Genomic DNA, 115,343 nt, shown 5'->3' on the forward strand with positions numbered 1-115,343 from the left:
TTGAGGTTAAAGGTATATCTCTTCACTGTGGTAGTAAGTGGGAGGGTGTTAATGCAATAGAGAAGGCTATGTTACTGATTCAAGATATAAAAGAATTAGAACATAACTGGCTTATGATATATAAACATCCACTATTGCCTTCACCTACAATAAATTTGGGTGTAATAAATGGTGGAACAGCAGGTTCTACTGTGCCAGATAAGTGTGTATTCAATTTGTGTGTACACTTCTTACCAAATATAATGAGTTATGAACAAGTTGTAAATGATGTAACTAATATCATAATGACAAGGGCTAATGGAGATTTGTGGCTTAAAGATAATAAGCCAAATATAAACATATATCAATCAGGATTAGGTTTTGAGATGGATAAGAATTCTGATTTTGTAGTGAAGGCACATAAAATACTAGAAGATGTTTTAGAGAAAAAATTAGAAATAAAAGGTTCGACAGCTGGAAATGATGCAAGATTGATGAAAAACTTAGCTAAAATACCAACATTAATATTGGGACCAGGCTCAATAGAACAATGCCATTCAATAGATGAGTATGTTGAAATCAATGAGTATTTAGACAGTATACTTATGTATGCAAGTCTAATATTAAACTTATAAAAGTAGGAGGAATATATAAATGAAAAAAGTATTAATAGTAGGGGAATCTTGGGTAAAAAATATAACTCATATAAAAGGGTTTGATACATTTGTTACAACTCACTATGAAGAAGCTGTAAAGTGGTTAAAAGAAGCAATAGAATCTGGAGGATATGAAACAGTTCATATGCCTGCACATGTGGCAGCAGATAGTTTTCCATATAAATTAGAAGAGTTAAATGAGTACGATTGTATAATATTATCTGATATAGGTTCTAATACGTTCTTATTATCTAATAGTACTTTTATAGATTGTAATAGTAGTCCAGATAGACTTGAATTAATCAAAGAGTATGTAAATAATGGTGGAGCATTAATAATGGTGGGTGGATACATGTCATTTACAGGTATAGATGCAAAAGCTAGATTTGGAGAAACTGCTATAAAGGATGTATTACCAATAACTATGATAGATAAAGATGATAGAGTCGAAAAACCAGCAGGAATAATTCCAGAAGTTGTTGACTCTGAACATCCAGTATTAAAAGATATACCAACAGACTGGCCAAAATTTTTAGGATATAACAAGACAGTTGCTAGAGAGAATTGCCCTGTATTGGCAACTATTGGAGGAGACCCATTTGTAGCTGTTGGTGAGTTTGGAAAAGGAAAGTCTGCTATATTTAGTTCTGACTGTGCGCCTCATTGGGGACCAAAAGAATTTACTGATTGGAAATACTATAATAAATTATGGGTCAATATGCTTGATTGGTTAATATGTTAAAAATTTTATAAAATTTGAAACCTCTTACTTGATAAAGTGAAGCTTACAAGTCAAGAGGTTTTATTGTATAAAATGGCTGTACAGTAGAAAATATTTTTAAACTAATTATTTTAGATAATGGCTGATAATTTGTTAAAGTTAAGGAGGATTATACAATTAATATGGAGGATTTAAATAAAAATTTTTTAGTGCAATATATAGATGAGATACAAGAAGAGTTAAGAAATATATCAGATAAGATATGGGAAAATCCAGAACTTCAATATAAAGAATATTATGCTTCAAACTTACAAAAAGAATATTTAAGAAAGTATGATTTTAATATAGAAGAATTAGAAGATATGGATACAGCATTTGTAGCTAGTTATGGACAAGGTAAACCAGTTATAGCAGTCTTGGGAGAATATGATGCTTTAGATGGTTTGTCCCAAAAAATATCCATTACAAAAGAAGCTATTTCAGATGGTGGTGCAGGTCATGGATGTGGACATAATTTACTTGGTACAGGTTCAATGGGAGCTGTAATTGCAATAAAAGAATTAATTAAACTAAAAAAATTGAAAGGGACTATAAAATACTATGGATGTCCAGCAGAAGAAGATTTATCAGGAAAGGTATTAATGATAAAAAAAGGTATCTTTGATGGTATAGACTGTGCATTTAGCTGGCATCCATTTGATATAAATACTCCAATAAGAATTCCAACCCTTGCTAATTATTCTGTAAAGTTTAGATATAAGGGAATTAGCGCCCATGCAGCACAAGCTCCTTACAATGGAAGAAGTGCACTTGATGCAGTAGAACTTATGAACATAGGCTGTAACTATCTAAGAGAACATATATTTGATAGTTGTAGAGTACATTATGTAACTACTAATGGTGGAAAAATGCCAAACATAGTTCCAGATTTTGCAGAAGTATGGTATTACATAAGAGGTGTTAAAATGGAGCATGTAAGAGATGTATTTGACAGAATTGTTGATATAGCAAAAGGAGCAGCTTTGATGACAGGTACTAGTATGGAATATAATATTATAAGTGGGGTATATGATTATATCCCTAATACAATATTAACAGATATTCTATCACAAAATATGAAATTGATAGGAACTCAAAATTATGATGAAAATGACTACTATTTTGCAGAAAAATTAGCTGAAACGGTATCTATAGACAAAAGGATTAGTGTTTCTAGTGTATTGAGTGGAAACAAAGATATAACTAAGATGAATTTACATGATGAAGTTACAGATGATACATTTACTCATAATAACTGCATATCATTATCATTAGATATTGGAGATGTTAGTTACATAATCCCTACAGCTCAATGCTCTTGTTCAGTTTGGCCTATTGGGATTTCTGCTCATACATGGCAGTCTTGTGCTAGTGCAGGTTCTAACATGGGATTTAAAGCGATGTTGTTAGCATCTAAAGCTATAGCGTGTTCAATAAATGATGTAGTTCTTGATGAGTCTATTGTAAGTAAGGCAAAAAAGGAATTAAAGGATACTGTAGGTAATTTTAAATATACTCCAATTATTTAAAAATTAAGTTAATGTAAGTGAGATTGAACTGTATGAATTAGTATAAATATATAATTTAATATTATTTTTAACTTAACCTTCTAATTATTTTCAATCTAAGATACAATAATTAGAAGGTGTTTTTAAAGTTTCTTAGAATACTGTATCTTATATAATCTTGATTAAAAAATAGCTACGCACACTCGTGACTTTAGTCGTAAGTTAGTAGCTAAAGTAGTCAGCATATAGGGAAACTTATATGTAGAGATAGGATAGAACCTATCCAATACTACTTGAATTGCTGGAAACCCCTAAAGCTAACCAAACTAAAGCATAAGGATGAAATAAACCTAAGTGTGAAAGTTACGAAAGTAGAAAAAATTGGTTAGATGGTATAAGGTTAAACCCTAAGTACTTTAAAATGGGCAATCAGCAGGTAAACTCCAAATAGGAGAAACTTCAACGACTATTCCTCTTGAGGGAAGTACACTACAAGCTATTGGTAGTGGAAGTGGGTAGACCTTAACGGATAATGCCGAAGGATAAGATATAGTCTGTGCTTGCATGAAAGTGTAAGAAGTTCATAAGAGAACTGCATAGGTAGTAGCGAACTTATGTGAACGACAACCTCAAAAATGATAAAAGTTAGGACTTACGGTTCTTACATATGTTATTTAAAAATAAATATAAAACCTTCGAAATAATTGTTTTAAATAATTATGTTTGTTAATATTATAATGGGTGATGAAAAAGAGAAGTTACTCGGATATGTATATTAATAATCATAAAAAACAATTAAAGTGAGGTGATAGTAGTGGAAAAAGCTTATAAGTTTAGAATGTATCCAAATAAAAAACAGCAAGAGCTAATTAACAAAACTTTTGGATGTTGTAGATTTGTATATAATAAGTATCTTGCTAAAAAAATAGAAGTTTATGAAAACAATAAAGAAACTTTTACTTATAAACAGTGCAGTTCTGATTTGACCAATTTAAAAAGAGAATTAGAGTGGCTTAAAGAACCTGACAAATTTTCACTACAAAACACCTTAAAAGATTTAGAAAACGCATATAAAAAATTCTTTAAAGAAAATGTAGGATTTCCTAAATTTAAATCAAAGAAAACTAATAGGTTTTCATATAGAACTAACTTTACAAATGGAAATATTATGCACCTTGGTCAATATATAAAATTACCTAAACTTGGTATGGTCAAAGTAAGGGATAAACAAGTACCTCAAGGGAGAATACTTAATGCTACAGTATCCAAAGAACCAAGTGGTAAATATTATGTATCATTATGTTGTACTGATATAGATATTAAAGCATTTGAAAATACTAATAGTCAGATAGGTTTAGATTTAGGAATTAAAGAATTTTGTATCTCAAGTTGTGGAGAATTTATAGAAAATCCTAAGTATCTTAAGAAGTCATTAAACAAACTTGCAAAATTACAAAGAGAACTATCGAGAAAAACAATGGGTAGTTTAAATAGAAATAAGGCGAGATTAAAAGTTGCAAGACTTCAAGAATATATAGCTAATCAAAGGAAGGATTTTCTACAAAAACTATCTACCAAATTAATACGAGAGAATGATATTATTTGCATAGAAGATTTACAAGTAAAGAATATGACTAGAAATCGTAAATTATCTCTTTCTATTTCTGATGTGTCATGGTCAGAATTTGTTCGTCAATTAGAATATAAGGCTAATTGGTATGGTAGACAAATTGTAAAGGTAGGTAAATTCTTTGCAAGTTCACAAATATGCAATAAATGTGGATATAAAAACAAGGAAATGAAGAATTTAAGTATAAGAGAATGGATTTGTCCTTGTTGTAATGAAACTCACGATAGAGATATAAATGCAAGTATAAATATACTAAAAGAAGGATTAAGACTAATAAGAGTTTAAAATAAATAACTTATATAAGAACCGTAGGAACTACGGGGATAGCCTGTGGAGAATTAGTAAGACATATTTTAGTATGCAAAATTCTATGAAGCAGGAACCCTGTGACTTTAGTCATGGGAGGTTCAGAAAAAGTGTTATACTATATATAATTTATATAAAAAGTAGTACAAAAAGGAGTATTTATGTTTGGATATGTTAAAATAAACAAAATGGATTTAACATTTAGAGAATATGACCATTACAAAGCTTATTATTGTGGTCTATGTAAATATTTAAAAAGAAATCATGGAGAAATTTCTAGATTTTCTCTGAACTACGATATAACATTTTTAATTATTTTATTAACTTCAGTATACAAGCCAGAATCTATAAATACAGAGGAAGTATGTATAGTCAATCCATTTAAAAAGAAAAAGGTAATTACGAATGATATTACAGAATATGCAGCAAGTATGAATATTCTTTTAACGTATTATAAACTGGAAGATAATTTAATGGATGATAAACGCATAAAAGATAAATTAGCATATTATATATATAAAAACAAATTAAATTTAGCATATGAAAAGTATTCTGAAAAAGCAGAGTATATAAAACAACAGCTAAATGAATTAAATAAGTTGGAAAATGACAAAAATATAAATATAGATGAAGTATCTAGTATTTTTGGAAATATAATGGGTGAAGTATTTGCCTATAAAAAAGATGAAAATGAGAGAAACTTAAGAATGATAGGATTTAATATAGGTAAATATATATATCTACTGGATGCATATGAAGATTTAGATGAAGATTTTAAGAAAGGAAGATATAATCCTTTTATAGAGTATATAGATAAAAACGATGAGTTAAAAGAAAAGGTAAAAAAAATAATTGTAACATCATTAGGTTTTTTGGCTAGAGGAATTGATAATTTAAATCTAAATACAAATGTCGGAATAATAGAAAATATAATTTATTCTGGTGTTTATTTAAGATATATGAATATATTAGAAAGCAGAGGTGGAAAGAATGTACAGTAATACTTATAATAATGAAAGTTTTATGAGAGCAAGAGCTTTTATAGAAAATAGTGAATTTAAAAAAGCATATGATTTTTTAAAGACGTTGACTGACAAATGTGCAGAATGGTATTATCTAACTGGTTTTTCTGCGATGAACATAGGATATTATGAAGAAGGAGAAGACTTCTTAAAAAGAGCAAAATTTATGGAGCCAGAAAATCATGAATATAGTGATGCACTTAGAAGTTATACACAATATAGAAATGAATATAACAACAGGGCTGATAATTATAATAGAAGAAGACGTAATGATTTAGGTGGATGTTGCTGTTGTTGTGATGATTGTTGCTGTTGTTTAGGTGATGATTGTTGTGAAAACTGTGCTAAGCTTTGGTGTTTAGATTCATGCTGTGAATGTTTTGGTGGAGATTTAATAACTTGTTGTTAGGATGATAAATATGAGTATAAAAGTTGCTTATGGAGGAGTTTTATTAGCATTAAATGTGATACTGTTGACTCTTACAAATATTATTCCTGTAAATACATTGTTTATTATGGGTCTAGCATCACTTTTAGTATCAATTGTAATAATGGAATGGGGTTTTAAAAGTGGAATTGCTTTTTATATAGGTTCTATAGCTTTAGGATTTATAGTGATGGCAAGTAAGTCTCAATGGATTGTGTATTCACTTACCTTTGGAATATATGGTATTGCAAAATATCTTATAGAAAAAGATAGGTCTATATATGTTGAATATTTCATGAAATTAGTGTTTGCAAATATAATGATACTTATATTGTATTTTTTATTAAGAACAATAGTTTATATTCCAATAAATATTTTTATTATAGGCTCATTTGAGATAGCCTTTATAGTATATGACTATGTTTACAGTTCTTTTATAAGTTATTACAATAATAAGTTAAGAAAGATGCTATTTAAAAATAACAGTTGATTTTTATATTTAATTTTAATAGAATTGTAATTTAAAAAACTTAAATAATGTATCTGAATATGTATTGATATGTAAAAATAAATTTAATATATACTTAGTATTAATATATAAAAAGCTTTGATTTTTAGTCAAAGCTTTTTATATATTAGATATAATGATTCACTTTAAAAGATATAATATAAATTAAATATCCACTATATTTACATCTGTAGATAAAGAGTAAATAATATCTTTTCTTTCTACTATTATTTCAACATTTTTAGAAATTTCCTTATTAAGTGATATTTGAGATAAAAGTTCTTTTGTTGGATTTATTGCAATTGGATTTCCAACTCTTTTTAACATATTTATATCACCATTAGTATCACCATAAGCATAGGAGTTTGATAAGTCTAAATCATACTTTACAACAAAATCGTTTATAGCATTATTTTTACTTATAGAATCCCACATTGGAATAACTGTACCTGTAAATATTTCATTTTCAAATACATAGTCACTTCCTAGAAAATCAGTTACATTATATTTTTTTGCCATTTTTTCAACTAGAAATCCAGGACTACCAGATATGAATATGACTATATGACCTTGATTTAGATGCCAATCAATTCGTGAACGTGTGTATTTATAAACTCTATCTGCTTTTAATTTAATTACTTGGTCACTTGTAAAATTAATGCAAGTTTTATCTAATCCTTTTAATGAATCAACATAAAGGTCACATATCTCTAATAGATAATCATCATAATTACCTTGTCTTTTATCCCAATCCATAAAAGTGTCTCTAGCATGTTTATACCAATTTTTTTGGTCAATTATATCGTATTTAATTAATTTCTTAAAATGTTCAACCATAAGAGAGTCTCTATAAAGAGTACCATCTATATCAAAAAAAGCTGCTATATTTTTCATAAGACCACCTCAATTAATCATTTCCTTATATTATATTATAAATTGTATCTAAGTTGTTAAAATATATGTATAATAATTTATATATTAAAAAACAAATATTTTAAAGTCTAAAGGATGTGATTATATGAATTTTAATTTTGCAAAGGCTACGAACTCTAGACTTATGGGTAGTTTAGGTCTTATAATAAATTGGATAGATGATAAAAATAATCATTTCTGTCAATATTTTCTATTAGATGCAGAGGGATTAGGTTTGGCAGATTATGTGAGTTTAAAAAATCCAACACAAGAAGAAGCTTATATGGAAGAAGAAAGATTAATGGGTGGATTTGGCTCAGATAGAGTTGAATTAACAAAGGATGAATCATTGTTTTTAGTATCTTATTTTGGAAACAAGAATATTTTCTATGACAAATTATTACCAGGAGATAAAAGTGAGTATATTGATATTATAAAAAATTATAAAACAAATTTAGTTATAGAAAAATTATATAATAAAATATGCAAAAGAGTTGATGAAGAAGTTGAGTTTATAAACTACATGACTATGCGATTTATAGCTTGGGATAGAGAAAGTCTGAGATATTTTTCTGGAAGTGATGAGATTGCAAATATGCATATTACAAATATAAATGGTACATTGCTTAAAAATGTAGTAAGTGATAAAGGGCAAGGTAGATATATAAGTGAAGCTTTATATGAAGATAATGATGGGTATTATACATGTAAAATTGCTTTTTGTATAAGTAAATGTAATGAAACAGGTTTTAAAATCAATTCTCTGTTGGTAACAGATAAAGAACCTATGTATGATTTTGAGGTATTTGATGAGATTTCCAAAAATGAATTTGTAAGTGTGTATAGTGTAAACTCGTCTGAGGAATTTGCAAAAATATTTTATAAAGAGAATCCATTTTTACTAAAAAGCTATATGAATGAAGGTATATTTTTTACTAGATTTAATTTTAATAATGACCATGTCAAAGAAAATGTGTATATAATAAATAATGATATGAAAGCTATATATTACTTAATGGGAAATAAACTTTTTATTGGTACTTATAATGAAAATGATTGCAATTATATTAATGAGATAAGTCAATCTAACTATAGTAAATATATCAAGTTTGAAGAAAAGTTTTTCTTTGAACAAAATGCGTTATATGATTTTGCAGAATCAGGTTCAATAGATTTTGATGATTTTTTGGAATAATATTTTTGGACATTATTTAAGCGAGATTAACTGAATTTAATCTCGCTTAAATTAATTTCTATAATATTGGGGGAATATTATGAGGAATACATTTATTATTGTGGTCAATTATTAAAATTTTATACAGTTTATTATAAAAATAAAAAAAATTATAATTCTCCTTATATTATCGACCAATATTAATTTTTAGTATTTATTTAGATATATGGGTTGATTTGTAAAATATTAGGTATCTCTATTTCTTTGTGAATAGGTTAGAATCATACCATTTATCAAAATGGATAAATTTAAATGGTTGATGTATATCAATTGCATCTTCAGGACAATTATAAATACACCTCATACATAAGCAACAACTCCAATTAAATTTAACCTTATATTTTGTAACATTTATATTGTGTTTAGGACAATTGTTGGCACATTTAGAACAGTGTATACAATTTTTTTTTGCATAAAAAAATTTACCTAAGATATGGGCTCCATACCATTCTGACCTACCAATAAAGGATAGTGTTTTTACTAAAGTGCTACTATTTGGAAGGTATGAAATTCGATTAATTAAATTATGTACAGTATTAGTTATTTCTTTATCTGCTTTATCAATAAGCTCTCTTGTTTTTGTGTCATCGTATTTGACCATAAAATTTGATGGCATAGCAACTAATTTATTATAAAATACTTTGAAACCTTTAGCATCTAATTTTTTGATTAATAAATTTGATGAAGCATAATTTACATAACTATCTTCACCAGCCGTATGTATTATAAATGTATCCATAGAATGTGTGTTAGGCAAAATTTTTACAAAGTCTAATACAATTTGAGGTGCATTAAAGGAATGTACAGGGTAAGCTACTCCTACCATATTATATGATGTTAAATGAATTTTAGATTTTTTAATATTTTCAATTTTTGTACATTCGACACAAAATTGTTGACTTTCCAATTCTTGCTTTAGTTTATTAATTATATATTCTGTCATGCCAGTTCCAGAAAAGTAAAATATACATAACTTATTCAAAGTAATACCTCCTATTAAATAAAATAGTCACTTGTTAGAGTCATTATAACATAGAACTAATTAAGTTAATAGAAGGACAAAAATATTTAAATCGCTAGTATTTTCAAGGTAGAAGAATATATTTATATAGAGGTATTACTTATATAATTAATAAGATTCTAATGTACAATATTTTATCTTAACAAGTTAAGATATCGATTTAAACTTAAATAAAACATAGAGAATATATAAAGTATTTATTTTAGATATTGTTTTAAGAGATTCTGTGCTCTATGAATCAACTCTTTACGTATTGACTCAGGTTCAATACATTCACAGCTATCTCCAAAACGTAGAATAAGACCATAACCATAATCATTATTGATAAATGGAAAATTTACAATATACTTATTATTTTCACATGGTGTAATATTTTCTTCTCCACAGAAATCGGCCATCCAGCCGAGAAGCGTTTCATCAACTAGTAATTTAACTTTAAATTTATGCTCAATTTCTTTTGGGCTATCTAACTTTTCATAATTAAATTCTCTAGAAACAAAAGATTTTTCTTGAATGGTAAGAGAATCCATACGTGACAAACGAAATATTCTAAATTCATTTTTTGAGATACAAAAAGCTTGTAAATACCAAAGTGACTGTTTTAAAACTAATCTGTATGGTTCTACAATTCTTTTACTTTTTTTATTTGTGCTATCAGTATATTGAAATTCTACATAATGGTTTTTCTCTAATGCATATTTTAATTCTTTGATATGTGCAGGTATGACTTGTATACCTTGCCAAGGTGTATTGTCTATAAAAACTTTATTTGTCTGCATTTTAATATCATTTATTTGTGAACTTGGTAGTAGACCTTTTATCTTTGCAATGGTATATATAATATCATCATTTGATAATGGATAATTGTCAAGACAAGTCAGTAAAGATGTAATATCAGAAACTGTAAATAGACCTTTTTCAAGTTTGTATTGTTCCATAATAGCAATGCCTCCTTTAGCTCCCATGTGGGTCACAATAGGTATTCCAGCAGCATTAATTGCTTCAATATCTCGGTATATTGTTCGTTTTGATACCTCAAACATATCTGCTAAAGAAGATGCACTTATTTTATTATGTTGCAATAATAACATAACAATAGATAACATTCTTGCTAATTTCATATAATCACCCAAAATAATTATAGGATGTATGACATATAGATGTCAACATTATGTTGGTATTATAACAAAGTAAGTATTTAAATATTAAAAAAGGAGGAGATGTTATGAAACATTTTTGTACTTGTCCAGTTGACAAATGCCCAAGGAATCCAAAAAATCATGATAAAGGGTGTGATTCATGTATTATTGATAATCTAGAAAAGAAGAAAATGCCAGCTTGTTTTTTTGGTATAGTTAATGAGGATATCAGTGATGTAACTGATTATTCAATGGAAGGCTTTGTGAGATACTTTCATAAGCACAAAGGCAAATAATAGTATATAGTGATATTTTATTAATAGTGATTTGATTTCAATAATCTAACTTTAACTAAAAAAATCAGATAAAACTAAATTTTATCTGATTTTTTTATATTTATTTTATTAGATTATGTTAATATTTGTTGACCGAATAAAAATATATTCAGTCAACTCTCTATACCTATAATAATATTGGGGGAATATTATGAGGAATACATTTATTATTATTGCCAATTATTGATGTCTTATACAATTTACTTGAAATTACTTAAAAAATAAAAATATTTTACATTTCTTCCTCATCAAATTCTTCAATATTAGTACTTTGTGGCATTCCTTGTATAGACATATTACTAGAACCATAAGGAGTAGGATATATACTAGGAGGCATAGTACTAGGCATAACTACAGGCATACCTTGCATTGTATTATGACATATGACACCTGGTATCATCATAAGTACATTAGGAGGCATATTTTGATTACATGAGAAGTTAGGAATACCCATAGTATTATTTATGTTATTGTTCATATTATATCCCATATTACTGTTCATATTTCCAGGCATACCAGTATTACCATACATATTATTATTCATATTACCAGACATGTTGTTAGGCATACCCATATTATTATTCATGTTATTAGGCATACCCATGTTATTATTATTCATATTGCCAGACATGTTATTAGGCATACCCATATTATTATTGTTCATATTGCCAGACATATTGTTAGGCATACCCATGTTATTATTGTTCATATTACCAGACATATTATTAGGCATACCCATGTTATTATTGTTCATATTACCAGACATATTGTTAGGCATACCCATGTTATTAGATGCATTATAGTTCATGTTATTAGGCATATTATTTGTAGCAGATGTGTTGTAATTCATATTTCCGGATGTATTATTTGTGTTAGGCAAGTTGTTTGGAGAATTACTGCTTTTAGGATAATTATTTGCGCTGTTAGAATAAATATTATTTACATTCTGATTATTAGGTAGTTTTGTATAACCATTAGAAATTTGTGGGTCATTTCTCAATTCATCTTGGGGAATTTCTTCGTTAGTAATATAATCTGCATAGTTAGCTGGGTCTAAGTAAGGCATGTAACTAGTGTCTAAATCCTTTTTTTTCTTGTTACTCATATTAAACTTGCACCTCCTAGAAAACTATAAAAAAGTTTACAAAAACTTATTCTAATAATATATATATTAAAAAAGGTGATAATATGTGCATTCTAATTATTATTAAATAAATAAAAATTATTGTTGCAAATTCAGAAATGATAGCATATAATGAACATATGAACAGTTATTCATATATTAAAATGACGGAGGATTAAAAATGAGAGAAGAGATAAATGATTGTAATTGTAATATAATACACGAAGAAATAGTAATAGAAGCTAAATCAACTATGCCAGATGAAGAAATGCTATATGATTTAGCAGAGTTATTTAAAGTGTTTGGAGATACTACTAGGGTAAAGATATTATATGCATTATTTGCAAATGAAATGTGTGTATGTGATATAGCGAGTTTATTAAATATGACTCATTCTGCAATATCTCATCAACTTAGAGTATTAAAGCAGGCTAGGTTAGTAAAGTTTAGAAGAGAAGGAAAAACAGTGTATTACTCACTAGATGATAGTCATATAAGCCAAATATTTGATTGTGGATTAAACCATATTAGAGAGACTTATAAATGATAAATGAGAGGAGTGAACATATATGGAAGCAAACAATATAATTAAAAAAGAATTTATATTAGGAGGCTTAAATTGTGCACACTGTGCAGAAGAGATTAATAATAAAGTTTCTAAGCTACAAGAAGTTAAGTCTTCCAACTTAAATTTTATAAATAAAAAACTTACAGTAAATATAGAAGATAGTTTTAATGAAGATACTACTATAGAAAAGATAATAGATATAATAGATTCAACAGAACCAGGTCTTGATATACAAATAAGTTCTAAAGGAAATTCATCTAATAAGACATCAATTAAAAAAGAACTTATATTAGGAGGCTTAAACTGTGCGCATTGTGCAGAAGAGATTAACAATAAAGTTTCTAAATTAAAAGAAATTGAATCTTCTAACTTAAACTTTGTAAATAAAAAACTTACAGTAAATATACTTAATGATTTTGAAGAGGATAATGTTATAAGCAAAATAAAGGAAATAATAGATTCTACAGAGCCAGGGCTTGATATACAAGTAGAGTCTGCTAACAAAGTAAAATCTAGAACTACTGAAAAAGCAGGAACTGTAAATGATACAAATAAGAAGGAATTAATTCCACTTATAATTGGAGCTCTCGTATATATCTTTGGTATATATCAAACAGCTACAGGTTATGAAAGTCAATTTAGTAATATAGTATTTATAGTTGCTTATGTAATAGTAGGTGGCGATGTACTTTTAAGAGCAATAAGAAATATATCAAAGGGAAGAGTATTTGATGAGAACTTTTTGATGGCTCTAGCAACAGTTGGAGCGTTAGCAATAGGAGAACTATCAGAAGCAGTAGGGGTTATGCTATTCTATAAAATAGGAGAGTATTTACAAGGTGTTGCAGTTGGCAAGTCTAGAAAGTCTATAACTTCACTTATGCAAATAAGACCAGATTATGCAAATCTGAAAGTTAATTCTGAAGTTAAGGTAGTGTCACCAGAAGAAGTAAATGTGAGTGATATAATAGTAGTAAAACCTGGTGAAAAAGTGCCACTAGATGGTGTTGTAGTAGATGGTATTTCTATGCTAGATACCTCTGCACTTACAGGTGAATCAGTATTGAGAGAAGTTGAAAAAGGGGATGAAATTTTATCTGGTGTTATAAATAAGAATGCTTTGTTGAGTATTGAAGTTACAAAGAGTTTTGGAGAATCAACAGTTTCAAAAATCCTTGACCTTGTTGAAAACTCTAGTATTAAAAAATCAAAAACAGAAAACTTCATATCTAAATTTTCAAGATATTATACTCCAATAGTAGTTATAGCTGCTTTATTGATAGCATTTGTTCCACCCCTTGTAATCTCAGGTGAAGTATTTAGTGATTGGTTGTATAGAGGATTGATATTCTTGGTTGTTTCTTGCCCTTGTGCGCTAGTTTTATCAATACCACTTAGTTTCTTTAGTGGAATTGGATTTGCATCTAAAAATGGTATCCTTATTAAGGGAAGTAATTATTTAGAAGCTTTAAGAAGTGTAGATACAGTAGTGTTTGATAAAACAGGAACACTTACTAAAGGTGTATTTAATGTAACTAAGTTAAATCCTGAAGGTATATCAGAAGAAGAGTTACTAGAATTTGCAGCTATTGCAGAAGTAAACTCAAACCATCCAATAGCTAAATCTATATTAAGTTACTATAATAAAAAAATTGATTTAGATACAATAGATAGCTATGAGGAAATAGCAGCTTATGGAATCAGAGTAAAATATAATGAAAAACTTATACTAGCAGGTAATGAGAAACTTATGAAGAAGGAAAATATATTCTATTCACCAGCTAAAGAAGTGGGCACAGTAGTCTATATTGCTGTTGATAAAGTGTACAGAGGTTATATAGTTATATCTGACGAAGTAAAAGAAGATAGTAAAAATGCTATAAGAAGTTTAAAATCAATAGGAATAAAAGAAGTTGTAATGTTAACTGGAGATAATGAGAAAGTAGCAAAAAATATTGCTAAAGAATTAGAATTAGATACAGTTTATTCAAATTTACTTCCTAATGAAAAAGTTGATAGATTAGAATCTTTATATGAAGGAAGAACTGAAAAAGAAAAAATAGCTTTTGTAGGTGATGGAATAAATGATGCTCCAGTACTAGCTCGTGCTGATGTTGGTATAGCAATGGGAGGTTTAGGTTCAGATGCAGCCATTGAAGCGGCAGATGTAGTGCTTATGACAGATGAACCTAGTAAAATATCTAAAGCGATTGAGATAGCAAACAAGACTAATAAAATAGTATGGCAAAATATAATATTTGCTTTAGGAGTAAAAATTATAGTTATGATATTAGGAGCTGGAGGTATAGCTACTATGTGGGAAGCTATATTTGCTGATGTAGGAGTAGCGCTTATAGCAGTATTAAATGCTATGAGGGCTATGAGATAAAGTATAGATATATACTATTATTAAAAAACATATAGTGATATAATAGTGAAGTATATAATTATAAAGAAAAGTATCAATAAGTTTATTTTGAACCTATTGATACTTTTTATTTGTATATAAATCTATACCTATTATTTTGATTTAATGTTCTTATGTAGTATATTTTTTAACTTGTATAGGTGATTCATGTGTATTACTAAGCTTATATAAAGAAATAAGAATTATAAATGTGTAGATTAGTAATTATAATTTTATAAAAAAAAATATATATAAAAAGTTTCTAATCATATGATATAACTACTATTCAGTAAACTGGATAATATAAAAAAGTAAATATTTTAAAAAAATAATTTGAAAAAGTGTTGACGGATTATTTTTAAGATGATATAGTATTACTTGTCCTTAAGAAAAGGGCAAACATGAAAAATGAACTTTGAAAATTAAACAGTAGGTTAATTTATAAAACAAGAAACAAACCATAAAGCCAGATATTTTGATAACAATAGTATCTGAGCCTGATAAACTTTTATTTGAGAGTTTGATCCTGGCTCAGGATGAACGCTGGCGGCGTGCCTAACACATGCAAGTTGAGCGATTTACTTCGGTAAAGAGCGGCGGACGGGTGAGTAACGCGTGGGTAACCTACCCTGTACACACGGATAACATACCGAAAGGTATGCTAATACGGGATAATATATTTGAGAGGCATCTCTTAAATATCAAAGGTGAGCCAGTACAGGATGGACCCGCGTCTGATTAGCTAGTTGGTAAGGTAACGGCTTACCAAGGCGACGATCAGTAGCCGACCTGAGAGGGTGATCGGCCACATTGGAACTGAGACACGGTCCAAACTCCTACGGGAGGCAGCAGTGGGGAATATTGCACAATGGGCGAAAGCCTGATGCAGCAACGCCGCGTGAGTGATGAAGGCCTTCGGGTCGTAAAACTCTGTCCTCAAGGAAGATAATGACGGTACTTGAGGAGGAAGCCCCGGCTAACTACGTGCCAGCAGCCGCGGTAATACGTAGGGGGCTAGCGTTATCCGGATTTACTGGGCGTAAAGGGTGCGTAGGCGGTCTTTCAAGTCAGGAGTGAAAGGCTACGGCTCAACCGTAGTAAGCTCTTGAAACTGGGAGACTTGAGTGCAGGAGAGGAGAGTGGAATTCCTAGTGTAGCGGTGAAATGCGTAGATATTAGGAGGAACACCAGTTGCGAAGGCGGCTCTCTGGACTGTAACTGACGCTGAGGCACGAAAGCGTGGGGAGCAAACAGGATTAGATACCCTGGTAGTCCACGCTGTAAACGATGAGTACTAGGTGTCGGGGGTTACCCCCCTCGGTGCCGCAGCTAACGCATTAAGTACTCCGCCTGGGAAGTACGCTCGCAAGAGTGAAACTCAAAGGAATTGACGGGGACCCGCACAAGTAGCGGAGCATGTGGTTTAATTCGAAGCAACGCGAAGAACCTTACCTAAGCTTGACATCCCAATGACATCTCCTTAATCGGAGAGTTCCCTTCGGGGACATTGGTGACAGGTGGTGCATGGTTGTCGTCAGCTCGTGTCGTGAGATGTTGGGTTAAGTCCCGCAACGAGCGCAACCCTTGTCTTTAGTTGCCATCATTAAGTTGGGCACTCTAGAGAGACTGCCAGGGATAACCTGGAGGAAGGTGGGGATGACGTCAAATCATCATGCCCCTTATGCTTAGGGCTACACACGTGCTACAATGGGTAGTACAGAGGGTTGCCAAGCCGTAAGGTGGAGCTAATCCCTTAAAGCTACTCTCAGTTCGGATTGTAGGCTGAAACTCGCCTACATGAAGCTGGAGTTACTAGTAATCGCAGATCAGAATGCTGCGGTGAATGCGTTCCCGGGTCTTGTACACACCGCCCGTCACACCACGGGAGTTGGAGACGCCCGAAGCCGATTATCTAACCTTTTGGAAGAAGTCGTCGAAGGTGGAATCAATAACTGGGGTGAAGTCGTAACAAGGTAGCCGTATCGGAAGGTGCGGCTGGATCACCTCCTTTCTAAGGAGAATTGCCTACTGTTTAATTTTGAGGGTTCGTTTTTACGAATACTCAAAATTAGCACTTTAAGCAACAGAATAAACTGAACGAATGTGAAGTTTGTTTGTTGGCGACGTGCGTTAGCACCTTAAAAACTGCATATATATTTAGTGATATGACATCTAATTTGTAATATATAAAGCTGATAACTTTTAAAAATTATCAAGTTGATAGACTTTAATCTATCAAACCTTTTTAACTGGTCAAGTTATTAAGGGTGCAGGGCGGATGCCTTGGCACTAGGAGCCGATGAAGGACGTGATAAGCTGCGATAAGCTTCGGGGAGTTGCACGTAAACTTTGATCCGAAGATTTCCGAATGAGGAAACTCACTTAGAGTAATGTCTAAGTATCATTAAGTGAATACATAGCTTAATGAGGGGAACTCAGGGAACTGAAACATCTAAGTACCTGAAGGAAGAGAAAGAAATTCGATTCCGTAAGTAGCGGCGAGCGAACGCGGAATAGCCCAAACCAATAAAGTTTTCTTTATTGGGGTTGCGGACATATCATAACGAAGAGGTATCGTAATTGAAGAGGTTTGGAAAGACCCACCACAGAAGGTAATAGTCCTGTATGTTAAACGAGAAGACTTCAGATATGATCCAGAGTACCACGGGACACGTGAAACCCTGTGGGAAGCAGGAGGGACCACCCTCCAAGGCTAAATACTACCTAGTGACCGATAGCGTATAGTACCGTGAGGGAAAGGTGAAAAGAACCCCGGGAGGGGAGTGAAATAGAACCTGAAACCCTGCACTTACAAGCTGTGGAAGCACATTTCTTGTGTGACCGCGTACTTTTTGTAGAACGGGCCAACGAGTTACGTTAAGTAGCAAGGTTAAGCACTTAAGGTGTGGAGCCGTAGCGAAAGCGAGTTTTAACTGAGCGTTCAGTTACTTGACGTAGACCCGAAACCGGGCGACCTACCCATGAGCAGGATGAAGCGAAAGTAAAATTTCGTGGAGGTCCGAACCCACGAGCGTTGAAAAGCTCGGGGATGACTTGTGGGTAGCGGTGAAATTCCAATCGAGCCCGGAGATAGCTGGTTCTCCCCGAAATAGCTTTAGGGCTAGCCTCAAGGTGAGAGATACGGAGGTAGAGCACTGAATGTCCTAGGGGGTATTGCACCTACCGAAGACTATCAAACTCCGAATGCCGTCATCTTATACTTGGGAGTCAGACTGTGGGTGATAAGATTCATAGTCGAAAGGGCAACAGCCCAGATCGTCAGCTAAGGTCCCTAAATGTAAGTTAAGTGGTAAAGGATGTGGGATTGCACAGACAACCAGGATGTTGGCTTAGAAGCAGCCACTCATTCAAAGAGTGCGTAATAGCTCACTGGTCGAGTGATCCTGCGCCGAAGATTTCCGGGGCTAAAACTTACTACCGAAGCTACGGCATCATTATGATGGGTAGGGGAGCTTCCCATACGGGTTGAAGCATGACCGTAAGGACATGTGGACAGTATGGGAGTGAGAATGTTGGCATGAGTAGCGAGATGTGGGTGAGAATCCCACAGGCCGTAAACCCAAGGTTTCCAGGGGAAGGTTCGTCCGCCCTGGGTTAGTCGGGACCTAAGCTGAGGCCGAAAGGCGTAGGTGATGGACAACAGGTTGATATTCCTGTACTACCGATAACCGTTTGAGAGATGGGATGACACAGTAGGATAAGCTAAGCACACTGTTGGTTATGTGTGCCCAAGCATTGAGGCAGTCAGAGTAGGTAAATCCGCTTTGATAATGCTGGGATGTGATGGGGAGCGAAATTTAGTAGCGAAGTAGCTGATTTCACACTGTCAAGAAAAGTCTCTATCGAGGTTAAAGGTACCCGTACCGCAAACCGACACAGGTGGGTGAGGAGAGTATCCTAAGGCCCGCGAGAGAACTGTTGTTAAGGAACTCGGCAAAATGACCCCGTAACTTAGGGATAAGGGGTGCCACCATCCGGTGGCCGCAGAGAATAGGCCCAAGCGACTGTTTACCAAAAACATAGGTTTCTGCTAAGTCGCAAGACGATGTATAGGAGCTGACGCCTGCCCGGTGCTGGAAGGTTAAGGGGATCTGTTAGAGCAATCGAAGCAGTGAACTTAAGCCCCAGTAAACGGCGGCCGTAACTATAACGGTCCTAAGGTAGCGAAATTCCTTGTCGGGTAAGTTCCGACCCGCACGAAAGGCGTAACGATTTGGGCACTGTCTCAACAACAGACTCGGTGAAATTGTAATTCCGGTGAAGATGCCGGATACCTGCGACAGGACGGAAAGACCCCATGGAGCTTTACTGTAGCTTGACATTGGGTCTTGGTACTACATGTACAGGATAGGTGGGAGGCTTTGAAACCAGGACGCCAGTTTTGGCGGAGCCATCCTTGGGATACCACCCTTGTAGTACTGGGATTCTAACCATAGGCCATGAATCTGGTCTTGGGACACTGTCAGGTGGGCAGTTTGACTGGGGCGGTCGCCTCCCAAAAGGTAACGGAGGCGCTCAAAGGTTCTCTCAGTACGGTCGGAAATCGTACGTAGAGTGTAAAGGCAAAAGAGAGCTTGATTGCAAGACATACAGGTCGAGCAAGGATGAAAATCGGACTTAGTGATCCGGTGGTTCTGCGTGGAAGGGCCATCGCTCAACGGATAAAAGCTACCCTGGGGATAACAGGCTTATCTCCCCCAAGAGTCCACATCGACGGGGAGGTTTGGCACCTCGATGTCGGCTCATCACATCCTGGGGCTGTAGTAGGTCCCAAGGGTTGGGCTGTTCGCCCATTAAAGTGGTACGCGAGCTGGGTTCAGAACGTCGTGAGACAGTTCGGTCCCTATCCGTCGCAGGCGTAGGAAATTTGAGAAGACCTGTCCTTAGTACGAGAGGACCGGGATGGACGTACCTCTGGTGTACCAGTTGTTCTGCCAAGGGCATGGCTGGGTAGCTATGTACGGAATGGATAAGCGCTGAAAGCATCTAAGCGCGAAGCCAACTTCAAGATAAGATTTCCCACCGCAAGGGTAAGACCCCAGAAAGACTATCTGGTTGATAGGTCGAAGGTGTAAGTGCAGCAATGTATTTAGCTTATCGATACTAATAGGTCGAGGACTTGACCAAATTATTTGATGTTCATTCAGTAAAATATATGTGTAGTTTTTAGAGTGCTAACTCTAAAGAAACTAGTATTGCTAGATTCTAATAACTTAATAGATATATTAAGCATAGAAATTATGTGGTTACAATAGCAGAGAGGATACACCTGTTCCCATTCCGAACACAGAAGTTAAGCTCTCTAGCGCTGATGGTACTTGGTGGGAAACTGCCTGGGAGAGTAGGACGTAGCCACGTAATTTTTTTTATTTATTAAGTTTCTTATTTTTAAAGTACTATTTTTAAAGTGTGTTATAAATACTTTGTATAAATACATATAATAGTTTAAAGAGATTGATTCTTTAAATATAGGGTGTAACTCTTATAGATATGTACTTTTAAATAAGAAAGGAGATAGATAAGTAAGTGTCTGTAATCAATAGTTTTATTTTACAATATGGATTAATCTCTGTATTTGTATTAATTATGATTGAGTATGCTTGTTTTCCATTACCTAGTGAAGTTGTTTTACCATTATGTGGAGCAATTGCTGCAAGAAATCATTTTGGATTTTTGACAATTCTAATTTTAAGTATAATTGCAGGTATACTTGGTTCAATATTTTGTTACACAGTAGGAAATTGGGGTGGTAAATCTATCATAAATAAAATAGTAGAGATATGTCCAAAGGCAAGAAAAGGAATATTTGCATCTCAGGACTATTTTAATAAATATTCTTCTATTTCTGTTTGTGTATGTAGATTAATTCCATTATGTAGAACATACATATCTTTTATAGCAGGTATAGCAGGTCAAAATATTATAACTTTTGTAATATCATCTCTTGTGGGAATTACCATATGGAATACTTCCTTAATTAGTATTGGGTATATTTTCTCAGAGAGTTGGGTAAAAATAATGTCGCATTATAATGATTATAAATTCCTAGTTCTAATTATACCAATATCTATAATTATCATTGGGTTTGCTATTAAGTCATATATACATAAAAAACATCACAAGATAAGATTATAAAAAAATAGTAGATTTTCTCATTATTTTCTATACTTACTGTAAGATTTAAATGCTTGAGTTAATTTCTAATAATCAAAATCCCCGTTTTTAGCCTAGTGTGGAAACGGGGATTTTTAATGCCAAATAGGTAGTGAATATGTTGAATTTAATAATGAAATAGCATATTAAGTAGTAATTAATATATAATTAATTATCAGTTTTATTTTTATATATGGCTATTTTTTCTTGAATATCCAAGTACACTTATTGCAAAAGAAACAATGAATAAGGTTATAACTGTGATGCAAGTTACTAACAAATAGGATTGTGTTGAAGTTGGAATAGCGGAAAATCCAGGTCCATCCTCAAAATATTTGATGAAATAGAAAATAGGAACGACGAAAAGTAATCCTAGTGTCTGTGCTGAACGGAAGCCAAACCAATATGTAAGAGGTAAGCAAATAGCAGTGCAAGTAAGTGGCAAAATAATTGAAGCAATGATAGATAAGCCCAAGAGACTGATTTCAAAATTACTATAGAAAATGCTGCTCATTAAACTAAATATAATGCTTCCAGATAAACTGAAAACCAATGTGCATATAACAGAAATATACTTGCTTGCAACTACAGAATATTCACTAACAGGCATAGCTAATTGGTATCTTTTCCAGTTTACATTTTCATCACTTGCAAAACTTATAATATTTTGCATACCTATTGTAATAGAAAACATAATTGAAGTCATTAGCCCAGCATATATTCCCATATTCATAATGAGAAGGATAATAGCCGCTATTGAAATTATAATAAGTTTCTTATCAATACTTTTAAAAAAGAGATAGAAGTCTTTGTAGATTAATCCTCGCATAATATTCCTCCTTTGATATAGAAAAGCATAATATCTTCCAATGTTGCACTATCAACAATTACATCCTTATATTTTCTTCTTGTAGTCTCTTTATTATCAACTAAGCATTCTATACTTACATTTGTTTGTCTGCAAATAAGATAATCATCTTGTGAGATAGTTTTAAATTTTTCTTTTCCACATCTAATAATTCCATAATTGTAGATTAAGTTATCTTTTTGTTCTTCAAAAACAATTTTTCCTTTATGAATTAATACTACATAATCTGCAATTTTTTCTATATCTGATGTGATATGAGATGAAAAGAAAATGGAGTGTTCCTCATCTTGGATGAACTCTAAAAATAAATCCAAGATTTCATCTCGGCTAACAGGGTCAAGCCCAGTTGTTGCTTCATCTAGAATTAGAAGCTTTGGTTTATGAGCTATAGCACATATAATAGATAGTTTCATTTTCATTCCTTTAGAAAATGAGCCAATAGGTTTTTTAAATGGGAGATTGAATTTTTCTAGATAATGTTTATAAAGCGTATCATCCCATGATGTATATATGCCAGAGAGGATTTTTCCAATATGTTTTGCAGTAAAAATCTCATGAAAATTACACTCATCAAAGACAATACCGATATCATTTTTAATTGAATATGTTGTATTGTCTACTCCAAATATTTCAATTTTTCCAGCGTCTTTTTCAAATTCATTTAATATCAAGTTGATTGTTGTACTTTTTCCAGCTCCATTTTCACCAATAAAACCAACAATTCTACCTTTTGGAACCCGAAATGAAATATCTTTTAATGAAAAACCATCAAAATCTTTATATAAGTTTTGAACTAAAACATTATTATTTTCCATAGTTTCACATCTCCTTAATCTTCATAGAATAATTTTAGAATATTTGTCATTTGCTCATAAGATATACCATGTGTACGACCAATTTCTGAAACTTTTTGTAATAATTCTTCTGCTATTCTTAACTGCTCTTCTTGAATGAACTCTTTATTTTGACTAGAAACAAAACTACCTTTACCAGAGACAGTTTCAATAAATCCATCACGAGTTAAATCCTCATATGCCCGTTGAACAGTAATTACACTTATATGTAAATCTTTTGCTAGACTTCTCATAGATGGGAGCATCTCACCAGCAGATAACGTTCCATTCATTATAAGATTTTTAATCTGTAAACATATTTGTTCATATATAGGTTTATCACTACTGTTGCTAATGATTATTTCCATTTAATCCTCCTATACTGTACTTACTGTACTTATTGGTTAAGTACAGTATAGGCTTATAAATAAGTATTGTCAAGATAATAAATATAAAAGAGAGAATAATGCAATAATTGATATATTGGTCAATATATTGTGTATTTTTCACAGATACAGTATGGTTGTCCATCATAAGATATATCTATAAAGTTCAGTATATGACTATTGAAATAAGCTATAACCTGACAATTTTCAATTATTTCCGTAAAAAAATCTATAAGATATATCTACAGGTAATTTTTTCTTTAAAATAGAGAAAGAGGTATCATTAATTTATAAAATCGATTTTAGCTTATATCCTTTTATGCTAAAATGGTGTTAAGAAATGAAACAAATACTATTTATATAAAAGGGGTAAGAATATGGATATAATAGATAATCTAAGGGTACAAGGGGTAGATGAGAAACTTATTGAAGATGTACTGTATTTTAGACGTTATTATGCTCTAGAGAAAAATTTAGAATACAGGGTAACAAAGTCTAAAACTTATTTTTATGGAAGAGATATTTTGTCTATGTGTATAGCAGCTATTTTAGAAGAAGAAAATATATTATTATCAGGACCAAAGGCAACAGGAAAAAACTTACTTGCTGATAATTTGGGTGAGATATTTAATAGACCCCAATGGAATACATCATTTCATATAAATACAGACAGTTCCACACTTATAGGTACAGATACTTTTATAGATAATGAAGTTAAACTTAGAAGGGGTTCAGTCTATGAATGTGCCATCAATGGGGGCTTTGGTGTATTTGATGAAATTAACATGGCAAAGAATGATGCTATAGTTGTGGTACATTCAGCTTTAGATTATAGAAGATTGATTGATGTTCCTGGATATGAAAGAGTCAACCTACATCCAGCAACAAGATTTATTGGAACTATGAATTATGAATATGCAGGAACAAAAGAACTTAATGAAGCACTAGTATCTAGATTTATGGTAATAGATATTCCTCCTATAGAAGAAGACAAGTTAATGATGATTTTAAAAAATGAATTTTCAGATGCTAATGAAGAAAAATTAATGCATTTCGCAGGAATATTTTTAGATTTACAATTGAAGTCTCAAAATGGTGAAATATCTAGTAAAGCTATTGACTTACGTGGTCTTATGGCATCTCTTAAGGCTATAAGAAGAGGCTTGAAACCAACTCTTGCAATTAATATGGGGATTACAGGAAAGACTTTCGATATATATGAAAAAGAAATGGTTGGAGATGTAATTAAAACTAGAATACCTAATAAATGGGAGAGTACAGATGTATTTCCAATAAGTCATATTTAATATAGGTGAGATTATGAAATGGATATATGATGATTATGAATTTGAAAATAGAGCTAATAACTTATCTTGGACAATAGCTGGTGATTACAATGAGAATATAGACATATCAGAAAAAGATTACTCATCAAAAGAAATAGGTCTATATTTTGCAATAATTGCAGGAGCTAGAAGAAAGTATGTAGATTGGGATATAGTTAAAAAATATCTTACAAATAGAATTAGAAAAGGATATGAGAAAGATATTATATTGGGTCTAATTCAAGTTATATTAAATACAATAGTTGAAGAAAAAGCCATTAAAGATAGGCCAGGAATAGAAGATATAAGAAGAAATGCTTATAAAGATATTGTTTCACGTTTTACCAAAATACACAACGACAATATTATGGATAAAATTAAATATGCATTTGTACTTTATAATATGGACAAGCATCCAGCATTAGACAGTTTGACTAGAAGAATAGTTAATGACATAAGGAATGTAGATACAAATCAAGATATTATGGAGATTTTAAAAGCATTAGATGTTATATATTTAACTTATTTTGAATATATATTAAATGGAGAAGAAAGTAGTTCTACATATGATGAAAATAATGTAAAAGATGTTGAAGTAAACTTTGATACATTTGCTGACTTTATGTATGAAGAACTTTATAGTGAAGAAGAAGAAAATATTATTGAAAGTGATATAGATTCTATATCTTCATCTATGCTTGTAGAAGGAGTGGGAGATTTTGAAGATTCTCAATCTAGTAATTCAGCAGATAGAGTTATATATGTTGATGAAGAGACTGCAAATAAAATATATTCAAAGATAGAACATTATTATGGAAAAACTTATTTGAGTAAAGGTGAAATTAAGAAGATTGAAACACAAAACTGTAGAAATGTTCATGAAGGGTGTAGAATCCACTTTACGGATGGAGTTCTTAGAAGTGAGTGTAATAATGTATTCCAACTAAAATATGTAACAAGACAAAAAGAAAATAATTTAGGAAAATTTAGAGAACATGCTAGAATGTATAGACAGCAGATAAAAAGATTAAAAGAAAGTTTAGCTAGAATTTTAATAGAAGAAAATGCTAAAACTAGAGTGTACTCTGATTGTGGCACTATATTAGCAAATAGAGCTTGGAGAGTGGGTAGAAGTAATAATAATAAAATATTTTATAAAGATATAGAAAATGAAAAAGGGAAATATGTTATTGATATATTATTGGATGCAAGTGGTTCTCAAAGTAGAAATCAAGGAAATGTAGCAATTCAGGCTTATATAATAGCAAATGCTCTAACAGAAGTTGGTATACCAAATAGAGTTATGGGATTCTCTAGTTTTTTAGACTATACAATATTAAAAAGATTTAAAGATTATGATGATAGTTTAAAAAATAGTGAAAATATCTTTGAATACTTTTGTGCGGGTAATAATAGAGATGGTTTAGCTATAAAATCCATATGTAGTGGTCTAATAAATAGAGATGAAGAAAATAAAATTTTGATAGTTCTTAGTGATGGAAGACCAAATGATGTAAAGATAGGAAAAAATAGTGAGAGAACCTTAAGAGGAGAAAAAGCTTATAGAGGTATAATTGGTTTGAGAGATACAGCAAATGAAGTAAGAAAGGCTAGAAAACAAAATATATTGGTATTAGGAGTATTTACAGGGAAAGAATCAGAGCTTGAAGCTGAAAGATTAATATATGGAAATGATTTTATATATTCAAAAGATATAACTAGATTTTCTGATGTGGTTTCAATGTATTTGAAGAAGATAATTAGAAATTAATTAAAGTTGTAAAAAATAATTTATATACATAAAAATATAAAAACAAATAAAATCTGTAAAAAATGTAGAAATTTTCACAGAAAAGGTATACAATGATTTATATAGAAAATGATTTAAGAATAATTTAAAAATTAAATATATAATATTATAGGTTCTTCAAGCAAGATTAATAGGGAAAAAGGTTAAATTCCTTTACAGCCCCCGCTACTGTGATGCAGACGAAACTTTTGTTAGCCACTATGATGATATATTTTTATATTTCATGGGAAGGAAGAGGAGTAGGAAGAAGCTAAGTCAGGAGACCTGCCTAAAATATTAAAGTAATTTCTTCGGGGATGGAGAAAGTTTCTTATAATAATTATACAGATATGTTTATTTTATGTGTTTGTATTTGGATTGTCAAAAATTAGAAGCCTAACCATCGAGTTAGGCTTTTTTATTTTTAAAATAAATCAGACATGTATTATTTATATTTTAATTATTAGAAAAGGGAGAGAGGGGATAGTAAAATGAAACAAAATATCAAATTAGGGGTTATAGCTGCACTTATGTTAATCATTTTAACTCCAGTTACATCAAATGCAATGCACATAATGGAAGGGTACTTACCAGTAAAATGGTCTATAGCATGGGGAGTTATATTTATACCATTTTTCTTAGTAGGACTAAAATCGATAGGAAAAATAGTAAAGCAAGACCCTAAAAAGAAAGTATTATTAGCACTATGTGGAGCATTTGTATTTGTGTTGTCAGCACTAAAAATACCTTCAGTAACAGGAAGTTGTTCACATCCTACTGGAGTAGGTCTTGGAGCAATAATGTTTGGACCAAGTGTAATGTTTGTTCTTGGAACTATAGTTTTAATATTCCAAGCATTACTATTAGCGCATGGAGGAATAACTACTTTAGGAGCTAATGCTTTTTCAATGGCTATTATAGGACCAATTATATCATTCTTAATATTTAAAGCATTAAAGAAAAAAGACGGAAATAATGCAATACCAGTATTTCTTGCAGCAGCAATAGGAGATTTGGCTACATATACGATAACTTCGATACAGTTAGCACTGGCTTTTCCAGACCCATCAGGTGGAGTGATGGCTTCAGCAATTAAGTTTTTAGGAATTTTCTTTATGACTCAAATACCAATAGCAATAGCAGAAGGTATACTTACTGTAATTGTATATAACTTAGTTACAGAAAATGGAGAAAAAAGCATACTAGAAAATAATGATAAAGGAGTTAAAGCTAATGAGTGCTAAAACAAAAACGAAAACTAATATATTACTACTTTTATTAGTAGTGGCTCTTATTATATTCCCATTACTTGTTAACTCAGGTGCTGAATATGGAGGAGCAGATGGTGAAGCTGAAAGTGAAATTACTAAAATAAATCCAGATTATGAACCATGGTTTAGTAGCCCATATGAGCCACCAAGTGGAGAAATAGAAAGTTTATTATTCTCTGCACAAGCAGCATTAGGTGCTGGTGTAATAGGGTACATATTAGGTGTTCAAAAAGGAAAGAGAAGCTAATTATGCTTATAATTGATAAATATGCATATACAAATAGATTAAGTAAAGTAAATCCAAATAAAAAAGTAGCCATAGGAGTAATCTTTCTGATTGCTTCTATGGTAATAAAAAATATATTTGTTTTAAGTGGAATTATGATTTTAATGAGTATTTTAGTTGTTTGTGTGGCTGGAATAGATTTAAAGAATTATTTAAAATTACTTAGAATACCAATGTACTTTTTATTTCTTAGTATAGGAATAACTCTTGTAAATATATCTTTTAATAAGGCAGACTTATTATACAGTTTTAAAATTTTTAGTTTCAATGTAGGAATATCAAAAGCATCTATTGACATGTCTATTCACGTGTTATTTAGAGCTATGTCTTGTTTGACTTGTGTGTATTTTTGTATACTTACAACACCTTTTAATCAATTAATATTCTTCTTTAAAAAAATGCATTTGCCTGATACTTTTGTTGAATTATCAATGTTAATATATAGGTTTATATTCATATTTTTAGAAGAATTCTCAGAAATATATAAATCACAAGAACTAAGATTTGGGTACATAAATTTAAAAACTTCATATAAATCCTTAGGAATTCTTGGAAGTATGCTGTACAAAAGACTTATGACAAGGTATGATGATATGTGCATATCATTAGACATAAAATTGTATGATGGTAAATTTCACATAGTAGGGGATAATGATGTTTAAAATAAATAATTTAACTTATCAATATGAAAAGAATGCTAATGCATTATTAAACATTAATATGGATTTCTCCAAGGGAAATGTTATAGGTATAATAGGTTCAAATGGTTCAGGAAAATCAACATTATTTATGAATTTAATGGGTATATTAAAGCCTACATCTGGAGAAATTCTTTTTAAAGAAGAAAAATTAAAATATGATAAAAAAAATTTGTATAATCTTAGAAAAAATGTAGGTATTGTCTTTCAAGACCCAGAGAAACAAATTTTTTACTCGAAAGTATACGATGATATAGCATTTGCAATGAGAAATATTGGTATAGATGAAAAAACAATCAAAGAGAGAATAAACAAAGCTCTAGTAGCTGTTAATGGAATAGATTTTATAGATAGACCAGTACATTTTTTAAGTTATGGTCAGAAAAAAAGGGTAGCAATAGCATCAGTTATAGCAATGGAAAATGAAATTATATTGCTTGATGAGCCTACAGCTGGTTTAGACCCAGTAAGTACTAGGTCTATTGTAGATATAATAAAGGGATTGAATAAAGATAATATAAAAATAGTAATATCCAGTCATGATATGAATCTAATGTATGAAATATGCGATTACATATATGTATTGGATAAGGGGATTTTAATTGATGAAGGAAAAGCAGAAGACGTATTTGTAAATGAAAATAACATTATACAAGCTGGCTTAGAATCCCCATGGTTAGTAAAGATACATAAAAATATGAATCTACCTTTATTTAAGAAAGAAGAAGATTTGTATAAGTACTGGAAAGAAAGAGAACTTAATACAAACAAATAATTAAGCCCTAAACCTATTTTAAAAAAATAGATTTATATATATAATAACCCTTAACCTAGACCCCTTAAAGGTGCCTTATGATTCCCCAAATCATAAGGTTATTTTTTTTATTAAGTAGTAAAATAAATTATATGGAAAAGTGTTATTTAATTGTAATATATTGGAAATAATCTATTAGTATAATACATAATTATAATTTGAAGTAATTCATATTTTAGATTAAAATATATTTATGGCTGTTAACAGGAGGAGAAATATGAATTTAGATACATTAAATCCTGCTCAAAGAGAAGCAGTAGAAAAGACTGAGGGTCCAGTACTTATACTGGCTGGAGCTGGTTCAGGTAAAACTAAGGTATTAACAACAAGAATGGCATATCTTATAGAAGATAAAGGTGTACAACCACCAAATATATTAGCTATAACATTTACAAACAAAGCTGCAAATGAAATGAGAGAGAGAGTTGAACAAAATATAGGCTCTGAAACTAAGGAAATGTGGATAAGTACATTCCATTCTTGTTGTGTTCGTATACTAAGAAAAGACATAAATAAGATTGGTTACAACAGGAGTTTTGTAATTTATGATGCTGCGGACCAAGTTACATTGGTTAAAGACTGTCTTAAAGAACTAAATTTAAGTGATAAGGTGTTTGAGCCAAAAGCAGTTATAAGTGCCATTTCAGGAGCAAAAGACAAGCTTTATACTCCAAAACAGTTTAAAGATATCAACATGGCAGATAATAGAATGAGTAAGATTGCAGACATTTATGCATTATATCAAGACCGTTTAAAAAGAAATAGTGCACTTGATTTTGATGATTTAATACTTAAAACTGTAGAGCTTTTTAAGGCTAATGAAGAAGTGCTTGCATATTATAGAAGTAGATTTAGATACATAATGGTAGATGAGTATCAAGATACAAGTAAAGCTCAGTATGAGCTGATAAAATTATTAGCAAGAGAACATCAAAATATTTGCGTTGTTGGAGATGATGACCAAAGTATTTATGGATGGAGAGGTGCAGACATAAGAAATATACTTGAATTTGAGAAAGATTACGATAATGTACATGTTGTAAAATTGGAACAAAATTATAGGTCTACACAAGTGATATTAGATGCAGCTAATAAAGTTATATCTAATAATATAGAAAGAAAAAGGAAAAAACTTTGGAGTGAAAAAAAAGAAGGAGAGCTTATAAAGATACAATTAACTGGTAGTGAAATAGAAGAAGCTGATTTTATTTCTGATTCAATTGCACAAATAGCTAGAAAAGAGAAGAGACCTTATAAAGACTTCGCAGTACTTTATAGAGCAAATGCACAAGCTAGACCTGTAGAGGATGCTTTAAATAGAAGTCAAATACCATACAATATATATGGTGGTACAAAATTTTATGAGAGAAAAGAAATAAAGGATTTATTGGCGTATTTAAGAGTTATTCAAAATCCACAAGATGATATATCTATAAAAAGAATTATAAACGTACCTAGAAGGGGTATAGGGCTTAGAACGATAGAAAAAATTGAAGATAGAGCTAATTTAAAGCAGGAGAGTATATATTCAGTACTAATTGATATAGAGACAAATTCAGATATATCTACTAAAGCAAGAGCAAGTATAAGTGGATTTGTTGATATTATAGGGACTCTTAGAACTATAAAAGAAGTATATCCTGTTAGTAAACTTATAGAAAAAGTCTTGGATACTACAGGATACATGGATGAGCTTGTAGAGATAAGAAATAAAAATGAAAAAGATTTAACTGGTAAAGGTGAGGAAGCTCAAGATAGAATTGATAACTTAAGAGAATTTATATCTATAGCTTTGGAGTTTGAAAGTAGTAACGATGAGAATTATGAAAATAAAGATTTAGAGACATTTTTAACTAGTATAGCACTTACGTCTGAATCAAATGATGAAGAAGACAATGATAGAGTTTCTCTTATGACAATTCATACATCTAAAGGACTGGAATTCCCTGTAGTATTCTTAATAGGCATGGAAGAAGGATTATTCCCTATATCAAGAGCCATAAAATCTCTAAGTGATTCACAGATAGAAGAAGAGAGAAGACTTTGTTATGTTGGTATAACTAGGGCTAAAGAAGAGTTGTATATGTCATTGACAGAGAAGAGGACATTATATGGTAAAACGAATGTTGCAATAGCTTCAAGATTTATGGAGGAATTACCAGAAGAATGTATAGAAAGACTGTACAAAGTAAAAAAAGAGCTGAGTTACTCTAAAGCAAGTTATAATATGTTAGATAAATATACTAAAAAATATATGAATACTATAAGTAAATCTAAAGTGGCAGATAAAGTTAATGCAACGATAAAGGATTCTAATAAAGAAACTAATCCAGATGATATACAACTTGGTTCTAAAGTACATCATCCTAAATTTGGGGTTGGTACAGTAGTATCCATAATTGGAACAGATGTTACTATAGCTTTTGACAAGCAGGGAATTAAAAAAATAAATAAAGAGTATACAACACTAAATATTTTATAAAGGAGGTTAATAAAGAATGGATAGTATAAATTTTGCTAAAGACTTAATAGACTTTATATATGATAGTCCATCATCTTTTCATGCAGTTGATAGTGCTAAAGAAATTCTAGATAAAAATGGATTTCAAGAACTAACTTTGAATCATAAGTGGAACCTAAAAGTAGGTGGAAAATACTATGTTACTAAAAATTTATCTGCTATAGTGGCTTTTGTAGTTAATTCAGAAGACATAGAGAAAGATGGATTTAGGATAATAGGCTCTCATTCAGATTCTCCTACATTTAGTATTAAACCAAATGCAGAAATAGAAGCTGAAAAATCTTATTTAAAGTTGAATACAGAGTGTTATGGAGGGGCAATATTGAGTACATGGCTAGATAGACCTCTCGGGATAGCTGGTAGGGTAGTTTTAAAGAGTGATAATATATTAAAACCAAGTGAAAGACTTATAGACTTTAAAAAGCCAATTTGTATAATACCAAATCTAGCTATACATTTAAATAGAAGTATAAATGATGGTCATTCATATAACAAACAAAAAGATATGTTACCTTTGGTTGGTCTGTTAAATGATACATTAGAAAAAGACAACTTTCTTTTAAAACAAATAGCATCTAATTTGGATGTAAACATGGAAGATGTTATAGATTTTGATTTATTTTTATATGAATTTGAAAAAGGAAGCTTAATAGGGGCTAATGATGAATTTATATCTATTGGAAGACAAGATAATCTTGCAATGGTACATGCTAGTTTAAATGCTCTTGTTGATACTAAAGGTAAAAATGGCGTAAATGTAATGGCTGTATTTGATAATGAAGAAGTTGGTAGTTCTACTAAACAAGGTGCAGATTCAAACATGCTATTAAATATATTAGAGAGAATCTGTTTATCAATAGGTAAAGATAGAGAAGAGTTTTTTGAGTCTATTTATTCATCTTTTATGATATCATCAGATTTGGCTCATGCTATACATCCAAACACTCCAGAAAAACATGACCCAACTAATAAACCAGTTATGGGAAAAGGTCCAGTTATAAAGATAAATGCTAGTCAGGCATATACAAGTGATGGATATTCTATAGCTGTTTATAAAAATATATGTAGAGAAGCTAATGTTGAGTATCAAGAATTTGTCAATAGGTCAGATGAAAGAGGTGGAAGTACTATAGGGCCAATATCTTCTACTCATATAGATATACCATCTGTGGATGTGGGAAGTCCAATTTTAGCAATGCACTCTATAAGAGAATTAGGCAATGTTGAGGACCATTATAGTATATATAAAACATTTAGTAAGTTTTTTGAAATATAAATATAAGATAAACAATTTGGAGATGAGACTATGAAATTAGGATTATGCTTAGAGGGTGGAGGCGCAAAAGGAGCTTACCAGGCTGGAGTAGTAAAGGCATTGTATGATGGAGGAATAAATAAATTTTATTCAATTTCAGGGACATCAATAGGAGCAATAAATGGATATTATTTGTACACAGGTAATGTTGATAAGTTGGAAAAAATGTGGACAAATATAAAAGATATCCAGAATGGAAATGTAAAAATAGTAAATAATACTGTGGATAACTCTCCTGCTATAGACAATTTAAGGGAACTGGATGATAGCAAAATAGAAGAAATGAACTTTTATGTTAATTATGTAGAAGTCAATAATAAGGTAGTATCAGAAAAGATTGTTAATGTATCAAAAATGACTCGTAATGAAGCAATTATCAGCATTTCATACAGTGGATTGTTACCATCGAATCCAAAGGCTACTCTTGGATTTAAAGAACAATTTGTAAAAGATGTTCAAGAAGGACTCTATGATGGTTTTAAATTAGATGGAGGTCTAATTAGGAGTGCATTAATTGAACCTTTAATTGGGGATAATGTGGATAAGATTATTTTAATATCAACAAAATATAATTATGAGTTACCAGAAGATATTAAAAAAATATATGATGAAGACAGAATAATAGTAGTTAGACCAAATACTCAATTTGCACCTAAAGACACTCTTAATTTTGATGATGAGTTTTGCAAAGCTATTTACCAAGAAGGATATGAAATAGGAAAAAATATACTTGATAGACTTTAATTTAGAGTATAATATAATAAATGTAATTGTATAATTTAACTAATGAAAAGGAAGGTAATGAATTATGGAAAATAAAAATCCTATAGTAACTATAGAAATGGAAAATGGAAAAGAAATTAAAATTGAGTTATATCCAAATATAGCACCAAACACAGTTAAAAACTTTGTATCGTTAGTAAATGAAGGATATTATAATGGTATAATCTTTCATAGGGTAATACCAGGATTTATGATACAAGGTGGATGCCCAAATGGTACAGGAATGGGTGGGCCAGGTCACTCTATAAAAGGTGAATTTAGTGGTAATGGATTTACTAACAATTTAAAACATGAGAGAGGAGTCATATCAATGGCTAGAACTATGGCACCTAACTCAGCAGGTTCTCAATTTTTCATAATGCATAAAAACTCACCACATTTAGATGGTCAATATGCAGGTTTTGGTAGAGTAATAGAAGGTATAGATGTTGTTGATGAAATAGCATCAGTTAGAACAGATGCAGGTGATAAGCCACAAACTCCACAAGTTATGAAATCTGTTACTGTGGAGACTTTTGGAATAGATTACTCAGATGTAGAAAAAAACTAAAACATATATAAAATTTAACTATAAGTAAAGATATATGTTGTTTAATGAAGATAAAGTGGGATGTAGTTACGTCTTTAGACGAATACATCCCACTTTTTAATTTGTTTTATATAAGGAAAAGTTATATCAAAATATTAAATGGTAAATTACAAAATATATTAATTAAAAATAGTATTGAATTTTCAAATTATTTATTCTATAAAATTATTATTATGAAATTTTAATTGAAAGGTAAAGTATAATTAAAAAAAGTTTACTAAAATTATTTTTATCTAAGTTTTTATATAATAATATATTAAATAGATACAGAAGATATATGGAAAACACTTATTTCAGTATTTTTTGAAGTTATTTTATCTATTTTATTTAAGAAAAATAAGTTTTTTTGTACTTTTTGTTTATAAAAAAATATCATTATGGAAATATCTTCTATTTACAATTTTATAACTTTGGTTTACAATAATAGAGACAATAAATCCTAAAAAACATAAGAAGAAAAAAGTGCTTAATATTTGAGAGAGACTGGTTTAGTTTACACCAGCTAGGCCAGTCAAGGAATAATTTAAAGTGTAATATATAATAATGAAAAAGAACATGTTATTAGAAATTTCTAATACATGTTCTTTTTTTGTAGAAATTAGTATTATTATATAAATATTTAATGAGTAAATTTCTAACTATGCTGTAACTAAGTATGTACTTTAACATAGTATAATATAGACCCAAAATGGAGGGATTATAAATGAGAAATATTATACTTTATTTAAATGATGATACCTTTATATCAAAAAAATATCCAGATAAAAATTTTAGTTTTTTAGAATATTGTTTGATAGGAACTAAATATTCAAGTACTTTTATAGAAGAAAGGCTCCTTACTTTTTTTAAAGTAAGAATACCAAAGATATTAAAAGATAAAAATATATTAAAAGCAGAGTTATTTATTCATATTAATTCAGAGAATAATTATGTTTTTAATGAAAAAATAGATATTGAAGTAAAAAGAATAGTCGAATATTATAATTCAAGGACTATATCATGGAATGATAAATTGCCTATAGAAAATATTGGAGGATATCTACCAATTGGCATAAGTGATACATCTAATTATATTTGTTTAAATATTACAAATGTTGTAAAAGCATGGGCAGTAGGTAAATATCCTAATTATGGATTAGCTCTATCTTTAAACTATCCTTGTAAAATTATAGAATTTACGTCTAGTAGAGGACGTAACAAACCATATATACTTATAACATTTGAAGAAAGAAAAAAAGAGTGTTGTCCTCCTAAATCTTGGTGTACTCCAATGGGAATAACTGGCCCAACAGGGGCAACTGGAGCAACCGGCCCAACAGGGAATACAGGAGCAACTGGAGAAATAGGTCCAATGGGAGTAACTGGCCCAACAGGGAATACAGGAGCAACTGGAGAAATAGGTCCAATGGGAGTAACTGGCCCAACAGGGAATACAGGAGCAACTGGAGAAATAGGTCCAACAGGAGACACAGGAGCAACTGGGGAAATAGGTCCAACAGGAGCAACTGGTTCAACAGGAAACACAGGAGTGACTGGGGAGATAGGCCCAACAGGAAATACAGGAGCAACGGGAGAAATAGGACCGATGGGAGTAACTGGTCCAACAGGGAATACAGGAGCAATGGGAGAAATAGGACTGATGGGAGCAACTGGCCCAACAGGGAATACAGGAGAGACAGGAGCAACAGGAAACACAGGAGCAACAGGAGAAATAGGACCGATGGGAGCAACTGGTCCAACAGGGAATACAGGAGCAACGGGAGAAATAGGCCCAACAGGAGCGACAGGAGCAACAGGAATAGGAATAACAGGCCCAACGGGCGCAACAGGAGCAATAGGACCAACAGGAAATGCAGGAGCAACGGGAGAAATAGGACCGATGGGAGCAACTGGTCCAACAGGGAATACAGGAGAGACAGGAGCAACTGGTCCAACAGGAAACACAGGAGCGACAGGGGAAATAGGGCCAACAGGAGCAACCGGTCCAACAGGAAACACAGGAGCGACAGGGGAAATAGGCCCAACGGGAGCAACCGGTCCAACAGGAAGCACAGGAGTGACAGGGGAAATAGGGCCAACAGGAGCAACCGGTCCAATAGGAAACACAGGAGCGACTGGGGAGATAGGCCCAACAGGAGCAACCGGTCCAACAGGAAGCACAGGAGCGACAGGGGAGATAGGTCTAACAGGAGTAACCGGTCCAACAGGAAACACAGGAACGACAGGGGAGATAGGGCCAACAGGAGCAACCGGTCCAGCAGGAAACACAGGAGTGACAGGGGAAATAGGGCCAACAGGAGCAACCGGTCCAACAGGAAACACAGGAGTGACAGGGGAAATAGGGCCAACAGGAGCAACCGGTCCAACAGGAAGCACAGGAGCGACAGGGGAGATAGGGCCAACAGGAGCAACTGGTCCAACAGGAAACACAGGAGCGACTGGGGAGATAGGCCCAACAGGAAATACAGGAGTGACAGGAGAAATAGGTCCAACGGGAGTAACAGGTCCAACAGGAAACACAGGAACGACAGGGGAAATAGGAGCAACCGGTCCAACAGGAAATACAGGAGAAATAGGTCCAACAGGAGTAACCGGCCCAACAGGAAATACAGGAGTAACCGGTCCAACAGGAGCAACTGGCCCAACAGGAAATACAGGAGCAACGGGAGTAACTGGTCCAACAGGAGCGACAGGCAATTCCTCACAGCCGATTGCTAACTTTCTTTTAAACGCACCATCTGCACAAATTTTAGGCAATGGGGAAGCTATAAAAAATTGGCAGGCAGTGATAGGAAATAGTTCAAGTATAACAGTAGATGCAAATGGGGCATTTAAAGTACAAGAAAATGGTGTGTACTATATCTCAGTTTCAATAGCATTGCAACCAGGTTCATCAAGTATAAATCAATACTCTTTTTCATTTTTATTTCCTGTTTTAGGAGGTAAAGACTTAGCAGGTCTTACTACTGAACCAGGTGGTGGAGGTTTGATTTCTGGATATTTCGTTGGTTTTCTATTTGGTGGAACTACATTTACTATAAATAACTTTTCATCCGTGTCAGTAGGAATACTAAATGGTCAATCAGCAGGAACAGCAGCTACTTTGACTATATTTAGAATAGCTGATACTATTATGACTTAATTTTATATTTAATATATCTACAACAAAAAAACTGTTTCAAATATATATTTGAAACAGTTTTTTATTGTTTAAAAATTTTATATTATTTAAAGTTCTTAATTGCAGTAGTTAAATTAGGCACTAATTGTTTCTTTCTAGATACAACACCTGGTGCAAATGTACCTTGAACACCCTCAACACCAAAAGCATCAGCAATTAATCTATCTTCTGCTTTGTAAATTAAATAAGAACCTTCTTTGATTATATCTGTAACTGCAAGAACCAATTTATCATAATCAGTTGAATTTATATAAGATAAAAAGTCATCTTTTTTAGCAAATATAGAGTCTATGTCTAAAGTAAATACTTGTCCAATACCAACTCTGTGTCCACTCATATTAAACTCTTTAAAGTCCATATTTACTATTTCTTCTATAGTATATTCATCTAGAGAAGTACCACATTTAAACATATCCATAGCATATTTTTCCATATCTATTTTTGCTATTTTACTTAGTTCTTCACAAGCTCTTTTATCCATGTCAGTTGTTGTTGGAGATTTAAATAATAATGTATCTGATAATATAGCAGATAAAAGAAGTCCGGCTATTTCATAAGGTATCTCAACATTATTTTCTTTGTACATTTGATAAATTATAGTACTATTACATCCAACAGGCATAACTCTAAAAGACATAGGAACATCAGTAGAAATACCACCAAGTTTATGATGGTCAACTATTTCAACTATGTTTGCCTGTTCAATTCCATCAGCACTTTGAGCATATTCATTATGGTCAACTAAAACAACATTCTTTTTAGTTGGATTTAATAGATGACCTTTTGAAATCAGTCCTAAAAACTTATTATCATCATCTAATATAGGATAAGATCTGAAGTTTGTCTCTAGCATAATCTCTTTTATTTCATCCATGTAGTCATCTTCTTTGAATGTAATTAAATTTTCTGTAGCTTCTATAGAGTCCAAGAAACTACACTGATTTATCACATTAGAAGTTTTGTAGTTGTCACTTTCAACAGAAACAACAGACACTCCATTTATTTTAGCAAGAGCTAGCAAGTCTTTTGAAATTTCTGTATGATTAGTAAGTATTAAAAGTTTAACTTTTGTATCAATGGCGTATTCAATACTATCATATCTGTCACCAACGATAGCTATGTCTCCCTCTTTTAAAGTTTCTATTAGGGTTTCCATACCAAATGATAAAGTAACCACTCTACCTTTTACATCCTCTCCGCAATTCACAAGGATAGTACCATCAAGATTTTTACAAATGTTTGATAGTGATGTGTGTATAGTTGTAAAGTGTTGATGAAGTAGGTTTTTAGCTATTTCTTTCATAGTAATGATACCAGCAAAAGTTCCATCATCATAAGTTACAGGTAGTGTTTTAACATTTTTTTCATCCATAAGATTATAAGCCTCTAATATAGATGAAGTTGGAGTTAAAGGTACTACTTTATCATAATTTAAATCTCTAACTTGTATTCTAACATTATCTAAGATTTCAGGTGCATCTACCTTAAAGTAATCTAAGGCATATTTAGCTTCTTTTCTGATATCTCCTAAAGCATAAGCTGTTGCTTTCATTCCTAGTTTGTTCTTTAAATGTGCTAATGAAATTGCAGAACATATTGAATCTGTATCTGGATTTTTATGTCCGAAAACTAATAAACTCATTTTAATACTCCTTTCAAAACTTGAATATAATAATAATTGATAAAAATATTATATCAAAAGGTGGTGAGTATTTGTTGTAAAAAGAAAAAAATTTAGTGAAAAAATATTATATAAAATTTTATTTCTTACATAAATACTGCGAATTTAATATAAAAATTATTATTATATTATACTTTTACCCAATCATATACACAATTAAATTTACTTTTATTTGAAATAAATTGATTAAATATACCTGCGAAAAAATTAATTAATATGATAATAAATTAAAAATTTATAAATATTTTATACTATAAAAATTTTTGTATATATATTATAAGTAAAAAATTAACGGATTTAACATAAAACTTATTTATACATATGAAAAGCATAATTATGCTATATTGATTAAAAAATAACTTATATAAACTATAATAATTCCAGTTTATATTTTTAAAAAAATTATACAGAGGTTGTAGAAAGAAAAATTGCATATAAATCAAAAATAATCGTTATTTTATGAAAATACGACAAAAATTTTATCTTATATTTATACAAATAATACATAAATAACATATAAAATTTAATAAGTAAAAAAAGTGAAAGATATAAATTATCATTTTAGTATTTTATTTAGTCAAAGTAAATTATTTAAATGAAAAATATCTCATTTAGATAAAAAATTTAAATAAAAGTAAAAAAAATAATGTATTTGTTAAAAAATAAATTGACAAAATATTCAGAAAAAAACTTCTTGACCTAGGAGCACAAAGTAAATAAAATCTAAAGTATAGAGATGAAATCTATAAAATTATTTTAAGTATAAGTTAAAATATAGATGATGCATTTAAGATTTATAAAAATAGGAGATGCATAATTATTTAGGGAGGTTTTTAGTATGGAGAAAAAAGAAAAGGTTGTAGAAAAATCAAGTGTTGAAGTATGTAGTCCTGAAATTGTGAATAGTGTTGAGACATTAAGAATAAGATTAGAAGAAATAAGACTAGCACAAAAAGAATTTGCAACATTTACACAAGAGCAAGTGGATAAAATTTTCTTAGCTGCTTCAACTGCAGCAAATCAACAAAGAATACCTCTAGCAAAGATGGCAGTAGAAGAGACTGGTATGGGTATTGTTGAAGATAAAGTTATAAAAAATCATTTTGCGTCAGAATATATCTATAATGCTTATAAAGATACTAAAACTTGTGGTGTCATAGAAAAAGATGAAGCATTTGGTTTTACAAGGATTGCTGAACCAGTAGGTGTTTTATCAGCAGTTATACCAACAACTAATCCTACATCAACAGCAATATTTAAATCTCTAATAGCACTAAAAACTAGAAATGGTATAATTTTCTCTCCTCATCCAAGAGCTAAAAACTGTACTATAGAAGCTGCTAGAGTTGTACATGATGCAGCAGTCAAGGCGGGTGCACCAAAAGGACTTATAGGTTGGGTAGATGTACCTTCAATCGAACTTACTAATGTTGTTATGGCAGAGGCAGACCTTATATTGGCTACTGGTGGACCTGGAATGGTTAAGTCTGCGTATTCTTCAGGAAAGCCAGCTGTTGGAGTTGGACCTGGAAATGTACCTGCAATAATAGATGAGAGTGCAGATGTAAAAATGGCTGTAAGTTCAATATTGGTATCAAAATCATTTGACAATGGTATGATATGTGCTTCTGAGCAAGCAGTGATAGTACCAGAAAAAATATATGAAGAAGTTAAAAAAGAATTTAAATATCGTGGAGCACATTTCTTAACTAAAGAAGAAACAGAAAAAGTAGGAAAAGTAGTAATAATTGATGGTTCATTAAATGCTAAAATAGTTGGACAACCAGCTCATATTATAGCTAAAATGGCAGATGTAGAAGTTCCAAAAACAGCTAGAATAATAATTGGTGAAGTAGAATCTGTTGAATTAGATGAACCTTTTGCACATGAAAAACTTTCTCCTGTACTTGCAATGTATAAATCTAAAAGTTTTGAAGATGCAGTTGCTAAAGCTGAAAAATTAGTTGCAGATGGTGGATATGGTCATACATCTTCATTATATGCAGACGCTATAAATCATCCAGATAGAGTAGAAAAGTTTGTAAATGCAATGAAGACTTGTAGAGTACTAGTTAATACTCCATCATCACAAGGTGGTATAGGTGACTTATATAACTTTAAATTAGCACCATCTCTTACTCTTGGCTGTGGTTCTTGGGGTGGAAACTCAGTATCTGAAAACGTAGGAGTAAAGCATTTACTTAATATCAAGACAGTAGCTGAAAGGAGAGAGAATATGCTTTGGTTTAGAGCACCAGAAAAAGTTTATTTCAAAAAAGGATGTTTAGGTGTAGCAGCAAGAGAATTTAAAGATGTTATGGATAAAAAGAAAGCCTTTATAGTAACAGACTCTTTCCTTTATAATAATGGATACACTAAGAAACTAACTGATTTATTAGATGAGATGGGAATTAAGCATACTACATTCTTTGATGTTGCTCCAGACCCAACATTAGCTTGTGCAAGAGAAGGAGCTAAAGCTATGGCTGATTTCCAACCAGATTTAATAATAGCTGTAGGTGGAGGTAGTGCAATGGATGCTGGTAAGATAATGTGGGTAATGTATGAGCATCCAGAGGTAGACTTCCAAGATTTGGCTATGAGATTTATGGATATAAGAAAGAGAGTATACGTATTCCCTAAGATGGGTGAAAAAGCATACTTTGCTGCTATCCCAACTTCAGCAGGAACTGGCTCAGAAGTAACTCCATTTGCAGTTATAACTGACCAAGATTCAGGTGTAAAATATCCATTAGCAGATTATGAATTAATGCCAAACATGGCTATAATTGATGCTGATATGATGATGGAAATGCCACCAAGATTAACAGCAGCATCAGGTGTTGATGCATTAACACATGCCCTAGAAGCATATGTATCTATGTTAAGAACTGAACCAGCTGATGGATTGGCACTTCAAGCAGGTAAGATAATATTTGAATATCTACCTCGTGCATACAAAAATGGAAAGAATGATAAAGAAGCAAGAGAAAAAATGGCAATGGCATCTACTATGGCAGGTATGTCTTTTGCAAATGCCTTCTTAGGAATATGCCACTCTTTAGCACATAAATTAGGTGCATTCCACCATGTTCAACACGGTGTTGCAAATGCATTGTTAATAAATGAAGTAATCAAGTTCAATTGTGCAGAAGCTCCAAATAAGATGGGTGCATTCTCACAATACAGATATCCTGATTGTATACAAAGATATGCTGAATTTGCTTCTTTTGCAGGAATTAAGGGAAACACAGACCAAGAAAAAGTAGATAACCTTATAAAAGCAATAGATGACTTAAAGGCAAGAGTAGGTCTTCCTAAGACTATAAAAGAGGCTGGGGTAGAGGAATCTAAATTCTTAGAAGGATTAGATGCTATGGTTGAACAAGCTTTTGATGACCAATGTACAGGAGCTAATCCTAGATACCCATTGATGAGTGAATTAAAAGAGATATATCTAAAAGTTTATTATGGTAAATAATATTCATTGTACAATATATGTTCTATTAGACTTGTATATAAATTATTAGATTTGAACATAAATAGAGTTTTATTAGATTCGTATATAAATAGTTGTTAATAATACATTATAACTTAAATCTTAAATAGAAATGATAAAAAGTTAGGAAATTCATATTGATTTTGAATATGTGTATTTAATCAATTAACTTTAAAATTAGTCGGAAAAATTTTTTATTACATATAATTTTAAAGCAGAATATATAAAAAACTTTATGAAAAAATTATAAAAATATTCAGAAAATTCTATTGACTAATTTATTTATCATGATATAATAAGTTTAGAAAAGAAAAAGAATTGGGGCCTATTAAGGCCCCCTTACTATTTTTTGATAGATTTATTTAGAATAACTTTCTCACTTTGATTTTTTATATTTATTATAGAATCAGTATAATCTACTTCAAAGTTAGCAAAAGCAGAAAATAAATCTATGTCCCTTAATAAATGAATTGTCATACATTGATTGTTCTTATTTACCCTTAGAATCAATGCTCTTACAAAGGGAAATTGGATTCTAGAATTAAATAAGTTAGAACCATCAGTATCTATATCTAAGCTACGATAATTAATATCTATAAATACATCTACGTCATCGTTTTCTTCTCTTATTATTCTATAGTCAAAATCCAAGTCTAAATTTAAATTACCTAAAACCAATAACATTTAAATCCTCTTTTCTATAAGTAGTTTTAGAGTATTAGTTTAACTAAGCTCTCCATCTATTATAGATATAATTCTATCTGCTTTTCTAGCAATATTTTCATTATGTGTTATTACTATAAGAGTTTGGTTATATTTTTTTATAGAATTTTTTAGTAAATCCATGACTTCTTCTGTAGTTTTACTATCCAAATTTCCTGTTGGTTCATCTGCTAGGATTATACTTGGTTTTGCAGATAAAGCACGAGCAATAGCAACTCTTTGTTGTTGACCACCAGATAATTGATTTGGAAGATGATTTTTTCTCTCACTAAGACCCAATAAATTTATAAGGTCTTCGATGTATTCTTCATCAACTTTTTTATTGTCTAACTTTAGTGGTAATTCTATATTTTCTTTTACATTTAATACTGGAATTAAGTTATACTGTTGAAATACAAATCCTACTTTTTGTCTTCTATATTTTGCTAATCTTTTATCTGAAAGGCAACATATATCTTTACCATCTACTTTTATAGTTCCATTACTTGGTCTCTCAAGACCTCCTACTAAATGTAGAAATGTGCTTTTTCCACTTCCACTTGGGCCAATTATCGCAACAAATTCACCCTTATTTATTTTTAAATTTGCATCCTTTAGTGCATGTACAGATGTTTCCTTTTTTCCATAAATCTTACCTAAGTTAAGAATCTCTAATATAGGCATAATTAATCCTCCTATTCTGTAATGTTTATAGCTTCAACTATACTAATTTTATTTATTTTCCTTAATGGAATATATGTAGCTAGAATACCTACAATTATGTTTGCTAAAACAATTAGGATATATATTTTGTAATCTATTGAAAAATCTAATCCATATGATACAAAGCCTTGCATATAATACATTTTAAATTGTATTATAAGTCCTGCAACAATGGTAATTACACTTGAGAGTGTTCCATATAATATTCCTTCATAAAGTATCATATTTTTAAAGCCTCTCTCAGAAATACCAATAGCTCTCAACATTCCAAATTCGCTAGTTCTTGAAGTTAAGTTATAACTTATGTTATTTATTATGTTAAGTACACTAATTATGAACATTACTGCTACTATGCCATAACTATAAATCATGGATCTAGATGTCATCTTATCAGAATTTTCTTTTTCTACCATCATATCTACTGTTGTAGTTCCAGGAACTTCACTTCCAATTTTGCCTAGAAGTTTATTTATTTTTTTCTTGTTTGCATTTTTATTAAGGTCTGTATAAACTAAGTTATACTTATCTACACCAGTTAATTTTTTTAGATATTCGCTACTCGTTATTACATCTACACCATCATCTCCAGAGTACATACCATTATCTGCAAAAGTATAACTTATAATAGCTCCAACTTTAAATTCATATTCTAAGTATTCATAATTATCTTTTAGACTTTCATAAAGTCCTGTATCCATTCCGGCCTTTGGATATTTAACTTTTATAGTATCACCTACCTTTATATCTATAGCTGGTGTTCCTTCACCAGGAGTAAAGGTCTTTGTGTATTTCTGTGTTTCAGAAATTTCTGGTACATATACTATAGCTAAGTTTTCTTTTTTCATTTTTTTCAAGTTTATACTTCCACTTACTAAGTAATCTTCTAATGAATTTATCATCTCATCATTATAACCTTTTAGTTTTTGCTTTAATGTATATTTTCCAGTAGTCTTATTTTTGATGAATAGAGGATTTTTCTTATAATAAGGAGCTGAATTTATAGTTTCGTAGTAATCTAATCTATTTATTTTATTTACCTCTATTCTAGTGTTTAAGATGCTAGCAGTTTTGACTTTATCAATTCCATCTATATTTTTAATTTTATCTATCTGATTATCATTAAAACCCCTTATATCTTTAAAAGAAGTATTGTCGCCAATTTCATTGAGATGAGTGTTTGATAGAATAAAATCTGCATTCATATATGCTTGCTCTTGGATGTTTTTATTTTGGACATCTAAAAAAGAATATTTATAATTGTCTTTTATGACAATTATACCTCCTATACTCATAGATAATACAATTATAAGGAATCCCTTTTTATTTCTAAAGATGTTTTTTGCAGATATAGATTTTGTTACTGACATATTTAAAGTCAATTTTGATATTAAAGAATTAACTTTGATTATATTTTTATCAGTTCCAAAAGTTTTTCTTATAGCATCAATAGGAGAAATTCTTCTTATCTTTAAATATGTAAAGAAACTTATAATGAGTATTGTCAGTATTATACATGCAATTGATAAGAGGATTATTTTATCTGGAATAACAAAAGGGGTAACATTTATATTTCCTTCAAATTGAATATTTCCTGCAGACCTATTAAATATTTGTGCACCTCCCATACCTGTACATATACCTAGAGGCATTGCTATCAGAGCAAGTATAAAAAGTTCATAAAACATAAGTTTGAAAATCCTAAAGTTAGTGGAGCCAATAGCTCTTAAGATACCATATTCTTGTACTCTTTGGTATATTGATATAACATAGATACTATAGATTACAATACCAGAAAATATACTCATAGCAATTGCAACATATTTACTTGAATTATCTAAAGTACCATTTTCCATAGTAGCGTCTATAAGCATTGAGTTTCTTCCTACGCTTTTCTCATCCAACATAGCATTTTTTACTATATTGTCTATGTTTGTATTTATATCACTGCCTTCATTAAATTCAATAGAAGCTGTAAACTTATTCAATTTTGATTCATGTAGGTTTAAAAAAATTTCACATTTCCCCTTTTGTTTCTCTATAAATCTATCTTCAAGTATTCCTACAACTTTAAAAGTCTCTGGTTTTTCTTTTTGATATAATTTAAAAGTAAGATTTTGATTTATTTCTGGTTTTAGACCCATACTATTTAAAACCCATTTTTCTACTACCACCTCATTGCTAGCTTTTGGAAGGTGACCTTTTATAAGTTTAGATTGATTAGTCAAGTAATTTTTATTTGCATATTGTATGTTTATAGGTAATTTTTCATTAACATCTGTAGATGCATAATAAGATGTTATACCTAGGTTTTTAATATCTTTACCAGATTTTATGGATTCTAATTGATTTCTCTTTATATCTTTAAAGTATGCATGGTCAGTTCCAAGCTCTCTTTTCAATCTATCTACATCTGCTTGCTGAGCACTTCTTGAGAGGGTGCCAATACCAACAATGAGTGATGTAGCAAGAATTATACTCAGAGTAATTGCTAAAGATCTTGCTTTATAACTTTTTATGTATCTTAGTACTATTTTCAAATTATCTTTCATATTTACCACTTCCTTTCTTAGCTAACTTAATTATATGTTTATTTAAAATATATATCAAAGTAAGTATCTTCAAGTTTTGAGTACTTAATTGTACAAATTTATATATGTTTTTGCAAGTTTAATTAATGTACATGTAAATTTTGACTTTTTACATAATTTTTTTAAAATGATATAATCCCTATATAAATTGTAGAGGGGAGGGGAATCATGGATAACCATTTTGTATTTCCTATAGTAATACTAACTTTGTTTATATTTAGCAATCTTATAATGAATAAGTACAGGTTTTATAAAGAATTAGACATATTAAAAAGAGGAATATTAACATTTTTTGTATCGTGTTTTGTATGGATTTTATTCATGGAGGGTATTGAGTATATACAATTAAGTTTAGGATATAATTTTTTACTTGAAGGAGTATTAAATATTATACTTTTTTTAAGTTTAATTATTTTAAGTCTTTATATAGGATTTAAATTTATAAGATTGCTAGACAATAACAATAAACAAGAGTACAAGTTACAAAAACTAGATAGTAAAATAAATCATAAGGACAATATAATCGTGAAATTAAGAAGTCAAAAACATGACTATTTAAAACATTTACAAGTAGTATATTCTTTATTAAATACTGGCTTAGCTGAAGATGCCAAAGAATATATAATGAATATATCAAATAGTTTCAAATCAAAAAATTCAAGATATGGGAAAGTATCTTATTTAGATGCTATAGCTTCCTTAAAATATGAGGAATGTCTTGAAAAGAACATATCTTTTGATGTATATATCCAAGATTTTATGGATAATTTAGAAATTGAACCTAACGATATGAGTTCAGTACTATTAAATATAATAGACAATGCAATAGAAACTTTGTCTGCTATACAAAAGGAAAAGAAGTATATAAGATTACATGCATATGAAGATGAATTTCAGTATATTATAGCCATAAAAAATAATGGTCCTAAAATACCTAATGCCGAAAGTATATTTTTGGATGGGTTTAGCACTAAAGAAGGACAAGATAGAGGTTTTGGGTTATATCTAGTTAAAAATATACTAGATAAGTATGACTATAGTATACTTGTAAATAGTGATGATTTTTTAACTGAATTTGTAATCTTAATACCAAAATATTATTAGTTAGGAGGAGAGAAGTCTGTGATAAAAGTTTTGATTTGTGATGATGATAAAATTGTAAGAGATGATATAGCAAATATAGTTAAAGAGTCTGGATATGTAGATTATGTTAAGAAAGTAAAAGATGGTATAGAAGCAATTGAATTTATAAAAAGTGAGAAAATAGACTTATTGATTATTGACATTGATATGCCATATAAAAATGGAATTGATTCTGCCAAAGAAATTCTTTCTATAGATAAAGATATACATATAGTATTTGTAACAGGTTTTGCTGATTATAGCCTTGAGAGTTTTAAAGTACATCCTATAGATTTTATAGTTAAGCCATTTAAAAAAGAAAAAATTCTTGATTCAATTAACATAGCAATAGACCATATTAACTCTCATAAAATTGCTAAAAATAATTTTATAGAAGACACTCTTTTTGTATATAAAATAAGGAAACAGATACATATGATTAATTTTGATGATATAGTCATGTTTGAGAAAAATTCAAGAGCTATCAATTTATATACTAGAGATGAAGATACGATAAAATTTTATGAGAACTTTGATGATTTAAAAAAACGCCTACCTCCTAATTTCTTTATGACTCATAAACAATACATAGTAAATTTAAGGCTTATACATAAGGTTATACCTATAAACAAGTCTTCTCTAGAGATAAAATTTATAAATTTTCAAGAAAGTGCTATCTTAAATAAATCACTAGAAAAAGATTTTCTATATAGGTTTTATAGGGTTAAAAGGTTCTAGTGAAGAGAAAAAAACTTTCATTCCTATAGAATATGTATTATGAAGATATCATATAAATTCGTTATAATTATAAATTAATTTATATAAAATATAATATAAAAACATATTGGACTTTCAAGGAAAGATAGAAAGTCCAATATATTTTAGAGATAACATTTATATTTATAAGTTGCTTAAGATACTAGGGTCTTTAATCTTATTATCTTCAGCAAGTAATAAGATTTTAGACATAATCTCAGCAGTCTTAGGGTCTTCATCAGCGAAAGGAAGGAATATCTTACCTCTACTTTGAGAATGTACAGGAAGTATATTTAAAGCTCCCATTCCTTTTTTATGTACAACACCAGAACCCATATGTACAGAATACTCACCTAAATTACCTGCTATAAGAGCGTGAGAACCTTCAAAATTTACACTCTTAATCTTTAACAATAATAGTAATTCTTTAGCAATTGCTATACGCATCTCTACAGTAGAGTGGCTTGTTTCAGGGTCAACACCACCAGCATGAGCGACACTTACAACGAGGTCTATATCACGCATAACTTCTGAAAATAAAATTGGAGGTATTGAAGACAATTCTAAGCTTTTATAAGTTTTTCTATCAAAGAATTCTACTGTTTCAATAGTAGGAGGCTCAATGTCTGCTGGCGAAAACCAATCAGCAAGTGCAAACATTTTTGCTACTATATTTTCTTTATAAAATACTTTTTGTAAACCTTCTTCATAATCAACAGTCCAAAGCTGATTTCTAAGAAGTGCTACAGTTTTCTTTGGCTGGATTTGGTGCCCAGCATATCTGCGAGATATAGTTTTTTCAGATAATTCATCACTATTTATTCTATAATACTCACGGAATACTTGCTTAAATGGCTGAACAATTTGCTTATTAAATAAGTCATGTTGGAATTCACTCCATTTACCAGACTCAAAAAGATGAACCGGATGTGCAAGTTTTAATTTATTTTTTGCTGTTAATTTATAAGTTTCGTCCTCTATATTGCAAATAAAAAACTTAGATTTATCATTATAAACATATCCAATATTATCATCACACACCCACACTAGATTCTTAATCAAAGGGCAGATAACTGGATTTTTATAAATATTGGAGATTTCTTTAACTGTAAATATTATTTCATTTTTCATAGCTTGCTCTAAACTCTGTTTTGCACGAGAATACTGACTCTTTAAATCTTTTTGAACAGATTTAAGTTCAAGTACATATGGATGTTTGGCAATGGATTTTGGTATACTTTTTAAAGATTTATTACCTTTTTGAACTTTAGTAGATGCTTTACCATTTTCATCAACATCTATCCAAATTGAAGTTCCATCAATATCTTTTGGCTTAAATAAATGAGCAACTTCATTTAGTTTTTCAGTTTCAAGAGCCCACATCATACGATTGACATCTCCAAATCCAGCACTTCTAGCTAGATTTTCTAGTGCTATTGTACAAGCCTTTGATTCACTTTCACGACGTTGTGCTCCAAATTGTTTACTTTCTTTAGCAAATTTTTGAATAAATTCATAACGGAAAGTTGCTTCTTTAAGGTCTCCTTTTTTCATAGGAAGTAAAGAAAAACTTCTCAATTTGTCTTGATTCCTATTTGTTTCAATTTCTTTCATTAACATCTCCTTATCAAGTTTACCAAGTGTAGCATCAGCATAAAGTTGTGCACGTCTATGAGAGTTACCACCACTAGTTATATACTTAGCTGATTTGTAAAGTATATTGAATCTCTCTTCACCAATAGTCTTATATGAATCTAAAAACCAATCTACATCAAATGCGCCATCAATGAAACTACGTGGTGAAATAGGAGAGAATAGAGCAACTTCTGATTCTTTTTGTGCAGAGAATCCTTCATTTATATGTGCATGGAAGTACCAAATTGTACTCTTTAGACCCTTCCAGTTTAAATACTTTTCAATTATATTAACCCATTGAGGAGCGTACATAGCAGCTTCTATCAGTCTTAATTCAGTAATGTCAGTGCCTTTAAGCAATTTTTTTAATTCTTTTGAGTCATCTTCTTTAGTAGGATAACAATTTTTAAGAAGAGAACTTAAAACGTCTTTTTTTGAATAATTGCTACCATATGAATATCCTCTCTGGAAAGTTTCTTTACCAAGAGCAACTAACAGATTGACAAAATAATTTATACCTTCAAAATATTGTATGTTATTAGCTAGATGAGAAACTTCTGTTGGCATATCACCTCTACGTGATTCAATTTCTATAACTCTATTTGTAACAGTTTTTAAATTGTTTTTAAGCCAAGGATACTTTTCTAATGTGTCTCCAGCCCATCTAGGATTTGTTAGTGTTCTTATTATATTTGATGAATTGTATCCACTTATAATTTCTCTATTAACTTGTTCTTCAGTCATTAATCCTAATTCATGAGCACGAGCAAATACACCTATGCTAGTATAAAAAGGAAATTTATATTCTAATAACTGATAATTTGAAAATGTAGTATAGAAAAACTTAGTAAAAGAAATATCATCATAAATAAATGAATGTGCTTTATCAAGCCAATAATTTAAAATAGGGGCATCTAAAGCAGGGCAGTATTCATTTTGTCTATAATAATTTTTAGTAAATTCAACTCTTTGTTTTTTACATTGTTCTGTAGTTAATAAATTTCTTAGTTTATAATATATTTCTAAACAATAGTCAAATATCTCTTTATGGTCAAACTCATTTAGTAAAACTCTTAGAAGTCTTCTTGTAAGTGCATCGAATTTTAATTTCTGAAGTCTTGTAGATATTTTCTTTTGTTTTTTATAGTCAAGAACATTTGAATAGATAGACGAAAACCAACTTTTTTCTATTTCATTATATCCGCATGTACTTATATTATAAAATAAAATATCAAGTATTAATTTGTAGTCTAAATCGAGTTTTTTACTAATTTCCCTCCAAAGTCCTGCCAATGGATAATTATCAAGAGTATCATTAGAAGTCTTATATTTAATAGGAGTCAGATTATAAGTAGAGTAACCTAAAAGCACTTTTTCCACATTTCCTGACCATCTTTCAACTTCATATTCATAATCTGCATTTTCAGTAATAAGTTCATCAAATTTTTCATAAACTTGTATTATTTTATTTATGTCCGTATCAAGAATTTTTTTAGCTTCTTTTTTTGTTGATATAGAAACAGATTCTTCACTTGAAGATAAACTTATATTTGAAATAATTTTATTAAGTTTTGATGTAGTAGAAGAATCATCTTTAAAACCAAATTGCTCAGGAATTTGAACCTTGTTTTTAGGGCTGTATATTCCAAAACCATTTTCTTTACAATAATCATTTTTTGCTTTCCCTAATAAATTATCAATTAATATTTGAACTTGAGATGTATTTTTTTTAGATTTATCAATATCTTCTATCAGTAAAATAAGCTTATCATATAATTCTTGTCTACCAGAATTGTCTTTTAATAAGTTTACAATTTCAAGACCTCCCAGGCATTTTTGTGAGTTTGAAGATTTTATAAGTGAGGAAGTAATATTCTCTAATTTTGAATCATCTTGTTCAAGTAAAATTTTTATTATTGTTTGTCTAATAGAGCTTGTCTTTAAAGAAAGTAGATTGGTTATTTTGTCTAGTTCTATGTCTGTTAGTTCAAGTTTTCTAAGTAGGCTAAGTACAGTTTCTCTATTGGAAACACTCTTATCACTTAAACATTCTAGTAAGAACTCACGTTGTCTATTCGTTTTTGGTTCATTTATAAAATTAACTATAAGTGAAGCTCTTAAGTCTGAGCTCATAAGGTGACAATTTTCCATAAGAACCTCTATAAACTGTTCATTCATATCGTACGCTGTTAGTGTCATCATACACTTAAGTATATCGTGAGAAGAAATTTCAATCCAAGTCCATGGAAATACACTTCCTAAAAAGGATTTAGTCTTTGAATTTAAAATTTCTAAAGTATGTTTTAAATTTTCAAATTGTTCTTTTCTAGCATTAAAGTCTTTATCAATTGGAGTGTTTGATAGGTCAAAGTCAGTTTCTTTATTTTGCCAATTATAGTAGTAGCCAACAGAGCTTTCTACATAGAAATTTCTAATTACCCATGCTAGAATCTCTAAATCATCTCCCTTGATATTTTTAGATGCTATCGAGTGTTTGAAATATGTACTTTCTGTATGTGATAGGAAGTAAAGACCTACAAGTTTTTTATATTTTTCCTGACAAGAAAGTAAATCTTCAATAAGAGAGTAAGAGTCATATATATTGTAAGTTGCAGTAGCCCATAAAGCAAAATAAATTTCGAGATTATCATCACTATTAACTGATTCTGTACGGAATTTTTCATCAGTCAATGATTTATATGAAAGTTCTAAGCACTTACGTATTATTCCAGGTTTTTGGTCTGAAAAACCAAGTCCTGTCCACGTATCCAAAGCTCTTATAACAGAACTAAATCTCTCTAAATTATTGTCCAAGATAGTTTTTAACATGTATATTGATGCAGAAATTGTACCTTCATCTAAACTCTCTACAATTTGTTGTCTAAGACCTTCTTGTTGCTTAGCTGCCAAAAGAAGTTTAGAAAGCATTTCATAGCATTTCTCACTATGGCTTTTCATAATACCAATTATCATTTGTCTTGTAAGTAGGGCAGTTTGATTTTCTCCAAATATTACTTCTTCCAAGGCACTGATTATTTCTTGATTTCCGTTATCTATTTCTAGTGCTATTTTATCACTCATTACAGAGTCATAGTATAAGACCTTATTTGGAAGGGTAAGATAATCTATAACTGAGAAATCATAATAAATTAAATCGACATAGTTTGAAATAAATCTGATTATACTTCTAAAATAATCTACAAGTTTATTTGAACGATAACCCTTGCGATAATAGCCTCCTGAATATGTATAATCCATCTTTCTTTTAATTAACTGACAAAGTTCTTCTACTTGCTCAGAAGTAAATATTAATTCCAATGCATTCTTTAAAGGTCCAGAAAGGAGTTCATCAATATTTTTAATCTCATAGTAATAGCAATTGTAGTATTTATTTATCATATTTAAGAATTTATCTTCAGGTTCTCTATAATAGTATGAGCTGTTTTCCATACAATCCCAAAGAGATTTTGCTAAGTCATAGTACTTTTTTGAAGAAGATTTAGTGAAATTATTTTTAAAATTTTCAATTATTTTAGGATTTTTTTCTACTCTAGTACGTTCCAACATTTATGTACCTCCAAATTATTTATTTTAAAACATTCTTCCAGCAAGTAAGGTAAGTCTTATAAAGGTAAATATATCTCCATCTTTTAGATTTATAGGGGAATCAAGTTCTTCAATAACATCTTCATTTATAAGCACTTTGTAGATTCCATCTTCAAATGATTGTAATGCAACTTCTATTGCTTTTTCTACAGATTGTTTATTTTCATTATAAATAGAACCAAATCCAACCTTTCCAATATCAGCTTGAGATTCAATTTCTTCATTAGTTAAGAAGTTTATTATTGATTTTTCTGGGATTTTCTCATTATATTCAAGAACATTTTTAGATACAATTTCAGAGATAGCCTCTTTTAGGCAATTGATGTTGTCAGATAAATCAAAAGGGGTAAGTTCTAGCATAGGTTTGCGTTTGCCAACGGCTTTAACTCTAAAATAAATTTGCATAAAATCACCTCGCAAAACATTAATTATATATTTAAAAATTTATCTATTTGTTATATTATATCATTTTGTGAATTATTAATGTGAATTATGAGATTATTTTACAAAAAATAGAAAAAAAGCTATCTTAAAGTCTAAAAAAGCAATAAAAGATAACTTTTAACTATGAGTATATAAAATTATAACTATACATTTATTAAATTTTAATTTTAGAATTACTTTTGATAGCTATCTTTTTTTATTTACGAATTTTGGTCCTAAATATTTTTTGATTTCTTCTTCAGGAGAAAAGTCATCAATAAGTATTTCTTTCCCAGTATCTTCAAATACTACAAGAACTTCACAGTCACCTTGTAAGAAAAATTTTTTAACAGTATCTTCTTTAACTTCTCTAACCTTTATTACATTCTTTTTTTCTTTCTCGAAGTCTTTTGTGTAATAACTTCCCATCATATTGATTATTTTTGTATATCTATTCATAAAATGCCTCCTCATGCGATTAAATTTTAAAAATATGTTATAATAATTGTTTGTATTAACTTAATAATTATAACAAGGAGTATTAATAATGACTAGTATAAAAAATAAAGATATTTTAAATTGTATAGATTATTCCATTAAAAACAAGCTCTTTGATGAACTAAATGATGTATATAAATCCTTACCAACAGGAAATTGCTCTGGATGTGGAAATTGTTGTATGGAATCAGTAGGTATAAATTTAATTGAGTTTTTGAATATATTTTGTTATCTTGAAGATAGAGTGGATTTAAAAGAAAGCTGTACAAGCAAGATATTAGATTACTACTTTGAAGAGTATACGAGAAAGAATCCATGTCCATTTAAAGATAATAAAAACAAATGCTTAATATATGAAGTTAGACCATTAAACTGTAGATTTTTTGGACATTGGAAAAGAGAAGACTATAATAAAAATTTAGCTAATGTTACTAAGAAAAATAACGAATATAAAGTATTGATGAAGAAACAGTATGGGTTTGAAATAAATGATAAAGTAGTAAATTATAGAATAGATTATTGTGACAGCTTTATACCAAATAAAGCTTATTTAAATAAATCTGAGAGATTAAGTTTTTCTGACAAACTTATGATATTAGATTCAAAAATTTATTCTAATGGGCTTATAGATATAGATTTTAGAGATAGAGGTATAGTTGAATATTTTATGGAGTCATTACTTTATAGAGACTTATCGTATAATGTAAAAATAAGGATATCTAAAGAGTCCAAAATAAGAAGAAGAACTATTGATAGAATAAAAAGGATTATTCTTGTAGATTCTCATACTAGTAAGTAATAAATTAATTGTAGCATAAATATTGTCAAAATGAGGTGAAGAAGGTGAATCTTACAAAAGTAAAAGGAAATACCTTTTTTATAAAAGGTGGCACAAACACAGGAATATATGTATTTGAAGATAACACAGCACTTATGATAGACCCAGGATTATGTGGCTCAAGGCCTAGGAGAGTAAATAAAGTTTTAGATGAAAATAAAATACATGTTAAATATATTATAAATACTCATGGTCATGATGACCATTATGGAGCATGTAATCAATTTAAAGAGTATTATAAAGATGTGTGCATAATGTCATCTAAATACGATAAATTATATATAGAAAATCCAGAACTATTTTCAAAGTATATTGTCGGGGGAAAGAGCAATATATTTATGGATAATATTTTAAAAAGTAAAATGCTGGATGATATAAAAATAGATAAATATATAGAAGCTGGTAAGCTTGAATTAAACAATGAAATGTTTGAAATAATTGAGTTCCAAGGTCACACACCTGGCAGTATAGCCGTTTTGACAAAAGATAAGGTGATTTTTGTTGGAGATTTATTAATAGGAGATGAAATTCTATCAAAATATGATTTCTTGTTTCTATATGATATACAAGAACAAATAAATTCATTAGAGAAATTAAAGGATATAGATTTTGAGTACTTAGTTTTAGGGCATGGTAAGCAAGTAATATCAAAAGAAGATTCCTATAAATTAATCGAAAAACATTTAAATGCACTACAAAAATATCTATGTCAAATAAGAAAGTTACTTGAAGAGCCAAAATCTTTAGAAATTTTATTAAAAAACATTATAAATAACAATAATTTAAGCAATAATTATAAAGAGTATCATTTTTTTAAATCTTCGTTAGTATCTGTTATAAGTTACTTAGTGGATTTAGAAGAAATAGGATATATATTGGAGAATGGGGAATTGCTTTACTATACAAAAACAAAATAAATTATGATAAAATAAAGAAGGTCATAAAAAACAAATAAAGGGTGAGCAATATGGAATACGAAAAATGGAATGAGATACTAGCACCTTATGAACATGCAGTAGAAGAATTGAAAATAAAATTTAAAAATATAAGAAAAGAATATTTAGCAAAAGGTGAATATTCTCCCATAGAGTTTGTCACAGGTAGAACAAAAAAAATATCTTCCATAATATCTAAATTAAAAAGGATAAATGCAAAAGATATAGAAACTGAAATTGATGATATTGCTGGTATAAGAATAATGTGCCAGTTTGTTGAAGATATATATGCTATAGTTGATTTGATAAAAGTAAGAAATGATATGACTATAATAGGAGAAAAAGATTATATTACAAATTACAAAGATAGTGGTTATAGAAGCTTTCATGTTATAATAAAATACCCTATAAACTCAATTGCGGGTTCAAAGGAAATCATATGTGAAATACAAATAAGAACTCTTGCAATGAATTTCTGGGCTACAATAGAACATTCATTAAAATATAAATATGACCATTACATACCTGAGACTCTTGCCGAAAGACTTAGAAGGGCATCTGATGCTGCGTTTCTTTTAGACCAAGAAATGAGCGAAATAAGAGAGGATATAATGAAAGCTCAGGCTATGTATCAAATGAAGTCTATAGCTATTAGAGACACTCTAAATAGAATACAAGAGTTATACGACTTGGGTGATACACATAAAGCTATGCAGTATCAAAGAAAACTGGATAGAACTGAAACTGATAAAAATATAACCGAAATTTTGGAATTAAAACAAGAAATAGATATATTATTAGAGCAATATAAAAATACCAAGGTAGATGATAAAGTAGTTCAATAAAAAGCTACTTATATAAAATTTGCTAAATATTAATGGGGCTGCCTCTTAATGGAAAATAATTTCTAAAAAGAGACAGCCTATTTAGTGTAATCAAGAAAGGAATGATATTATGAGTTTATATGCTATAGGAGATTTACATTTTTCAACATCAGTCAATAAGCCAATGAATATCTTTGGAAGTAATTGGGATGGTCATGAAAAGAAGATTATAGATAATTGGAAAGAGGTTGTAAAGGAAGAAGATTTAGTTTTAGTATTAGGAGATACATCTTGGGGAATTAATTTATCAGAAGCTAAAAAAGACTTAGATATAATAAGCGAACTTCCAGGACAGAAAATACTTATAAAGGGAAACCATGATTATTGGTGGACAACCGTTACAAGTTTAAATAAATTATATGAAAATATGAGTTTCATTCAGACAAATTTTTATGAATATAAAGACTATGCAATTTGTGGAGGTAGGGGTTGGATATGCCCTAATGATGTTAAATTTGATGAGACTGATGAGAAAGTTTATAAAAGGGAAGAAAATAGACTGAGATTATCATTAGAGTCTGCTCGTAAAAGAGGTCACTCAAAAATAATTGTGATTACTCATTATCCTCCTACAAATGATAAACTAGAAGAATCTCTATTTACAAAGTTATTTGAAGAATATAACGTAGAGAAAGTGATTTATGGTCATTTACATGGTAAAGAATCTTTTAAAATGGGATTAAAGGGAGTTCGAAATGGAGTAGAATATATATTAGCATCCTGCGACTATACAGAATTTAATTTAATAAAAGTTAACGATTAAAAAACATAAATTGGTAAATACTATAAGATACATGATTAAAAATAAATATTTGAGGGATTTCGGTTTTGAGAAAGGAGACACGACTTATGAGGTGGATATTAGTTTTTATATTTTTATATCTTATTCCTTTAGTAGTGATATTCAGAAATTACAAGAATTTTAAGAGGTCTTGTATCTACAGTAGTATTTATGTGGTATTAGCTACAACAATAATGATAAGTAATATTTATATGAGTGGACTTAATAAGATAAAAGAATCTATGTATTATCACAATTATATTTCTGATGAGACATATGATGAAAAGTATGTATCAAACTTTAATGAAAAAGAAAGTACTGATTTAAAACAGAACAAGGAAAAGAATGAAGAGGCATCAAATAATAAAGACTTAAATAGTAAGCAAGATGAAAATGTACAAAATAAAGAAAGTAATAAAGAAGAAAATAAGGATGTAGAAGAAGATAGTGATTCAGAGAATAATGTTTCAGTAAATGATAAATCAGAAGAACAAGAAAGCGCAACAAAAGAAAATAGTAATCAAACAAGTAAAGAAAAAAATAGTGAAGATATAAAAAAAATAGATATAGAAAGTATAGGAATTTTTAAGAAAGAAATTTATAATATAGAAAGAGTAGCTTTAGTTCCAATGAGAGAATGTATACCTTATACTAAGGATATAGCAAAAAATATAACTAAATTGTCTAGTATAAAAAAAGACGTTACAAATGCTAGAGATAAGTGTAAAGAAGTTGTAAAAGAGTATAAAAATATGCAGATTCCAGAACTTTCTAAGGAAGAGTATACAGAAACATTGAGCAATGCTAGAGATGATGTAAAGAAAGCATATGAACTTAGACAAAAATCTATGGAAAGTGCTTTAAAGTTAATAAATACTAAAAGCCCTAAATATATAGGGAAGATAACTGAGTACCTTGATTTGTCAGATAAGCAGATAGAAAGTTTTAAAAATAGATTAAATGATTTAAAAGAAGAAATAGATGGAGCAGAAATAAATAATATTAATTAATAAGAATTAAGGATATAAGTTAAAAGGGAGATTAAGATGAATAAGCAGAGTATTGGAAAACTAAACATGTTTTTTATGGGGATTACTCAAAGAAACCTTGATAATAGGGATTTTTTTATTGAGTTAGAAGTGATTTTTAAATCTGGAAGAAAAGAATTTAAAGGAATGGCAATAGAAGAAGATAATAAGTATAAATTTAATTTTAAAGGAAAATCAGATTTATATACATTTAATGAATTGCTTAAGAATATTTCTAAAGAAGCAGAAAACTATGATAGCTTAGTATTTAAATATATTGAGAGAGGAACTATTGTTGTAATTGAAGGCGATAATAAGAAGGTAAATGTAAAGTATCTAGACAATATAGAAGAAGTACCTAAAGTAGATGAGTTTACAGCATCTCAAATAAAAAACAGAGATTATTATGTAAAAGTAGGACAGGCAAATGCACTTCTAAAAGAAATTGGAGTACTTACAAAAGATGGTAAGATAAAAAATGATAAAATAAGAAAATACAATCAGATAGACCATTTTGTGGAATTGATAGATAGTATTCTAAAGGAAATACAGGATAAAGACTGTATAACAATCCTTGATTGTGCCTGTGGTAAATCTTATCTAAGTTTTGTTTTAAACTTTTATATAAAAGAAGTGTTAAAGAAAAACTGTTATTTTATAGGGATAGATTATTCAGATGTAGTTATAGAAGCATCAAGAAATATGGCTAAAAACTTAGGATATAAAAATATGTCGTTTATAAAAGAGGACCTAACTAATTATACACCAAATAGAGATGTTGACCTTGTGATAAGTTTACATGCTTGTGATACAGCAACAGATATGGCAATAGGTCTAGGGATTAGAGCAAAATCTGAAGCTATAGTAGTAGTACCATGTTGCCATAAGGAGTTATTAGGGCAATATAAATATGAAGCTATGGAACCAATATTAAAACATGGAGTATTTAAAGCTAGATTTGCAGATTTAATAACTGATGGCCTAAGAACCTTGTTATTAGAAGGCAATGGATATGATACTTCTGTAGTAGAATACATATCTCCACTTGACACACCAAAAAATTTAATGATAAGAGCAATAAAAACTAAAACAAATAATGACAAAGCATTAAAAGAATATAGAGAACTGAAAGCACAATTTGGAGTTGAACCAACCTTAGAAAAACTTATATATTAGTTAAAAATGTAAAATTTACAAAAAGCTTGCTTAAATATGCAAGCTTTTTGGTATTATATAGGTATAGTCATATCTAGAGTTTTGATTTATAATTAAAGCTGTGCTATAATATGTGATTAATCAAATCAATAAACGTTACATGGAGGTAAAAATGAACAAATTGAATATATGTATTGATATAGATGGAACAATAACAAGCCCATATCATTTTCTTCCATACCTAAATGATATTTTTAATAAAAACATAACTGAAGCAGAGTGTATAACACATAATTGGGAAGAATTATATGGTTCAGGAATAAGAGATGTATATGCAGAATTTAATAATAAGTATATACATTCCTATGATGAAGCAAAGATTGTGGAGGGTGCTACTGAGGTAATTGGCACATTATCTAAAGGACATAATTTATCTTTTGTAACAGCTAGGCATGAGTGTTTAACTGATGTAACTAAAAACTGGCTATCGAGACAAGGATTTTCAGATATAGATGTTTACTTATTAGGAAGTGATTATAAAGTTGAAAAGGCAAGAGAACTGAGCTGTGATATATTTATAGAAGATAATCCTTTAAATTCAGTACAATTAGCTGATGATGGTGTTAAAGTAATACTTCTAGATACTAACTATAATAAAGCTGTTAGACATCAAAATATAATTAGAGTTAATAATTGGATAGATATTGAAAAGATTATAAAACAAAGTATTTAAAAGATTTGTAAATCGAAAGGGGGAGCATATGATAGATTTAAAACTTGAAAATAGAAAAGGAAAGATTCATGTAAAGAGCAGTGAAGTAAAAGATATTTTAGAATTACGTCCAGACTTTGAATATGTGCAAGATATATCAAATACTATAAATCAAGAAAACATATTGGTGTTTGATTGTCAGTTGACAGGAAATTCTTTTGATATGGATGATTTAGATATAGAAGAAATATTGGAAGAATTGGGTGAAGAAATAGATGAGTCTTATTTCAATGTTTTATTTGAAGATGTAAGAGCTTATTTAAAAGATGCTACGGATGAGATAGAAGCAGACTTGCAAGAAAATTACTTATTTGATAATTTGAGATGTTATTTTGATATATACAACATAAATCAAGAATTTACCGATTTTAAGTTTGTATTTTTAGTTTCTTTTAAAGATATAAAAATTTCTTCATTAGCAAACCTAGCTAAGATTGTTTCTAAAAGACAGCTTATAGGTGCATCTAAATTTTATAGTTAAAATAGAATCTTATTGTATTAAAAAAACTAGTGGCCTTGTAAAAGTATTAGGCTACTAGTTTTTTATTTGTACATTTTCACAAAATTTCAGAAAACTATTTACATTCTTATAAAAGTAATGTATATTAAACGTAATGTTCGATATATTGGATAAAAGTTGAATTATTAAATCTATTAAATGGTTAAAATAATTTATTTTTATCTGAGTATATTAGGGGGAAAATTTATGCAAAATTTAAATGAAATAATTTCTGAGAATTTAAAAAAAATAAGGAAAGAAAAACATCTTAGTTTAGATAAGATTGCTCAACTTAGTGGAGTGAGCAAGAGTATGTTGTCTCAAATAGAAAAATGTGAGGTAAATCCTACTATATCTACTTTAAAGAAAATAACTAATGGACTAAAAATCTCATTTACATCATTGATGGAGAGACAGGAAAGTGATATAGAATTGGTTCAAAAAAGTGATGTAGACCATTTTATTGAAGATAATGGAAAATATATAAGCTATCCAATATTTCCTTTTGATTCCAAAAGAAGATTTGAGATATTTATGATTGAAATAGAAGAGGGTGGAAGTTTAGATTCAAATGCTGAACTTCCAGGGACACAAGAGTTTATAACTGTTTTTAGTGGTGAGATAACTATTAAAATAAATGGAGAAGATTATGTTGTGTGTAGTGGAAATTCTATAAGGTTTAAAGCAGATGTATCACATATATATAGAAATTCAGGTAAGGGGATAGCTAAAATGAGTATGGTAGTATATTATGTGTAAACACCATTATAAATAGAATCAAAATAGTATATTACAAGAGGGTATCTTACTGTATAAATAATATAGTGAAGTAATGTATTTAGAGTGATAAAAAGTAAAGGTATATAATGAAAATATATTTAAATAAGGAGCGTGATTCATATATGAATAATAAAAAAGCTGTTTTCTTCTTTTGTAATGATTTAAATAAAGACCCAGTAGCTAGCAATGTTTTTAATTGTTTTAGGGAAATAATGGATTTAAAACAAACTAATATTATTGTTGATGATAACTTTGTATTGGAATTTACAGATAAAAATAACAATTTATTTCAGTTTGTAAAGACAAAAGATGTAATAAGCCATGACTATAAATATTATCTGCCAATTTTAAATAAGCATTTTAAAAATTTTGATTTCGCAGGAGTTGTAAATTGGCATGAAGGAGAAAATGCTCCAGAGCATATTTTAACAGCTCATACAATTGGAGATGTACCAACAGGAGAGTTTGGAAACTCAAATCCAAAATATTTTAAAAATCTAATTAATGCAATTGAAGATATAAAAAATGAAAACTCACTTGATGAATTTACTACATTAACAGAGGCAACTCATTGGTCTGGAACAACATATGGAGAAGTGTCTAAATTAATTACAGAATATTCTGTACCTATGTTAGACATTGAGATAGGAAGTAGTAGTGACAGTTTTAATAATAAGATAGCAATACAAGTATTAGCAAAAGCACTGGTTAGAGTATTTGATAATGATGAACCTTTAAAAACTCTATTGTGTGTTGGAGGAGTACATTTTGAAAAATCTTTTGCAGATGTTATAAAAAATAAAGAATACAACATATCAATTGGACATGTACTTCCAAATCAGTGGATTGTAAGTGGAATGTATGATGATGAATCTGGATTTGAGAAATTAGAGAAGTGTGTAAATAGTATTGAAGGTGGAATTGATGGGATAGTTTTTCATGATAAATTAAAAGGTACTTATAAAGAGCAATGCCGTAAACTAGGTGAAAAACTTAATATACCTGTATTTAAACATAAAATATTAAAAAATCCAAAAGATTTGCCTATATGGTAGTTATACAATCAATATAATAAGAAGTCAGATTAATTTTTAAGTGAGGTCAAAAATGATATTATCTTATTTTGCATTATTAATTAGAGTAGTTCTATTAGCTTTTGAGAGAGTAGTTGTAAGGTTATTAGGTGATGAAGAAGGTGATATTTATAAAAATATAGCTTCATCATTTCTATTTTTCTTTATTGGGGGAGTATGTTTATTGCCATTTAGTATAATGGATAGAGTTAGTGATTGGTCATTTTTAATACCATGTTATATAAGTAGCTTAGTTTATTCAATTGGCTCAGTAGCATATGTGACATCTTTAGCAACTGGTGAAGTTTCACTTGTGACTCCAATAAACAGTCTAAATTCATTGTTTCTATTACTTTTATCAGTTATATTTTTAGGTGAAGGTTTAAGTTTAGCAAAAGTTGCAGGAATCATAGTTATGATTGGTGGAGTGTTCATATTAAAAAAAGTAAGCTCTTTTTTAAAAAATGTATCTGTAATTTTTAACAACTTGCCATGTAGATTAATGTTTTTGTACATATTTTTACAATCAGTAGGGAGAGTGTTGGATAAGGCTTTTTTTGTGCAAGTATCTCCTATACTATATTCGACTATACTTTATTTCTTTGTGGGATTAAATCTATTTGTATTCTTAGCATTTAAAAAGAAGCAAAAAGTAATTTATGAGATTTTTAGGAATAAAAAGGGTCTTTCAATTGTAAGTGGTGCTATTAATGGATATTCTTATTTAGCATTATTAATCGCTTTAAATAATCTAGAACTTAGTATAGCTGAACCATTTTCTCAGGTGTCTATGATAATAACTTTGATACTTGCTCATTTTATATTCAAAGAAAATATAAAAGAAAAGATACCAGGTTCAATTTTAATACTAATTGGCGGATGGCTACTGTTGCTTTAATCATTATATTAAGTAATATAAAAAGAAGTAATCAAGAAGTATGATAATTAAAAGCAGTTTGATAAATAGCCAATACATAGTTAATAAATAGGGAATACAAACATATTTATTTAGATAAATTCGTTTATATTCCCTATTTTGATTATATTGATTTTTATATCTTATAATATGAATCTTACAATCATTAGTTCTTATGTCTAACTCTTAGTGGGATATCAAGTTCTTTTGCTAATTGCTTAGATTCTTCTATTTCTTCTGGAGATATTTCATCTACTACGGAAAAAGCTACATCTTTTATATGTTTTTTGCAATCTCTAGCAAAATCTAACATATAATCAAATGATTTTTCTCCAAACTTTGGTTGTGTAACCCTGTTATAAGCTTCTTTATTTGGAGCATTAAGACTTATTGATACTGCATCTATAACATCTTTTAATAGAATAGCTGTTTTTTTATTGTGTATTAAATCACTTAGACCATTTGTATTTATTCTTGTCTTTATGTTGCTTTTTTCTTTTATAAACTTAGCAACTTCTATTAATTCATTTATTCTCATTAATGGTTCGCCATATCCACAAAATACAATTTCATCGTAATCGTCTAAATTGTATTTGTTGAAAGCTTCTTTTACCTCGTCTATACTTGGTTCATGTTCCAACCATAGACTACCACTATTTGCTACTTCATCTTTTTCATTTCTTATGCAAAAAACACAACTACATGGACATGTATTAGTTATATTTACATAGATACTATTTTCAATTGTATATAAGATATTCATAATTTTCCCTCCATAAATTTAAATTCTTAATTAAAATAACGTCTTTTAAAATCAAGTTTATCGAGTGCTATACCTAAAATTATAAAGACAATAAAACTTCCTATTGGCTGTAATAAACCAAGTAAGCTCATTACAAATGCACTTGTAAAACTTCCAATGATTACTCCTTCAGCAAACATGTATAAGACTAACCCCACTATACCTGCTACAATAGAAGCAACTATATTTCTTTTATTTATTATCTTGTCGTTTTTAGAAGTGAAAAATAATACAAGTATTGGCTTTATGATTATAGTTGGTATTACCCAAATAGCAGCACCTGTAGATAAATCAGCTAGACCAGCACCTATTGCAGAGGCTGCTATAGCATAGTTTGTTGGTAAAATAGTTGCAGCTAGATAAATAAAAGCATCTCCTATATGAACATATCCATTATTTCCACCGACTGGGATATGTAGTATATACGCTATTGTCAAACATATTATGGATGCAAATAACGCAGAAGTAACAATATAGGTCGTTTTTTTAGAAGTAACTTTATTCATTTTTTCCAATATACTCCCTCCCTAGAAATCCAGAACTAACATAATTGTAATGTTTTCTTATACATATATTAATATTAATCATACAATTTTCATAGTTTGTTTGGCGTTTTTTTTGCAAAACACAGATTGTACCCATTCAAATGTATATAAATAGAAAAATATAATAGAGTAATAGTCAAAATAGGATAAGTATAAACATAATATGGAATGTATTAGAGGTAATGAAATGATATAAAAAATAATATAAGAGAGTCCATTGAGTAGACTCTCTTATATTTGGGAAATTAAAGGCTATTTTGTTAGATAATAGCTAATTAATAAAAAAATATATTTATAAAATACTAATTTACTCTATTAGTAGCAGTTCCTGTTTCTATAACTTCTACAGCACTACTTAAACTAGAATAAACTATATTTTCTATCGCTGTACTAGTGAAGAAGCCAAGGTGATGAGTGAATATAACTTGTTCCATAGAAAGAAGTTTGTTTATTTCTGGGTCAGTTAATTCACCTGGATTCATCTTTTTATTTAAGAATAATCCTTCTGTTTCAAATGTATCAAGGGCAGCAGCTCTGATTTTTCCTGATTCTAGTGCTTCTATTAAGTCCCCTGTCTTAATTAAACCACCACGTCCAGTATTTACTATATAAGCTCCATCCTTCATTATAGCTAGAGTATCTTTGTTTATCATATGTTTTGTTCCTTCAAGTAAAGGAGTATGTAATGTTATAAGGTCAGCTTCTTTTAAAAGGTCTTCTAAAGTATCTTTGTAAGTTAATATATCATTTAAATCATTATTTGGATATTGGTCAAATGCAATTACGTTAGCCCCTAAGCCTTTGAATAATCTTGCAGAAGTAGCACCTATTTTTCCAGTACCTATAACACCTACTGTAATAGATCTAACTTCTGTTCCAAGAAGTTCAGCTATCCAACGATAGTCACCTTCACAGACTTTTTTCTTTACTAAAGGAGTTTTTCTTAAAAGGTTCATAGCTTGAGTAACAGCTAATTCAGCTATTGCATTAGGTGAATAAGAAGGAACATTAGTAACAATAAGCCCATTTTCATTAACTAAACCAAAATGTATCATATCCATTCCTGCAGTTCTTGAAGCTATAACTTTAACTCCAGCATCTTTTAAAGTCTCATAAATATAAGGGTTATCTATATAGTTAGTTTGTTGTATAGATATACCATCATATCCTTTAGCTTTAACCACGTTTTCTTCAGTCATGTTTTCAGGATAAATATCCACTTGAACATCCTTATGCTCTTCAGACCATTGTTTTATTACTGGTTCTTCATAATCGCGTGCTCCAAATACTAGTATTTTCATATCAATACCCTCCTGTAATTATTAAATTATATGGTAATCTTTCATTTAGAAATAATATGTAACATATAAGGCTATGTTTTTTATACAAAATTTTTAAGGTTAAAAATTTAGTTTTGAAATTGTTTTCCCTGTCATATTTCGATATTTAGTTATTTTTTATTTAATGTAATAATTGCTTTAAAAATTTATCAAAGAAATTGTTATTTTTTAGATTAAATATTATTAAAAATTTATCTAAGTTTGAAATTAGTTAACTAACTTGCTGATTAATTACAATGATAACATGTGTTTTTGAGTTTAGCAATGAAAACTTTTTTTGAAATGTCAAGCTTTTTCACAAAAAAAAATATAAAAAAAACTTTTATATGCATAGAAAGAATAGCAAAATGCAATGGAGAGTTGCATAATGCCACGATTTGGAAAAAATAATTTAATTGCATATTGTTAAAAAACATTCAAATCAAGCGATATTTTGCTTAAATATAAAGTTGGCACGATAAATGCTTAACAATATAGGTGTAAGACAATAAAACAATAAAAAATAATTTTAATAATTTTTAAGTTATTTTAGATAAGATTAGGAACTTTGACATCAAATAGTTAATATCAGAAAAAAGTATTTAAAGTATTTTATGAGTGAGTTAATCGAAATTTTATAATTGATACTATTAAGGAGGAAAACGTTATGCTTTTAGAAGGAGTTAAAGTAGTAGAACTTTCAAGTTTCATCGCAGCACCATGTTGTGCAAAAATGTTAGGTGACTGGGGTGCAGAGGTTATTAAGATTGAACCTATAGAAGGTGATGGAATAAGAGTTATGGGTGGAACATTTAAATCTCCAGCATCAGATGATGAAAACCCTATGTTTGAATTAGAAAATGGAAATAAAAAGGGTGTAAGTATTAATGTAAAATCAAAAGAAGGAGTAGAAATACTACATAAATTATTATCAGAAGCAGATATATTTGTAACTAATGTTAGAGTTCAAGCATTAGAAAAAATGGGAATAGCTTATGACCAAATAAAAGATAAATATCCAGGATTAATATTCTCTCAAATATTAGGATATGGTGAAAAAGGACCTTTAAAAGATAAACCAGGATTTGACTACACTGCATACTTCGCAAGAGGAGGAGTTAGCCAATCTGTTATGGAAAAAGGAACATCTCCAGCAAATACAGCAGCAGGATTTGGTGACCATTATGCAGGTCTAGCATTAGCAGCAGGAAGTTTAGCAGCATTACATAAAAAAGGTCAAACTGGTAAAGGTGAAAGAGTAACAGTAAGTCTTTTCCATACTGCTATATATGGAATGGGAACAATGATAACAACAGCACAATACGGAAATGAAATGCCTTTATCAAGAGAAAATCCAAACAGTCCATTAATGACTACATATAAATGTAAAGATGGAAGATGGATTCAATTAGCTTTAATACAATACAATAAGTGGTTAGGTAAATTCTGTAAGGTTATAAATAGAGAATATATATTAGAAGATGATAGATACAATAACATAGATTCAATGGTTAATCATGTTGAAGGTTTAGTTAAGATAGTTGGAGAAGCTATGTTAGAAAAAACATTAGACGAGTGGTCAGCTTTATTAGAAGAAGCAGACTTACCATTTGAAAAAATCCAAAGCTGTGAAGATTTATTAGACGACGAACAAGCTTGGGCAAATGACTTCTTATTTAAGAAAGAATATGATAGCGGAAATACAGGTGTCTTAGTTAATACTCCAGTTATGTTTAGAAATGAAGGAATTAAAGATTATACACCAGCACCAAAAGTAGGTCAACATACTGTAGAAGTATTAAAATCTTTAGGCTATGATGAAGAAAAAATAAACAGCTTCAAAGATAGTAAAGTTGTAAGATACTAATTAGTAATTCTAGATTTAATAAAAGGAGAATGCTAAAGATGTACACAATGGGATTAGATATAGGTTCAACTGCATCAAAGGGAGTAATTTTAAAAGATGGAGAAGATATTGTAGCTTATGAGACAATATCTTCTGGTACTGGGACTACTGGACCATCAAGAGTTTTAGAAAAATTATATGGCAAGACTGGTCTTGCAAGAGAAGATATTGAAAAAGTGGTAGTTACAGGATATGGAAGAATGAATTATTCAGATGCTGATAAGCAAATAAGTGAATTAAGCTGTCATGCCAGGGGAGTAAACTTCATAATTCCAGAGACAAGAACCATTATTGACATAGGTGGTCAAGATGCAAAGGTATTAAAGTTAGATAATAATGGAAGACTACTAAACTTTCTTATGAATGACAAGTGTGCTGCAGGTACAGGAAGATTTTTAGATGTAATGGCAAAGATAATAGAGGTTGATGTATCTGAACTCGGAAGTATATCTATGAATTCTCAAAATGAAGTATCAATAAGCAGTACATGTACAGTATTTGCAGAGTCTGAGGTTATATCACATTTATCTGAAAATGCAAAAATTGAAGATATAGTGGCAGGTATTCATACTTCAGTAGCAAAGAGAGTTTCTAGCCTAGTAAAAAGAATAGGAGTACAAAGAAATGTAGTTATGGTTGGTGGAGTTGCTAGAAATAGTGGTATCGTAAGAGCCATGGCAAGAGAAATCAACACAGAAATTATTGTACCTGATATACCTCAATTAACGGGTGCTTTAGGAGCAGCGTTATACGCTTTTGATGAAGCAAAAACATCACAAAAAGAAGTGAAAAATATATAAAAAGAGGGATGAAAATGTCTGAAAAAAAAGAAGCTAGAGTAGTAATAAATGATTTATTAGCTGAACAATATGCAAATGCATTTAAAGCTAAAGAAGAAGGAAGACCTGTAGGTTGGTCAACATCAGTATTTCCTCAAGAATTAGCAGAAGTATTTGACTTAAACGTATTATATCCAGAAAATCAAGCAGCTGGGGTAGCGGCTAAAAAAGGTTCTTTAGAGTTATGTGAAATGGCTGAATCTAAAGGATACTCTATCGACCTATGTGCATATGCAAGAACAAATTTTGGTCTTTTAGAAAATGGAGGCTGTGAAGCTTTAGATATGCCAGCTCCAGATTTCCTACTTTGCTGTAACAATATATGTAACCAAGTTATAAAATGGTATGAAAATATTTCAAGAGAATTAGATATACCTCTAATAATGATTGATACAACTTTCAATAATGAAGATGAAGTTACTCAATCAAGAATTGACTATATAAAAGCTCAATTTGAAGAAGCTATAAAGCAATTAGAAATTATATCAGGGAAGAAATTTGACCCTAAGAAGTTTGAAGAAGTAATGAAAATATCAGCTGAAAACGGAAGACTATGGAAATACTCTATGAGTTTACCAGCAGATTCTTCACCTTCACCAATGAATGGGTTTGACTTATTTACTTACATGGCTGTAATAGTTTGTGCTAGAGGTAAAAAAGAAACTACAGAAGCATTTAAATTACTTATAGAAGAATTAGAGGACAACATGAAAACTGGTAAATCTTCTTTCAGAGGAGAAGAAAAATACAGAATAATGATGGAAGGTATACCTTGTTGGCCATATATAGGATACAAAATGAAAACATTAGCTAAATTTGGAGTTAACATGACAGGTAGTGTTTACCCACATGCTTGGGCATTACAATATGAAGTTAATGATTTAGATGGAATGGCAGTAGCATACAGTACTATGTTTAACAACGTAAACTTAGACCGTATGACAAAATATAGAGTTGATTCTTTAGTAGATGGTAAATGTGATGGAGCATTCTATCATATGAACAGAAGCTGTAAACTTATGAGTTTAATACAATATGAAATGCAAAGAAGAGCAGCTGAAGAAACTGGATTACCATATGCTGGATTTGATGGTGACCAAGCAGACCCTAGAGCTTTTACTAATGCTCAGTTTGAAACAAGAATTCAAGGTTTAGTTGAAGTAATGGAAGAAAGAAAAAAACTTAATAGAGGTGAGATATAATGGAAGCTATTTTATCTAAAATGAAAGAAGTAGTTGAAAATCCAAATGCGGCTGTAAAAAAATATAAAAGTGAAACTGGTAAAAAAGCTATAGGTTGTTTCCCAGTTTACTGCCCAGAAGAGATTATACATGCAGCTGGAATGCTTCCAGTTGGTATATGGGGAGGACAAACAGAATTAGATTTAGCTAAACAATATTTCCCTGCATTTGCATGTTCAATAATGCAATCATGTTTAGAATATGGATTAAAAGGTGCTTATGATGAATTATCTGGAGTTATTATACCAGGTATGTGTGATACACTAATTTGTCTAGGACAAAACTGGAAATCAGCAGTACCTCATATAAAATATATATCATTAGTACACCCACAAAATAGAAAACTTGAAGCTGGTGTAAAATACCTAATCAGTGAGTACAAAGGTGTGAAAAGAGAACTTGAAGAAATATGTGGTTATGAAATAGAAGAAGCAAAAATTCATGAAAGTATAGAAGTTTACAATGAACATAGAAAAACTATGAGAGACTTTGTTGAAGTAGCTTATAAACATTCTAATACTATAAAACCATCAGTAAGAAGCTTAGTAATCAAAAGTGGATTCTTTATGAGAAAAGAAGAGCACACTGAATTAGTAAAAGAATTAATAGCAAAATTAAATGCTATGCCAGAAGAAGTCTGTTCTGGAAAGAAAGTTTTATTAACAGGTATAGTAGCTGATTCTAAAGATATATTAGATATTTTAGAAGACAACAATATATCAGTTGTAGCAGATGATTTAGCTCAGGAAACAAGACAATTCAGAACAGATGTACCAGCAGGTGATGATGCGTTAGAAAGATTAGCAAGACAATGGTCAAATATAGAAGGATGTTCATTAGCTTATGACCCTAAGAAAAAACGTGGGTCACTTATAGTAGATGAAGTTAAAAAGAAAGATATAGATGGTGTTATCTTCTGTATGATGAAATTCTGTGACCCAGAAGAATACGATTATCCTTTAGTTAGAAAAGATATAGAAGATAGTGGAATACCTACTTTATATGTTGAAATTGACCAACAAACTCAGAATAATGAACAAGCCAGAACTCGTATTCAAACTTTTGCTGAGATGATGAGTTTAGCGTAAGTTCATTAAAATAAATTTACTATAAAATGTGAAAATTGGAGGAAGCTATGTTATATAACAAAGAACAAGAACTTTTAAGAAAAGCAGTAAGAGATTTTGTTAGTAAAGAATTAGACACTTTGCCAGCAGAAATGGATAAAACAGGTGTAATGCCTAAGGAATTAATCAAAAAATTAGCTGAAACAAAATTTATAAGCAGTAATATTCCAGAAGAGTATGGTGGTGGGGGAGCAGGATATGTTTCTTATGCTATCATAATGGAAGAAATAGCTAGAAGATGTGCATCAACAGCTACTTTCGTTACAGCAGGTTCTTCTCTTGCTACATTACCAATACTTTACAATGGTACTGAAGAGCAAAAACAAAAATACTTAAAAGGTTTAGCAACAGGTGAATTAATAGGAGCATTTGGTTTAACTGAGCCAGGAGCTGGTTCTGATGCTGGTGGGCAACAAACAACAGCAGAATTAGTTGGAGACCACTATATATTAAATGGTAGAAAAACTTTCATAACTAATGGACCATTCTGCGACATAGCTATAGTAATAGCAGTTACAGATAGAAGTAAAGGTCTTAGAGGTACATCAGCATTTATAGTAGAAAGTAAATGGGATGGTTTCTCAACAGGAGCTCATGAAGATAAAATGGGTATAAGAGGAACTGAAACTTCTGACTTAATATTTGAAAATGTTAAAGTTCCAAAAGAAAACCTTATAGGAAAAGAAGGTAATGGATTTAAAATAGCAATGGGTACTTTAGAAGTAGGTAGAATAGGTGTTGCTGCCTTAGCTCTAGGAATTGCTCAAGGTGCTTTAGATGAAGCTGTTAAATATACAAAACAAAGAGTTCAATTTGGTAAGCCTATCGCTAAATTCCAAAATACTCAATTTACTATAGCTGATATGGAAACAAAAGTTTGTGCAGCTAGAGGATTAGTTTATGATGCAGCACAAAAGAGAGATGCAGGAATGAGAGTTGCTCAAGAATCTGCAATGGCTAAATACTATGCAGCAGAAGTTGCAAATGAAGTTGCTTATAAAGCATTACAACTTCATGGTGGATATGGATTCATAAAAGATTATGAAATCGAAAGAATGTACAGAGATGCTAGAATCGTATCAATATACGAAGGTACATCAGAAGTTCAAAAAATGGTAATTTCATCAAACGTATTAAAATAATAAATAATCTAATGAAATTGGAGGTATAGACTTTGAAAATATTAGTTTGCGTAAAACAAGTTCCAGATACTAACGAAGTAAGAATAAATAAAGAAACAGGTACTCTTATAAGAGATGGAGTTCCAAGTATATTAAATCCAGATGATGCTAACGCATTAGAGGAAGCTTTAAAAATTAAAGATGAGCATGATGATGTAACTATAACAGTTATAACAATGGGACCTCCTCAAGCTGACTTTATGCTAAGAGAGTGTTTAGCTATGGGTGCTGATGATGCAATATTATTAAGTGATAGAGCATTTGGAGGAGCTGATACTTGGGCTACATCAAATACTATTGCAGCAGGGATAGCTAAAGTAGGAGACTATGACATAATATTTGCAGGAAGACAAGCAATAGATGGAGATACTGCACAAGTTGGACCACAAATTGCAGAAAAATTAGACATTCCTCAAGTTACATATGTACAAGACTTCAAAATAGAAGGAAAAGACATAATAGTTCAAAGACAATTAGAAGATGGATATGAATTAATAAAAGTAAGTACACCTGTACTTTTAACAGCAGTAAAAGAGTTAAATGCACCTAGATACATGTCTGTTGATAAAATAGTAAAAGCATATAAACATGATGTAAAAGTTTGGACAATTGATGATTTAGATGTAAATAAAGAAGAGGTTGGTTTAAAAGCATCACCAACTAAAGTATTTAGATCATTTACTCCTGACCCAAGAGGAAAAGGAGAAATCTTAGAAGGTAAAGCTGATGAAATAGCTAACAAAATAATAATCGGTCTAAAACAAAAGCACATTATATAAGTTGGAGGAGTACAAACTATGAATGATATAAAAGATTTAAGTTCTTATAAAAACGTATGGATATTTGCAGAACAAAGAGAAGGAAAAATAGCTCCAGTAGTTATCGAATTATTAGGAGAAGGAAGAAAATTAGCTACAGAAGTAGATGCTGAGCTTTGTGCAGTATTATTAGGAAAAGATGTTGATGGATTAGCTAAAGAGTTAATCACTTTTGGAGCAGATAAAGTTTATGTTGCAGATGATGCTCTTTTAGAAAAATATACAACTGATGCATATACAAAAGTAATAAAAGATGCAATAGATGAAATAAAACCAGAAATAATGCTTTTCGGAGCAACTCATATAGGTAGAGATTTAGCACCTAGAATAGCTTCAAGAGTTGGAACTGGATTAACAGCTGACTGTACTAAGTTAGAAATAGACCCAGAAGATAAGAAAATAAAACAAACTCGTCCAGCATTTGGTGGAAACATAATGGCTACAATCATATGTCCAAACCATAGACCTCAAATGTCTACAGTTAGACCTGGTGTTATGGATAAAGCTGAACAAGACGAAACAAGAACTGGTGAAGTTATAGCATTAGACTATAAAATAACTCAAGATGATATAAGAACTACTGTTTTAGAAACAGTTAAAACTAAAAAAGATTTAGTATCTCTTACAGATGCAAATGTTATAGTATCAGGTGGTTTAGGATTAGGTGGACCAGAAGGATTTGAAATGCTTAAGAAATTAGCTGACAAATTAGGTGGAGTAGTTGGTTCTTCTCGTGCAGCTGTAGATGCTGGATGGATAGACCATTCTCACCAAGTAGGTCAAACAGGAACTACTGTTAAACCAAACCTATACATAGCTTGTGGTATATCAGGAGCAATACAACATTTAGCAGGTATGCAATCATCAGATTTCATAATTGCTATAAACAAAAACCCAGCAGCTCCAATTTTAGAAATCGCTGATTATGGAGTAGTTGGAGATTTACATGAAATAGTACCAATGCTTATAGATAAATTAGATAGCGTTGATGATTTATTAGAAGCTATAAAAGCTTAATAGACACAAATTATATAAATATTACTGATTGAATAAGTCTTATTAGTTAGTAACATAATTATTAACCCTTTGATAAGTTATTGCTAGTGTGTATTTGTCAGTTATTAAAAAGTCTGTTTGAATAAAATTTTATAATACAAGATAATTTGGATAATCCTTATATGTGTATTGCTTACAAAATGTGAGTTATATTCTATAAGGATTATCTTTGTTTTTTAAAATAAATCTTAAATTTAATTAAATTGTACTAAATAGACAAATAATTACTAAATGTGTGATAAAATACAATTAAAAGCAAAATGAAATTTTTAACAAACTATAATCATTAAAATTATATCTTAGTTACATTTTAATGAAGAAAGCTATTTAAAAAGACAAATATTACAAGGAGTTGGTTGTATGTGCTAATGGTATTTATTGTAAGCAAACAATAAATTTTGTATGTAGTTCAATAAATTACTTAATGAAAGGTGCGAATATTAATGGATAATAACTTAATAGGGCTTATAGAACATGTAGAAAATCCAGCTATTTTATGTAAGGAATCAGGCGAAATAATATATTGTAATCATCTAATAGATAGTATTTTTAGTTTTCTAGATATAAAAAAGCCTAAAAATATAAATGAATTAGATTCTAACTTTGACAAAAAAGAAATTCTGACAGAGAGTAAAAAGAAAATAGCTTTCAGAGAATTAAGAATGACTGCACATATATACAATATGAAAGATAATAATAATGAAAATACTATAGTTTATTTATTTGAGAAATCTGTAATATCGGATAAAGTAGTTGAGGATATAATAGAACATATAGATGAAGTTGTCGTTGTATTTAACAAAGATGGGGTAATTGAAAAGATGAATAATGTTAGTGATGAGATATTACCTTTTAAAAGAACTGAAGTACTTGGTAGAAATATAACAGACCTTGTAAGACAAGGATTAGTAGAAGAACCAATAATATTAAATATGCTCAAAGTGAAGAAAAAGATTTATAGAAATATCGTTTACCCTGATGGAAAACTTATTGCCTATACAGCAGTTCCAAGATGGGACTCTAAAGGAAAACTTACAGGAGGAGTACTTACAGGAAGAGATATTTCAAGGGTCATTAAGCTTGAATCTCAGATAAGATATAGTGATATGTCAGAGGATACAGAGTATATAAGTCAAAGTAAGATTATGGACAACATAAAAAAAGTTGTAAAGAGAGCTGCAGCTTCTGATTCTTCTATATTTATAAATGGAGAATCAGGTGTAGGAAAAGAAATAATAGCAAGAACGATATATAAGTATAGTTCGAGAAGGGAAAAGCCTTTTATTGCAATAAACTGTGGAGCTATACCAAATGAACTATTAGAATCAGAGTTTTTTGGATATGAAGAAGGTTCTTTTACTGGAGCTAAGAAAAAAGGTAAAAAGGGACTTTTTGAAGAGGCAAATGGTGGAACTATCTTTTTGGATGAGATAGGTGAGTTACCAATGCAGATGCAAAAAAAATTACTTAGAGTTATACAAGAAAATACGATTACTAGAATAGGTGGTAGCAAACCTATAAAGATAGATGTTAGGTACATAAGTGCTACTAATATTTCTCATGAAGACCTTAGAAACAACCTTAAATTTAGACAAGATTTGTACTATAGATTGAGTGTTATCCCAGTAAAAATACCACCACTTAGAGAGAGAAAAGAAGATATAGTACCATTAGTAAATTATTTCTTAAAACTTTACAATGAAAAGTATAATAGAGAAGTAGAAGTTTCACCTAAGGTTATTGAATTATTGGAAGAATATTCTTGGCCAGGTAACATAAGAGAATTGAAAAATATCATTGAAAGATTCGTAGTTTTATCAGCTAAAAATATAATTGGAGAAGATGAATTTAATATGCTTATAAACCTAGATATGATTGATAATGAAACAGATGATTTATCACCAATAGTGGTAAATGGAATTATGAATCTTAATGATGCATATAAAATAGTAGACCAGATGATGATAAGTAAAGCTATAAATAAGTATGGTTCAATAACAAAGGCTGCTGAAGTTATAGGTATATATCCTTCTACCATTCATAGAAAGATAAAGAGTGGACACATTCATGTGTAGTTATTAGTTTAGTAAGGTAATTAGAATTGATAAGATATAACTTATTAGGAAAATGTACATAGATTTATGTAAATATATTTTTTATTATTAAATATTGCTGGAAGTTTTGATTCCAGTAATATTTTTTTGTATTAGCACATAAACATTCAATAAATATTCTTATAGTATTATTTCTTTGTTTATATATAAAGATATATACAACTTAAAAGAGATGGCTTAGAAGTAAATTTAATTACTATAAGTCATCTCTTTTCTTTTATAAATATTTAAAAGTTATATTAGTTTATAGAGTTAGCAGAACCTAAAACATCATCTATTTTGCTTTCAACTACAGCTTGTATAGCATCTCTACCAGCACCAATGTATTTTCTTGGGTCAAATTCTTTTGGATTTTCAGCTAAGAATTTTCTGATAGCAGCAGTCATAGCTAGTCTTAAGTCAGTATCCATGTTTATTTTACAAACAGCCATAGAAGATGCTTTTCTTAACATTTCTACAGGTACACCTTTAGCTCCAGCTATATTTCCACCAAATTCATTACATGTAGCAACTGCATTTTGGTCAACAGCAGATGCACCATGAAGAACTATTGGGAAGCCTGGTAACTTGCTTTGGATTTCTTCTAGTATATCAAATCTTAATTTAGCTTCTCCTTTGAATTTGAAAGCACCATGAGAAGTTCCTATAGCTATTGCTAATGAATCAACTCCTGTTCTTTCAACAAACTCAACTGCCTCAGCTGGTTGAGTATATTTGTGAACATCAGAAGTAACATCATCTTCTGTTCCAGCTAAAACACCAAGTTCTGCTTCAACAACAACACCTTTAGAGTGTGCATATTCAACAGCTTCTTTAGTTATTTTAACATTTTCTTCAAAGTCAAAATGAGAACCATCTATCATAACTGAAGAGAAACCAGCATCAATACAAGTTTTAATAGCATCCATATTTGGACCATGGTCTAAATGAAGAGCTACGTCTACACCTATTTCATCAGAAGCAACTTTAACCATTTCAACTAATGTATGAGGTCCAGCATATTTAACAGCTGACATAGAAGCTTGTATCATAACATAAGAGTTTTTAGCTTTAGCAGCTTTTAAAACACCTTGTAATTGTTCTAAGTCACTTATGTTAAATGCACCTATAGCAAATCCACCTTCGTAAGCTTTTTTAAACATTTCTTTTGTAGTAATTAATGCCATTTTAAAACTCCTCCTATTAACTTTTAAAATTTACCCATCACTTATATTATAACGTTAAATCAAAAAAAGTATATAGTAAATTGTAATAACTATAAATTACAAGTATAATGTTAAATATAAGATAATAGGATTAGGTAAAATAAGAAAGAATATAAGCATTTTAAGAAGAATTAAGATAAAGGAGACTTAACCATGCCACAGATAAAAATAAGAGGAATTCATGAGAATGATATATGCAAAATAAGTGAAAAAATGATAGATGATTTAGTTGAAGCTGTAAAATGTCCAAGGGATTATTTTGAGATAGAATGTATAAAGTCAGTTGCAATAAGGGATGGCAAAATAGCAGATGTATATCCTTTTGTTGAAGTAGCTTGGTTTGATAGAGGACAAGAAGTACAAGATATAGTAGCAAGAATAATAACTGATAGTATAAGAAATAATTTAGATGTAGAAAGTATGGATTTAGCATTTACAGTATTTGAAAAAGAAAAATATTATGAGAATGGAGAACATTTTTAATGGCTAAAAAGCAACGTATAGATAAGATTCTTTCAAACTTAGGTTATGGAAGTAGAAGTGAAATAAAGAAATATTGTAAGCAGGGGTCTGTAGTAGTAAATGGAAGTGAAGTTTCAAATCCAGGAACTCAAGTAGACACTGAAAATGATGAGATATTATTTAATGGAGAAGAAGTTGTATATAGAGAATATATATATTTAATGATGAATAAACCAGATGGATATATATCGGCAACTACTGATAAATACGACCCAACAGTTTTAGATTTAATTGATTTATCATACTTAGCCTTTGAACCATTTCCTGTTGGTAGGCTAGATAAAGACACAGAGGGATTATTAGTTTTAACTAATGATGGAAAGCTTTCTCATAGAGTTTTATCTCCTAAGAAGCATGTGCCTAAGACTTATTATGCAAAAATTGACGGAGTAGTTACTGAAGAAGATGTAGAAGCTTTTGTAGAAGGTGTAGTGCTTGATGATGGATATAAAACTATGCCATCTCAGTTAAATATATTAAAGAGCGATGATGAATCAGAGATAGAACTTACAATACATGAAGGTAAGTTTCACCAAGTAAAAAGAATGTTTGAAAGTGTGGGTAAAAAAGTAGTATACTTAAAAAGATTGTCTATGGGTAATTTGAAATTGGATGAGAGTTTAGAACTGGGTGAGTATAGAGAGTTAACAGATGAAGAAGTAAAGATGATTGAAGAAAGATAATATAATAAATTGGAGGAAGGTTTGTGAAGAAAAAGGATATTGTAGAATTTGAAATAGATAAAATGGAATTTGGTGGTACATCATTAGGCCAAATTGGAGATAGAGTTATTCACATGAAGGGTGGAATAAATGGTCAAAAGGTAAGAGCTGGTGTTAAAAAAGTTAGAAGTAAGAAAGCCGAAGTTAAGATGATAGAATTATTAGAGTACTCACCACTTGAAACTGAAGAAGCTTGCAAGCATTTTAGAGAGTGTGGAGGATGTACATTACTATCAGTACCATATGAGAAGCAATTGGAAATAAAAGAAAAGCAAGTTATGGATTTATTCTTAAAGCAAGATTTATTTGGATTTCAATTTTTAGGGATAGAAGGAAGTCCAGAAAACAAATATTATAGAAATAAGATGGAGTATACTTTTGGAGATGAAGTAAAAAATGGACCTTTGACATTAGGGCTTCATAAAAAAGGAAAGCATATAGATATACAAACTGTTGAGGAGTGTATGTTAGTTGATAAAGACTTCTCAAAGATATTAGTTTCTAGTGTAGAGTTTTTTAATAAAAAAGAGCTTCCTTATTATAGAACAATGAATCATAAAGGATATTTGAGACATCTTGTGGTTAGAAAAGGGATTCATACTAATGAGATTATGGTTAATATAGTAACTTCTTCTCAAGAAGATTTTGACATGAACGAATTTAAAGAGATGCTTTTAGGGATTGATTTCAAAGCTGAGTTAGTAGGGATACTTCATACTATTAACGATGGTTTAGCAGATGCAGTCCAATGTGATGAGTTAAGAGTATTGTATGGAAGAGATTATATACAAGAAGAAATTTTAGGTCTTAAATTTAAGATTTCTCCATTCTCATTTTTCCAAACTAATACTAAGGGAGCCGAGGTTCTTTATAGTATCGCTAGAGATTTTATTGGAGATTACAATGACAAGGTTGTGTTTGACTTGTATAGTGGGACTGGGTCTATTGGACAGGTTATGGCTGGTGCAGCTAAGAAGGTGTATGGTATTGAGATAGTCGAGGAAGCTGTTGTTGCGGCTAATGAGAATGCTAAGTTGAATGGGCTTACTAATTGTGAGTTTATTGCTGGAGATGTGGCGAAGGTTGTTAAGGATTTGAAGGACAAGCCTGATTTGATTATTGTTGACCCTCCTAGACCAGGTATTCATAAGGATGCTATTAGGGATATTTGTGGATTTGGCGCTAAGGAGATTGTTTATATTTCTTGTAATCCGAAGTCTTTGGTTGTTGATTTGGTTGATTTTAAGGGATATGGTTATGAGATTAAGATGGTTAAGTGTATGGATATGTTCCCGAATACGCCTCATTGCGAGACTGTAGTTAAACTTATTAGAGAATAACAGAGTTCTAGCTGTTTTAATTATGTTATAAAGGGGGATTTGCCATCGATTTGCCACCATAATTATTTTTCAGTGGCAAATTTATTCTACAATGCTTTTAAAAATATTTCCAGACTCCAAATTAATTTAGAGTAAAGTCTATACAATAGATTTGTAATAGTAAATAATTACTTGTGATATAGATGAAAAAATTTAATTTACACTATAAATATTCACTTAAGGTACTATACTAAAACATTGATAGTATAGTACCTTTTTGTAAGCACATAAAAAGTAGACAAATACATAAATTATAGTCTATCTGTAGTTAATATGAGATTGGCATTTTCAATAGGATAATATTCCAAGGTATTTTTTCTTAAGTGGAGAAGTACCTATTTTACTATTTACATTTTATATCTTCTAAATTACTTATATATCTATCATTTTATTTATACTATTTTATCCTCATTTTTTATAGAAACTAAAATTTCATTTGGTAAATAATTATATTTCCATTGGATATTGTAATAACAATCTCACTCTTCTTTAGAATTATTGTACCTAATGAACTTAGGATGTATAAAATCATAAATGCGTAGGATGTAAGAAGAATAATTCAAATTTTGAAATTGTAATTTTAGCGAGTTAGCAAGTGTACTTTTATCTGCTTCTCCTAAACCATCAATACCAATAATATATATTTTATTAGAAATGTCCTAATTTATTAGTTTATCAAATATCATCTTCATTATAATTTCATCATTTCATTAATATAAATAGTATTAAGATTTTTATAAGAGTTAAAGCAAGCATGTATTATTACTTAAATATTTGTATAATCAACATCTAGCAATTTACCTTTTTGATGAAAATGATTAACAAGTTTTTTAGGATAATTCATTATTAATTCATCTGGAAAATTAATTTCTTTTAAGATATTCTCAGAATACTCATAGTTACCTATATCAAAACAAATGTGAGCATCTGAAGTTAGTATGATTTTAGCACCATATTTTTTGCAAAGTGTAGCAATATACTTACAATTATCCGAGCTACCACTTCTTGACACACCTTTGATAGAACAATTATTTATTTCTATTAATATATTCTTTTCCATGGCTAATTTAATGATTAATTCATAGTAGATTGGGTAGTTTGGGTTTCCAAGGTGACCTAATATTTCAATATTATCATGCTTATTTATTGCATTTATTAAGGCTTTAGTATTATTCTCTAATGTATTTGGTGAAAAAACGGCTTCGTGAAATGACAAGATAATATAATCTAATCGAGGAATGACAAAGGGTTCTAGGTCTATGTTTCCTTCAGTGTCTAGTATATTTGCTTCACATCCTCTTAGGATTATAATGTCATTTATGATTCTTGGGATATTTTGAATGTTGTGAAAGTACCATTTGTGGGGAGAACCAGGCATCTTAGGACCATGTTCAGATGTACCTAGTATCTTAATTCCATTCTCTTTACAATAATTAATATTTTCTAACAAAGTGCTATAGCCATGACCACTGACTATAGAGTGGGTGTGTAAATCTGATAAAAAATTCATATAAATTCCTCCTCTATAAAAGATGAGGGTAACGTAATTTATATTATAAAACGAACCAGAAATAAAATCAATAGTTACACAATTAGACAAAAATATTAAAATATTGTAGAATTAAGCTTAATAATAAATATTTAACAGTATTACTGCTTATGGGGGAGGTCAACTATGATACAAAAGAGGCTATCAAGGAAAGAAAAAGTTTTAATTTGCTTGAAAAGGCTAACAGAGGAACACTTGAACCTTAATAATGGTATTAGATTTGGATTTGATGCAGAATATATTGCTACTGAAGTAGGTATAAATAGAAGTAATGCTAGTAAGGAATTAAATCAATTAATAAAAGAAAGTATTATTATAAAGATAAAGGGAAAACCTGTTCAGTACTTATATAAAGAAAGTATTGAGAGTATTTTAGGAAAGAAACTAAATAAAGGGATATTTGATAATATTAACTCTGTAAACGAATATAGTGAGAATGATTCTGTCAAAGATGAGTATATTGTAGATAGCATAAAAAAAGAGAACAATATTTTTAATTTAATAGGGTATGACGGAAGTTTAAAGTCTCAGATAGAGCAAGCTAAAGCAGCAGTAATATATCCACCTAAGGGATTGAGTACATTAATAATAGGACCTACAGGAGTTGGTAAATCTATATTTGCAGAATATATGTATAAGTATAGTTTAACTATAAAAGAAGATAATGATAATGCACCATTTATTATATTTAACTGTGCTGATTATTCTGATAATCAGCAATTATTATTAGCGCAACTTTTTGGATATGTAAAAGGGGCATTTACTGGAGCTGATAAAGATAAGTATGGTATTGTACATGAAGCTAATAATGGAATATTGTTTTTAGATGAAGTTCATAGGTTATCTGCAGAGGGACAAGAAATGTTATTTCTGCTTATGGATAAAGGTATATATAGAAGGTTAGGAGAAGCTAATAAGGTACATGAGTGTAGGGTTATGATAATTGCGGCTACTACAGAAGATCCACAGACAGCAATGTTGGAAACGTTTTTAAGAAGAATACCTGTAACTATAAAGATTCCGTCTTTAGAGGAAAGAGGCTTTCAAGAGAGAATGAAGCTTATATGTTATTTTTTTAAAGAAGAAAGTATTAGGATTGGTGTTAAGTTAAAGGTTTCAAAAGAAGTTATTAAGGCATTTATTTTATATAAGTGTAAGGGAAATATAGGACAATTAAAAAGCGACATACAATTAATTTGTGCAAGAGCTTTTTTAGACTATATGACCTATAAAATGGAATGTGTATATGTAAAACTCTCTCTTCTACCAAACAATATTAGAGAGTCATTGTATGGAAATAACAGAAAAGAGGAGTTTGTACAGAACTTTAGTTTTATTGGGAAAGATGATATTATTTTTTTACCAGAAGAAAAGAATTTTGAAAGTGAAAATTTATTAATAGAAAATAAAAAATATGATTTAGATTTCTATGGAATGATAAAAGAAACTTGGGATAAACTTCAACAAGAAGGTATTAAAGAGTCACAAATTAGAAGCTTTATAGATGAAGATATACAGAAGTATTCCTATAATTTAATGAATACTTTTATATATAATAGTAGTAATCAAACAGCTTATAACAATATTGTTAATGATTCAATTGCAACTACTGTGAAGTATATTTTACAAAAGCATGATAAATGGAGTAGAAAAGAAGGATTAGATAAATTAATAAAAGCTATAGCCTTACATATTCAGAATTTAATTGAAAGAATAAAGATTGGGAATATAGTAAAGCATCCTAATAAAGATGAAATTATGAAGGAAAGAGCATATGAATATGACATAGCAAAAGAAATCTTATCTAACATGTCATTAATGTATGGAGTTGACTTTCCAGAAGATGAAGCAATTTTTTTAGCAACATTTCTTTATTTATCTTATGTGGGATTAAATGAGGAGAGTATAGCGATATTAGTTATAATGCATGGTGAATCTACAGCATCTAGTATGGTGAATGTAGCTAATACTTTACTGGATTGTAACCATGCAGTGGCAATCAATATGGGGTTAGAAGATAGAGTTCAGGATATTTTAGTCCAAGCTGTAGAAATAGCCAATGAAATTGATAAAGGAAAAGGAATTTTAATTCTAACTGACATGGGATCTATTTTAACATTTGCTAAAGTTATTCATGATGCTACTGGAAAAGAAGTAAAAGCAATAGATATGGTAAGTACACCTATTGTAATAGAAGCAACTAGAAAGGCTCTAACTCCCGAAATGACATTAGAGAAATTATATTTTAATATTATAGAATCTATAAAGAAACATTATGGAGATATGGAAATTACATATGCTGAAAAAGATAATGGTGCTAGATATTTTGATAGATTACTAATTGATAATATTAGTAAGACATTGACCTTTTTAAATGGGGAGAAAGCTTATTTTATATTAAAAGAAGTAATTAATAGGATTAGTGAACATTATTCTTTAGTAATTCAAGATGAGCTTTTAGTAAAGTTTATATTTCATTGTTCATGTATGATTGAAAGAATAATAATAAAAGAGTCTTTAGTTTATAAATCATATGAAGAAAGAATTAGTAGAAGTAAAGAATTATATTTAGTTATAAAAGAAAATTTTAAGCTTGTAGAAGAGACATTCGATATAATTATTTCGGATATGGAGTATGCAAATATATTAGATATATTTGAATCACAATATGATACAGATAAATTCAAAAGTTGATACAAAATTTAAAAATAGCCAAAAGGCTATCTTTTTTTTACTTTTTTTTGATACAGATTTGATACAGGTTTGAAAAAGATTTTGATACATATTGAAAGAGTAAGTTTTTTTAATAAATTAAGTAAAAAGGGTCGATTAAATCTTGCAAAATAGCCATTTGTTATTGATACACATACATTGGCATGGTAATTGCTTATATAAAAAGTGACAAAAAAAGTGAGGTGAGATTGGTGATAGGTATAATAGTTATGACTCATGGGAGTTTTAGTGAAGAAATTATAAAAAGCTGTGAACTTATTGCAGGACCAGCAGAAAGAACAGCAGCAATTAAACTAAATAGGAATGATAATATTGAAGACTTAAATAGAAATTTTGTAGAAAAGTTAAATGAATTAGATGAAGGTGACGGAGTTTTAGTATTAGCTGACCTATTAGGAGGTTCACCAAGTAATGTTGCAAGTTTAAACCTTAAAAAAGGTGGAAACTTTCATGCACTTACTGGAGTAAACCTTCCAATGCTACTTGAAGCTTTAATTAATAGAGAAGGGAAAAGTCTAGAAGAGTTAGCAGATGCATGTATTGAAGCGGGAAAAACTGGTATAAACAATATTAATAAAGTTCTTAGCTCAATGTAATATAAAAAGGAGTTCGATTAAAAATGTCTTTAGTGGAATATTGCAGATGTGATGATAGATTAATACATGGTCAAGTGATATATAAATGGGTTAGGCATCTAGGTGTTAAAAAAATAGTAGTAGTAGATGATGAAACAACCAATGATGTTATTGCTAAAGGTTTAATAAAAATGGCAGCACCAAAGAATATTGATTTATCAATATTAGCTGTAAGTGAATCAAGGAGGTATTTTTATAATAACCAAGCCGATGATAACGTTTTTGTATTAATTAAAAACTTAGATACTGCAAATAGAATGATAGAGGAAGGAATTGATATTAAAAAACTTATTATTGGAAGAATACCTACAGGGATAGGAAAAAAGAAAATATCTCAAAATGTATACATTAATAAAAAAGAGTTTTTTTTAATAAATGAATTTATTAAAAAAAATATTAATGTATCAATTCAAATGGTACCTGATGATGATGAAGTAGAATTAAATCAAAGTATTAATCACTATAAAGGAGAGTTTGTTTAGCAATGAATAAATATAAGGCAATCATACTCTGCCATGGAACTTGGGGAGAGGTATTAGTAGAAGAAGCGAATGAAAATTTTGGATTGTCAAATCAATATGAAGTTTTATCACTAAGCTCTGAAAAAGATGTTTCTGTATTCATGAAAGAGGTTGAAGAAGTAGTAGATAAAGAAGATGTGAAAATTATAATATCAGATTTGTATGGGGGTTCTACATCAAGTGTTGCAATAGCTGTTGCTATAAGAAGAGGGATAGATGCAATAAATGGACTTAGCTTACAAACAATTTTAATCGTAGATGAAGAATTAAGCAAAGAAGACAAAGTACATACATTACCAGAAAGAGTCGTCAAAAAAAATAATAACCTTTGTGTAGATTTAATTAAAGAATTTAAAAAAATATAAATTATGAGGTGGATATAATGTCAAAAATAACATTAGTAAGAGTAGATCACAGATTAATTCATGGACAAGTTATAACAAAATGGGTGAAAATCGCTCAAGCTCAAAAAATAATAATAGTTGATGACTTTTTAGGTCAAGATGAATTTATGGCTGACATATATAGAATGGCAGCACCATCAGGAGTAGAAGTATCTATTTTAACAGCAGAAGATGCAGGAAAAGCATTCCAAAACAATACTTTAGGAGATAAAAATATATTTATTCTATTTAAGAACGTTGATATGGCAAGTAAAGCGTATAAGGCTGGACTTAAATATGAAAAGATTCAATTAGGAGGCATTCCAAATGAAGCAGGAAAGAAGATGGTATTTACAGCTGTTTCATTAGGAACTGAAGATGTAGAACAATTAAATAAACTTAATGAAGATGGGATTGAAATAGTTCTACAAGTTATACCAGAGGAATCATCTATGACATATGAAAATGCATTAAAGAAATTTAAATAAAAATTCTAAATAAGGAGGAATTATAAATGGAATCTGTTTTGATGTTGGCAATTGTAACAGGATTATGGTATTGGTTTGCAGCAGGTCTTGCAGGGTATACCCTTTTCTCAACACTAAAGTCCCCTTTATTTATAGGTTTTAGTCTTGGATTACTTTGGGGGGATGTAACAACTGGTATGATTGTTGGTGCAAGTATAGAAATGGTTTATCTAGGAATGGTTGCAGCAGGAGGAAATATTCCATCTGATAAATGTTTAGCTGCTCTTATTGCAATACCAGTAGCACTTCAAACTGGTGTTAATGCAGAAGTTGCAGTATCTATTGCAGTACCTTTAGGTGTTATAGGAGTATTAGTTAATAACTTAAGAAGAACTGGTAATGCTGTATTAGTTCATAAGGCAGATAAGTATGCTGAAGTAGGTAATACAAAAGGTATCTGGAGATGCGCAACACTTTACTCTTTAATATTTGGATTTTTTTTAAGATTTCCAATAGTTTTTGTATGTAACTTTTTTGGAGCAGATTTAGTTCAATCATTATTAGATGTTATACCACAATGGTTAATGAATGGATTAACAGTAATGGGTGGTATATTACCTGCATTAGGTTTTGCAACAACAATATTTACTATAGGTAAAAATAAATTCTTACCAATGTTTATTATAGGATTTTTTATGGTCCAATATTTTAAAATATCAATTACTGCAGCTGCAATATTTGGTGTTTGTATAGCTCTTTTAGTTACATTTATGAAAGAAGATAAAAGGGTAGGTGAAGTATAATGCAAGATATTAAAAATGAACAAGGTACAACTGAAGTTAATAAGATAAGAGTACTTACGAAAAAAGATGTAACAAAAACATATCTAAGATGGTGGTGGACAGCAGAATTATCTAACTCTTTTGAAAGAATGCAAGCATTAGCAGTTTGTGCAAGTTTCACTCCAGCTTTAGAGAAGTTGTATAAGAAAAAAGAAGATTTAGTAGATGCATTAAAGAGACACTTACAATTTTTTAATACTCAAGCTATATGGGGAGGGTTAATTCACGGTACAGTTTTAGCTATGGAAGAAGAAAAAGCTACTGAAGGAAAAATCCCAGGAGAAGTTATTTCAGGTGTTAAGAATGGTCTTATGGGACCTTTGGCTGGAATTGGAGATACTTTAGATTTTGGTACATTTCAAACAATATTCCTAGCTTTAGGTGCTTCATTTGGTGCAGAAGGAAGTGTTATAGGTGCATTTTTCCCAATAATGTTTAGTATATTACTATTTTGCGAAGGCTATTACTTATTCCATTTAGGATATTCTTTAGGTAGAGATTCAATTAAGAAAATTCTATCAGGTGGCATTGTTAATAAGATAATTGATGGGGCTTCAATTCTAGGAATGTTTATGATGGGAGCATTGTCTGCAACTACAGTTAAGCTTTCAACTCCATTATCATTTGATATTGGTGGTAAAGCAATTGTTGTTCAAGATACATTAAACATGATTGCTCCAGGTTTATTACCTCTTGGTGTTGTATTCTTCGTATATTGGGGGATGAAATACAAGAAGTGGACAATAACTAAGTTGTTAGTAATTTTAGTTGTAGTAGCATTAATAGGATCATTCATTGGAATATTCTAATTTACAATGATTAAAATATAGAATTTAATTTTAGGAGGAGAAAGAAATGTCAGAAAAAATGTATACAGAAAAGGAATATTTAGAAGGAATTAGAGGTGCAACAGGAGAAAGAGCAGTATGGTTCTATCTTCTTATGAAAGAAGCTGAAAAGTTAGGAGTTAATCCAGATGATATATGTAAAGAAGCAATATATGGATTTGGCAAAATGAGAGGTCAAAAATATAACGTAGCAGATACTCCAGGAAAAATGGCAGAAATGTTATATAATAGTAAAGGACAAAAAGTGTTTGAAATGGAATTAGTAGAAAATACAGATGAAAATGGAGTTCTAAAATTCCATCACTGTCCATTAGATGCTTCTTGGAAAGAATATGGATTAAACAAAGAAGAAAGAAAAGAAATTTGTAGATTAGCTTGCTATGGTGATTATGGAAGAGTTGATTGTGCACAAGGTGTTAGATTAGAGTTTGCTCAAAAATGTGCTCATGATGATGAAGTTTGCGAATTAGTATTTACAAAAAAATAGTTTTTAATGTAAAAGCCTGTCCTTACGGACAGGCTTTAAAAAAACAGAAAGTAGGTCGATTTATGGATATAAGCAGAAGTGTAGATAATAGCTTAAATAGAACAGTAGAATTCCTAAAAGAATTAATAAAAATTGATACACAACAAGGTGAACCTATTTCACAATGTCCTTTTGGTATAGGGCTTAAAAAATCTTTAGAGAAAACTTTAGATTACTGTTCTAGTTTGGGTTTTAGCGTTAAAAATATTGATAATTATATTGGATATGCAGAAATTGGAAAAGGAGAAGAATTAATAGGAATTCCAATGCATTTAGATGTAGTTCCGCCAGGAGATGGGTGGAGTGTAGATCCATTTTCGGGAACAGTAATTGACAATATTATTTATGGAAGAGGTGCCATAGATAATAAGGGCGCTGTATCTATGCTTATACATGTATTGAGAAACATAAAGGACACCTATCCTACAATTAATAAAAGGATAAGATTAATTTTTGGTACAAATGAGGAAACAGGTATGGAGTGTATCAAGCATTATCTAGATAAAGGTGAAGAAATTCCAAGTATGGGATTTACTCCAGATGCTATGTATCCAGTGGTTAATGGAGAAAAAGGAAGAGTTCATATAAGGATAGAAAAAGATATTAAAATTGATAAAAGTAAACCTTACATAATAGTGAGGGGAGGAACTAAAGAAAATGTTGTTCCATCTTATTGTACTGTAAAAATTATTAATGGAATTATTTCAGAGTTGACTACTCAAGGAGTAGCTACGCATGCAAGTAATCCTGAAAAGGGAGAAAATGCTATATCTAAAATGGTAATAAAGATAGTTGAAGATAATATAGATTTTCAGTATAGAGAAGATATAGAATTAGTTTCAAAATACCTTTGTAGTGACTATTATGGAGATGCATTGGGAATTAATCAATATGATGAGGTATTCAAAAACACTACTTTAAATTTAGGAATATTAAAAGTAAATGAGGAAAAAATCATATGTGAACTAGATATAAGGTATGGCAAAAATATAGCTTTAAATAATATAATAGATAGATTTAAAAAGTTTTTTTGTAACGGTTGGGAAATAAAGGTTATCGCTCATAAAGACTTACATTATGTTGATGAAAGTAATTTAGTACTTAAAAAATTATTAGAAGCCTATGAAGAAATAACAGATGAAAATGGATATACAATTGCTATGGGTGGTGGTACATATGCAAGTTGGTTTAAAGATATGGTGGCGTTTGGACCTAAGTTCTTAGCACATAAAACTGGCGGTCATGGCGTAGATGAAAGAGTATCGATAGAGCATATACGAAAGAATATGGAGATATATACATTGGCTTTAATAAAACTATTAGAATTGTAAAAGTATAAGAGATATTATGTGCAAATATATAGATATCTTAAAAATAGAGGTTGTTTCTGCAGAAGGATGTACTGTAACAATAGCTATAGTATATGCAATTTTCCGTGCTTCAGAACAGATAAAAGGAGAGATAAAACAAATTCAACTTTATTTAAGTATGAACATAATGAAGTATGCATTAGGGGTAGGTATACCTAGAACTGGGGAAATAGGAATAGAAATAGCAGCACTTAGTAAAATTATTAAAAAATCAGAAAAAAGCTAGAGATATTATCTAATTTTACTAAAGATAAATTAGATAAGGCTAATGAAATAGTTGATAATAAAATTATTAAAATAAGTCAAAAATATACAGATGAAAAGCTATATAGAAGTGACAAATGGTATGCATAAAAAGGAGTTGAACTCAAAATTTGATTAGAAAAAAAGTGATTTTGAGTTCAATCCCTTTTTATTAGATACAAAAACAAACTATATTAAAATTTATGTTATATTAGAGTTGCAATTATTATAAACAATATTAATTTTTTTATGTAAACTTTAAAATTATATGAAATTGTACCTTATTATTAATTTTATAATATAATAAAAGCAAGAAGAACTACAATCTATTTAGCAAATGTAATTTGTTTCCAAAATATTTGTAATTAGGAATAAGTTCATTAAAAGCTGTGACACTTTGAAATCACAGCTTTTGACTACAATACTAAATTGAAATTTACCAACTATTCATTATGCTTATTACTTGATACTTTAAACTATAATCTCCATACCATCATAAGCAAAGAAAATATTATCAAGCTCCTTCTCTAATTCACTATAATAACCATAGGATTTCCCCCACATTTCATCAATATGTGTAACTATAACCTTTTTAATTCTGTAATAATTTTTAATTTCTATAACTTCATCTAAAGTAAATATTTCATCTTTGAATGGTGCATCTTTAAGTTCTGTTCCATCATTTAATATGCCATCATCAGAAACTAAACTGATTATTAAAACATCTGCATCGAAGTACATATCATTATGAGTAAATGGCTTTGGATTGCAACAAGCATATATGACCTTTTTATCATTCTCTTTGATAACATAGAAAGTTATATTCCTATCTCGGTTGTTGTTAAACAAATCAATATCAAAATTATCTATCTTTATATGAGAAGTTTCATTAACAGAAATGCAGTGTAGAATATCCCCATAATATTTAAGACAATCAAGGTTCATTCGATTTATATCTTCAATCACTTCAGGCAATGCATAAAATTCAATAGGAGTATTTTTATCTGCGATAAAATCATAGCCAATTTTTTCGACAATTCTAATGCCTTTAACATGGTCTGGGTCATGGTGAGAAATCGAAAGGTGTTTTACTTCTGAGATTTTCTGTCTGTTACAAGCTACTGCAATATCTTCAGGTGTGTCTATCAACATTTTTATATCATCAATATATAGGCTTGGGCCTAATCGTTCATATCTTCCACCTTTTTGTCTGGCTTCCTCACATATTTTGCATTTACAAAATGAACTTGGAATAATTGACATACCACCACTACCAATAATTTTTAATTTCAAAGTTATCATACCTCCTTAGTAAAATATTAGATTACATAAATAATCTACACTTAAAACTACTTAACAAAATTTTGATTTAGTAGATTATATCATGTATAAATATGAAATAACAGAAATATATGAATAGGCTTAAGGATATATTAATACAATGTGCATAAAAAATATCATAAATATATGATAATATAAATACAGTAACACCATTTTATTAATTTTTTGGGTTTTTATATATTTAAGTATTGGGGTGATATAGTTGAACCAAGAGATATTTTTTAAAATAATGAATGAAATATTAGAAAATATTGACGAAGGGGTCCATTTTGTTAACAAAGAAGGGAAAACTATAATCTACAATGATTCTGTACAAAAAATGGAAAAAATGAACAGACAAGATATTTTAACGAATTCATTTTTTGATATAGTCAGCAAAATGAAAATAAATAGAAGTACACTAGTAGAAGTTTTGGAGAATAGGAAAATTATCAAAGACAATGTTCAAAAATATCTAGATAAAAATGGGAAAGAAATAACAGCAATTAATACTACGATACCAATTGATGTTAAAGGAGAATTTGTAGGGGCACTTGAAATATCAAAGAATATGACAACCATAGAAACGTTACTAAACAGAAATTATAAAAAAAATTTAATCAACAAAGTTAATAATCAACAAAAGAAAGGTTATGGCTTTGATGATATTTTAGGGGAAAGTAATCTGATTAAAGAGGCAATATCAAAATCTAAGAAAGCCTGTAAGTCTGACGCTTCAGTATTTATATATGGGGAAACTGGAACGGGTAAAGAGTTATTTAGTCAGTCTATTCATTATGGAAGTAATAGAAAAAATTATCCATTTATAGCACAAAATTGTGCAGCTTTGCCAGAGTCGCTATTTGAAGGAATACTATTTGGGACTAGCAGGGGAGGATTTACAGGAGCAGTAGATAGACCAGGTTTGTTTGAACAAGCTAACAAAGGAACTTTATTATTAGATGAAATAAATTCCATGCCTATTATGTTACAGGCTAAATTACTAAGGGTTTTACAAGAAGGTTATGTAAGAAGAGTTGGTGGAACTAAGGACATACCTGTTGATGTAAGAATTATTGCAACAACAAATGAAAGTCCAAGAGTTATTTTAAATGAGAATAAAATAAGGAAAGATTTATATTACAGACTTAACATAATTCATATAGAGATTCCTCCTCTTAGAGATAGAAAAGAAGATATATCTTTGTTATGCAAAAAATTTATTTCAAAGTATAATAAAAAATTAAATAAAAAAGTGATAGGAATTTCAGATGAAGCTATCAAAGTTCTAAAAAATTATGACTGGCAAGGTAACATAAGAGAACTAGAAAACATAATTTATTGTACTATGAGTATGATGGAAGATGAGATACAAATAGAAACAAGTATGATTAATCTAAATGACTATTACAATCTTAAAGAGAATAAAGAGATTAATAATTACTCTTTAAATGATTTAGAGAATAAGACACTTAATGGCATCCTTGGTGAGATAGAAGAAAAGTATATCTGTGAATCATTAAAAAAGACCTCGTATAATATAACTAAGGCTGCATCTATTTTAGGTATGAATAGGCAAAATTTACAATATAAAATGAAAAAATATAATATCAAAGTCTTATAAAGAAGTAAAATAAAAAAGAAAAATAAAGGAGCAAAATTATTATAAAAGAGCAAAATTTTTTGCTCTTTTTTTATTTCTTAAATAAAATATTATTTTTTATTTATGAAAACACATAACAAAGTAATTATAGTTTCAACGTTTCAATAAATATTTATTTTAATTTCAAAGTTGGCATGATTTATGCTTTAACTAATTATTGAGAAGATATAAATTTTTAGGAGGGTGTATATATGAGAAAAGTAAGAGTTGGAATATGGGGATTTGGAGCTATGGGAATAGGTATGGCTAATATGATTCTAAAAAAAGAAGGTATGGAAATAGTATCTGTTTGTAGTAGAAGTACTTCAGGGAAAAGCATGTATGACATCTTAGAAATTGAAAGAGGAGAAAGACCGGAAGTTATTATCAATGGAAATTATGAAGAAGTTTTTAAAGAAAAAAGTGTAGATGTTGTTTTATTAGCAACTGATTCATTTACTAAAAAGGCTTTTGATAAAATAATGTTCTTATTAAATAGAAAAATAAATGTTATATCAACAGCAGAGCAAATGGCATATCCGCAAGCTGATGATGCAGATTTAGCTAAAAAAATGGATGAAGTTGCAAAGGAGAATGGAGTAAGTATACTTGGAACAGGAATAAATCCAGGATTTGTGTTGGATTTACTAGTATTAGCTCTTTCAGGGACTTGTGAGGAAGTTACTAGTATAAAAGCTAAGAGAGTAAATGATTTATCACCATTTGGAAAATCTGTTATGGTAGAACAAGGTGTAGGAGTAACAAGAGAGGAATTTATAAAAGGTGTAGAAAATAATACTATAGCAGGTCATGTAGGATTTGTAGAATCAATAAATATGATAGCTGATGGATTAGGATGGAAACTAGATAAGATAGAACAAACAAAAGAGCCAATAATGACTACAGTAGATAGAAAATCTAAGTACGGAGAGGCATTGGCTGGAAATGTTGCTGGTTGTAGACAATGTGGATATGGATATGTAAATGGAGATGTTTTGATTGAAATGGAGCATCCACAACAGATAATACCTGAAGCAGAAGGCATTAAAACAGGAGACTATGTATCAATAAAAGGTATACCAAACATTGATTTGCAAATAAATCCTGAGATACCTGGAGGAGTAGGTACTTATGCAATGATAGTAAACTCTATTCCATTAATAATAAATGCTAGACCGGGTCTTAAAACTATGTTAGATATACCAGTACCTAGAGCAATAATGGGAGATGTAAGAAATCAGATTGAAGTTGAATTAGAGGAAGAATCAAATGCCAATTAATAAAATAATAGCTAGTTAATAAGGAGATGAAAAAATGGATGCTAAAGTTAATGATTGGGTTATTATACACAATATAGTACTGACTCCAGAAGAAAGAGCTCCACAAGTTCCAGAGGATACTAAGAAAGTATCCTTAGAAATGTGGGTTAAAGGATTTATACAAAAAGATGCTTCTATAGGTGATTTAGTAGAAGTTAAAACAATTACAGGTAGACTTGTAAAAGGTAACTTACTTAAAGTAAATCCATATTATACTCATGACTATGGTAAATGTATACCAGAGTTACTCCAAATAGGGATACAGGCTAAAGAAATATTATTTGGAGGTGTATATAATGAATAATACAGCATCAATGAAAGATATGAGCTATCAAGCTGTTATGGGAAGAAATAATGAAATAATGAAAAATGCAATTGGATTGGATTACTCATCTTTTGAACAAGAAGGAATAGGATTTGATTATGAAAAAATGATGGGTGAAACAGGATATACACTACAAGATATCGAAGCGATTCAATCACAGTATGCTGTTGGGAATACTCCTATAATAGAACTTAAAAATTTGACTAAGTTAGCTAGAAAATGTGCTCCAGAAGGTAAAGGAGCTAGAATATTTGTAAAAGATGAAGCAATGAATGCATCTGGTAGCTTTAAAGCAAGAAGAGCAGCTACTGCCGTATATCATGCTAAAAAAATGGGATATAAAGGCGTAATAGCAGCTACTAGTGGTAACTATGGTGCAGCTGTAGCATCTCAGGCAGCTATGCAGGGTCTAAAATGTATAATAGTTCAAGAATGTTATGATTCTAATGGTGTAGGTCAACCCGAAATTATAGAAAAAGCAAGAAAATGTGAGGCATATGGAGCAGAAGTTATCCAATTAACAGTTGGTCCAGAATTATTTTACACATTCTTAGTTTTATTAGAAGAAACAGGCTATTTTAATGCATCATTATATTCACCATTTGGAATTGCAGGTGTAGAGACTTTAGGATATGAGTTAGCTATTCAATTTAGAGAAAAATATAAAAAAGACCCTGATGTAGTTGTTTGTACAAATGCAGGTGGAGGTAATCTCACTGGAACTGCAAGGGGATTGATAAAAGCTGGTTGTCTTAATACTAAAGTAGTAGGAGCAAGTGTTGACTTAAAAGGATTACACATGGCTAGTGACAATCAATTTAATAAAAAATCATTTACAACAGGGCATACAGGTTTTGGGATACCATTCTGTACGTGGCCTGATAGGTCAGATGTACCTAGATCTGCAGCTAGACCACTTAGATATATGGATAGATATGTATTAGTAAAACAAGGGGAAGTTTTCTATACAACTGAATTATTGGCACAACTAGAAGGAATAGAAAGAGGTCCTGCAGGAAATACATCTTTAGCAGCAGCATTCTCTTTAGCTCAAGAATTAGATGAGGATAAAGTTGTAGTAGTACAAGAAACAGAGTATACAGGAGCAGGTAAACATATATGTCCACAGCTTACTTTTGCAAGAGAAAATGGAATAGATATAAAATTTGGAAATCCAAGAGAAGAAATTGCAGGAGTAAACTTAATATTACCAGAAATACCAGAATTATTAAAATGTGTTGATATTGATATGAATAAAATAAGAAAATCATTTATAAAAAATTGTATATCTAACAATAACATTGATAATGTTGATAATTTAAGTAATCAAGATATAGAGTTTTTAATGGAAGAAGTAAAAAGTTCAAGAGATTTTGTTATTGATACGTTAAATAATTTATAATAATGACTAATTTTCAATTTAATACAAAATAAATAATCGGAAAATTCAATTAAATTTATACGAACGGGGGAATGTTCATGAAAAAAAGAGAGGATGATTTTGAAGTTAGAAGAAAACATCTTCAAGAACTAAGTGATGATGAGTTAAAAGAAAGGTTTTGGAGTTTAGCTACCCAAATAGTAGAGCCAATGATAGACCTTGGCAAAAAGAACACAACACCATCAATAGAAAGGTCTGTTTTGTTAAGAATGGGATTTTCTTCTCTTGAGGTAAAACCTATTTTAGAAGGTGTTATGGAAAGAGGTCTTATAGGTAAAGGGGCAGGGCATGTAGTTTATAAGTTGGCTAAATCTAAAAATATAACAGTTAGAGAAGCTGGTTTATTATTAGTTAATGGTGAATACTGGGATGAAGTTACATGTTTATTTAGAGAAGGGGTAGAATCATGTTAAAGGAAAATAAAAAACTAGATATAGACCATATATTAAAAGATTTGGATAAATATAAACCAAAAAGAAGAGGTTGGGTTTGGAGAGAGCATTTGGAAAATCTTGAAATGGGACCTTTTGAATATAAAGACTGTACAAAACCTTTAAATAAGAGTGTAGGGTTACCATCATCTAAATATTTTAACAATATAGACCCTCAACCAAGCCCAGTTATTACTACTGAAATAGCTTCTGGTAGATTTGAAGATGATATAAGAAGAATGAGGATGGCAGCTCATCATGGTGCTGATCATTTAATGGTTATTAGAACTGCTGGACAATCACATTTTGACGGGCTTATAGAAGGTACTCCTCAAGGTATAGGTGGAGTTCCAATAACAAGAAAACAAGTAAGAGCTCAAAGAAAAGCTCTTGATTTTATAGAAGAAGAAGTTGGCAGACCTATTAATTACCATTCATATGTAAGTGGTGTTGCTGGTCCTGAAGTAGCAGTGATGTTTGCTGAAGAAGGAGTCAATGGAGCACACCAAGACCCACAATACAATGTTCTATATAGAAATATAAATATGATAAGGTCTTTTGTAGATGCTTGTGAAGCTAAAAAAATAATGGCTTTTGCCAACATAGCTCAAATAGATGGAGCACATAATGCTAATGCTACTGCTAGAGAAGCGTGGAAGGTAATGCCTGAACTTATGGTTCAACATGCTTTAAACTCTATATTCTCTGAGAGAATAGGAATAGATAAAAGTAATATATGTTTATCAACAGTTCCACCAACAGCTCCTCCAGCACCATGTTTAAGAATAGACTTACCTTATGCTGTTGCACTTAGAGAATTATTTAGTGATTATAAGATGAGAGCCCAAATGAATACTAAATATATGGAATCATCAACTAGAGAAGCAACAGTTACTCATGTATTAAATTTATTGACATCAGTACTAACTAGAGCAGACATACAATCAACTATAACACCTGACGAAGGTAGAAATGTACCTTGGCATATATACAACATAGAAGCATGTGATACAGCAAAACAAGCTTTGGTTGGTATGGATGGTCTTATGGATATGATAGAACTTAAAGATATTGGTGAATTGAGAGACAAAGCAAGAGAGCTTAAAGAAAGAGCTGTATTATATATGGAAGAAATATTTGAAGTTGGTGGATATTTTGAGTCTGTAGAACAAGGATTTTTCGTTGATTCTGGAAATTATCCAGAAAGAAATGGTGATGGTATATCTAGAAAAATAAAAGGCGGAGTTGGAGAAGGTACTGTTTATGAAAGAGAAGAAGATTATCTAGCACCTGTAACTGCTCACTTTGGATACAACAATGTAGCTCAGTATGATGAAAATGCTATAGATAATCCGTCAATATTAATAGATGGATGCACATTTGAAAATCCAGATAAAATCATATATATTGATGAGCTTGATGATTTTGACAATGTGGAAAACAGACTAAAAGAATCAGAAGAATACAGAAATGGAGATAAAATCAAGCCTGAAATGGAATGGTGTGCAGATGGAATTGTAATGATAACTATGATGCTACCTACTGATAAAAGAACCGCTGAGTTTGCAGCTTTGGAATTTGTAAAGAAAATGAACTTGCAAGAAGTTGAAGTTATAAGTAGAGAAGTTATGCATGAATCTGAAGGTACTAGAATAGAAGTGAAGGGAAGAGTTCCATTTGATATAGATTTAAACAGTTTAGTAATACCAGAAGAGCCTAAAGTACTGACTGATGAAGAAATAAGAGCTGATATAGAAGAAAGACCTATGAAAATAGTTTCAGCTACAGTTGGAGAAGATGAACACTCAGTTGGTTTAAGGGAAATAATAGATATAAAACATGGTGGTATAGAAAAATATGGTATAGAATGTCACTATCTAGGGACTTCTGTGCCTGTAGAAAAATTAGTAGATGCAGCAATTGAACTAAATGCAGACGCAATACTTGCATCTACAATAATAAGTCATGATGATATTCACTATAAAAACATGAAGAAATTACATGATTATTGTGTGGAAAAAGGTATAAGAGATAAAGTAATGATAGCCTGTGGAGGAACACAAGTAACACCTGAAATAGCCGTTGAACAAGGTATAGATGCTGGATTTGGAAGAAACAGCAAAGGTATTCATGTAGCCACTTTCTTAGTTGAAAAAAGAAGAGAAATGAATAATGAGTAATGGAAAATAAAAAAATTTCTTTTAAAATAGATGTGTTGGTAGCTGAAATTGGAAGTACTACCACTGTAGTAAATGCTTTCCATAATATTGATACTGAGAATCCTGTATTTTTAGGTCAAGGTCAAGCTCCAACAACAGTGTTTGAAGGTGGCGATGTAAGAAATGGCTTGTCAGGTGCTATTAAGGATTTAGCTAATAAATTATCTGTAGAGGATATAAAGTATAATGATATGTTTGCAACTTCTAGTGCAGCTGGTGGATTAAAAATGACTGTTCATGGTTTAGTATATGATATGACAGTAAAAGCAGCTAAAGAAGCTGCTCTAGGAGCTGGAGCTGTTATTCGTCAAGTAACATCAGGTAGAATTAAAAGAACTGATTTAAATAAAATAAAAGAAATAAATCCAAACATAATTTTAATAGCTGGTGGAGTTGATTATGGAGAAAGAGATACAGCTATTTATAATGCCGAAATGATAGCTTCTATGAATTTAGGCATACCAGTTATATATGCTGGAAATATTGAAAATCAAGAGGAAGTAAAGTTAATATTCGAAGATACAGATTATAAGCTTTATATAACAGAAAATGTATACCCCAAAATAGATTTATTGAATATAGAGCCTACAAGAAAAATTATTCAAGGTGTATTTGAAGACCACATAACTACAGCTCCAGGAATGAAGTATATTAAAGAAATGGTTAATGAAAATATTACTCCAACTCCAGGGGCTGTGATGGAAGCTTCTAAACTCTTATATAAAAATATTGGAGATTTATTAACTTTGGATGTAGGTGGAGCAACTACTGATGTACACTCTGTTACAGATGGAAGTGACTATATCAATAAAATCTTAGTTAATCCTGAGCCTCTAGCAAAGAGAAGTGTTGAGGGGGATTTAGGTGTATATGTAAATATGAAAAACATAGTAGAAGTTATAGGTAAAGAAAACTTGCAAAATGAATTATCTATAGACATTGATTCAATAATAGATAATTATCCACCAATACCAAAATCAAAAGAAGAAATTTTATTTGTTGAGAGACTGACAACAGAAGCTGTTATCAAAGCTATGTTAAGACACTCCGGGAAAATAAGAAATATTTATGGAACAACTGGAAAAGTTAAAATTGCAGAAGGAAAAGATTTAACAGAAGTAAGATATATAGTTGGTACAGGGGGAGCACTTACTAGGCTCCCTAGTAGAATTAAAATATTAAACAATATGCTTAAATACAATAAAAATAAAGAATTACTATTTCCAAAGGAAAAAACAAAAATATTGATAGATAATGACTATATTATGGCATCTATGGGTGTTTTATCTAAAAAATATGAAGAAGCATCTCTTAAGCTCCTATTAAAAAGTTTAAACTTCAAGGAGGAAAGATTATGTACCCTAGATTAGAAATAGATATAGAGAAGTTAAAACATAATGTCAAAATAATTTCACAGAAGTGTCATGAAAGAAATATTAAGGTATCTTTTGTAACTAAATCATTTTGTGCACAAAAAGAGGTAGTAGAATCAGTATGTTGTGAAGGAATAGACCATATAGCAGATTCGAGGATACAAAACTTAAAAAAATTACAAAATATAAATTTGCCTAAAATGCTGATTAGAATACCCATGATAAGTGAACTAGAAGAAGTTATCAATTATTGTGATATTAGCCTTAATTCAGAACTGGAAACCATAAAGAAACTAAATGAATTGTGTGAAAGTAAAAATATTATTCATAAGATAGTTCTTATGTTTGACTTAGGAGATTTACGAGAAGGATATTTTTATGAAGAAGACTTCTTTAACAGTGTAAGAGAGATAGTAAGATTAAAAAATATTAAAATAATTGGTATAGCTACAAACTTAACTTGTTATGGAGCTGTTATACCATCTAGGGAAAATACAGGCAGACTAGTAAGTATAGCACGAAAAATGGAAGAAAAATTTGGGATAGATACAGAAATAGTATCTGGAGGTAATTCAAGTTCTATGCATCTAATTATGAGTAATACTATGCCAGAAGGTATTACTAACTTGAGGATAGGTGAATCTATTATACTTGGTAGAGAAACAGCGTACGGTAAAAATATACATGGAACATATCAAGATGCATTTAAATTAGTATGTCAAATAATTGAATGTAAAGAAAAGCCATCAGTTCCCATTGGAGAAATAGGGGTTGATGCTTTTAGACATAAACCTGTTTATGAGGATAAAGGAATCTTAAAAAGGGCAATCATAGCTATAGGTAAACAGGATATAAATATTGACTCTTTAATTCCAATAGACACTTATATAAAAATATTAGGGGCAAGTTCAGACCACATGATATTAGATGTAAGTAACACAAAACATGATTATAAAGTAGGTGATAATGTGGAATTCTTATTAACTTATGGAGGTATCATGTCATCTAGTACGAGTGAATATGTTTCAAAAAAAATTATAGTGTAGTGTTCAAATAATTAGGAGGAAATTACCTTATGAAAGAGCGAGAATGTAGAAAAGCAAGTCTGTTTGATGCAATGATACCAATTACTTGTTTGATATTATTTTTAAGTCTAGGAGTCTTGATATATGGTTCATCACCTCATGTACCATTAATAGGAGCTGCAGCAGTAGCAGGGATTGTAGCTGTATATAGGCTTGGATTTAAATGGAAAGACTTAGAGTTAAGTATGTTTAATAGTATAAAGATGGCAATGCAAGCAATCTTAATTATAATTATAATAGGCGTACTTATAGGAACTTGGATAGTAAGTGGAGTAGTTCCATGTATGATTTACTGGGGACTAAAAATTTTATCACCAAATATTTTTTTAGTAGCATCAACACTAGTCTGTGCAATAGTGTCTCTTGCAACTGGTTCATCATGGAGCACAATGGGGACAGTTGGAGTAGCTCTTTTAGGAATTGGTCAAAGTTTAGGTATGCCAGTTGGATTGATAGTAGGTTCTATAATATCTGGAGCTTACTTTGGAGATAAATTATCACCTTTATCTGAAACTACTAATTTAGCTCCAGCAATGGCAGGGACAGATTTGTTTACACATATAAAATATATGTTATATTCAACTATACCATCATTATTAATTTGTTTAGTAATTTATGGTGTAATTGGAATGAAGTATTCAGGTCAAGCATTAGATATAAAGCAGATAGAATTAATTAGGTCTACATTAGATTCTACATTTAATACTTTATCACCAGTATTATTATTAGCTCCAGTAGTAGTAATTGGATTAGTTGTATTTAAAGTGCCTGCTATACCAGGACTTATAGTAGGTGCTGTATTAGGAGTATTGTTTGCAGTAGTTTTCCAAGGAGAATCTATGAGTACAATATTAGATGCAGCACAAAATGGATACGTTTCATCGACACAAATAGAAGAGGTAGATGCCTTACTATCTAAAGGTGGTATTATGAATATGATGTCTACTGTATCTTTAACAATATGTGCTCTATCTCTTGGAGGTATTTTAGAAAAAACAGGTATGCTTGAAGTAGTAGCATCTTCTTTATTAAGACTAGCAAAGGGTGTATTTGGAACAGTTTTATGTACGATGGTAACTTGTACAGTTACCAACATAATCGCAGGTGAACAATACTTATCTATAGTTATACCAGGAAGAATGTATAATAAGGAATATAAAAAAAGAGGTATACATCCTAAAATGTTATCAAGAGCTTTAGAAGATAGTGGAACTTTAACTTCTCCGTTAGTCCCATGGAATACATGTGGAGCATATATAACAGCAACATTAGGTGTATCAGCATTAACATATGGTCCATATGCATTATTAAATATTATAAATCCGTTGGTATCTCTAGTTTTAATTGCATGTAAATTTAAAGTAGCAAAAATAGAAGATGAACCTGAAACTTGTTTGAATTTTGATGTCTGATACTAATTATATGATAAAAAAGCTATAAGTAAATTTGTTATTATAAAAATCTACTTGTAGCTTTTTTTGAGTTTTATATTCGAAGGTTAATTTTATTTTGTTTGCAAGATAATAAATGTAGGTTTTTATTGTGTATTTAAAATATATAAGCATTTTAATTATTTAACACTCAATAAAATTCCTTGATTATTTAATAAAGGACATTTTTCTTTTGATTTATAAAGGTTTTTTCTCTACCATAAACTACTGCATTGGGAACGTTTGTGTAAAACTGTTTTTTTTAGACATCTTTTTATGTAGTCAAATAATTCTATATTATCTTCAATTATCAATATATATTACCTCCTTGTACTTAAGTATGCCTTTTAAAAGTAGTATTCATGATAGAAGAGAGTCAAAAAGTAAGTATGTTATACACACAAAGTTGAAAGTTACTATATGTTATGCGATAATAACAAGGACATACTAGATAAGTTGTGTTTAAAAGGAGAGTGAAAAATAATATATGAACGAAAATGTCTTAATAGTAGATGATGAAAAAGAAATAGCCGACTTAATTGAAGTATATTTAAAAAATGAAGGTTTTACTGTATACAAGTTTTACACAGGTAAAGAAGCTCTAGAATGTATTGAATCTAAAAATTTAGATATGGCTATCTTAGACATTATGCTTCCAGATACTGATGGCTTTCATATCTGTCGAAAAATCCGAGATAAATACTACTATCCTATCATAATGCTAACAGCTAAAGTTGAAGACATAGACAAAATAATGGGTTTAACTATAGGTGCTGATGATTATATAACAAAGCCATTTAATCCTTTAGAAGTTGTTGCAAGAGTGAAAACACAGCTAAGACGATATATGAGATATAATAATTCTTTTGAACAGCAGACGACAACTGTTGATGAATATGATATTAAAGGACTAATTATCAATAAAGAAACACATAAATGTAGTTTATTTGGTAAAGAAATATTACTAACACCAATTGAATTTTCTATTCTATGGTACTTATGCAAACATCAAGGGAAAGTTATTCCTTCTGAAGTATTATTTGAAGCTGTATGGGGGGAAAAATATTTCGACAATAACAATACAATTATGTCTCACATTGGACGTATACGTGAGAAATTACATGAACCTTCTAGAAATCCAAAATTTATAAAAACTGTATGGGGAGTAGGTTATACAATTGAAAAATAAAAATATTAAGAAGAATTCTGACTTTGCTCAAGTAAAGAATAAAATTTTTATAAAAACAGCTGTAATGGCATTTATATCAACCATATTTATTTGGATTTTATATTCTTTTATATTATATAGGAATTTCTCTGAATGGGTAGTATCTTTTTTTGTAAAAGTTTTTCGTATGGAATATAAAGCAGCTTTAAATTTGTATCAGCAGATTTTTCGTAATAATATGGAGATTTTTATAATAATAGCTATCACGATTGTATTTTTTATAATATTCCGTTTATATTTAAATTGGTTTACAAAATATTTTAGTGAAATTAATCAAGGTATTGATTCGCTTATTAAAGAGGATATTAAAGAAGTTACTTTATCTACAGAGCTTTCTGCTGTGGAAAAAAAGATAAATTCAATTAAACATACACTTGAACAACGTAAGTCTGATACACAAATTGCAGAACAACGTAAGAATGACCTTATTGTTTATCTAGCACATGATTTAAAAACACCACTTACCTCAGTTATAGGATATTTAACATTGCTTCGAGATGAAAATCAGATTTCTAAAGAATTGCGAGATAAGTATCTATCTATTTCACTAGATAAAGCTGAACGTCTTGAGGATTTAATCAATGAATTCTTTGAAATTACAAGATTTAATCTATCAAGTATAACTCTTGAATACAGTGAGGTAAACTTAACACGTATGCTTGAACAATTAACGTATGAATTTACCCCTATTTTAACAAGTAAAAATCTAAAATATACATTGAATGTAGCTCCAAATACGATGATAAAATGCGATGTCAATAAAATGCAGCGTGTATTTGATAATTTATTACGCAATGCTGTTTATTATAGCTATGAAGGTACTATTATTGAAATAACAGCTATGCAGGATGAAAAAAACATAAATCTAAAGTTTATGAATTATGGTAATACAATACCAGAAGAAAAAATTAATCGTATTTTTGAACAATTCTATAGATTAGATGAATCTCGTAGTTCAAATAATGGTGGAGCTGGTTTGGGGCTTGCTATATCAAAAGAAATTGTTGAGCTTCATAATGGGATAATAACAGCATATAGTAAGGATAACATCATTGTATTTGAAGTTATTATTCCCAATTTAAGAAAATATTAAGAATTTACGTATAAAAAAATAAGAAATCCTTCAGGATAAATAGATAAAAGGCACTCTTGTTATTGATATAATTACTGTATTAAAACAAGAGTGCTTTGTTTTAATACAGTAATTATATCAATAACAAAGGAGAATTGACTATGAATAAGAAAAAAATTGCAGTTATATTTGGTGGAAATTCAACAGAATATGATGTATCGTTACAATCATCTTTTGCAGTACTTGAAAATTTAAATGCAGATAAATATGATATTATGCCAATTGGAATTACAAGAGATGGTAATTGGTATCGTTATATAGGAAATTATGAAAACATCCAAAATGACACTTGGTGTGAAGATTCCACTTATCTAATTCCTGTTGCTGTATCTCATAATCGTGTACAAAATGGTATTATTGAATTCTATAAAAACCATATTAAATATACTAAAATTGATTTTGCATTTCCTGTATTGCATGGAAAGAATGGAGAAGATGGTACAGTACAAGGGTTATTTGAATTAGCAGGTATACAGGTTATTGGATGTGGTACTCTTTCTTCAGCGTTATGTATGGACAAAGATAAGTCGCATAAACTTGTCCATGCAGAAGGTGTCAAAGTACCAAAATCAATCATATTAAAACATTCAGATAAATCTAACGTAATTAAATTGTCAAAAGATTTAACTTGTCCATTATTTGTTAAACCTGTGCGTGCAGGCTCATCATTTGGAATTAGTAAAATTTATAAGAAAGAAGAGTTAGAAATAGCAGTTGACATAGCTTTTGAACATGATAATGAAGTAATAATTGAGGAAAATATTGATGGATTTGAAGTAGGCTGTGCAGTTTTAGGAATTGATGATTTACTAGTTGGAAGAGTAGACGAAATAGAATTATCAAAAGGATTTTTTGATTATACAGAAAAGTATACATTAAAAAGCTCAAAAATTCATATGCCAGCTAGAATTAATGCTGATTGTGAGAAAAAAATACAAGAGACGGCAAAAACTATTTATAGAACGCTTGGATGTTCAGGATTTGCTAGAGTAGATATGTTTCTGACTCCATATGGTGAAATTGTTTTTAATGAGGTAAACACAATTCCAGGATTTACTTCTCATAGCCGTTATCCAAATATGATGAAAGGTATTGGATTGTCTTTTAAAGAAATCCTAGACAAAATAATTGAGGTGCATGTAAAATAATGAATAATATTTTATTAATCAAAGATAAAGAATCTAAAGTGATGAATACTATTTCACTAACTAAAGATAAAGTTTATGATGGTAATCTAATTCTTGTAAATGCTTTTTTACCAATTAAAATATCTTTCAATGCGGAGTTAATACCTGTAGATACAAAATTTCCAAGTATTCTTATGAAATGTGAAGCTGTAAATGCTTTACAAAATATTTTGAAAAATATAGGAAGTACAAATGAGATAGTGCCAGTAAGTGGATATCGTACTGCAAATGAACAAAAATATATATATTCAAACTCTCTTTGTGATAATGGAAAAGAGTTTACTGAAAAGTTTGTAGCACTTCCAAATTGCAGTGAGCATCAGACAGGGCTTGCTATTGATTTAGGTCTTAAGAAAGATGTTATAGATTTTATTTGTCCAGAATTTCCTTATGATGGTATCTGTAATGAGTTTCGTAAAGTAGCTCCACATTATGGTTTTATAGAGCGTTATCAGTATAAAACAGAAGAGATAACAGGAATATCTCAAGAGCCATGGCATTTTCGTTATGTTGGGTATCCCCATTCTAAAATTATCAGTGAAATGAATTTAGCTCTTGAAGAATACATAGAATATATTAAGAGATTTTCTTATGAAGATTGTTTTAAGGTAGAAGATAATGAAAAAATTATAGAGATTTTTTATATACCTCTTGATAATGAAGAAGAGATACAATTTTCTATACCTAGACAATATGATTATCAAATGTCAGGTAACAATAGTGATGGTTTTATTATGACACTTTGGAGGAACAAGAATGATTAAGAATAAATCCTATGCAGGACTTGATTATTTTAGGATTATAGCTGCATTGCTTATAATTGCAATTCATACATCACCATTATTATCGTATAGTAAAATGAGTGACTTTATACTGACTCGTATAATTGCTCGTATTGCTGTGCCATTCTTTTTTATGATATCAGGCTTTTTTCTAATTTCAAGACATAATTACAATTATGATAAGCTGAAAGTTTTTCTAAAAAATACAGTATTTATCTATGGTATAGCTATCTTTATTTATATTCCATTAAATATTTACAATGGATATTTTTCTATGGATAATTTGCTACCAAATGTTATTAAGGATATTGTATTTGATGGAACTCTATATCATTTATGGTATCTTCCTGCTTCAATTATTGGTGCAAGTATTGCATATTTTCTTGTAAAAAATTTGGGTATAAAGTGGTCATTTATAATTTCTGTTATCCTTTACATAATTGGTATGCTTGGTGACAGTTATTATGGTTTTTTAGAAAAATTACCATTATTAAAGAATTTTTATGGATATATTTTTGAAGTTTCAGACTATACACGAAATGGTGTGTTTTTTGCTCCAGTATTTTTCATACTAGGTGCCATAATAGCAAATAAATCTGTCAGTATATCATCTAAAAATAGCTTGATTGGATTTCTTATATCATTTACTCTTATGTTTTGTGAGGGTATTATTTTACACAATCTAGGCGTACAGCGTCATGATAGTATGTATATTATGTTACTACCATGTATGTATTTCTTATTTACAGCTTTAACGTTTTTTAAGGGTAATAGAGTCAGATTTTTACGAACATCATCATTAATTATTTACATTATACATCCTATGATGATTGTTATTATTCGTATGTTTTCTAAAATACTTGGAATACAAACAGTCTTGGTTGACAATAGTATTATTAATTATATAGTGGTAAGTATAGCATCTTTTATAACTTCAATAATAATTATATTGATTCTCAACAGGATAAAAGGGAAAAAAGGAAAACATAGAAAGACTTGAAATGTAAATACTAACAGAGCTTGGATTGAAGTTGACTTAAATAATTTGGAACATAATGTAAGAGTATTACAAAAAGCTATGCCACAAAATTGTGAATTGATGGCAGTTATGAAGGCTAATGCGTATGGACATAGCGTTTTTGAAGTAGCAACTCATATAAATCAAATGGGTGTAAAATCATTTGCAGTAGCAACAATAGATGAAGCTATTGAACTACGACATTATGGAATATCGGGAGAGATATTAATTCTTGGATATACTAATCCAATAAGAGCGAAGGAGCTTCATAAATACAATCTTATACAGAGCATTGTTGACCTTAATCATGCTGTATGCTTAAATGAGCAAGGATATTATATAAAATCACATATCAAAATTGACACAGGTATGCACCGACTTGGTTTTGATGCTAATGACATTGTATCAATATTAAAAGCATTTGAGTTGAAACATTTAGACGTCTGTGGTATATTTACACACTTGTGTGTTTCTGACAGTATGATAGAAGAAGACATAAACTTTACAAATAGACAAATTGAATATTTTTATAAGTTAATTGATTTGCTATCAAAAAGGGAGATAAAAATTCCTAAAATACATATTCAAAGTAGCTATGGATTTTTAAACTATCCTAAACTTAAGTGTGATTATGCAAGGATTGGAATTGCACTATATGGGGTACTAAGTTCTCCAAATGATACAACTAAGCTACAGCTTGATTTACGTCCTGTTTTATCTTTAAAATCACAAGTTGTCCTTATTAGGAGAATACAAAATGGTGAAAGTGTGGGATATGGAAGAACTTTTATTGCAAATAGAGATAGTATAATTGCAGTACTATCTGTAGGTTATGCTGATGGGTTACCTAGAAATTTATCTTGTGGAAAAAGTAATGTAATAATAAATGGGTGTTTTGCACCAATAATAGGACGAATTTGTATGGACCAACTTATTGTTGATGTTACAGATATTCCTAGTGTAGAGGTTGGGAGTGTAGGAACACTAATTGGAAAAGATGATTTGTCTGAACTATCTGCTCCTGAAGTTGCAGATGCTTCTGGTAGCATAGCAAATGAGTTGCTGAGTAGAATGGGGTCTAGATTGAAATTCGTAGAGAAGTAACAGTATTAAAAATTTATTAATCTTATTGTATTCGTATGGTATCTGATTAGAAGATTGATATAGATTATTTCACTTTTAAGTATGGTTTTGTATTTTATATAATTTATGATGTTCTGCCGTATAAAATCAATAACATATTGTACTTAAGATGGTTAGGAGATAATACTTGATTTATTGTCATACAATTTATAGAGTGGTATAATTTAGGATAAATAAGAGAAGTAGATACAGGAGGAACAACATGGAGATATATGATATATTAACACGTTTTTATATTCAAGATATAGAAAAAGCGATATCTTTTTATGAGAATCTTTTAAAAGAAAAATGCTCTTTACGTTTTTCTTATAAAGAAGTTGGATTGGAGCTAGCGCAGGTTGGAAATGTATTATTATTATCTGGTTCTGATGATGCTCTCAAACCATTTATAGAAACAAAATCTACTTTTATGGTTGACTCTGTTGATGAATGGAGAAGTTATCTATTAAATAATGGAGCAGTTCTGATAAGAGATAAGAAAAAAGTTCCTACAGGATATAATATGACAGTAAAACATCCAGATGGTACAATTGTAGAATATGTTCAACATACAAAAAAAGATTAGTTAAAAATAGACTTTGTCAATAAACAACTAATTATAATCTATATTGACAAGCCAAATTTGTTACTTTTAGTTTCAATATATTATAAATTAAATTAGTATACTCAAAATAGAATAGAAAGTTATTACATAAAGGTGAACTTTATATAGAGTTCACCTTTTTATTCTTTTGAGAGATAGAAAATAATGTACTGAAATAATACAACAAAAACCCAACCTATTCCAGTAGCAAATGCTACAGACTTTAGACTAAATCTTTGAATAAGCAAATAAGAAAGAATTACACGAATTGATATATGTAAGATAGTTCCAATTACAGGGATGTTTACCTTTCCACTTCCTCGGTACCAACCAACAAAGGCACTTCCTATAAAACATAAGACATAGAAAATAGCGATAGTTTCCATATATTCTGCACCATTTCTCATAATTTCATTATTTGTATTACTCATCATAAGTCCAATAGCAGTTTCTGAAAAAAAGTACATTATTAAAGATAAACCAATTCCCAGACATACCATGATAATCAATCCTGTATAAAATCCTTGTTTTGCCCTCTTTCTATCTTTATTTCCAGTATTTTGTGCAACAAATATAGATATGGCTTCAGCTCCACTATCTCCAAAAGAATTAGCAAAACCTTCAATTCTTGTTGTGGCAGTATATGCTGTAATCATATCTGTTCCCATTATATTTACAGCACCTTGTACTAGTAGTTTTCCAATATATAAACTAGATTGATGGAGAGCAGATATTAAACTATAAGAGATAGTTAATTTTAATAATTTCCATTCAAACTTCATATCTTCTTTTTTAAATAAAAGAAATGAGATATTTTTTCTTATATAAATAAAACAAAGAAGTGATGCAAGTGTCTGTGATAATACAGTTGCAAAGGCGGCTCCTTGAATTCCAAAATTGCATACTGCAACAAAAACTAAATCTAAAACAGTATTCATTATCATTGAAAACATTAAGATAATAAGAGCCGATTTGGTATTACCAACAGCTCTCAAAGTTGCTGATAACAGATTATAAAAATATGTTGCAATGAGTCCACAAAAAATAATATTTAAATAAGATGTTGCTATACTTGCAACTTCATGTGGAGTATTAATTATGTTTAGTAGTGGAGAGAGTATAAGTATTGAGAATATACTTAATACAAAAGTCAGCGTAGCTCCGAAAATAGTTGCTAAAAAAGATTCTTTTCTAAATGAAGATAAGTCATTGGCACCATAAAAATGTGCAAAGATAATTGAAATACCTGTGCAACTTCCGCTTAGTATAAATATAAAAAGATTCATAATAGTACCTGCTACACCTACAGCAGCAAAAGCAGTTTGGCTTACAAATCTACCAACTATAATTGCGTCAATAGTATTGTAAAGCTGTTGAAGTATGTTTCCTAAAAGTAATGGGAGCATAAGTATGAATAATTCTCTTTTTATGTTTCCCTCTGTTAAGTTAGTTGTATATTTCATAATAGCACCTCGTTAAATTTTAAGATACAACTAGTTTACAGTCATATCAAATAATTGTAAAATGCCGTTTTTAGCCATATAATATAAATAAATATTTATATTATGAATTGAGGTGAGTCTGTGACAGAACTTGAAATACAAGCATTTTTGACTGTTATAAAGTTAGGAAGTATTTCTGCCGCTGCTGAAAGTTTATATGTTACTCAGCCCGCATTAAGTAGAAGAATAAATGCGTTAGAAACAGAATTAGGATATAAATTAATTAGACGAAAAAAAGGCATACGAATATCAGAGTTGACAGAAGAGGGAAAGGCATTTGTTCCAATTGCAGAAAAATATAAAAGCCTTTTACAAGAAGCCAAGGCTATAACTAAAATGGATAGGAGTAAAATTCTAAACATATCCTCTATAGGGAGTGTAAGTTCATATATACTTCCAGATGTATTCTCATGCTTTATGAACACATATCCAGAATATAATATAAACTTTTACCACTATCATTCTTATGAAGCATATGATTACATTTCAAAGGGAGAAGTAGATATAGCACTTATTTCTGATGATATGTTTTTTAATAATATAGAGACAATACCAATCTTTAAAGAAGCTATGTTACTAGTAACAAGCTATGGTTCAAAGTACAAGGGAGAATTGCATCCGTCTATTTTGGATGTTGCTGATGAGATAAGGCTTCCGTGGAATCCTGAATATGATTTATGGCATAATTTTTGGTTCCGCTCAACTCTTCAGCCTAAAGTATTTCTAGACCAGATGTCACTTTTGGAATACTTTATGAGACAAGAGAATGTATGGGCTATTGTACCAGTGTCAGTGGCATATCATCTTAAAGAAATATCAAATATTGAAATACATTATATAAAAGATGCACCTCCAGATAGATTTATTTACTACCTAATTAAGGAATCTAGTAAGACGGAAATAATAAATAATTTTTTATATTTACTAAATGAAAAGTTATTGAAAATTAAAGGGTTAGAGTCTTTAATTAAAAAGTAAAAGTTATATTAAACTCTTGAACTAAAAATTTATTATGAGGTTAAGACATTATTTATGAGGTTAAGACATTATTTTAGAAATAATTATTATCAGGAGTGGAAAAAATATAAGGAAATTATCAAGTATATGAATTATCAAGTATATGATAGTAAATATAAAGTACATATAAAAATAAATTTGTTTGAAAAAGAGCAAGATTCATTAAATCTGATTAAGTGATGATTGATATAATGTTGCATGGATAAAAGGAGGAAAGCTGCAATGTCTTATAAAGTAATTAATGTCATAACAGCTATTGACTATATAGAAGAACATTTATCAGAAAAATTGGATTTAGATATAGTTGCTAATGCTGTTCATTATTCAAAATATCATCTACATAGAACTTTCACATCTTCTGTTGGCTTGACGATGCATGATTATATAAAGCGAAGAAAATTAACAGAAGCTGCAAAACTATTGGTATTTTCAAAGAAACCAATAATTGAAATTGCGTTAATAGCTGGATATGAAAGTCAACAGGCATTCACTTCTATATTTAAAGCTATGTACAAAAAATCTCCAAATAAATATCGAAAAGAACAAGAATTTTATCCTTTGCAGCTAAGATTTGTTTTGAAAAAAGACAATTTATTTTCAAAGAATGTGCTAGAGTTAGAAAAAGAAATTAAACTTGCAAATAGGTCCGATATACCATTATGGATGAATTTAGTGAGATTAGTCATAGATGGATTTCCAAACTTGCAAGAGGAAGAATATATTTCTCAATTGGAACAGTATATTTTAGAAGAAAGAGCTTTGATATTAAAGCTTAATAACACTGCTATTGCCAACATGGTATTTAATAGAGAAACTAGAAGTATTGATTTTTTTGGGATACATCCACAATATCGTAATTCAGATATTGCACAAGTGTTTTTGAAGAAAGTTATTGAAGATTTCTTGATAGATACAGATATTTCAATTACTACCTTTCGAGAGGGTGACAAAGCAGATACAGGGCATAGAGATATGATAAAGAAGTTGGGTTTTGCAGAGGCAGAATTACTT

General features: G+C 29.9%; 96 protein-coding genes, 3 rRNA genes, 2 pseudogenes and 1 riboswitch (2 of these 102 cut by a window edge). Of the genes and pseudogenes, 79 read left to right on the plus strand and 22 right to left on the minus strand.

Annotation, left to right across the window (positions count from 1 at the left end; translation table 11 throughout):
• The 3 genes from ACTG44_RS02095 to ACTG44_RS02105 all read left to right on the plus strand — a co-directional run.
• Positions 1-614, plus strand: the final stretch of a protein-coding gene (locus tag ACTG44_RS02095; RefSeq protein ID WP_479921184.1) for a M20 family metallopeptidase. The gene continues 649 nt to the left of window position 1, outside the view; only the last 614 of its 1,263 coding nucleotides appear in the window; the start codon falls outside the window, past its left edge; it ends in the stop codon at positions 612-614.
• A gap of 19 nt (positions 615-633) precedes the next feature.
• Positions 634-1,377, plus strand: coding sequence for a glutamine amidotransferase (locus tag ACTG44_RS02100; RefSeq protein WP_479919713.1), 744 nt, complete (start codon positions 634-636; stop codon positions 1,375-1,377).
• 161 nt (positions 1,378-1,538) lie between these two features.
• On the plus strand, positions 1,539-2,924 hold the full coding sequence (locus ACTG44_RS02105) for a M20 family metallopeptidase (protein ID WP_479921185.1): 1,386 nt from the start codon (positions 1,539-1,541) through the stop codon (positions 2,922-2,924).
• Positions 2,925-3,319: 395 nt separating this feature from the next.
• On the opposite strand, the gene ACTG44_RS02110 is transcribed toward ACTG44_RS02105, so the two are convergent.
• Positions 3,320-3,469: a hypothetical protein gene (locus ACTG44_RS02110; RefSeq protein WP_021384555.1), complete on the minus strand. Its 150-nt coding sequence runs from the start codon at positions 3,467-3,469 to the stop codon at positions 3,320-3,322.
• A 239-nt stretch (positions 3,470-3,708) separates the two neighbouring features.
• Here ACTG44_RS02110 and tnpB point away from each other — a divergent pair, with 239 nt between their 5' ends.
• The 4 genes from tnpB to ACTG44_RS02130 all read left to right on the plus strand — a co-directional run bounded on the left by tnpB (position 3,709) and on the right by ACTG44_RS02130 (position 6,778).
• A complete protein-coding gene (tnpB, locus tag ACTG44_RS02115) occupies positions 3,709-4,818 on the plus strand; it encodes an IS200/IS605 family element RNA-guided endonuclease TnpB (protein ID WP_479921186.1) in 1,110 nt (369 codons plus the stop codon).
• 182 nt (positions 4,819-5,000) lie between these two features.
• Positions 5,001-5,840 (plus strand): DUF5685 family protein, encoded by an 840-nt coding sequence (locus tag ACTG44_RS02120; RefSeq protein WP_021382868.1) that lies wholly within the window; start codon positions 5,001-5,003, stop codon positions 5,838-5,840.
• Positions 5,830-6,270 (plus strand): putative 'four-disulfide core' protein, encoded by a 441-nt coding sequence (locus ACTG44_RS02125; RefSeq protein ID WP_021382842.1) that lies wholly within the window; start codon positions 5,830-5,832, stop codon positions 6,268-6,270. Before ACTG44_RS02120 ends, ACTG44_RS02125 begins: the two co-directional genes overlap by 11 nt.
• Before the next feature lie 10 nt (positions 6,271-6,280).
• Positions 6,281-6,778 carry a hypothetical protein gene (locus ACTG44_RS02130; protein WP_021382836.1) on the plus strand — a complete coding sequence of 166 codons (498 nt, stop codon included), beginning with the start codon at positions 6,281-6,283 and terminating at the stop codon, positions 6,776-6,778.
• 183 nt (positions 6,779-6,961) lie between these two features.
• On the opposite strand, the gene ACTG44_RS02135 is transcribed toward ACTG44_RS02130, so the two are convergent.
• Positions 6,962-7,690: an HAD family hydrolase gene (locus ACTG44_RS02135; RefSeq protein WP_021382860.1), complete on the minus strand. Its 729-nt coding sequence runs from the start codon at positions 7,688-7,690 to the stop codon at positions 6,962-6,964.
• Positions 7,691-7,814: 124 nt separating this feature from the next.
• Between ACTG44_RS02135 and ACTG44_RS02140 the strand changes: the two genes are divergently transcribed.
• The gene (locus ACTG44_RS02140) at positions 7,815-8,903 is read left to right on the plus strand and encodes a hypothetical protein (RefSeq protein WP_479917991.1); all 1,089 of its coding nucleotides are present in this window, start codon (positions 7,815-7,817) and stop codon (positions 8,901-8,903) included.
• Between the two features lie 235 nt (positions 8,904-9,138).
• Here ACTG44_RS02140 and ACTG44_RS02145 read toward each other — a convergent pair whose 3' ends face one another.
• Positions 9,139-9,924: an EFR1 family ferrodoxin gene (locus ACTG44_RS02145; RefSeq protein ID WP_479919716.1), complete on the minus strand. Its 786-nt coding sequence runs from the start codon at positions 9,922-9,924 to the stop codon at positions 9,139-9,141.
• 236 nt (positions 9,925-10,160) lie between these two features.
• The gene (locus ACTG44_RS02150; RefSeq protein ID WP_479921187.1) at positions 10,161-11,084 is read right to left on the minus strand and encodes a helix-turn-helix transcriptional regulator; all 924 of its coding nucleotides are present in this window, start codon (positions 11,082-11,084) and stop codon (positions 10,161-10,163) included.
• Positions 11,085-11,188: 104 nt separating this feature from the next.
• Between ACTG44_RS02150 and ACTG44_RS02155 the strand changes: the two genes are divergently transcribed.
• A complete protein-coding gene (locus ACTG44_RS02155; protein ID WP_021382880.1) occupies positions 11,189-11,398 on the plus strand; it encodes a DUF6485 family protein in 210 nt (69 codons plus the stop codon).
• A 271-nt stretch (positions 11,399-11,669) separates the two neighbouring features.
• Here the strand turns inward: ACTG44_RS02155 and ACTG44_RS02160 are convergent, their stop codons facing one another.
• Positions 11,670-12,542, minus strand: coding sequence for a hypothetical protein (locus tag ACTG44_RS02160; protein ID WP_479919718.1), 873 nt, complete (start codon positions 12,540-12,542; stop codon positions 11,670-11,672).
• 199 nt (positions 12,543-12,741) lie between these two features.
• Between ACTG44_RS02160 and ACTG44_RS02165 the strand changes: the two genes are divergently transcribed.
• The 6 genes from ACTG44_RS02165 to ACTG44_RS02190 all read left to right on the plus strand — a co-directional run bounded on the left by ACTG44_RS02165 (position 12,742) and on the right by ACTG44_RS02190 (position 21,691).
• A complete protein-coding gene (locus tag ACTG44_RS02165) occupies positions 12,742-13,107 on the plus strand; it encodes an ArsR/SmtB family transcription factor (RefSeq protein ID WP_021382879.1) in 366 nt (121 codons plus the stop codon).
• Positions 13,108-13,129: 22 nt separating this feature from the next.
• On the plus strand, positions 13,130-15,517 hold the full coding sequence (locus ACTG44_RS02170) for a heavy metal translocating P-type ATPase (protein WP_479921188.1): 2,388 nt from the start codon (positions 13,130-13,132) through the stop codon (positions 15,515-15,517).
• 526 nt (positions 15,518-16,043) lie between these two features.
• Positions 16,044-17,546 (plus strand): 16S ribosomal RNA (locus ACTG44_RS02175).
• A 240-nt stretch (positions 17,547-17,786) separates the two neighbouring features.
• Positions 17,787-20,683: ribosomal RNA gene (locus ACTG44_RS02180) — 23S ribosomal RNA — on the plus strand.
• Between the two features lie 114 nt (positions 20,684-20,797).
• Positions 20,798-20,914 (plus strand): 5S ribosomal RNA (gene rrf / locus ACTG44_RS02185).
• The 16S, 23S and 5S rRNA genes sit together here, the layout of an rRNA operon.
• Before the next feature lie 168 nt (positions 20,915-21,082).
• Complete coding sequence (locus ACTG44_RS02190) at positions 21,083-21,691, plus strand: DedA family protein (RefSeq protein ID WP_479919720.1); 609 nt, start codon at positions 21,083-21,085, stop codon at positions 21,689-21,691.
• 205 nt (positions 21,692-21,896) lie between these two features.
• Here ACTG44_RS02190 and ACTG44_RS02195 read toward each other — a convergent pair whose 3' ends face one another.
• The 3 genes from ACTG44_RS02195 to ACTG44_RS02205 are packed head-to-tail and all read right to left on the minus strand — an operon-like array spanning position 21,897 to position 23,778.
• The gene (locus ACTG44_RS02195; protein WP_479921189.1) at positions 21,897-22,538 is read right to left on the minus strand and encodes an ABC-2 transporter permease; all 642 of its coding nucleotides are present in this window, start codon (positions 22,536-22,538) and stop codon (positions 21,897-21,899) included.
• Positions 22,526-23,392 carry an ABC transporter ATP-binding protein gene (locus tag ACTG44_RS02200; RefSeq protein WP_479921190.1) on the minus strand — a complete coding sequence of 289 codons (867 nt, stop codon included), beginning with the start codon at positions 23,390-23,392 and terminating at the stop codon, positions 22,526-22,528. The genes ACTG44_RS02195 and ACTG44_RS02200 overlap by 13 nt, the downstream gene beginning before the upstream one ends.
• A 14-nt stretch (positions 23,393-23,406) precedes the next feature.
• Positions 23,407-23,778: a GntR family transcriptional regulator gene (locus ACTG44_RS02205; protein WP_021382894.1), complete on the minus strand. Its 372-nt coding sequence runs from the start codon at positions 23,776-23,778 to the stop codon at positions 23,407-23,409.
• A gap of 395 nt (positions 23,779-24,173) precedes the next feature.
• On the opposite strand from ACTG44_RS02205, the gene ACTG44_RS02210 reads away from it, so the two are divergent.
• The 12 genes and pseudogenes from ACTG44_RS02210 (at position 24,174) to ACTG44_RS02265 (ending at position 38,329) form a co-directional block, all read left to right on the plus strand.
• Complete coding sequence (locus tag ACTG44_RS02210; protein ID WP_479917998.1) at positions 24,174-25,103, plus strand: AAA family ATPase; 930 nt, start codon at positions 24,174-24,176, stop codon at positions 25,101-25,103.
• Between the two features lie 13 nt (positions 25,104-25,116).
• Positions 25,117-26,892 carry a vWA domain-containing protein gene (locus ACTG44_RS02215; RefSeq protein WP_479921191.1) on the plus strand — a complete coding sequence of 592 codons (1,776 nt, stop codon included), beginning with the start codon at positions 25,117-25,119 and terminating at the stop codon, positions 26,890-26,892.
• A gap of 132 nt (positions 26,893-27,024) precedes the next feature.
• Positions 27,025-27,217, plus strand: a riboswitch (cobalamin riboswitch).
• A 184-nt stretch (positions 27,218-27,401) separates the two neighbouring features.
• Positions 27,402-28,154: an energy-coupling factor ABC transporter permease gene (locus tag ACTG44_RS02220; RefSeq protein ID WP_479918000.1), complete on the plus strand. Its 753-nt coding sequence runs from the start codon at positions 27,402-27,404 to the stop codon at positions 28,152-28,154.
• Positions 28,144-28,428, plus strand: a complete 285-nt coding sequence (locus ACTG44_RS02225; protein ID WP_021382896.1) for an energy-coupling factor ABC transporter substrate-binding protein — start codon at positions 28,144-28,146, stop codon at positions 28,426-28,428. Before ACTG44_RS02220 ends, ACTG44_RS02225 begins: the two co-directional genes overlap by 11 nt.
• A gap of 2 nt (positions 28,429-28,430) precedes the next feature.
• Positions 28,431-29,129, plus strand: coding sequence for a cobalt ECF transporter T component CbiQ (gene cbiQ, locus ACTG44_RS02230; RefSeq protein ID WP_021382888.1), 699 nt, complete (start codon positions 28,431-28,433; stop codon positions 29,127-29,129).
• A complete protein-coding gene (locus tag ACTG44_RS02235; RefSeq protein ID WP_479921192.1) occupies positions 29,122-29,940 on the plus strand; it encodes an energy-coupling factor ABC transporter ATP-binding protein in 819 nt (272 codons plus the stop codon). Before cbiQ ends, ACTG44_RS02235 begins: the two co-directional genes overlap by 8 nt.
• Before the next feature lie 256 nt (positions 29,941-30,196).
• Positions 30,197-32,461, plus strand: coding sequence for a DUF3553 domain-containing protein (locus ACTG44_RS02240; protein ID WP_479921193.1), 2,265 nt, complete (start codon positions 30,197-30,199; stop codon positions 32,459-32,461).
• Between the two features lie 16 nt (positions 32,462-32,477).
• Positions 32,478-33,776: a M18 family aminopeptidase gene (locus ACTG44_RS02245; protein ID WP_021382885.1), complete on the plus strand. Its 1,299-nt coding sequence runs from the start codon at positions 32,478-32,480 to the stop codon at positions 33,774-33,776.
• A 30-nt stretch (positions 33,777-33,806) separates the two neighbouring features.
• On the plus strand, positions 33,807-34,559 hold the full coding sequence (locus ACTG44_RS02250; protein WP_021382895.1) for a patatin-like phospholipase family protein: 753 nt from the start codon (positions 33,807-33,809) through the stop codon (positions 34,557-34,559).
• A 64-nt stretch (positions 34,560-34,623) separates the two neighbouring features.
• Positions 34,624-35,148 (plus strand): peptidylprolyl isomerase, encoded by a 525-nt coding sequence (locus ACTG44_RS02255; RefSeq protein WP_479918004.1) that lies wholly within the window; start codon positions 34,624-34,626, stop codon positions 35,146-35,148.
• A 742-nt stretch (positions 35,149-35,890) separates the two neighbouring features.
• A pseudogene (locus ACTG44_RS02260) lies at positions 35,891-36,394 on the plus strand (DNRLRE domain-containing protein); the annotation flags it as partial.
• Positions 36,395-36,457: 63 nt separating this feature from the next.
• Positions 36,458-38,329, plus strand: coding sequence for a collagen-like domain-containing protein (locus ACTG44_RS02265; protein WP_479921690.1), 1,872 nt, complete (start codon positions 36,458-36,460; stop codon positions 38,327-38,329).
• An 82-nt stretch (positions 38,330-38,411) separates the two neighbouring features.
• Here ACTG44_RS02265 and ACTG44_RS02270 read toward each other — a convergent pair whose 3' ends face one another.
• Positions 38,412-40,010, minus strand: a complete 1,599-nt coding sequence (locus ACTG44_RS02270; RefSeq protein WP_021382899.1) for a putative manganese-dependent inorganic diphosphatase — start codon at positions 40,008-40,010, stop codon at positions 38,412-38,414.
• 877 nt (positions 40,011-40,887) lie between these two features.
• Between ACTG44_RS02270 and adhE the strand changes: the two genes are divergently transcribed.
• Complete coding sequence (adhE, locus tag ACTG44_RS02275; RefSeq protein WP_479918005.1) at positions 40,888-43,530, plus strand: bifunctional acetaldehyde-CoA/alcohol dehydrogenase; 2,643 nt, start codon at positions 40,888-40,890, stop codon at positions 43,528-43,530.
• 360 nt (positions 43,531-43,890) lie between these two features.
• Here the strand turns inward: adhE and ACTG44_RS02280 are convergent, their stop codons facing one another.
• From ACTG44_RS02280 to ACTG44_RS02290, 3 genes are read right to left on the minus strand one after another with little or no spacing between them, the layout of a single operon-like run.
• Positions 43,891-44,232, minus strand: coding sequence for a hypothetical protein (locus tag ACTG44_RS02280; RefSeq protein ID WP_021382906.1), 342 nt, complete (start codon positions 44,230-44,232; stop codon positions 43,891-43,893).
• Between the two features lie 39 nt (positions 44,233-44,271).
• Positions 44,272-44,934, minus strand: coding sequence for an ABC transporter ATP-binding protein (locus tag ACTG44_RS02285; RefSeq protein WP_021382936.1), 663 nt, complete (start codon positions 44,932-44,934; stop codon positions 44,272-44,274).
• 11 nt (positions 44,935-44,945) lie between these two features.
• The gene (locus tag ACTG44_RS02290; RefSeq protein ID WP_021382904.1) at positions 44,946-47,522 is read right to left on the minus strand and encodes an ABC transporter permease; all 2,577 of its coding nucleotides are present in this window, start codon (positions 47,520-47,522) and stop codon (positions 44,946-44,948) included.
• Between the two features lie 207 nt (positions 47,523-47,729).
• Here ACTG44_RS02290 and ACTG44_RS02295 point away from each other — a divergent pair, with 207 nt between their 5' ends.
• The gene (locus ACTG44_RS02295) at positions 47,730-48,665 is read left to right on the plus strand and encodes a sensor histidine kinase (RefSeq protein ID WP_021382989.1); all 936 of its coding nucleotides are present in this window, start codon (positions 47,730-47,732) and stop codon (positions 48,663-48,665) included.
• An 18-nt stretch (positions 48,666-48,683) separates the two neighbouring features.
• Positions 48,684-49,421 carry a LytR/AlgR family response regulator transcription factor gene (locus ACTG44_RS02300; protein ID WP_021382999.1) on the plus strand — a complete coding sequence of 246 codons (738 nt, stop codon included), beginning with the start codon at positions 48,684-48,686 and terminating at the stop codon, positions 49,419-49,421.
• A 162-nt stretch (positions 49,422-49,583) separates the two neighbouring features.
• Here ACTG44_RS02300 and ACTG44_RS02305 read toward each other — a convergent pair whose 3' ends face one another.
• The 3 genes from ACTG44_RS02305 to ACTG44_RS02315 all read right to left on the minus strand — a co-directional run bounded on the left by ACTG44_RS02305 (position 49,584) and on the right by ACTG44_RS02315 (position 55,562).
• Positions 49,584-54,641 carry a DUF5724 domain-containing protein gene (locus ACTG44_RS02305; RefSeq protein WP_479921194.1) on the minus strand — a complete coding sequence of 1,686 codons (5,058 nt, stop codon included), beginning with the start codon at positions 54,639-54,641 and terminating at the stop codon, positions 49,584-49,586.
• Positions 54,642-54,665: 24 nt separating this feature from the next.
• On the minus strand, positions 54,666-55,085 hold the full coding sequence (locus ACTG44_RS02310) for a hypothetical protein (RefSeq protein WP_021382997.1): 420 nt from the start codon (positions 55,083-55,085) through the stop codon (positions 54,666-54,668).
• Between the two features lie 225 nt (positions 55,086-55,310).
• Complete coding sequence (locus ACTG44_RS02315; RefSeq protein ID WP_021382967.1) at positions 55,311-55,562, minus strand: hypothetical protein; 252 nt, start codon at positions 55,560-55,562, stop codon at positions 55,311-55,313.
• An 88-nt stretch (positions 55,563-55,650) separates the two neighbouring features.
• Here ACTG44_RS02315 and ACTG44_RS02320 point away from each other — a divergent pair, with 88 nt between their 5' ends.
• The 11 genes from ACTG44_RS02320 to ACTG44_RS02370 all read left to right on the plus strand — a co-directional run bounded on the left by ACTG44_RS02320 (position 55,651) and on the right by ACTG44_RS02370 (position 65,244).
• Positions 55,651-56,400, plus strand: coding sequence for a YkgJ family cysteine cluster protein (locus ACTG44_RS02320; protein WP_479921195.1), 750 nt, complete (start codon positions 55,651-55,653; stop codon positions 56,398-56,400).
• A gap of 44 nt (positions 56,401-56,444) precedes the next feature.
• The gene (locus ACTG44_RS02325; protein ID WP_479918009.1) at positions 56,445-57,356 is read left to right on the plus strand and encodes an MBL fold metallo-hydrolase; all 912 of its coding nucleotides are present in this window, start codon (positions 56,445-56,447) and stop codon (positions 57,354-57,356) included.
• 50 nt (positions 57,357-57,406) lie between these two features.
• Complete coding sequence (locus ACTG44_RS02330) at positions 57,407-58,219, plus strand: GTP pyrophosphokinase (protein ID WP_021382941.1); 813 nt, start codon at positions 57,407-57,409, stop codon at positions 58,217-58,219.
• 109 nt (positions 58,220-58,328) lie between these two features.
• Positions 58,329-59,021, plus strand: coding sequence for a metallophosphoesterase (locus tag ACTG44_RS02335; RefSeq protein WP_021382970.1), 693 nt, complete (start codon positions 58,329-58,331; stop codon positions 59,019-59,021).
• 86 nt (positions 59,022-59,107) lie between these two features.
• Positions 59,108-60,049, plus strand: coding sequence for a hypothetical protein (locus tag ACTG44_RS02340; protein WP_479921196.1), 942 nt, complete (start codon positions 59,108-59,110; stop codon positions 60,047-60,049).
• A 36-nt stretch (positions 60,050-60,085) separates the two neighbouring features.
• The gene (locus tag ACTG44_RS02345; protein WP_479921197.1) at positions 60,086-61,243 is read left to right on the plus strand and encodes a class I SAM-dependent methyltransferase; all 1,158 of its coding nucleotides are present in this window, start codon (positions 60,086-60,088) and stop codon (positions 61,241-61,243) included.
• Between the two features lie 151 nt (positions 61,244-61,394).
• Positions 61,395-61,955 carry a 5' nucleotidase, NT5C type gene (locus ACTG44_RS02350; RefSeq protein ID WP_021382987.1) on the plus strand — a complete coding sequence of 187 codons (561 nt, stop codon included), beginning with the start codon at positions 61,395-61,397 and terminating at the stop codon, positions 61,953-61,955.
• A gap of 28 nt (positions 61,956-61,983) precedes the next feature.
• A complete protein-coding gene (locus ACTG44_RS02355) occupies positions 61,984-62,475 on the plus strand; it encodes a hypothetical protein (RefSeq protein ID WP_021382913.1) in 492 nt (163 codons plus the stop codon).
• Between the two features lie 225 nt (positions 62,476-62,700).
• Entirely contained in the window at positions 62,701-63,252 is a 552-nt protein-coding gene (locus ACTG44_RS02360; protein WP_021383018.1) for a helix-turn-helix domain-containing protein, read from the plus strand.
• A gap of 143 nt (positions 63,253-63,395) precedes the next feature.
• A complete protein-coding gene (locus ACTG44_RS02365; RefSeq protein WP_479921198.1) occupies positions 63,396-64,328 on the plus strand; it encodes a D-aminoacyl-tRNA deacylase in 933 nt (310 codons plus the stop codon).
• Positions 64,329-64,380: 52 nt separating this feature from the next.
• On the plus strand, positions 64,381-65,244 hold the full coding sequence (locus tag ACTG44_RS02370; RefSeq protein ID WP_479919729.1) for a GRP family sugar transporter: 864 nt from the start codon (positions 64,381-64,383) through the stop codon (positions 65,242-65,244).
• A gap of 184 nt (positions 65,245-65,428) precedes the next feature.
• Here ACTG44_RS02370 and ACTG44_RS02375 read toward each other — a convergent pair whose 3' ends face one another.
• The 3 genes from ACTG44_RS02375 to ACTG44_RS02385 all read right to left on the minus strand — a co-directional run bounded on the left by ACTG44_RS02375 (position 65,429) and on the right by ACTG44_RS02385 (position 67,910).
• A complete protein-coding gene (locus ACTG44_RS02375) occupies positions 65,429-66,025 on the minus strand; it encodes a TIGR04100 family radical SAM protein (protein WP_021382917.1) in 597 nt (198 codons plus the stop codon).
• A gap of 26 nt (positions 66,026-66,051) precedes the next feature.
• Positions 66,052-66,579, minus strand: coding sequence for a TIGR04002 family protein (locus ACTG44_RS02380; protein ID WP_479921199.1), 528 nt, complete (start codon positions 66,577-66,579; stop codon positions 66,052-66,054).
• Positions 66,580-66,911: 332 nt separating this feature from the next.
• Entirely contained in the window at positions 66,912-67,910 is a 999-nt protein-coding gene (locus tag ACTG44_RS02385; RefSeq protein ID WP_021382911.1) for a D-2-hydroxyacid dehydrogenase, read from the minus strand.
• Between the two features lie 685 nt (positions 67,911-68,595).
• Between ACTG44_RS02385 and hadA the strand changes: the two genes are divergently transcribed.
• The 8 genes from hadA to ACTG44_RS02425 all read left to right on the plus strand — a co-directional run bounded on the left by hadA (position 68,596) and on the right by ACTG44_RS02425 (position 78,171).
• On the plus strand, positions 68,596-69,795 hold the full coding sequence (hadA, locus tag ACTG44_RS02390) for an isocaprenoyl-CoA:2-hydroxyisocaproate CoA-transferase HadA (protein ID WP_021382914.1): 1,200 nt from the start codon (positions 68,596-68,598) through the stop codon (positions 69,793-69,795).
• Positions 69,796-69,833: 38 nt separating this feature from the next.
• A complete protein-coding gene (gene hadI, locus ACTG44_RS02395) occupies positions 69,834-70,634 on the plus strand; it encodes a 2-hydroxyisocaproyl-CoA dehydratase activator HadI (RefSeq protein ID WP_021382982.1) in 801 nt (266 codons plus the stop codon).
• Between the two features lie 14 nt (positions 70,635-70,648).
• The gene (hadB, locus tag ACTG44_RS02400) at positions 70,649-71,875 is read left to right on the plus strand and encodes a (R)-2-hydroxyisocaproyl-CoA dehydratase subunit alpha (protein ID WP_021382983.1); all 1,227 of its coding nucleotides are present in this window, start codon (positions 70,649-70,651) and stop codon (positions 71,873-71,875) included.
• A complete protein-coding gene (hadC, locus tag ACTG44_RS02405; protein ID WP_021382921.1) occupies positions 71,875-73,002 on the plus strand; it encodes a (R)-2-hydroxyisocaproyl-CoA dehydratase subunit beta in 1,128 nt (375 codons plus the stop codon). Before hadB ends, hadC begins: the two co-directional genes overlap by 1 nt.
• 47 nt (positions 73,003-73,049) lie before the next feature.
• Positions 73,050-74,183 (plus strand): putative isocaproyl-CoA dehydrogenase AcdB, encoded by a 1,134-nt coding sequence (gene acdB / locus ACTG44_RS02410; protein WP_021382942.1) that lies wholly within the window; start codon positions 73,050-73,052, stop codon positions 74,181-74,183.
• 32 nt (positions 74,184-74,215) lie between these two features.
• Positions 74,216-75,001 (plus strand): electron transfer flavoprotein subunit beta, encoded by a 786-nt coding sequence (etfB, locus tag ACTG44_RS02415; protein WP_021382957.1) that lies wholly within the window; start codon positions 74,216-74,218, stop codon positions 74,999-75,001.
• A gap of 18 nt (positions 75,002-75,019) precedes the next feature.
• Entirely contained in the window at positions 75,020-76,057 is a 1,038-nt protein-coding gene (locus tag ACTG44_RS02420) for an electron transfer flavoprotein subunit alpha/FixB family protein (protein ID WP_021382901.1), read from the plus strand.
• A 482-nt stretch (positions 76,058-76,539) separates the two neighbouring features.
• On the plus strand, positions 76,540-78,171 hold the full coding sequence (locus tag ACTG44_RS02425; RefSeq protein ID WP_021383016.1) for a sigma-54 interaction domain-containing protein: 1,632 nt from the start codon (positions 76,540-76,542) through the stop codon (positions 78,169-78,171).
• A 278-nt stretch (positions 78,172-78,449) separates the two neighbouring features.
• Here the strand turns inward: ACTG44_RS02425 and fba are convergent, their stop codons facing one another.
• Positions 78,450-79,376 carry a class II fructose-1,6-bisphosphate aldolase gene (gene fba, locus ACTG44_RS02430; RefSeq protein WP_021382993.1) on the minus strand — a complete coding sequence of 309 codons (927 nt, stop codon included), beginning with the start codon at positions 79,374-79,376 and terminating at the stop codon, positions 78,450-78,452.
• Positions 79,377-79,568: 192 nt separating this feature from the next.
• On the opposite strand from fba, the gene ACTG44_RS02435 reads away from it, so the two are divergent.
• From ACTG44_RS02435 to rlmD, 3 genes are read left to right on the plus strand one after another with little or no spacing between them, the layout of a single operon-like run.
• On the plus strand, positions 79,569-79,898 hold the full coding sequence (locus tag ACTG44_RS02435) for a DUF1904 domain-containing protein (RefSeq protein WP_021383005.1): 330 nt from the start codon (positions 79,569-79,571) through the stop codon (positions 79,896-79,898).
• Entirely contained in the window at positions 79,898-80,620 is a 723-nt protein-coding gene (locus ACTG44_RS02440) for a pseudouridine synthase (protein ID WP_021382969.1), read from the plus strand. Before ACTG44_RS02435 ends, ACTG44_RS02440 begins: the two co-directional genes overlap by 1 nt.
• A 23-nt stretch (positions 80,621-80,643) precedes the next feature.
• Complete coding sequence (rlmD, locus tag ACTG44_RS02445) at positions 80,644-81,999, plus strand: 23S rRNA (uracil(1939)-C(5))-methyltransferase RlmD (protein ID WP_479921200.1); 1,356 nt, start codon at positions 80,644-80,646, stop codon at positions 81,997-81,999.
• 805 nt (positions 82,000-82,804) lie between these two features.
• Here rlmD and ACTG44_RS02450 read toward each other — a convergent pair.
• Positions 82,805-83,548: a PHP domain-containing protein gene (locus ACTG44_RS02450; protein WP_479921201.1), complete on the minus strand. Its 744-nt coding sequence runs from the start codon at positions 83,546-83,548 to the stop codon at positions 82,805-82,807.
• A gap of 165 nt (positions 83,549-83,713) precedes the next feature.
• On the opposite strand from ACTG44_RS02450, the gene ACTG44_RS02455 reads away from it, so the two are divergent.
• The 10 genes from ACTG44_RS02455 to ACTG44_RS02500 all read left to right on the plus strand — a co-directional run bounded on the left by ACTG44_RS02455 (position 83,714) and on the right by ACTG44_RS02500 (position 92,138).
• The gene (locus ACTG44_RS02455) at positions 83,714-86,281 is read left to right on the plus strand and encodes a sigma-54-dependent transcriptional regulator (RefSeq protein WP_479921202.1); all 2,568 of its coding nucleotides are present in this window, start codon (positions 83,714-83,716) and stop codon (positions 86,279-86,281) included.
• A gap of 230 nt (positions 86,282-86,511) precedes the next feature.
• Entirely contained in the window at positions 86,512-86,916 is a 405-nt protein-coding gene (locus tag ACTG44_RS02460) for a PTS sugar transporter subunit IIA (protein WP_044212440.1), read from the plus strand.
• Between the two features lie 23 nt (positions 86,917-86,939).
• Entirely contained in the window at positions 86,940-87,437 is a 498-nt protein-coding gene (locus tag ACTG44_RS02465; protein WP_021382954.1) for a PTS sugar transporter subunit IIB, read from the plus strand.
• Positions 87,438-87,439: 2 nt separating this feature from the next.
• The gene (locus ACTG44_RS02470; protein ID WP_021382931.1) at positions 87,440-87,841 is read left to right on the plus strand and encodes a PTS sugar transporter subunit IIA; all 402 of its coding nucleotides are present in this window, start codon (positions 87,440-87,442) and stop codon (positions 87,839-87,841) included.
• A gap of 17 nt (positions 87,842-87,858) precedes the next feature.
• Entirely contained in the window at positions 87,859-88,347 is a 489-nt protein-coding gene (locus ACTG44_RS02475) for a PTS sugar transporter subunit IIB (protein WP_479921203.1), read from the plus strand.
• Positions 88,348-88,373: 26 nt separating this feature from the next.
• The gene (locus tag ACTG44_RS02480) at positions 88,374-89,129 is read left to right on the plus strand and encodes a PTS mannose/fructose/sorbose/N-acetylgalactosamine transporter subunit IIC (RefSeq protein ID WP_021383017.1); all 756 of its coding nucleotides are present in this window, start codon (positions 88,374-88,376) and stop codon (positions 89,127-89,129) included.
• Positions 89,129-89,977 (plus strand): PTS system mannose/fructose/sorbose family transporter subunit IID, encoded by an 849-nt coding sequence (locus ACTG44_RS02485; protein WP_479921204.1) that lies wholly within the window; start codon positions 89,129-89,131, stop codon positions 89,975-89,977. The genes ACTG44_RS02480 and ACTG44_RS02485 overlap by 1 nt, the downstream gene beginning before the upstream one ends.
• A 46-nt stretch (positions 89,978-90,023) precedes the next feature.
• Positions 90,024-90,503, plus strand: coding sequence for an L-2-amino-thiazoline-4-carboxylic acid hydrolase (locus tag ACTG44_RS02490; RefSeq protein WP_021382928.1), 480 nt, complete (start codon positions 90,024-90,026; stop codon positions 90,501-90,503).
• 62 nt (positions 90,504-90,565) lie between these two features.
• Positions 90,566-91,873, plus strand: a complete 1,308-nt coding sequence (locus ACTG44_RS02495; RefSeq protein WP_021382934.1) for a M20 family metallopeptidase — start codon at positions 90,566-90,568, stop codon at positions 91,871-91,873.
• Positions 91,874-91,889: 16 nt separating this feature from the next.
• Positions 91,890-92,138 (plus strand): hypothetical protein, encoded by a 249-nt coding sequence (locus ACTG44_RS02500; protein WP_021382937.1) that lies wholly within the window; start codon positions 91,890-91,892, stop codon positions 92,136-92,138.
• Between the two features lie 488 nt (positions 92,139-92,626).
• Here ACTG44_RS02500 and ACTG44_RS02505 read toward each other — a convergent pair whose 3' ends face one another.
• Entirely contained in the window at positions 92,627-93,457 is an 831-nt protein-coding gene (locus ACTG44_RS02505; protein WP_479921205.1) for an MBL fold metallo-hydrolase, read from the minus strand.
• 268 nt (positions 93,458-93,725) lie between these two features.
• Between ACTG44_RS02505 and ACTG44_RS02510 the strand changes: the two genes are divergently transcribed.
• The 15 genes and pseudogenes from ACTG44_RS02510 to ACTG44_RS02580 all read left to right on the plus strand — a co-directional run bounded on the left by ACTG44_RS02510 (position 93,726) and on the right by ACTG44_RS02580 (position 111,795).
• Complete coding sequence (locus tag ACTG44_RS02510) at positions 93,726-95,099, plus strand: sigma-54 interaction domain-containing protein (protein ID WP_479918026.1); 1,374 nt, start codon at positions 93,726-93,728, stop codon at positions 95,097-95,099.
• Positions 95,100-95,329: 230 nt separating this feature from the next.
• A complete protein-coding gene (gene ord, locus ACTG44_RS02515) occupies positions 95,330-96,397 on the plus strand; it encodes a 2,4-diaminopentanoate dehydrogenase (protein WP_479921206.1) in 1,068 nt (355 codons plus the stop codon).
• Positions 96,398-96,431: 34 nt separating this feature from the next.
• Entirely contained in the window at positions 96,432-96,740 is a 309-nt protein-coding gene (ortA, locus tag ACTG44_RS02520) for a 2-amino-4-oxopentanoate thiolase subunit OrtA (RefSeq protein ID WP_021382991.1), read from the plus strand.
• Positions 96,733-98,163 (plus strand): 2-amino-4-oxopentanoate thiolase subunit OrtB, encoded by a 1,431-nt coding sequence (ortB, locus tag ACTG44_RS02525; RefSeq protein WP_479921207.1) that lies wholly within the window; start codon positions 96,733-96,735, stop codon positions 98,161-98,163. The genes ortA and ortB overlap by 8 nt, the downstream gene beginning before the upstream one ends.
• A 77-nt stretch (positions 98,164-98,240) precedes the next feature.
• The gene (locus ACTG44_RS02530; protein WP_021382945.1) at positions 98,241-98,615 is read left to right on the plus strand and encodes an ornithine aminomutase subunit alpha; all 375 of its coding nucleotides are present in this window, start codon (positions 98,241-98,243) and stop codon (positions 98,613-98,615) included.
• Positions 98,609-100,813, plus strand: coding sequence for a D-ornithine 4,5-aminomutase subunit OraE (gene oraE / locus ACTG44_RS02535; RefSeq protein WP_479921208.1), 2,205 nt, complete (start codon positions 98,609-98,611; stop codon positions 100,811-100,813). The genes ACTG44_RS02530 and oraE overlap by 7 nt, the downstream gene beginning before the upstream one ends.
• Positions 100,813-102,222, plus strand: coding sequence for a GlmL-related ornithine degradation protein (locus ACTG44_RS02540; RefSeq protein WP_479918029.1), 1,410 nt, complete (start codon positions 100,813-100,815; stop codon positions 102,220-102,222). Before oraE ends, ACTG44_RS02540 begins: the two co-directional genes overlap by 1 nt.
• Complete coding sequence (gene orr / locus ACTG44_RS02545; RefSeq protein ID WP_021382977.1) at positions 102,207-103,271, plus strand: ornithine racemase Orr; 1,065 nt, start codon at positions 102,207-102,209, stop codon at positions 103,269-103,271. Before ACTG44_RS02540 ends, orr begins: the two co-directional genes overlap by 16 nt.
• A gap of 29 nt (positions 103,272-103,300) precedes the next feature.
• Positions 103,301-104,722: a Na+/H+ antiporter NhaC gene (gene nhaC, locus ACTG44_RS02550; RefSeq protein WP_021383003.1), complete on the plus strand. Its 1,422-nt coding sequence runs from the start codon at positions 103,301-103,303 to the stop codon at positions 104,720-104,722.
• Between the two features lie 505 nt (positions 104,723-105,227).
• Positions 105,228-105,929: a VanR-ABDEGLN family response regulator transcription factor gene (gene vanR, locus ACTG44_RS02555; protein ID WP_479921209.1), complete on the plus strand. Its 702-nt coding sequence runs from the start codon at positions 105,228-105,230 to the stop codon at positions 105,927-105,929.
• The gene (gene vanS / locus ACTG44_RS02560; RefSeq protein ID WP_021382978.1) at positions 105,919-107,061 is read left to right on the plus strand and encodes a vancomycin resistance histidine kinase VanS; all 1,143 of its coding nucleotides are present in this window, start codon (positions 105,919-105,921) and stop codon (positions 107,059-107,061) included. Before vanR ends, vanS begins: the two co-directional genes overlap by 11 nt.
• Before the next feature lie 140 nt (positions 107,062-107,201).
• Entirely contained in the window at positions 107,202-108,248 is a 1,047-nt protein-coding gene (gene vanG, locus ACTG44_RS02565) for a D-alanine--D-serine ligase VanG (RefSeq protein ID WP_479921210.1), read from the plus strand.
• The gene (locus ACTG44_RS02570; protein WP_479921211.1) at positions 108,248-109,051 is read left to right on the plus strand and encodes a M15 family metallopeptidase; all 804 of its coding nucleotides are present in this window, start codon (positions 108,248-108,250) and stop codon (positions 109,049-109,051) included. The genes vanG and ACTG44_RS02570 overlap by 1 nt, the downstream gene beginning before the upstream one ends.
• Positions 109,044-111,191 (plus strand): annotated as a pseudogene (gene vanT / locus ACTG44_RS02575) (serine racemase VanT catalytic subunit). The gene ACTG44_RS02570 and the pseudogene vanT overlap by 8 nt, the downstream one beginning before the upstream one ends.
• Before the next feature lie 241 nt (positions 111,192-111,432).
• A complete protein-coding gene (locus tag ACTG44_RS02580) occupies positions 111,433-111,795 on the plus strand; it encodes a VOC family protein (RefSeq protein ID WP_021382950.1) in 363 nt (120 codons plus the stop codon).
• A gap of 158 nt (positions 111,796-111,953) precedes the next feature.
• Here ACTG44_RS02580 and ACTG44_RS02585 read toward each other — a convergent pair whose 3' ends face one another.
• Positions 111,954-113,276: an MATE family efflux transporter gene (locus ACTG44_RS02585; RefSeq protein ID WP_479921212.1), complete on the minus strand. Its 1,323-nt coding sequence runs from the start codon at positions 113,274-113,276 to the stop codon at positions 111,954-111,956.
• A 120-nt stretch (positions 113,277-113,396) separates the two neighbouring features.
• Here ACTG44_RS02585 and ACTG44_RS02590 point away from each other — a divergent pair, with 120 nt between their 5' ends.
• Complete coding sequence (locus ACTG44_RS02590) at positions 113,397-114,293, plus strand: LysR family transcriptional regulator (protein ID WP_479918036.1); 897 nt, start codon at positions 113,397-113,399, stop codon at positions 114,291-114,293.
• A 261-nt stretch (positions 114,294-114,554) separates the two neighbouring features.
• Positions 114,555-115,343 carry the 5' portion of a helix-turn-helix transcriptional regulator gene (locus tag ACTG44_RS02595; RefSeq protein WP_479921213.1) on the plus strand. The gene runs 66 nt beyond the window's last position, so only the first 789 of its 855 coding nucleotides appear in the window; it begins with the start codon at positions 114,555-114,557; its stop codon lies off the right edge, out of view.

This window comes from Clostridioides sp. LIBA-2809 (genome assembly GCF_056688965.1).

Excerpts from the sequence above, each read along its gene's own strand:
- ACTG44_RS02205 (WP_021382894.1), bottom strand. The coding sequence starts at position 23,778 with ATGGAAATAATCATTAGCAACAGTAGTGATAAACCTATATATGAACAA.
- ACTG44_RS02130 (WP_021382836.1), top strand. The coding sequence starts at position 6,281 with ATGAGTATAAAAGTTGCTTATGGAGGAGTTTTATTAGCATTAAATGTG.
- ACTG44_RS02510 (WP_479918026.1), top strand. The coding sequence starts at position 93,726 with ATGAATGAAATATTAGAAAATATTGACGAAGGGGTCCATTTTGTTAAC.
- ACTG44_RS02240 (WP_479921193.1), top strand. The coding sequence starts at position 30,197 with ATGAATTTAGATACATTAAATCCTGCTCAAAGAGAAGCAGTAGAAAAG.
- ACTG44_RS02330 (WP_021382941.1), top strand. The coding sequence starts at position 57,407 with ATGGAATACGAAAAATGGAATGAGATACTAGCACCTTATGAACATGCA.
- ACTG44_RS02470 (WP_021382931.1), top strand. The coding sequence starts at position 87,440 with ATGAATAAATATAAGGCAATCATACTCTGCCATGGAACTTGGGGAGAG.
- ACTG44_RS02265 (WP_479921690.1), top strand. The coding sequence starts at position 36,458 with ATGGGAATAACTGGCCCAACAGGGGCAACTGGAGCAACCGGCCCAACA.
- vanG (WP_479921210.1), top strand. The coding sequence starts at position 107,202 with ATGAATAAGAAAAAAATTGCAGTTATATTTGGTGGAAATTCAACAGAA.
- ACTG44_RS02440 (WP_021382969.1), top strand. The coding sequence starts at position 79,898 with ATGGCTAAAAAGCAACGTATAGATAAGATTCTTTCAAACTTAGGTTAT.
- ACTG44_RS02245 (WP_021382885.1), top strand. The coding sequence starts at position 32,478 with ATGGATAGTATAAATTTTGCTAAAGACTTAATAGACTTTATATATGAT.
- ACTG44_RS02315 (WP_021382967.1), bottom strand. The coding sequence starts at position 55,562 with ATGAATAGATATACAAAAATAATCAATATGATGGGAAGTTATTACACA.
- ACTG44_RS02465 (WP_021382954.1), top strand. The coding sequence starts at position 86,940 with ATGTCTTTAGTGGAATATTGCAGATGTGATGATAGATTAATACATGGT.
- ACTG44_RS02485 (WP_479921204.1), top strand. The coding sequence starts at position 89,129 with ATGCAAGATATTAAAAATGAACAAGGTACAACTGAAGTTAATAAGATA.
- ACTG44_RS02480 (WP_021383017.1), top strand. The coding sequence starts at position 88,374 with ATGGAATCTGTTTTGATGTTGGCAATTGTAACAGGATTATGGTATTGG.
- ACTG44_RS02305 (WP_479921194.1), bottom strand. The coding sequence starts at position 54,641 with ATGTTGGAACGTACTAGAGTAGAAAAAAATCCTAAAATAATTGAAAAT.
- ACTG44_RS02155 (WP_021382880.1), top strand. The coding sequence starts at position 11,189 with ATGAAACATTTTTGTACTTGTCCAGTTGACAAATGCCCAAGGAATCCA.
- ACTG44_RS02365 (WP_479921198.1), top strand. The coding sequence starts at position 63,396 with ATGAATAATAAAAAAGCTGTTTTCTTCTTTTGTAATGATTTAAATAAA.
- ACTG44_RS02500 (WP_021382937.1), top strand. The coding sequence starts at position 91,890 with ATGTGCAAATATATAGATATCTTAAAAATAGAGGTTGTTTCTGCAGAA.
- fba (WP_021382993.1), bottom strand. The coding sequence starts at position 79,376 with ATGGCATTAATTACTACAAAAGAAATGTTTAAAAAAGCTTACGAAGGT.
- ACTG44_RS02355 (WP_021382913.1), top strand. The coding sequence starts at position 61,984 with ATGATAGATTTAAAACTTGAAAATAGAAAAGGAAAGATTCATGTAAAG.
- hadC (WP_021382921.1), top strand. The coding sequence starts at position 71,875 with ATGGAAGCTATTTTATCTAAAATGAAAGAAGTAGTTGAAAATCCAAAT.
- ACTG44_RS02580 (WP_021382950.1), top strand. The coding sequence starts at position 111,433 with ATGGAGATATATGATATATTAACACGTTTTTATATTCAAGATATAGAA.
- ACTG44_RS02270 (WP_021382899.1), bottom strand. The coding sequence starts at position 40,010 with ATGAGTTTATTAGTTTTCGGACATAAAAATCCAGATACAGATTCAATA.
- oraE (WP_479921208.1), top strand. The coding sequence starts at position 98,609 with ATGTTAAAGGAAAATAAAAAACTAGATATAGACCATATATTAAAAGAT.
- ortA (WP_021382991.1), top strand. The coding sequence starts at position 96,432 with ATGGATGCTAAAGTTAATGATTGGGTTATTATACACAATATAGTACTG.
- cbiQ (WP_021382888.1), top strand. The coding sequence starts at position 28,431 with ATGCTTATAATTGATAAATATGCATATACAAATAGATTAAGTAAAGTA.
- ACTG44_RS02200 (WP_479921190.1), bottom strand. The coding sequence starts at position 23,392 with ATGGAAAATAATAATGTTTTAGTTCAAAACTTATATAAAGATTTTGAT.
- ACTG44_RS02105 (WP_479921185.1), top strand. The coding sequence starts at position 1,539 with ATGGAGGATTTAAATAAAAATTTTTTAGTGCAATATATAGATGAGATA.
- ACTG44_RS02285 (WP_021382936.1), bottom strand. The coding sequence starts at position 44,934 with ATGCCTATATTAGAGATTCTTAACTTAGGTAAGATTTATGGAAAAAAG.
- hadI (WP_021382982.1), top strand. The coding sequence starts at position 69,834 with ATGTACACAATGGGATTAGATATAGGTTCAACTGCATCAAAGGGAGTA.
- ACTG44_RS02195 (WP_479921189.1), bottom strand. The coding sequence starts at position 22,538 with ATGCGAGGATTAATCTACAAAGACTTCTATCTCTTTTTTAAAAGTATT.
- ACTG44_RS02280 (WP_021382906.1), bottom strand. The coding sequence starts at position 44,232 with ATGTTATTGGTTTTAGGTAATTTAAATTTAGACTTGGATTTTGACTAT.
- ACTG44_RS02150 (WP_479921187.1), bottom strand. The coding sequence starts at position 11,084 with ATGAAATTAGCAAGAATGTTATCTATTGTTATGTTATTATTGCAACAT.
- ACTG44_RS02570 (WP_479921211.1), top strand. The coding sequence starts at position 108,248 with ATGAATAATATTTTATTAATCAAAGATAAAGAATCTAAAGTGATGAAT.
- ACTG44_RS02450 (WP_479921201.1), bottom strand. The coding sequence starts at position 83,548 with ATGAATTTTTTATCAGATTTACACACCCACTCTATAGTCAGTGGTCAT.
- ACTG44_RS02320 (WP_479921195.1), top strand. The coding sequence starts at position 55,651 with ATGACTAGTATAAAAAATAAAGATATTTTAAATTGTATAGATTATTCC.
- orr (WP_021382977.1), top strand. The coding sequence starts at position 102,207 with ATGTACCCTAGATTAGAAATAGATATAGAGAAGTTAAAACATAATGTC.
- nhaC (WP_021383003.1), top strand. The coding sequence starts at position 103,301 with ATGAAAGAGCGAGAATGTAGAAAAGCAAGTCTGTTTGATGCAATGATA.
- ACTG44_RS02375 (WP_021382917.1), bottom strand. The coding sequence starts at position 66,025 with ATGAATATCTTATATACAATTGAAAATAGTATCTATGTAAATATAACT.
- ortB (WP_479921207.1), top strand. The coding sequence starts at position 96,733 with ATGAATAATACAGCATCAATGAAAGATATGAGCTATCAAGCTGTTATG.
- ACTG44_RS02585 (WP_479921212.1), bottom strand. The coding sequence starts at position 113,276 with ATGAAATATACAACTAACTTAACAGAGGGAAACATAAAAAGAGAATTA.
- ACTG44_RS02120 (WP_021382868.1), top strand. The coding sequence starts at position 5,001 with ATGTTTGGATATGTTAAAATAAACAAAATGGATTTAACATTTAGAGAA.
- ACTG44_RS02135 (WP_021382860.1), bottom strand. The coding sequence starts at position 7,690 with ATGAAAAATATAGCAGCTTTTTTTGATATAGATGGTACTCTTTATAGA.
- adhE (WP_479918005.1), top strand. The coding sequence starts at position 40,888 with ATGGAGAAAAAAGAAAAGGTTGTAGAAAAATCAAGTGTTGAAGTATGT.
- ACTG44_RS02490 (WP_021382928.1), top strand. The coding sequence starts at position 90,024 with ATGTCAGAAAAAATGTATACAGAAAAGGAATATTTAGAAGGAATTAGA.
- ACTG44_RS02360 (WP_021383018.1), top strand. The coding sequence starts at position 62,701 with ATGCAAAATTTAAATGAAATAATTTCTGAGAATTTAAAAAAAATAAGG.
- ACTG44_RS02495 (WP_021382934.1), top strand. The coding sequence starts at position 90,566 with ATGGATATAAGCAGAAGTGTAGATAATAGCTTAAATAGAACAGTAGAA.
- ACTG44_RS02530 (WP_021382945.1), top strand. The coding sequence starts at position 98,241 with ATGAAAAAAAGAGAGGATGATTTTGAAGTTAGAAGAAAACATCTTCAA.
- ACTG44_RS02235 (WP_479921192.1), top strand. The coding sequence starts at position 29,122 with ATGTTTAAAATAAATAATTTAACTTATCAATATGAAAAGAATGCTAAT.
- ACTG44_RS02335 (WP_021382970.1), top strand. The coding sequence starts at position 58,329 with ATGAGTTTATATGCTATAGGAGATTTACATTTTTCAACATCAGTCAAT.
- ACTG44_RS02225 (WP_021382896.1), top strand. The coding sequence starts at position 28,144 with ATGAGTGCTAAAACAAAAACGAAAACTAATATATTACTACTTTTATTA.
- ACTG44_RS02250 (WP_021382895.1), top strand. The coding sequence starts at position 33,807 with ATGAAATTAGGATTATGCTTAGAGGGTGGAGGCGCAAAAGGAGCTTAC.
- ACTG44_RS02160 (WP_479919718.1), bottom strand. The coding sequence starts at position 12,542 with ATGAGTAACAAGAAAAAAAAGGATTTAGACACTAGTTACATGCCTTAC.
- ACTG44_RS02370 (WP_479919729.1), top strand. The coding sequence starts at position 64,381 with ATGATATTATCTTATTTTGCATTATTAATTAGAGTAGTTCTATTAGCT.
- ACTG44_RS02295 (WP_021382989.1), top strand. The coding sequence starts at position 47,730 with ATGGATAACCATTTTGTATTTCCTATAGTAATACTAACTTTGTTTATA.
- ACTG44_RS02165 (WP_021382879.1), top strand. The coding sequence starts at position 12,742 with ATGAGAGAAGAGATAAATGATTGTAATTGTAATATAATACACGAAGAA.
- ACTG44_RS02100 (WP_479919713.1), top strand. The coding sequence starts at position 634 with ATGAAAAAAGTATTAATAGTAGGGGAATCTTGGGTAAAAAATATAACT.
- ACTG44_RS02215 (WP_479921191.1), top strand. The coding sequence starts at position 25,117 with ATGAAATGGATATATGATGATTATGAATTTGAAAATAGAGCTAATAAC.
- ACTG44_RS02310 (WP_021382997.1), bottom strand. The coding sequence starts at position 55,085 with ATGCAAATTTATTTTAGAGTTAAAGCCGTTGGCAAACGCAAACCTATG.
- ACTG44_RS02345 (WP_479921197.1), top strand. The coding sequence starts at position 60,086 with ATGAATAAGCAGAGTATTGGAAAACTAAACATGTTTTTTATGGGGATT.
- acdB (WP_021382942.1), top strand. The coding sequence starts at position 73,050 with ATGTTATATAACAAAGAACAAGAACTTTTAAGAAAAGCAGTAAGAGAT.
- ACTG44_RS02290 (WP_021382904.1), bottom strand. The coding sequence starts at position 47,522 with ATGAAAGATAATTTGAAAATAGTACTAAGATACATAAAAAGTTATAAA.
- ord (WP_479921206.1), top strand. The coding sequence starts at position 95,330 with ATGAGAAAAGTAAGAGTTGGAATATGGGGATTTGGAGCTATGGGAATA.
- ACTG44_RS02385 (WP_021382911.1), bottom strand. The coding sequence starts at position 67,910 with ATGAAAATACTAGTATTTGGAGCACGCGATTATGAAGAACCAGTAATA.
- ACTG44_RS02170 (WP_479921188.1), top strand. The coding sequence starts at position 13,130 with ATGGAAGCAAACAATATAATTAAAAAAGAATTTATATTAGGAGGCTTA.
- hadA (WP_021382914.1), top strand. The coding sequence starts at position 68,596 with ATGCTTTTAGAAGGAGTTAAAGTAGTAGAACTTTCAAGTTTCATCGCA.
- ACTG44_RS02220 (WP_479918000.1), top strand. The coding sequence starts at position 27,402 with ATGAAACAAAATATCAAATTAGGGGTTATAGCTGCACTTATGTTAATC.
- ACTG44_RS02350 (WP_021382987.1), top strand. The coding sequence starts at position 61,395 with ATGAACAAATTGAATATATGTATTGATATAGATGGAACAATAACAAGC.
- ACTG44_RS02540 (WP_479918029.1), top strand. The coding sequence starts at position 100,813 with ATGGAAAATAAAAAAATTTCTTTTAAAATAGATGTGTTGGTAGCTGAA.
- ACTG44_RS02435 (WP_021383005.1), top strand. The coding sequence starts at position 79,569 with ATGCCACAGATAAAAATAAGAGGAATTCATGAGAATGATATATGCAAA.
- ACTG44_RS02340 (WP_479921196.1), top strand. The coding sequence starts at position 59,108 with ATGAGGTGGATATTAGTTTTTATATTTTTATATCTTATTCCTTTAGTA.
- ACTG44_RS02455 (WP_479921202.1), top strand. The coding sequence starts at position 83,714 with ATGATACAAAAGAGGCTATCAAGGAAAGAAAAAGTTTTAATTTGCTTG.
- hadB (WP_021382983.1), top strand. The coding sequence starts at position 70,649 with ATGTCTGAAAAAAAAGAAGCTAGAGTAGTAATAAATGATTTATTAGCT.
- vanR (WP_479921209.1), top strand. The coding sequence starts at position 105,228 with ATGAACGAAAATGTCTTAATAGTAGATGATGAAAAAGAAATAGCCGAC.
- ACTG44_RS02210 (WP_479917998.1), top strand. The coding sequence starts at position 24,174 with ATGGATATAATAGATAATCTAAGGGTACAAGGGGTAGATGAGAAACTT.
- ACTG44_RS02125 (WP_021382842.1), top strand. The coding sequence starts at position 5,830 with ATGTACAGTAATACTTATAATAATGAAAGTTTTATGAGAGCAAGAGCT.
- ACTG44_RS02505 (WP_479921205.1), bottom strand. The coding sequence starts at position 93,457 with ATGATAACTTTGAAATTAAAAATTATTGGTAGTGGTGGTATGTCAATT.
- ACTG44_RS02475 (WP_479921203.1), top strand. The coding sequence starts at position 87,859 with ATGTCAAAAATAACATTAGTAAGAGTAGATCACAGATTAATTCATGGA.
- ACTG44_RS02420 (WP_021382901.1), top strand. The coding sequence starts at position 75,020 with ATGAATGATATAAAAGATTTAAGTTCTTATAAAAACGTATGGATATTT.
- ACTG44_RS02425 (WP_021383016.1), top strand. The coding sequence starts at position 76,540 with ATGGATAATAACTTAATAGGGCTTATAGAACATGTAGAAAATCCAGCT.
- ACTG44_RS02255 (WP_479918004.1), top strand. The coding sequence starts at position 34,624 with ATGGAAAATAAAAATCCTATAGTAACTATAGAAATGGAAAATGGAAAA.
- ACTG44_RS02140 (WP_479917991.1), top strand. The coding sequence starts at position 7,815 with ATGAATTTTAATTTTGCAAAGGCTACGAACTCTAGACTTATGGGTAGT.
- ACTG44_RS02110 (WP_021384555.1), bottom strand. The coding sequence starts at position 3,469 with ATGCAAGCACAGACTATATCTTATCCTTCGGCATTATCCGTTAAGGTC.